Origin of the sequence: Nitrospirillum viridazoti CBAmc (genome assembly GCF_000730165.1) — a bacterium.
GTDB classification, from domain to species: domain Bacteria; phylum Pseudomonadota; class Alphaproteobacteria; order Azospirillales; family Azospirillaceae; genus Nitrospirillum; species Nitrospirillum viridazoti.
Genome location: NZ_CP022110.1, coordinates 391633 through 502516, shown reverse-complemented (window position 1 = coordinate 502516; position 110884 = coordinate 391633). Strand labels below are relative to the sequence as shown.

The window sequence follows — 110884 nt, the reverse complement described above, 5'->3', positions numbered from 1 at the left end:
ACCCGTGCGAGTTCTGCATGTGGCAGCGCTGGGCCTATGTCGCCGCCATCGTGGCGCTGCTGCCCGGCCTGGCGAACCCTCGGTTCCGTACCGCCTCGCTGGTCCTGGGCGGGCTGGCCTTCCTGGCGGGTGCCGCCATCGCCGGCTTCCACGCCGGGGTGGAGCAGCATTGGTGGGAAGGCTTCACCACCTGCAGCAGCAGCATGCCCAAGAACCTGACGCTGGATCAGTTGCGCGAGCGCCTGCTGTCCGCCCCGCTGGTGCGCTGTGACGAGGCACAGTGGACCTTCCACGGCATCTCCATGGCCGCCTTCAACTTCCCGGCCTCGCTGGTCCTGGGCCTGGTGGCCTGGGCCGCCGCCCGGGCCGGCGCCAAGCGCGCCTGAGGGAGGCAGCCATGACCGCCACCTCGACACCAGCCGCCCCGAAGCCGGTTGCCCCGAAACCGGTTGCCCCGAAACCGGTTGAGCGCCTGGCCCGCCGCCCCCTGCCGGGCGACCTGGGCACCGAGGCGCAGATCGCCCGCATCATCCGCGTGGACCAGGCGGGCGAGTACGGCGCCGCCCGCATCTATGCCGGCCAGCTGTCGGTGCTGGGCAAGAGCCCGGTGGGCGCCACCATCCGCCATATGGAGGAGCAGGAGCGCGTCCACCTCGACACCTTCAACCAGATGATGGTGAAACGCCGGGTCCGTCCCACCGCCCTGCAGCCGCTGTGGAAGGTGGCCGGCTACGCCCTGGGTGCGGCCACCGCCCTGATGGGCGAACGCGCGGCCATGGCCTGCACCGTGGCGGTGGAGGAAGCGATCGACGCCCACTATGCCGAGCAGGCGGAGCGCCTGGGTCCGGGTGAATCCGAGCTGAAGGCCACCATCGAGCAATTCCGGGCCGAGGAGCTGGAGCACCGCGACATCGGCCTGGCCCATGACGCCGAGCTGACCACCGGCTACCCCGTGCTGTACACCCTGATCAAGGCAGGCACCCGCGCCGTCATCTGGGTGGCGGAACGGGTCTGATCATTTCCCGGCGGCGCCCGCCTTATTCTCGTCGCCACCCAGCCTGTACGTCAGCCTGAGATAGACGATCTGCCCCGGCACGGCCAATTCCGACCGTTCCCGATACTGCGGCGTGTCGATCCACGTCACGCGCCGCACGCCATTGAACACGTCATTGGCGGTGACGATCAATTTCAGCCGGGACGTCACGTCATGGCCATAGGACAAGGTCATCGACTGATAGCCGGACCGCGTACCGCCTGCCTCCAGTGATCGGCCATGCAGTTGCGCCTGGAGTTGCAGGCGGTCGCCCTCCTCCGGCGTCCAGGTCAGGTTGATCTTGCTGAGGTGCGTGAACAGGGTGCCGGTATAATTCTCCCCACCGATTAGCCCCCCGCCGACCGGCATGGTTTCCCGAAGGAGGGACAGGTCGGAACTGAGGCCGACCGCCCAGTCCGGCCCCAGATGGAAATCCACCGCCAAGTCCAGGCCGGCGGACGTGCCGCTGCCCGCGTTTTCCACCGTCGATACCAGCGTCGTGGCGCCCGGTGCGGCGGCATAGCGGTAGTCCACGATATCGTCGGTCAGATGGCGCGCGTACAGGCTGCCGCTGGCCGTCACCTTCGCCGCCGTGTAGGTGTAGCCGGCCGCCACGGAGTCCGTCCGGCTGGGCCGCAAGCCGGTGTTGCCCAGGATGGTGGTCGCGCCCACGATGGTCTGAAGCGGGTTCAGCTGTTCGGTCGTCGGCCGGTCGATGCGCCGGGTGTAACTGAACGTCAGGCGGCTTTCGGGGCTGAGGTCCCGGCCCAGGGATAGACTGGGCAGCCAGCGCAGGTCGCTCGAGTCCGGCATGCCGCCCGTCCCCGTCAGGAACCGGGTCGCCATCGACTCCACCCGCAGCCCGCCCTTGACCAGCCAGGGGCCCAGCAAGCGCTGGTAGCTGGCATAGCCGGCGCTGAGGGTGCGGTTGAGGCCGAAGCGCGCGGCGGGGGTAGCGCCGAACCCGCCGTCATCCGGACCGCCCACCGCCCCCGCCTGATAGGCCGACTGCACCCGGTCCGACTCGACCTCGAAGCCCAGCTTGAGCTGCCCTTCCCGGGGCAGCGGCAGGACATAATCGCCGCTGACAGTATCGATCAGCTCACGTTCGGTGTGCCGCTGGCGATAGATGTCCTCAACAGACGCGGGAACCTGGAAGAGCTGGTCATCGGTCTGGTCGCGCAGCGTCTCATGATCCTCATGGCTGGCCTTCACGCTCAGCGTGTCGCCGCCGATCACGCCCTTGCGGACGTAATCGCCGGTCAGGGAGGCGTGGTCGAAATGCTGCGGGGCGCAGTCCTGGGTGACGCTGCGGCTGGTCACGCCGCCGTCGGGACCATAGACGCCGAGGTCATCCCGATATTGGCGCGGCCGGTGGCGCAGGGCCCCTTCCCCGCTGAGGCTGACGGTGTCGTGATCCGAAGCGGCATAGGAGACGCTTAGGGTACCGGTGGTGTTGGTGTAGGGCACGAAGGTGGAGCGATGCTCCACCAAGCGGCCGGCGGCCGATCCGTCCGCGCTCTTGGCCGTGCGGTCGATATCCAACAGGTCGTAGCGGATGTCGTCCCGCACGTCGGCCGACCCGCTGAACGCCCAGGCGCCCACCCCGAAGGAGCCGGCGGCGGAGCCACTGCGCCGCCCCTGCGGACCGATACCCGCCCCCAGGTCCGCCTTGGCCGCCGGGCTGCGCGGCTTGCGCGTGACCAGGTTGATGATGATGCCGGCATCCCCCCGGAACTCCGGCCCCGGGTCGGTGATGACCTCGATCTTGGCGATGGTGTTGGCCGGCATGGATTGCAGGGCCGTCGCCAAGGGCATGCCGCGCAAGGCCGCCGACGGCTTGCCATCGACCATGACCGTGACGGCGGCGCCGTGCACGCGGACCTTGCCCGCCGGGTCGACACTGACCGCGGGCAGGGCGGTCAGGACCTCGGCGACGCTACCGCCCCCCTTGGCCTGAAGGTTGCCGGCCAGGTCGTAAACCGTGCGGTCGTCCAGGCGCACGGCTTCCGGCGGGGTGGCCGTGACGGTGACTTCCGTCTGCGCCAGCGCCGATGGCGCGGCGACGGCGAGGCCGGCAATGACCGCGTTTCGAACCCCCCTGCCCTTCACCCTGTTCCCCCTTTCATATGCTCTTGGCACAGGCACATGGGCGCACCTCCCCGCCGGCGTGGGCCGGCAGGTCGCAAACGTGGGCGCATGGCTGGAAACGAGGGAGTGGCACTCGCGAAAAGCGGGACGTACCCCGCGCTTTTCTCAGGACACCCCGCCCCCGTCAGTCGGTAATGCCTTAAAATTCCAGCATTTGATTGTCGGCGCAAACGACGATACCTTGGCGCGATCTTGAGTTTTTCTAAGGACGAGCCCCATGCCGCTCAGCGCCATTTCCTTGAACGCGCTACGGGCCTTCGAGGCCGCGGCCCGGCATCTGAGCCTGACCCGCGCGGCGGCGGAACTGCATGTCACGCAATCGGCGGTCAGCCATCAGGTGCGCGGGCTGGAGGAGCAACTGGGCGTCAGCCTGTTCCGCCGCAGCACCCGGGGCCTGATCCTGACCGATGAGGGGCAGGCCCTGGCGCCTACGATCCTGGAGGCGTTCGCCATGATGGAGCGGGCGCTGGACGCCGTCAGCGCAACGGGCCCGGCGGAGATCGTCAATTTGGGCGTGGTCGGCACCTTCGCTGTGGGCTTCCTGTTCGAACGCCTGGCCGCGTTCCGGGCCCACCATCCGCGCGTCGATCTGCGCATCATGACCAACAACAACAAGGTCGACCTGTGGACCGAGAGCCTGGACCTGGCCATCCGCTTCGGCGACGGCGCCTGGCATGGCGTCGAGGCGCACCGCCTGGTGGACGCGCCCATGACGCCGCTGTGCGCGCCGGCCCTGGCCGCCCTTCTAAAAACGCCGGCCGACCTGGCCGCGCATCCGCTGCTGCGGTCCTATCGGTCGCAGGACTGGCCGGCCTGGCTGAAAGCCGCCGGCGTGCCCGGCATCCCGGCGCGGGGGCCCCTGTTCGACGCCTCCACCCTCATGATCCAATCGGCCATGGTGGGGGAAGGCGTCGCCCTGGCGCCACCCGCCATGTTCCGGCGGGAGTTGGCGGAGGGCAGGCTGGTGCAGCCGTTCGACGTGCTGGTGGATACCGGGTGCTATTGGCTGACGCGGCTGTTCTCCAAACCGCTGACGCCGGGTGTGAGGGCCTTCCAGGACTGGATCCTGGCCTGTACGGCGCCCCATCGCTGAAACCGTCAGAACGGATCCAGCTCGGTGTCCCAATAGAGGAAGTCGCGCCAGCTCTCGTGCAGGAAGTTGGGCGGGAAGGCCCGGCCGTTTTCCTGCAGCTGAAAGACCGTGGGCTGGAAGGGGGGACTCAAGGGGATCATGCCGCACACGTGGGGCAGCCGGTTGCCCTTGGCCAGGTTGCAGGCGGAGCAGGAGGTGACGACGTTGTCCCAGGTGGTGCGTCCGCCGCGGGAGCGTGGGATGACGTGGTCGAAGGTCAGTTCCTGGGTGGGGAAAGGCTCACCGCAATACTGACAACAGAAGTGATCGCGCAGGAAAACGTTGAAGCGGGTGAAGGCCGGCCTTCGCGTCGCCGGTATGTATTCCTTCAAGCTGATGACGCTGGGTATTCGGATTTCCGCCGTGGGCGACCGGACGACGCGGTCGTAGACGGAAATGATATTGACCCTGTCCAGGAAGACCGCCTTGACGGTGTCTTGCCAGGACCAGAGGGACAAGGGGAAATAACTGAGCGGCCGAAAATCGGCGTTCAGCACCAAGGCCGGACAACTGTCTAGTGGTGGAGACAATACCACCCCCGCACCGTTCCCGAGGACGGCCGCGGGCCGAACCCACGGCCAGAAATCACCGTCTTATTAGCCTTTCCCGTCTCTCTCGGCAATCCTCGCCTTCGTGGGGGGCCCGCTATTTCACGATAACGTCATACCGCTACCCACAAGATGTGGGGCCGATAGCCTGGCGTACCCCTTTTTGTAGACCCGATCGGCACGCACCACCCGCGCGACTCGGCCCCACGCTGCTGGGACTGACGGGGGCAGGGATGGGCAACGGCCGCCCGCCGATGGTATCAGGGGACATGGACCAGCCCGTCACCCGCTTCGCCCCCAGCCCCACCGGCCTGCCCCATCTGGGCCACGCCTATTCCGCCCTGTTCGGCTGGCATGCCGCGAAGAAGGCGGGCGGTACCTTCCTGCTGCGCTTCGAGGACATCGACCCCAACCGCTGCCGGCCGGCGTTCGAGAAGGCGTTCACCCGCGACCTCGGCTGGCTGGGCCTGAGTTGGCCGGAGCCGGTGCGCCGCCAGTCGGAGCATATGGCCGACTACCGCGCGGCCCTGGACCGGCTGGCGGGCCTGGACGTGCTGTACCCCTGCTTCTGTTCGCGCAAGGACATCCAGGACGAGATCGCGCGGGCCGGGGCCGCACCCCACGGGCCGGAGGGACCGCTTTATCCCGGCACCTGCCGCCACATGGACCCGGGCCGCCGGGCCGAGCTGCTGGCCGCCGACGCGCCGCACGCCCTGCGGCTGGATGTCGCGGCGGCCGCCCGCCAGACCGGGCCGCTGACCTGGACCGACCGCGAGGCCGGCCCCCAGGCGGCCCAGCCGGGCATCCTGGGCGACGTGGTGCTGGCCCGCCGCGACGTCGCCACCAGCTATCACCTGGCGGTGACGGTGGACGACCACCTGCAGGGCGTCACCCTGGTGACACGGGGGCGGGACCTGATGGAGGCGACGCACGTGCATCGCCTGTTGCAAGCCCTGCTGCACCTGGACGTGCCCACCTGGCACCACCACCGCCTGTTGATGAACGAGCGGGGCGAACGGCTGGCCAAGCGCGACGGGGCCGCCAGCCTGGCGGCCTTGCGTGACAGCGGCGCCACACCGGCCGAGGTCTGTCGTCGCCTGGGCATGGAAACGCCTTGATCGGGAATCGACTTGATCAAGAATGGGTCGCGCTCATCTAGCCATGCGCACACGCTTCGCTTTTTAGCGAATTTTTCGCCACCCAGACGGAAGGCCCCGTGGTAAGAACGCGCCATGCCTGATGCCGATACCCTCGCCCACTACCGCACCCTCGTCAAAGACACGACGATAGACGGCAACACCCTGCTGTCGACGGACTACTTCAATCACTTCAACGAAGTGATCATGCTGTTATCCATGCTGGGCGACATGCCGGAGATGCTGGACGAGATCCGCGCCTGGCACCCCAAGACCTACAAGCAGCATTTTGAGGGCAGCGGCCTGGGTTTCGCGGCACTGGCCATCGACGCCTACGACCATGTGCCGCCGGAATACCGCCAGCCCTTCGACCGCGTGGTGGAAGAGCTGGACGCGACCATCGCCGAGGCGGTGGTGGCGCTGGAGGCGGAACAGGATTCGCCGGAGATGCTGGGCTTCCTGGCGACAGACTATTGGCAGCGCCTGCAGAAGCTGGTGGACCGGGGCAGCGCCATCGTCCACGGCGCCACCGAACAGGCCACGCTGGATCAGGACGCGATCGACGCGCTTTTTTAGGCGCCTCAAGCGCCGGCGGGGCATCCGCCCCTTGGCTGGTCCTCGCTGCGCCCTGCGGTGCTCGCTCCGGCGGACGCGGTCGCGTCCTATTTAGGCGCCTCAAGCGCCGGCGGAGAAGCTGTCGCGCTTCAATCCACCGCCCTCAAACCCGTCACCAAATCCATGTAATCCGGCTCGTGATCTGGGCTGAGTTGGCCGTGGCGGATCAGGAAGTCGATCACCACCAGGTTGACGTTGAACTTCCAGTCGTCGGTGGTGCGCACGCTGTCGGCCACGCGGGCCAAGGGCCAAAGCTCGAAGGCCTCGACCTCGCCGTCCGTGTTGCGCGGGATGACGTCGCGGCTGAGCGCCAGGTCATAGCAGAACAGGGTGTCGCGCCGCAGGCCGGCCACCGTGTCGAAGACATAGGTGATGGCGCCCACCGGCACAGCGGCACGGGCCAGGCCGGGGTCCAGCCCCGCCTCCTCATGCGCCTCCTTCACCAGGTTTTCCGCCAGGCTGAGGCCGGCCGGCTGACCGCCCGCCACCATGTTGTCCAGCTTGCCCGGGGCCACGCCGCGGTCGCGGGCGCGGCGCCCCACCCACATCTCGATGCGCCCGTCCGGGCCGGGCACATAGCCGTTCACATGCAGGCCGAAGCCGCGCACGCCGAAACCGGGAATGGCCGCCCGATCGATTTTCAGCAGTTCCAGCTGGCCCCACTGCGCCAGCACCGGGAAATCCTCCCCCCGCAAAGGGGGCACCATCCCCTCCGCCACCAGCACCGCCACCACCTCGGCCACCGCCTGGCTGCGGCGCGCGGGATCGGGGGGCAGCAGGTCCAGCAGGGGCGCCGCTCCGCCCATCAGGCGGAAGGCGTCGCTGAGGCCGGCCACCCGGTCGGCGAAAGCGTGACGCACATGGCCCACCGGCCGGCCGTTGACCGCGAAGGGCAGGAAGGCCGTCGCGTCGTGGGTGTTGCACGCCCGGATGTGTCGGATGAAGGCCATGCCCTGGTTTAGCCCGGCCACGAGACGGATGCAATGCCGCCCGTCGCGGCAAAAAGGCCCCGGTTGATCTATATCAGTTACTATTGCCAAAAGGTTAGGGTCGGGCCGGGGCCCCAGTTGTCTTTACGGATGATTCATCAACCCCGCACGATTTTAACCTGGCCGCACGCTGTTCCCCAGCGCCGCAGATATGACCAGGAGAAAATCATGACCGCCGGCGACGACTCCATGCAGCGCCAGTTCCAGGAACGCCTGGCCTTCCTGGAAATCGACGCCGCGACCCGGGACGCGCTGCGCGGCCTGCGCCCGCATGTCGAACGCGAGTTGCCCGCGATTCTGGACCGGTTCTACGCCAGGCTGCGGAACCAGCCGGAGATCTTCAAACTCTTCGGCGGCGACAAGCACCTGTCGCACGTGAAGGACATGCAGATGCGCCATTGGGCGGCCATCGTGACCGGCACCTTCGACGCCACCTACCTGGACAGCGTCATCCGCGTCGGCCGCGCCCACAACCGCCTGGGGCTGGAGCCGCGCTGGTACATCGGCGGCTATGCCTTCATCACCGGCGAGCTGCTGGCCATGGTGACGCGCATGGACCGGCGCGGGCCCTTCGCCTGGCTGCGGCCGCGCCTGGACGTGGCCCGCCTGCAACAGGCCCTGCTGCGCGCCGTCATGCTGGACATGGATCTGGCCATCTCCGTCTATATCGAGGAAGGGCGCAAGGACCGGCAGCGGGTGCTGGAAAGCCTGGCCCAGAATTTCACCGACACCATGGCCGGCGTCATTGATGGCATCGGCGGGGCCGTGGGCGGGCTGCGCCAGGACGCCAGCCTGCTGACGCAAGCGGCCGACCAGTCGCTGGCGGAAAGCACGCAGGCCGACACGGCCGCCGGCAGCGCCGCCAGCAATGTCCAGTCGGTGGCCAGCGCCACCGAGGAACTGTCGGCCTCTATCACCGAGATCAGCGCCCGCGTCGTGCAATCCAACAAGATTTCGGCGCAGGCCATGGAAACGACCCGGCGCACCGACGGCGCGGTGCGCGGCCTGGTGGCCGCCGCTGCGCGCATCGGCGACGTGCTGAGCCTGATCAACACCATCGCCAGCCAGACCAACCTGCTGGCCCTGAACGCCACCATCGAGGCGGCGCGGGCCGGCGAGGCGGGCAAGGGCTTCGCCGTCGTGGCGGGCGAAGTCAAAACCCTGGCCACCCAGACCGCCAAGGCGACGGAGGAGATTTCCGCCCAGGTGAGCGCCATCCGCCAGGTGTCGGAAGAAGCGGTGTCAGCGATCAGCCAGATCGGCAGCGTCATCGCCGGCATGGATGAGATCGCGACCTCCATCGCCAGTGCGGTGGAGGAACAAAGCAGCGCCACCCGGGAAATCGCCCGCAGCATCGCCCAGGCGGCCACAGGCACCGCCAGCGTCTCGGCCAACATCAGCCACGTGACCGACGCCGCCCGGCAGACGGGGGCGGCGGCCGGCCGTCTGAGCCAGTCATCCGGCGACCTGGGGCTTCAGGCCCAGCGCCTGCGCGAAGGGGCGCAAACCTTCGCCGCCCGCTTGCGGGAAAGCGCGTGATCCCCGAGGAGGAATGGCCCCCCAAGCCGATGGGCAAGCGCACCAGCGCACGCTATAATCGCGGCCATGGGCACGTTCCTCTTCTTCTGCCTGGGCGCCACCATGTTGGCCGTGCTGGGCGTCCTGATCCTGGGCCTGTTCACCATGGCCCGGGGCGGCGACAAGGCCGGCACCACGGGTAACCGCCTGATGTGGTGGCGCATCCGCCTGCAGATCCTGGCGGTGGTGCTGTTCATCCTGACGGCGCTGGCCTTGAGCCACCACGCATGACGGCGCGCGGGGCGGCATGGTCACACTGACCCGCATTTACACACGGGGTGGCGACACGGGCCAGACCTCGCTGGGGGATGGCCGCCGCGTGGCCAAGCACGACCTGCGGGTTGAGGCCTATGGCACGGTGGACGAGGCCAACGCCGCCATCGGCTTGGCCCGCCTGCACACCGCCGGAACGACGGCGGACACTTATTTGTCCCGCATTCAAAACGACCTGTTCGACCTGGGCGCCGATCTGTGCACGCCGGAGCAGGAAAACCCCAAATACCCCCCCCTGCGCATCGTCGATGCCCAAGTCGACCGGCTGGAGCGGGAGATCGACGCGCTGAACGCCGACCTGACGCCGCTGTCCTCCTTCATCCTGCCGGGCGGCACCCCCGCCGCCGCCTTTTTGCACCAGGCCCGCACCGTCACCCGCCGGGCGGAGCGGCTGGTGGCCAGCCTGGCGGAGCGGGAACCGGTGAACCCGGCGGCCTTCAAGTACCTGAATAGACTTTCAGATTTTCTGTTCGTGCTGTCGCGCCATGTCAATGACAGGGGGGCCGGCGACGTCCTATGGGTGCCCGGCGCCAACCGTGAGGGTCGTTAAACCCTTGGGTTTAGGCCATATTGCAGTGCAACAGGGCAGCGTTGACAGCTTTGTGGGACAATCCTATTTTTGCCGACCACGTCCGTATGGCTCGATCCGCCGGACGGGGAAAATAACCAGAACCCGCCAGATCGAGGGTGGAGCGTCACACCGGGCGGGCGCCCTCCAAGAAGTGCCAAAGGATGGCTTGAGACATGAAGATACTGGTCGCGGTCAAGCGGGTCGTTGACTACAACGTGAAGGTTCGCGTGAAGGCGGACGGCACGGGTGTGGAGACGGCCAACGTCAAGATGTCGATGAACCCGTTCGACGAGATCGCGGTTGAGGAGGCTGTGCGCCTGAAAGAGGCGGGCAAGGCCACCGAGATCGTGGTGGTGAGCGTGGGCCCGACGCAGGCGCAAGAGACGCTGCGCACGGCTTTGGCCATGGGGGCGGATCGCGCCATCCTGGTGCAGAATGACGCGGAGACGCAGTCGCTGGGCGTGGCCAAGGCGCTGAAGGCGCTGGCGGAGAAGGAACAGCCGGGCCTGGTCATCCTGGGCAAGCAGGCCATCGACGACGACGCCAACCAGACCGGCCAGATGCTGGCGGCCCTGCTGGGCTGGGCCCAGGGCACCTTCGCCAGCAAGGTGGTGCCGGCTGAAGGTACCATTGCTGTCACTCGCGAGATCGACGGCGGGCTGGAGACGGTGGAGCTGAAGCTGCCGGCGGTGGTGACCACCGACCTGCGCCTGAACGAGCCGCGCTACGCCTCGCTGCCCAACATCATGAAGGCCAAGAAGAAGCCCTTGGAGACGGTGGACGCCGCCAGCTTGGGCGTAGACCTGACGCCGCGCCTGAAGACGCTGAAGGTGGCGGAGCCGCCGAAGCGGGCCGGGGGTGTGAAGGTGGGCTCCGTCCAGGAGCTGGTGGCCAAGCTGAAGACCGAAGCGCGGGTGATCTGACCATGACGACTCTTGTTATCGCTGAGCCCTCGGTGGAGGGTGTGAAGGTCCCGACGCTGACCACCCTGGGTGCCGCATCCAAACTGGGCGGCGATGTGCATGTGCTGGTGCTTGGATACAGTGACGGGGGGCAGGGCGTGGGTGCCGTGGCCGAGGCAACGGCCAAGGTCGCCGGTGTCGCCAAGGTGCTGACGGCGGACGCCGCCGAGCTGGCGCACGGCCTGGCGGAGAACGTGGCCCCGCTGGTGGTGGGCCTGGTCAAGAGCGGCGGCTACAGCCACGTGCTGGCCCCCAGCACCACCTTCGGCAAGAACGTGGCGCCGCGCGTCGCGGCCCTGCTGGACGTGGCGCAGATCAGCGACATCACCGGCGTGGAAAGCCCCGATACCTTCACCCGGCCCATCTACGCCGGCAACGCCATCGCCACCGTGCAGTCGTCGGACCCGGTGAAGGTGGCGACGGTGCGCGGCACGGCGTTCGAGGCGGTGGCCGCCACGGGCGGCAGCGCAGCCGTCGAGGCCGCCGCTGGCGCTGCTGATGCCGGCCTGTCCAAGTTCGTGAGCCAGGAGGTATCGAAGTCCGAGCGGCCGGAGCTGACGTCGGCCCGGGTGATCGTCTCGGGCGGCCGGGGCATGCAGTCGGGCGACAACTTCCCCCTGCTGGAGGCCCTGGCCGACAAGCTGGGGGCGGCCGTGGGCGCGTCGCGCGCGGCGGTGGACGCCGGCTTCGTGCCCAACGACTACCAGGTCGGGCAGACGGGCAAGATCGTGGCGCCGGAGCTCTATATCGCCGTGGGCATCTCGGGCGCCATCCAGCACCTGGCCGGCATGAAGGACAGCAAGGTCATCGTCGCCATCAACAAGGACGAGGAGGCGCCGATCTTCCAGATCGCCGACTACGGCCTGGTCGCCGACCTGTTCAAGGCCGTGCCTGAGTTGACCTCGGAACTGGGCAAGGCGGGCTGATTCAGCCCGTTCAGCACCCTAATCTACCTCTTGTTAAGGGTCCCCTGGCAGTATCGGGGGACCCCGCCAGGGTGGCCTTGCAAGGACAGACACCATGATACGCACGATCGGCATCATCGGTTCGGGGCAGATGGGCACGGGCATCGCCCACGTGACATCGCTGTCCGGCCATACGGTCCGGCTGATGGACACCAGCCCGGAGTCGCTCTCTCGGGCCATGCAGGCCCTTGAGAAGAACCTCGACCGTCAAGTCTCAAAGGGCAAGATCACCGAGCTGGAAAAGGATGAGGCCCTGGCCCGCATCTCCACCGGCACGGAGATGTCGACGCTGGCCGATTGCGACCTGGTGATCGAGGCCGCTACCGAGAACGAGGACATCAAGCGCGGCATCTTCAAGGATCTGGTGCCGCACCTGAAGGCCGACGCGCTGGTGGCCACCAACACCTCGTCCATCTCCATCACCCGGCTGGCCGCCTGCACCGACCGGCCGCACAAGTTCATCGGCATGCACTTCATGAACCCAGTGCCGGTGATGCAGCTGGTGGAGATCATCCGGGGCATCGCCACGGATGAGGAAACCTATCAGGCCATCCGCGAACTGACGTTCAAGCTGGGCAAGACCCCCGCCGTGTCGGAGGACTTCCCCGCCTTCATCGTCAACCGCGTGCTGCAGCCCATGATCAACGAGGCGGTCTACACCCTGTATGAGGGCGTAGGCTCGGTCGAGGCCATCGACACCGCCATGAAGCTGGGCGCCAACCACCCCATGGGACCGCTGGAACTGGCGGACTTCATCGGCCTGGACACCTGCCTGTCGGTGATGCAGGTGCTGTACGAGGGCCTGGCCGACAGCAAGTACCGGCCCTGCCCGCTGCTGGTGAAGTATGTCGAGGCGGGCTGGCTGGGCCGCAAGGTGGGCCGCGGCTTCTACGACTATTCCGGCGATACGCCCAGGCCCACCCGTTAGGGGGCCCCAGGCGCTAAGCTCACTTCAACAAAAAGCCCGCCCCCCTTCGCAGGGGAGGCGGGTTTTTTTATTTCTTATAAAACTTGATCAGGGCCTGCGCCTCGGGCGAATTCCAGTCGGCGTCGCCTTCCAGGCGGCCGATCTCGCGCCCCTGGGCGTCGATCAGCAGGGTGGTGGGCAGGCCGCGGGGCTTCAGCACCGACATGGCCGTGCTCTTGGGGTCCAGCCAGGTCGACAGGTGGGTGATGCCATGGTTCTGGATGAAGGGCGTCACCACGCGCGCACCGCCCCGGTCCAGCGACAGGGCCACGACCTCAAAGCCCCCCTTGCCTCCGGAGGTGTCACCCATGGTGCCCTGCAGCTTGTCCAGCGACGGCAGTTCCTGGACGCAGGGGGCGCACCAGGTGGCCCACAGGTTCAGCAGCACCAGATGACCCTTGAGGTCCGATAGGTGGATGCCGCTGCCGTCGGGGCGGGTCAGCGCCAGGTCGGGAACCTGCGGATGGTCCGGCGTTTCGGTGAAGGGGGTGATGCCGCCCTTCAGGACAGGGGCCGCATTACCGGCCGCGCATGCCGCACCAGCGCAGAAAACGACCGACGCGACCACGCCAATCCTTGCGAGAAACCGCAAAATCGCCATTCTTGCCATCACCCTCGTTCACCGGGCCCCTACGCCGGCCCCGCTACAATTGGTCCCCGACCCCCGATGACGTCAACTCCCGCGACCCCGGAAAACGCCACGCCCGACCAGAATGCCGCAGCAGGCGGCGCGGTGAACGAGCTGTGGGGCGGCCGCTTCAGCCGTGGCCCGTCGGAGATCATGGAGCGCATCAACGTGTCCATCGGCTTCGACAAGAAGCTGTGGGCGCAGGACATCGCCGGGTCCAAGGCGCACGCCGCCATGCTGGCGGCCCAGGGCATCATCACCCAGGACGACGCCGACGCCATCCTGACGGGCCTGGACCAGGTGGCCGAGGAGATCCGCGACGGCCGCTTCGTCTTCAAGACCGAGCATGAGGACATCCACATGAACGTGGAGTCCCGCCTGAAGGAACTGATCGGCGAACCGGCCGGCCGCCTGCACACCGCACGCTCGCGCAACGACCAGGTGGCGACCGACTTCAAGCTGTGGGTGCGCGGCGCCCTGCAGCGCCTGGACGGCGACATGAAGGCGCTGCAGGCGGCCCTGATCGAACAGGCCGAGCGCCATGTCGACACCATCATGCCGGGCTTCACCCACCTGCAGACGGCCCAGCCGGTGACCTTCGGCCACCATCTGCTGGCCTATGTGGAGATGCTGGGCCGTGACCGCGCCCGGGCACGCGACGCCATCGCCCGCCTGAACGAATGCCCGCTGGGCAGTGCCGCCCTGGCCGGCACCCCCTATCCCATCGACCGGGCCGCCACCGCCGCCGCCCTGGGCTTCGACCGGCCCACGGCCAATTCGCTGGACGCCGTGTCCGATCGCGATTTCGCCCTGGACTATCTGGCCACCGCCAGCATCTGCGCCATGCACCTGTCGCGCCTGGCGGAAGAGATCGTGCTGTGGTGCACGACCCAGTTCCGCTTCATCCGCTTGTCGGACGCCTTCACCAGCGGCAGCTCCATCATGCCGCAGAAGAAGAACCCGGACGCGGCCGAGCTGGTGCGCGCCAAGTGCGGCCGTGTCATCGGCGCCCTGTCGGGCCTGCTGGTGGTCATGAAGGGCCTGCCGCTGGCCTATTCCAAGGACATGCAGGAAGACAAGGAACCGGTGTTCGAGGCAGACGACACGCTGGCGCTGTGCCTGGCGGCCACCACCGGCATGATCCAGGACATGACGCCCGACCCGGCGGCCATGCGCCGCGCGGTGGAGGCGGGCTTCCCCACCGCCACCGACCTGGCCGACTGGCTGGTGCGCCGCCTTGGCCTGCCCTTCCGCGAGGCGCATCATGTCACCGGCCGCATCGTCCGGCTTGCGGAGGAACGGGCCTGCGGCCTGTCGGACGTACCATTGGATGTCATGCGCGGCGTGGACGCCCGCATCACCGAGGAGGTCTATGCCGTGCTGAGCCTGGAAGCCTCCGTCGCCAGCCGCACCAGCTTCGGCGGGACGGCCCCTGAACGCGTGCGCGCGGCCGTGGCCGCCGCCCGGGAACGGTTCCTGTGAGGGTAAGCCATATGAAAAAGGTTCTGCTGATCGCCGGTCTGACCGCCGCCGCCCTGGCGCTGTCGGGCTGCGGCAAGATCGCCCACACCCTGGACACGCCGGATGGCGAGGACCATCCCCTGAACTTCTACCCCAACCCCAAGCTGGACCCGCAGCCCAACGTGAAGGAGGCGCTGCCCAGCTCGGCCGACCAGCCGGCCGGGGCGCCCGCCACCATTCAGCCCGGCAAGCCCTATGGCGTCATGCCGGATAGTCCCGTCATCACCAACAGCGGGCCGATGATGGGCGGCACTACCACCCCTTCCACCTCCGGTTCCTCAACGCCCCAGTAAAGGGCCCCAGCAGACGCGACGGTTTGGATTTCGATGGCCTTCTCCTATGTTTCCGGCGTGCTGACCGCCGACGGCGTTCCCCTGGACCGGTTGGCCGAGGCCGTCGGCACCCCCGTCTATGTCTATGCCGCCAGCCGCCTGCGGGCCAATTACCAGGCTTACACCCGGGCCTTCGCCCGTGATCCGGTGGATGTCTGCTTCGCCCTCAAGGCCAATTCCAACCAATCCATCATCAGCCTGTTCGCCCGCCTCGGCGCTGGCGCCGACGTGGTGTCGGAAGGGGAGATGCGCCGCGCGCTGGCCGCCGGCGTGCCGCCGGAAAAGGTGGTGTTCTCCGGCGTGGGCAAAACGCGGGACGAGCTGGCGGCGGCGTTGGTGGCCGGCATCCACCAGATCAACGTGGAAAGCCTGCCGGAGCTGGAGGTTCTGTCGGCCGTGGCGACGGAGCTGGGCCGCACCGCCCCCGTGGCGCTGCGCATCAATCCGGATGTGGACGCCGGCACCCATGGCAAGATCGCCACGGGCCGCAAGGAGGACAAGTTCGGCATCGACCTGGGCCACGCCGTGGCGGCCTATGCCAAGGCCAGCAGCCTGCCCGGCCTAGCGCCCAAGGGCTATGCCGTCCACATCGGGTCGCAGCTGCTGAACATCAACCCCTATGACGACGCCTACGGCCACCTGTCGGACCTGGTGATCGCCACCCGCGAGGCCGGCCTGAAGATCGAGCGGCTGGACCTGGGCGGCGGCCTGGGCGTGCCCTACAAGGGCGAGGCGGCGCCGGATCATGACGCCTATGCCGGCATCGTGCGCAAGCGCTTAGGCAATCTGGGATGCCGCCTGACGCTGGAGCCGGGCCGGTCGCTGGTGGGCGACGCCGGCGTGCTGCTGGCCCGGGTCATCTACGTCAAGGAAGGGCTGCACCGCCGCTTCCTGATCGTGGACGCGGCCATGAACGACCTGATGCGCCCCACGCTGTACGACGCCTATCATGGCATCCGCCCGGTGTTGGAACCAGCCGCCGGCGCCCCGCTTTCACCCATGGACGTGGTGGGCCCCATCTGCGAGACGGGCGACACCTTCGCCCGCCAGCGGGAGCTGCCGCCGGTGGCCCAGGGCGAACTGGTGGCCTTCATGACCGCCGGGGCCTACGGCGCCGCCATGTCGTCCACCTACAACTCCCGCCCCCTGGTGGCGGAGGTGCTGGTGGATGAGGGGCAGTGGGCGGTCATCCGCCGCCGCCAGACGTTCGAGGAAATGCTGGCCCTGGACGTGACGCCGCAATGGCGCCACGTTTAAGGCGCAGGGCATAGGGCCCACCCAAGGGCACACGGCAGCCGAGAGGGCACCGACGGCATGGCTGAGAGGGCACTCACCTCCCGCAAGGACGGGCGACGGGCATCCGATGCCGCCGCGCCCGCGCCCACGGGCCCCGCGCCCACGGGCATTGTCGTGTCCCTGCCCAACCGCGCGCACCTGCCCCTGGTCCCGCCGCCGCTGAAACCCTGGCGCCGTCCCTTGCGCGCTGCCTGGCTGTCGCTGGCGGCGGAGCGGGTGGGCCTGCGGCTGTGGCCCCTGCCCGGCCTCTTGATGCTGGGCCTGGCGCTGGCCTGGTCCGGTGCCCTGCCCCATCTGCCGCCCTGGGCCCATGGCCTGGCGCTGGCCGCCTTCGCCGCAGCATTCATCGCCCTGCTGGTCCGCCGCCTGCGCGGTTTGCGCCTGCCCGACCGCGACGCCGTGTTCCGCCGGCTGGAGCGGGACAACAACCTGCGCCATCGCCCCTTCGACCTGCTGATCGACACGCCCGTGGACCAGGCCGGCCCCGCCGCCACTCTGTGGGCCGCCGCGCAGGACCGGGCCCGCCGCGCCCTGGCCGGGGTGCGCGTCGGCTGGCCCGCCCTGGATCTGCCCAACCGCGACCCCTGGGCCTTGCGGCATGTCGCCGTGCTGCTGCTGGCCGTCGCCGCCGTCATGGCCTGGGGTGATTGGCGCCCCCGCCTGATCGAGGCGCTGGATCCGGGGTTCGAGGCGCCGCCCGTCGGTGCCGAGGCCGACCTGGATGTCTGGATCACCCCGCCGGAATCGACCGGCCTGCCGCCGCAGTTCCTGACCCGCCGGGGCAAGGCGCCCCAGGGCGACGGCGCCGTTGACATCAAGGGCGCGATTTCCGTGCCGGCGGGCGCCACCGTCACCGCGCGCCTGGGGCCCCACCATCGCGCGCCCACGCTGTCGCTGGATGAGGACGCCGTGGCATTGGATGCGGCCGCGACCGGCGGCTTCCAGACCAGCCGCACCGTGACCAAGGGCCAGCGCATCACCGTCGCCGACCGGGGCCGTACCCTGGGCAGCTGGCCCATCCGCATCGTCGCCGACGACCCGCCCGCCATCGCCTTCCGCGAAAAACCCAGCGCCACCGAGCGCTATGCCCTGCGGCTGGACTATACCGCCGCCGACGACTACGGCATCGCCAGCGTCACCGCCACCGTGACCCCCACCACGCGCGCGGAAGGCACGACGGTGGAACCCCTGGTCCTGACCCTGCCCGTGCCCGCCCGGCCCAGCCGCGAGGCGTCCGCCGCCGGCACGCCGGTGGTGGCCAACGCCAGCGGCTATTTCGACCTGACGGCCAGCCCCTGGGCGGGGCAGCCTGTGACCATCCAGCTGACGGCCACCGACACCGCCGGCCAGACGGCAACCAGCGACACCCAGACCACCACCCTGCCGGAACGGGTGTTCAACAACCCCACGGCCAAGGCCGTGATCGCCCAGCGCCGCGCCCTGCTGGACCAGGGGGAGGAGGCGCGCAAGCCCGCCGCCAGCGCCCTGCTGGGCCTGGCGGGAGAGCTGGATGGCTATGCCGGCGATCCCACTGTGTTCATGGCGCTGTACGCCGCCGCCCGGCACCTGGGCCTGAACGACGACGGACGGTCGCTGACCGACGTGGCCGACCTGTTGTGGGACACGGCGCTGAAGATCGAGGACGGCAGCCTGGCCTCGGCGGAGACGGAACTGCGCGACGCCCGCCAGCGCCTGGCCGACGCTCTGGACCGCAACGCGCCGGAAGCGGAAATCCGCCGTGACCTGGACGCGCTGAAGTCGGCGCTGAACCGCTACATGCAGGCGCTGGCGGAAAAGAGCGACCAGCAGCAGGGCCAGAACGGCGCCCCGCCGCCGGACGACCAGAATGGCCAGACCATCGACATGGGCCAGATGATGGAACAGCTGGAGCAGATGGCCCAGACCGGCGCCCGCGACGCCGCGCGCAAGATGCTGGACCAGATGCAGGATCTGATGGAAAGCGTCCAGACCGGCCCGCAGAAGCCGCCGACGGAGGCCGAGCAGCAGCAGATGCGCCAGAACCTGCAGATGCTGGAAAAGCTGCAGGACCTGACCAAGCGCCAGCGCGAACTGATGGACCAGACCTTCCGCCAGGGTGACCGGGGCGAACCTGAAGACAGCCCACCGCAACCCAACACCCGGGGCGACGGCCCCAACCGCTCCACCCCCAACCGCCAGGGAGCCGCCCCCCGCCAGCCGCCGCGCGACCCCTCGGCCGAGGCGACGGCCCGCGACCTGGCCAAGCAGCAGGACGCTCTGCGCCGCGAGCTGCAGGCCCTGATGCAGCAGCAAGGACAACAGGCTGGCCAGCAGTCGGATGAGGGACAGCCGGATGGCCAAGAGGGCCAGGACCAGCCCGGCGGGCAGGAGAACGGCAACGGTGGCGGCCAGGGCCCCGGCCAGGCGCCATCCCCTCTGGACAAGGCCGACCGCGCCATGGGCCAGGCCGGCCGCGCCCTGTCGGAAGGATCACCCGAGGACGCGGTGGAGGCCCAAGGCCGGGCGCTGGAGGCCCTGCAGGACGGGTTGAAGGGCATGGCGCAGCAGATGGCCCGCCAGATGGGCCGGGGTACCCGCGTCGCCCCCCGCAACGCCACCAACGGCCGGGGCCAGAACACCGACCCCCTGGGCCACCAGATGACGGGCCAGGGCGCCACCAGCACCGACAGCGTCAAGATCCCCGACCACGGCGATCTGCAGCGCGCCCGCGAGATCCTGGAAGAACTGCGCCGCCGTGCCAGCGAGGCCGGCCGCCCCAAGGAAGAATTGGATTACATCGACCGCCTGCTGAAGCGGTTCTGAGGAATCACCTCAGTTCGGCAGCACGAATTCCGGGCGGATCTGTGCGGCCTGGCCGCCCTTTTCCACGATGTTGCCGTGGTAGACCGTCTTCTCGCCCGGGAACAGCCGGCGGGCCTTGGGCTGCATGCGCCAGCGCTGGAAGGGCTTGCCGTCGGCGCCGAGGGCGGAGGCCATGAGATCCGGCACGTCGCGCTGCCGGTCGGACTTGTTCTGCACGGTGATATCGACGAACAGCATGGACGTGCCTTCCACGTCGCGGAATTCCGTCTTGCTGTCCACCATCTCCAGCCCGGTGCCGGGCGGTTCCACGCCGAAGCCGAAGGCGTCGTACAGGCGGGCGGCGGCGGGCCAGGCGTCGACCACGGCGTCGCGCTCGACCGCCAGGCCGGTGATGCCGCCGGCGATGACCACGGCCAGGACGCCCCAGCGCACGGCCGCGAACAGGCGCCGAGGCTTCTCCTCCGGTTCCGGGATCGCCAACGTGGATGAGGGCTGGCGCAGGCGGCCCAGCGACAGGGGAGCTGGGGCTGGGGCCTCGTCCTCCACCATGGTCAGGGCGTCATAGGCCGTCTCCCGCTCCATGGCCGCGGCCAGGTCGGCGAAGGAGGACGACGACGGGGCGGACGACATCCAGTCGTCATCGTCATCCGCCGGCGGCGCGGCCACCGCCGGGCGGCCGGCCGTTTCCGGCACCTGGTGCCAGACGGAACCGCAGGCGCTGCACCGCACGCGGCGACCCCGCCCCAGCAAGGCGTCGTCGACCCGGAAGCGCGTGGCGCAGGACGGGCAGGTTGTTATCATGGGAGGCAGGGCCAGGCCGAAATCCTTAAGAGGCGCCTTAGACTTAAACGAAAAGGTCGGGGATGCGCAAGGTGGGCCCCGGCCTTGGCCCCGACGGCGAAACGGCCTATCCCGTTCTGGCAGGCGGCGCTGATGCCGCAGCCCCGGCGCCACCCGGCCGACGCGCTGGACGCCTGCCACCCCGCCGTGCCATCACTAGGACCGATACCATACCCTGGCCCATTCCCTTGGAGAGGCAGTCCCCATGAGCCGGCGCGGCCCCGCCGTCCTGTCCCTACGCCGCGATGCCACGGGCCGATTTCTGCCCTGGCTGATCGCCCTGATGGTCTTCCTGTCCACCCTGGCGGTGGCGGCGGCGCAACTGCTGTCCGGGTGGGCGCAGCGCTGGGACAGCGGCCTGGACGGCAGCCTGACCATCCAGGTCAGCCCGGTGGGGGATGTGAAGAAGGGCGACGGCACCCCCGCCCCGCTGGATGAGCGGGTGCAGATGGTGCTGCACGCGCTGGGCGGCGTGCCCGGCATCATCAATGCCCGCCCCGTGCCTATGGCCGATGCCGCCCGCCTGGTGGAGCCCTGGCTGGGCGACGGCGCCCTGTTGCAGGACCTGCCCCTGCCCGCGCTGATCGACGTCACCGCCGGCCCGGCCGTGGACGTCACCGCCTTGCGCCAGCGCCTGGCCGCCGCCGTACCCGGCACATCGGTAGAGGAGCCGGGCGTGTGGCTGCGCGATCTGCGCCGCCTGGCCCGCCTGGTGGAGGCCGTGGCCCTGGTCATCGTGGCCCTGATCGGCGGGGCCGCCGTGGCTGTGGTGGTGTTCGCCGCCAAGGCCGGCCTGGCGATGCATCAGGACGAGGTCGACCTGCTGCACGTCATGGGCGCCACCGACAGCCATGTGGCCGGTCAGTTCCAGCGCCACATCCTGCGCCTGTCGCTGACCGGCGGCGTGGGCGGCACGACCGTGGCGCTGGTCACCCTGGCCGTGCTGTCGCTGCTGTCCCGTACGGTGGAGGGCACGCTGTTGCCGCCCCTGACGCTCGCCCCCCTGCAATGGCTGGTGCTGGCGGCCGTGCCGGTGGTGGCCGGCGCCCTGGCCGCCATCAGCGCGCGGCTGACCGTGCTGCGCGCGCTGGAGCGGCTGCCGTGACCTTGCCGGGGGCGCCCCTGCCGCAGGCGGAACCGCCTGCCCTGGCGGGACCTGGCGCCCTGCTGTGGACGCGCCTGCGCCGCCTGACGGGCGTGGGGGCCGCCTTGGGCGCGCTGTGGCTGGGGGGCCTGCTGACCTTCGCCGCCCACATCCCCCGCGCCCCGGAGGAAGAGACCGCGGCCACCGACGCCATCGTCGTGCTGACGGGGGGCAGCGAGCGGCTGGAGGCCGGGTTCGACCTGCTGGCCGCCGGACGGGCACGGAAACTGTTCATCTCCGGCGTCTATCGCGGGGTGGACGTGCGGGCCCTGCTGCGCATGTCGCAGGCGACGCCCTCGGCCCTGGAATGCTGCGTGGTGCTGGGCTACAGCGCCGACGACACGGTGGGCAACGCGGCGGAAACGGCGCGGTGGATGCAGGCGGAAGGCTTCCATTCCCTGCGCCTGGTCACCGCCAACTATCACATGCCGCGCAGCCTGGTGGAGTTTCGCCACGCCCTGCCCGACGCCCGCATCGTGCCCCACGCGGTGCAACCGCCCAACGTGCGCCTGGACGGCTGGTGGCACTGGCGCGGCACCGCCGGCCTGATCGTCAGCGAATACGACAAGTACCTGGTGGCCTTCCTGCGCCACGCCCTGGGCCTCTGACCACCTTTCGAAGCCTGGGCCTTCAAAGCTAGGGGGAGAGTGGACAGGCCGGCCCGCAGGCACTATCCCTGCACCCATCAACCCTGGTCATGACGGTTACGGGCGATGCTGGTTCTGCGATCCCTGGTCTTCAACATCGTCTTCTACATCTGGACGATGCTCTGGTGCTTCGGCCTGCTGTGGACCTTGGTGGTGCCCCATCGCACCATGATCTGGGCCATCCGCGGCTACATGCGCACCCTGAACTTCTGGGAACGCACCATCATCGGCCTGAAGTACGAGGTGCGCGGGCTGGAGCACCTGCCCAAGACCGGCGCCTTCCTGGTGGGGGCCAAGCACCAGTCGATGTGGGAGACGATGAAACTGCACCTGCTGATGGACGATCCCGCCATCGTCCTGAAGAAGGAGCTGACCTACATCCCCATCTGGGGCTGGTATGCCGCCAAGGCGCGCATGATCGCCGTGGACCGGGGCAAGCGCGGCGCCGCCATCCAGTCGCTGCTGCGCGGCGCCCGGGAGCGTGTGGCCGAGGGCCGGCCCATCGTCATCTTCCCCCAGGGCACCCGCACCGCCGTGGGCGCCTGGCGGCCTTACAAGGTCGGCATCGCCCTGCTGTATGAGGCGCTGGACATCCCGCTGGTGCCCATGGCGCTGAATTCCGGTCTGTTCTGGCCGCGCCACAAGTTCCTGCGCCGCCCCGGCACCATCGTCATCGAGTTCCTGCCGCCCATCGCCCCCGGCCTGTCCAAGGACCAGGCGCTGGCCCGCCTGGAAGCGGTGCTGGAGCCGGCGACCGACCGCCTGGTCATGGCCGCCGGCGGTCCGGCGACGGAGCGCCCGCCCAACGCCCCGCCCCTGGTCGAGGTGCCCGCCGCCGCCGGCTGAACGGGCCTTTCAGCATAAGCTTGGGGCGCGATTGACCGCCCCCGGTCCCCGGCCTACCCTTCACCGGAGCAATCATCCGGGACCGGAGGGTGCGCATGGTCGGGCGTGAAGGTCAGGCGACGACAGTCCCCGGGGCGGACGCTCCCTCCGAGACGCTTGGCGACTCCCAGACGTTTTCCGACTGGCCGGCCATCTCGGCCCAGGTCTGGGACATGAAGTACCGGTTCAAGCAACCGGACGGCGCCCCCATCGACCAAACCGTGGATGACAGTTGGCGCCGCGTGGCCAAGGCCCTGGCGGAGGCGGAGCGCGACCCCGCCCTGTGGGAACCCCAGTTTTACGAAGCCCTGAAGGATTTCGCCTTCCTGCCGGCCGGCCGCATCCTGGCGGGGGCCGGCACCGGGCGCAGCGTCACCCTGTTCAACTGCTTCGTCATGGGCACGGTGCCCGACGACATGGGCGGCATCTTCGCCGGTTTGCGCGAAGCGGCGCTGACCCTGCAGCAGGGCGGCGGCATCGGCTATGACTTCTCCACCCTGCGGCCCCGGGGGGCGCCGGTGGCTGGCGTGGGGGCGGATGCCTCCGGCCCTATCTCGTTCATGGATGTATGGGACGCCATGTGCCGCACCATCATGAGCGCCGGCAACCGCCGGGGCGCCATGATGGCCACCCTGCGCTGCGACCACCCGGACATCGAGTCGTTCATCGACGCCAAGCGCGATCCCGGCCGCCTGCGCATGTTCAACCTGTCGGTCCTGGTGACCGACCCCTTCATCACGGCGGTGCGCGAGGACGGCCCCTGGGAGCTGGTGTTCGAGGGCAAGGTCTGGCGCACGGTCCGGGCGCGCGAGCTATGGGACCGCATCATGCGGGCCACCTACGATTATGCCGAGCCCGGCGTCATCTTCATCGACCGCATCAACGCCCAGAACAACCTGGGCGGGGTGGAGGTCATCAGCGCCACCAACCCCTGCGGGGAGCAGCCGCTGCCGCCGTACGGCGCCTGCCTGCTGGGCTCCGTCAACCTGGCGGCCCTGGTGGTGGACGGCTTCACCCCCGACGCGCGCCTTGATCTGGACCGCCTGGCGCGCCTGGTGCCGGTGGCGGTGCGCATGCTGGACAACGCCATCGACGTCTCGCGTTTTCCCCTGCCCGCGCAACATCAGGAGGCGCAGGCCAAACGCCGCGTCGGGCTGGGCGTGACCGGGCTGGCCGACGCCCTCATCCTGTGCGGCGTGCGCTATGGCACGCAGAAGGCGGTGGATCTGACGCGGCAATGGCTGGGCGCCGTGCGCCGCCACGCCTACCGCGCCAGCGCCGGCCTGGCGGCGGAGAAGGGCGCCTTCCCCCTCTATGATCGGGAGCAATACCTGACCCGTCCCATGATCCGGGGCCTGGACGATGTGACCCGCGCGGCCGTGGAGCGCCACGGCGTGCGCAACGCCCTGCTGACCTCCATCGCGCCCACGGGCACCATCTCCCTGCTGGCGGGCAACGTGTCCTCGGGCATCGAGCCCGTGTTCACCTGGGAATACGACCGCGCCGTCCTGCAGCCCGACGGCAGCCGCAAGATCGAGCGGGTGGCGGACTATGCCTACCACCGCTTCCGCCAGACCTTCGGCCGCGACGCGCCCCTGCCCGACAGTTTCGTCGACGCCGGCAGCCTGCCCCCCGCCGCCCACCTGGTGATGCAGGCGGCGGCGCAGGGCGAGGTCGACAGCTCCATCTCCAAGACCATCAACTGCCCGGCGGATTTGGATTTCGAGACGTTCAAGGACGTCTACCTGCAGGCCTACGACCTGGGCTGCAAGGGCTGCACCACCTACCGCCCCAACGCCATCACCGGGTCGGTGCTGTCCGCACCCGCGGCCGACACCTCACCGCCTCCTGCTGCCCCCACGGCGACTCCGGTGCCCGCCGCCAGTGGCGCGGTACCCCTGGACCGGCCGGAGACGCTGGTGGGGGCGACCTACAAGGTGCGCTGGCCGGGCAGCGATCACGCCCTATACATCACCATCAACGACATCGTGATCGAGGAGCGGCGGCGGCCGTTCGAGGTCTTCATCAACTCCAAGAACATGGAGCACTACGCCTGGACGGTGGCACTGACCCGCATGATCTCCGCCGTGTTCCGGCGGGGCGGCGACGTCGCCTTCGTGGTGGAGGAATTGAAGGCCGTGTTCGATCCGCGCGGTGGACAGTGGATGAAGGGCCGCTACGTCCCCTCCCTGCTGGCCGCCATTGGCGAGGTCATCGAGCGGCACATGCTGGAGACCGGATTCCTGATGCGCCCCAGCGGCCTGCCCGCGGTGCACGAGGATGCGGCCGGCACACCCGCCCCGGCGGAAACGGCTGCCGAGAACCGGCAACCGCCGGCCCAATGCCCCCGCTGCGGCCAGGCCAGCCTGGTGCACCAGGAAGGGTGCGACACCTGCCTGTCCTGCGGCTATTCCCGCTGCGGCTGATCCCCCTGTTCCCCGATGCGGGCCGGCCATTGATCGAAAGAGATAGGGGTCCGGTTCTCCCGCGCCGTCGGCGCGTCGCACCCGCGCCCCGCTCTTTGCCGGAAGGCATAGGCCGCACCCGAGGCTGGACGGCACCGCGCCACCACGCCCCGCTGCGGCACTGCGGAGTCCTCAACCACAGGACGTGCGACATATCGCCCGGCCCCAGGGTTTCCGCCAGCCTGGGCAATGCTTTGGGGCGGCCGACCGTCTTCCCGCCGCCTGTTAACATGGCACAGCCAAGACCATTCCAATACCAGGGGTCCAATGTTAACAGAAGCGGAAGCTAGGCCGTGCGCCTACGCCCTCCGCCAGGGTGACGAAGGGCCTATTGGCAGGGCCGGCTATCCCCCGAATAAGCCCGGTCGATGACGCCCGATTATATCAAATTAGAGAAATTAGACCCTTTGGTGGTGGTAATAGACGCCTAGGACCTGGGCCAGCCTAAGGCAAGCTTGGGTTATGCCCTGTGGGTGATCGACTTTTTCCCGCGATATTTCAGTGCTCCGATCGGTCATTACTGTCTCACCGATCCCGCAAATCCACGTGGGGTGTTGACCCGGAGGAATAGGCCACCGGGGCGCCCCATCCGGGACCGACGCTGACGGAAGCCTTGGCGCAATACCAAGGCCGCCGGCAGAGGTCGATGCCGGGACTGCCAAGATGGAGGGGAGCATGGCGCACATCGACGATCCTCACACCCAGAAGGCCAACCTGTCCTTCATCAAGGCGTCCATGAAGGCGCCGCTGCTGAGCCGGGACCATGAGTTCGAGCTGGCCCGCCGCTGGCAGCAGAGCCGGGACGAAAAGGCGCTGCACGCCCTGGTTTCGTCCCATACCCGCCTGGTCGTGGCCGTGGCCAGCCGCTTCCGCAACTACGGCCTGCCCCTGGGCGACCTGGTGCAGGAGGGCAACCTGGGCCTGATGCAGGCCGCCAGCCGCTTCGAGCCGGAGCGGGAGGTGCGCTTCTCCACCTACGCCGCCTGGTGGATCCGCTCCACCATCCAGGAATTCGTGCTGCGCAACTGGTCCATCGTGCGCACCGGCACCACGGCGGGGCAGAAGTCGCTGTTCTTCAACCTGCGCCGCCTGCGCGCCCGCATCGACAACAACCCCTCCGCCACCTCACTGACCGCCGAGGGCCGCCGCAGCGTGGCGGAGGAACTGGACGTGAGCGAGCATGAGGTGGAGACCATGGAAATCCGCCTGACCGCCACCGACCAGTCGCTGAACCACCCGCTGAGCGAGGACGGCGGCGAATGGCAGGACTTCCTGGCCGACGACGGCCCCTCGCCCGAACAGATCGTCATCGGGCTGAAGGACAGCCGCAGCCGCACCGCCTGGCTGAGCGAGGCTATGGATACTCTGTCGCCCCGCGAACGCACCATCATCGCCGCCCGCCGCCTGCGCGAGGACGGGGCGACGCTGGAGGAACTGGGCCACACCCTGGGCGTCAGCAAGGAACGTGTGCGCCAGCTGGAACACCGCGCCATGGGCAAGCTGCGCCAGAGCATCATGCGCCACGTCGGCCGGCCGGAAGAGCTGTTCGTGGAGGCTTAGTTTAAGTTCGCCTCAAACGCCGGCGGGGCATACGCCCCTTGGCTCATCCTCGCCTTTCAGTCCACTCCGTTCCCCGAAAGGCTCCGGCGGCCGCCGTCGCGGCCTAGTCGCTACGCTCCAACCCCGGACCACACGCGGCAGCGGTGGCCCGGGGTTTCCGTTTGAGCCCCTCAGATTTCCTTCAGCGCACTCACCAAAGCCGCCATATCGGCCGGCGTGGTGCTGAAGCCGGGGGTGACGCGCAGGCAGGCGCCGCCGGCCAGGCCGGTACGCACCACGGTGAACAGGCCGTGCTTTTCCAGCAGGTGCGCGGCCAGCGAGGTGTTGGCCGCCGGCGTGGTCTGGCCCTTCACCCGGAAGCTGGTCATACCGGCGCACAGGCGGGGGTCGTCGGGGGTCAGCACCTCGATCTTGGCCAGCTCCCGCGCCGGCAGGGCCCACAGGTCGCGCAGATGGCGCAGGCGGGCGCCGACGATGGGCGTGCCCAGGGCCTGGTGGAAGTCCAGCGCGTCGATGGCCGCCATCTGCGCCGCGAAGTTGGCCATGCCGGTGTGCACGCGGCCCAGGATGGGGTCGCGCTCCGACGGTTCCTCGCCCATGAAGGGCTCGATGTCGGCGATGCGGTCCTTGCGGATGTAGAGGGCACCGACACCCAGGGGGGCGCCGATCCATTTGTGCAGGTTGAAGACGGCAAAGTCGATGCCGTCGCCGTGCACGTCCACGGGACCCTGGCCCCAGGCCTGGGCGCTGTCCACCACCACGTCCACGCCCCGCTGGCGGGCCATGGCCACGATCTCGCGCACCGGCTGGCGCAGGCCGTCGCGGTGGCTGAGATGGGTCAGCAGCATCAGCCGCACGCTGGGATGGGCGGCCAGCGCCTGGTCGTAGGCGTCGATCAGGTTCTGGTGCGTCGCCGGATACGGCAGGTTGATGCTGATGACCGTGACGCCCCGCCGCCGTTCCAGCCAGGACGCCGCCATGCGCGCGCTGTCATAGTCATGATCGCTCATCAAGACGGCGTCGCCGGGCTTGAGCCGGGCATAGCCGCCGATGACCGCCTGCAGCGATTCGGTGGCGTTGCGGGTGATGACGATCTCGCCCGCGTCGGCATGCACCATGGCGGCGATGCGCTGGCGCAGCGTCTGGTAATAGCCGACGAAATCCCGGCGCACGAAGGTGGCGCCTTCCTGGTTCACCTTGACGGTGTAGCGCTCATACGCCGCCTGGATGGCCAGCGGCATCTGGCCGAAGGCGCCGTATTCCAGGTTGATGATGCCGGTCTGCAGCCGGGCGGGGTAGGCGGCCGCTACGGCGGCCCAACCGGCCTCGTCATCCGCCGCCGGCGGGGCGGCGCCGGGAGCCAGCGGGCTGGGCAAGGGGCCCGCCACGGGGCCTGTCTGCTGGGCCGACACCGGCATGGCGGATCCACTGAGCAGGCCACCGGCACCGCCGGCCAGGGCGGCTTGAAGCAGGGTGCGTCGACGCATGAAAACCACTCCCTGGGTGCCGCCCCGGATGGGAGGTCGGGACGGCACCCCGTGCAAAACAAGACTCGCTAATACCAGCGGCACAAGGCTTTGACTCGTGCCGCTGTAGGACGCGACCGCGTCCGCCGGAGCGAGCACCGCAGGGCGGAGCGAGGAAGCCAAGCTGCCGGATGGCAGCGCCCGGCGACTGAGGGGCCTTTGATCGGTCACGATCAAAGGCTACGCGTTTAAGGTTCAGAAGGCGGCGTTGAAGCGGACGTAGTAGCGGCCGCCGTAGGTGTCGTAAGGGGCGTTGCGCGAATATTCGATGCCGCGGCTGGCCTGGTAGACGGCCTTGGCCGGATAGGTGTCGAAGATGTTCTCGCCCGCCACCTTGACCGCCAGATTGTCGGTGATGTGGTAGGTCACCGACAGGTCAACGAAGGTGATGCCGTCGAAGGTCTGGAAGATGTCGCCGGTGGAATTGCCGCTGCTGTCCGTCCAGCCGCCGTAGTAGCGGACGCGCACCTGGTAATCGAAGGGGTTGTCGCTGTAGGTCAGGCTGCCGGTGATGTTGTTCTTGGGCAGGCCCTGTTCATACAGCACCTTCTGCGTGGGGTTGGCGTTCAGGCTGCCGCCCGTCACCATGGTCAGGTTGTGGTTGTAGGCCAGCTTCATGTCGATCCGGGCCGTATCGAACACCGGCTGGGTATAGTCCAGCACCACGTCCAGGCCCTGGGTGCGGGTGTTGAAGTCGTTGGTGAACCAATAGACCGAGGTGAAGTTGTCCGCCCCGGGCACGCCCTGGGCCACCAGTTGCGCCTTCTGCGCCGCCGTCAGGTTGATGGTGGGGGAGCTGGAGAAGCGGTGGTCCACATCCACCTGATAGGCATCGACGGAGCCCGACAGGCCCACATCCGTACGCCACACCGCCCCCAGGCTGTAGTTCCGCGACGTTTCAGGGCTCAGCGGCTTGGCGCCCAGGGCCACGGCCAGCGGGTTGTCCGGCGACAGGCGGCCGCTGGTGAACAGCTGCAGGGTCTTGGTGTCCAGCCCCTGCGAGGTGCTGAGCGAGTTGATCTGGCCCGGCGTGGGCGCCCGGAAGCCGGTGGAGTAGGAGGCGCGCAGGGCCAGGTCCGGCGTGATCTCATACCGGGTGGAGGCCTTGTAGGTCATCTTGTCGCCGAACCCGGAATAGGTCTCGTAGCGGCCGGCCGCGCCCACGGTCCAATCCGGCGTCAGCTTGGCCTCCATGTCCAGATAGCCGGCGTAGCTGGTCTGGTACCAGGACCCGGCCTGCAGATTGCTGAAACCGGGAAAGCCGTTGGCGCCCGAGGCCAGGCCCGCGGCCGCGCCCGGCCCCACCTGGTACGAGGCCGTGTCGCCGGCTTCCACCGTGTAAATCTCCAGCCGGCGCTCGGCGCCGAAGGCGATGTTCAGCGGCTCATCCAGGCCGGCGTCCAGGCGATAGACGCCGTCGGCGTTCAGGTTGAACTCATCCTGCCGCTGGGTACCCAGGTTGAAGTTGTAGGGGCTGGTCGGGCCCAGGGAGGCGTTGATGGAGTTGTTCAGGAAAAACCGGCTCTCATTCTCGCCGTAGGTCCCGCTCAGGTCCCAGTCCAGGTCGCTGCCGATATGGCCCCGGGCGCCCCAGGCGGCCTGGTAGTCAGTGTACTTGATGCCTTCCTTGGGCGTGAAGCCATCGGGATAAACGCTGCGCAGGTCCCAGCCGGGAAAGACCTTGGGCGCCAGGCCGTAGACGCTGGCATTGCTCTTGGGGTCGGGGATGCGCCAGTTGATGTCGTTCATGCCCTCGCCCGTGGCGATGGTCATGAAGCCATAGAGCTCCACGGCGCCCACGGGCAGCAGGCCGTCCACGGCGTAGTGGTAGCTGCTCTCGTCCGGCCGGCCCCAGCGCTGCACCGGGTTGGCGATGGTCAGCTGCGGGTTGGCTGCCTGGAAAGCCTTGGCGTCGTCGCGCTGGTGGGTGCGCGAGGTCAGCGTGCCGTCCGACCATTCGGCCGTGGCCATGAGGTGGCCACCGTCACCGATCTCCGTGGCGCCCCGCAGGCCGCCGTTCCAGGTGGTGCCGTCGCCGGCGTAGTACTGTGAGCCCTGCATGTAGCCGTAGACGCCGGGCCTGTCATCCAGCTGGATGTTGATGACGCCGGCGATGGCGTCGGACCCGTACTGGGCCGAGGCGCCGTCGCGCAGCACCTCGACCCGGCCGATGGCGAAGTCCGGGATCTGCGCCAGATCCGGGCCCTGGGCACCGCGCGTGCCCAGGTAGGCGGTGCGGTGGAAGCGCTTGCCGTTGATCAGCACCAGGGTCTGGTCGGGGGACAGGCCGCGCAGATGGGCCGGGCGGATGAACTGACCGCCGTCGGAGCTGGGCAGCTTCTGCACGTTGAAGCCGGGAATGACCTGGGTCAGGTTCTCCAGCAGCTGGTTGGAGGCGCCGTCCTGCAGGTCCTTGGCCGATAGCACGTCGACCGGGGTCATGGTGGTGAACTGGGTGCGGCCACGATCACGGGTGCCGGTGACCACCACCTCGTCCAGGCTGCCGCCGGCGGCGTCCGCCACCTGCACCTCGGCCGGCGCGGGCGCCGCCTGGGCCTTGCGTGCCGGGGCGCCGGTGGAAACCGGCGTGGGCGCCAGCTTCAGCACCACGGTGTGGCCATCGTCCGACGCCACCACCAGGGGCGTGCCCTTCAACAGGCGCGCCAGGGCCTGCTGTCGGTCCAGGTCGCCCTGAAGCGCCGCCGTGGAGATGCCGTCCAGCTGGTCGGTGGGCGCCAGGATCTGGATGCCCGCCTGCTGGGCGAACAGCGGGATGGAGCGGACGGCCGGCTGGGCCGCCAGGTCGAAGTGCGCGCTCTGCGCCCAGGCCGGAACCGCCCACCCCATCAACGCCGTGCTGCACAGAGCAAAGAAACTGCCATATTTCTTAATCATGACGATCATTCCCCAACAATTGTGGGCGATTCGGCTAGTCGTTGCCGCCTATCGCACTCGTTTCCGCATTCATACTGGGGAGAGATCGGTAGGGTTATATTTCCGCCACTGCGTCATTTAAGTTTAACAGGCAAACTGGAGGCGCCGCGAATTGGCCACGGCTGACTCAATCATAAAGAACTATGGAATCACCCTCTTCCCGATACTTGGCGCTGAAGCCGACGGCCACAGCCCGGGCGAAGCCGTCCAGATCGGTGGCCTGGAACAGGCCGGAGATATGGCGCTGCGCCAGCCGGTCGCTGGCCAGCACGATGCGCCGATGGGAATAGCGGGCGAACTGCGCCGCCGCCTGGGCCAGCGTCTCGCCCTCGAAGGCCAGGCGCCCTTCCCGCCACATCAGGGCACGGTCGAGGGCGCCGGGGGCCACCGCCTCGAAACTGACCAGGCTGCCGCGCCCGGCGCCGCCGGGGCGCACGCTGACCTCCTGCCCGCCGCTCACCAGCACGGCGTCCCGCGATCCCAGGCGCAGGGTCCAGTCGCGGCCGGTGACACGGTCCAGCGTTTCCGCGAGGGGCGAGGGCGCGCCTTCCACCGCCACCTTGCCCGACAGCACGGCCACGGTCATGACGCCGTCGCCGTTCAGGCGGGCGCAGCAGGCGCCGCCGGTGGTGGCCAGCTGGGCCAGCGGGCTGCGGACGACAAAGGGGCAATCGGAAACGGGAGTCACGTCGAAAAACGCCTCGCCCCGGTCCAGGTACAGCAGCCGCCGGCCGGCGGTGTAGGCCAGGGTGACGGACGAGTCGGTGTTCAGCGTGAGGGTGGAGCCGTCATCCAGCGGGATGTGCCGCACCTCGCCCACGGCGGAGCTGTAGGTCTGCCGGGCCGCCGGCTGGCGCATCCCCGCGCCCAGCGCCGCCAGGCCGGCCACGCTGGCCGCCGCCGCCAGCAGGCGACGGCGGCTGTGAAGGGGCGCGCGGTCGCGGGGAGCAGCCTCCTCGACCGGGGCGGGCGCCAGGTCCCGCCGGCTCAGCAGCAGGGCGCGGGCGCGGGCCAGTGCGCCAAGATGGCGGGGATCGGCGGCCAGCCAGGCCTCAAGCTCCCCCCGTTCATCGGCGGTCAGGGCGCGTGCGTCCATCCGGGCCACCCAGGCGGTGGCGGCCAGGTCGATCGCCCCGGCGGTTTGTCTTACGCTCACGCTCATCCTTGCCAACCGATCACCGTTCGCCCCGGCCGAAGCGCTCCGCCAGCAACTTCAGTCCCCGGGTGATGTGCTTTTCCACGGTGTTTTCCGACAGGCGCATACGCCGCGCGATCTCCTGCTGCGGCAGGCCTTCCACCCGGCGCATGACGAAGGCGCGGCGGGTCTGGCGCGGCAGGTCGGCGATGGCGTCCTGGATCAGGCGCAGTTGCTGGCGCGCCGACGTCACCTCTTCCGGCGAGGGGGCGTCCACCACCGCCTCCAGTGTCGACAGGTCGGCCACGGCGGCGATGGGCACCACGCGTGATTGGCGCACCAGGCGCAGCACGACGGAATAGGCGGTCTGGAAGGCGTAGGCGCGCGGGTTCTCGATCCCGGCGACACAGGCCTTGGCCACCAGGATGGCGTAGGTTTCCTGCACCACGTCATCGGCATCGAAGCCCAGGAAGGACTTCGACCGCAGCCAAGCCCTGAGCCCATGCTCATGCGGCAGGATGTGGGTGGCCAGCCACCGCGCCCTCTCGTCGCTGAAGGGGACGTCGCTATGGGGGGCGTCGCTGTAGGGCGCGCGTTGTGGCCCGTCCTGCGGCCGGGTGATCGCGTCGTGTCGATCCTGCACGGGGGCGTCATCCACTGGAGGTGCATCCCTCAACGGCCGCCTCGGGGTGGGGCGGCGCCGGGATACTAGGGGGTGGATGCGCCGGCGGGGGACTTTCCCCCACCCGTCATAAAAATTTAAGACGGGGTGGTGATGGGCAGTTGGGGGCAGGCCGGTTCCAAGCCCGGTTCGCCGATGGTCTGGCCCGTGGGCCCCACGGGCTCCCGGGGACCGTGCAGGCCGTCGGCCAGCTGCCAAACCCGTACCTGGCCGGTGCGGCCGCGCAGGCTGAACTCGCCCACGTCGGTCATGGGCACGCCGCAGTCGGCGGCGGCGTCCACCGTGTCGGCGCTGGCCAGCACGATGCAGGCGGCGGCCGGGTCGGCCAGGTCGGCGCCCAGCGCCTCCAGCCGGGCGGCGGCGTTCACCGTATCGCCCACGATGGTGTAGTTGATGCGGCTGCTGGTGCCGATGTTGCCCACGACCACCGGGCCGGAATGGATGCCGACGCGCAGGCGTATGGCGGGCCGGCCCTGGGCCACCGCCTCATCATAGCTCTGGCGGATGCAGCGGTTGATGGCGGCGGCGGCGCGCAGGGCGCGCGCGGCATGGTCCGCCTGTTCGTCCGGCGCGCCCCAGAAGGCCATGACGGCGTCGCCGATGAACTTGTCCACCGTGCCGCCCTCGGCCTCGATGCAGGCGGACAGCAGCGTGAAATGCTCGTTCAGCAGCGAGGCGGTCTGCGCCGGGGTCATGTTCTGGGCGAGGGTGCTGAAGCCCTTGATGTCGGTGAACATGACGGTGACGTCACGCTCCTCTGACAAGATCGAGCCGGCGTGGTCACCCCGGCGGATAAGGCGCAGCACCAGGGCCTTGGGCACGTAGGACTCGAACCAGCGCAGGCCGGTCAGCATGGTGTTGAAGGCGGCGGCGGCATCCGACAGTTCGCGCAGGCGGCTGTCGGGCAGGTAGGGCACGGCGTGGAAGTCGAGGTCGCGCAGCGACGACGCCGCGTGCGACAGGCCCCGGATCTGTCGGCTGATGGTCTTGCCCAGGATCAGGCTGAGGGCGACCGACACCAGCAGGATGGCGACGCCGCCCAGGCCGAACCAGCGCACGCGGCGGATTTCCTGGTCCACCTCGCGCTGCGGCAGGGCCATGACCAGGGTCCAGTTCTGGGCGCCGTAGCCGCTGAGGTCGCGCAGCAGGTAGACGTAGTCGACGTCGCCGACGCTGGCCTGGCGGAAATCCAGGTCGCGCAGCTTGCCGCCCATGCCGTCGCGGGCCACCACGCGGCCGGGTGGCTGCCGCTGCCAGATGCCGGCGGCTACGGGATCACCCAAGTCGGACAGCGTGGGCAGGGGCGGGTTGCGGCCGGCCAAGTTGAAGGTGCGGCCAATCAGGGCCGGATGGGCCAGCACGTGGTCGGCGTCGAACAGGATGAAGGCGGTGACACCCTGGCTGCTGTCCAGTTCGCCCAGGAAGCCCGACAGGTCGGCGAAGCTGACGCCCACCAGCACGGCGCCCAGGAACTTGCCGCTCTTGGACCGGACCGGCGCGCGCACGGTGAGGAAGCTGGTGCCCTCCTCCTCCGACCATACGGGGTCCACCCAGCGGGCGACGGGCGCCGCCTTCATTTCCTGCATCAGGAAATCGCTGTTGGGCGGCGGCGGCATGGTGATGACTTCAGCGTCGTTGGGGCCCGTGCGGCGCGCCACGGTCCAGTGGCTGTCGGCCGACAGGAAGCTGACCGCGGTGATCTGGGGCGAGGCAGCAAGGGCAGAGCGCAGGTTCTGGCCCAGCCGCGTCTCATCGCTGGTGTCGATCTCCCCCCGCTGGATGGACGCCACCAGGAATTCCGCCTGGTATTGCGCCGGGTCCAGCTGGGCGCGCACCCGCACCGTCATCCCGTCCATGGCCAGGATGACCTTGTCGGTCAGCAGCGCCGCAGTGTTGCGGGTGGAGGTACTGAAGCCCAGGATCAGAACGCTGGCCACCGCCACCAGGACCAACGTGCCGAAACCCAGCAGCAGCGCGGTGGCGATGGAGACTCGCACGGCGGACCGCCGGATGGGACATCCGCCCGCCGGCCTTTCCAGGGCCTGTGTCGTTTCGCTCATGACCGCACGGTAGCCGTCGGGCAGGCCGACGGCAACTGCGGCAAGCGTGCAGGCCCCCCTGCCGCCGGTATGGGCCTAATTCCTACTTAGCATATTGCATAGTGCAAACGGGGCGCTGTGATGCGACGCATATTGCATTAAGCAATACATAATGCATCGATTTGCTAATGCTCTGCGCCGAGGGTAATTCCGCGTCAGAGCGCGACCTGGGCGAAAATGGCCGGAAAAGGCCAATAAACAGTTAACGCGACGACACGCCGCACCCTGGCCCACACCTTGCAGAGGTTGGCATGTCTCGCAGAACAACCCCGGTAAGGGACCGCAGACGGTGGAACCGACGGAATTTGCCTACTCAGCGTTTTCGGCTTCGCGTCCCTGACAGCCCAGGGTCGAGGCGACCCTGGAGAGGCAGGAACACCTGACGCCCCATCACCGGCATACGCGGCCGTGCCATCAATCGGTTCTGGCAGAACGCGTAAACTATGCAACGGCGCGGATCCAGGTGGTCCGCGCCGTCTCTTTTCTTCACATCCCCCGTGCCGTATCGTCATCGCGCCCTGGTTGCCGGAAGCCCATCGCGATGCACGCTTGGCGACTCGCCCTGTTGCCACTGCTGATCCTGACGGCGGCCCTCCAGCCGGCCGAGGCCCGGACGCATAGGGAGCACCATAAGCCGCACAAGGAACGCGCCGCGAAGGGTGCCCACGGCCTTATCCCCGCCGGCAACGGCGTGGTCATTGGCGTGCTCAGCGGCGACACCGTCACCCTGCGCGACGGCCGGGTCGTTCGCCTGGCCGGCATCCTGGCACCCAAAACGGGGGCAACCAAGGCCGCGCGCACCGCCCACGCCGGCAGTTCCCAGGATGAGAATGCCGGCCGCACAGCCTGGCCCCTGGCGGAGGAGTCGCGGCATGCGCTGGAGGCGCTGGTGCTGAACCGCACGGTCAACCTGATGCTGGGCGGGGTGGACCATGACCGCTACGGCCGCGTCCTGGCCCACCTGATGGTGCGCGACGGGCGCCGCCTGGTGTGGGTGCAGGACGCCCTGCTGCGCCAGGGGTGGGCGGAACTGGCGCCCCACCCCGACGCGCCCCGGGGCTTGGCCGCCCTGCGCCGGGCGGAGGATCACGCCCGCGAAGGCCAGCTGGGCCTGTGGGCCGACGGCTTCTACGCCGTGCGCGACCCCGAAACAGCCTTCCGGGCCCAGGGCCGCTACGCCATTGTCACCGGCCGCGTGCTGGACGCGGCCGACGCCCGCGATCGCGTCTACCTCAACTTCGGCGCCGACCGGCGCACCGACTTCACGGTGGAGATCGATCGCCGCGACATGGCCGCCTTCCGCGCCCACCACCTGAGCCCGCTGGATCTGAAGGACCGATTGGTGGAGGTGCGCGGCTGGGTGGAGGAGCACAACGGCCCCATGATCCGCGTCACCAACCCCGACCAGATCATCACCACCGATGGCCGCTGGCCGCGCCGCCGCCCGGTCCGCGGCCGGAAGGAAGACAAGGACGGGGGCGACGCGGCGCCGGCCGCGTCGGATCCGTGAGCGACGGAGGACACCCCCGACGCCTTCGTCACGGCCAACGCCGGCCCCTAGCGCAGGTAGGCGCCCGCGTCCTTGCCCCGGGCCACCGCCAGGCCCATCTGCAGGCTGCGGCCGATGCGGGCGCTGACCTCCGCCAGGCGGTCCGCCGCCTCCGCCGTGAACAGGCCCCGGGCCGTCTCCTGGAACAGGGCCAGCCAGCGGCGGAAGTGATCCGGCCCGATCATGGGCAGGCCGGCGTGCACCACCATGGGCCGGCCCTCGTAACGGCCGGTGGACAGCAGGACGGAGGACCAGAAATCCACAATGCGCGCGCGGTGGCGGTCCCATGCCTCCTCGGTGGTGCCGACGGCACCCTCGAAGACCGGACCCAGCAGCGCATCCTGACGCGCCCGGTCGTAGAAAGTCCGCACCAGGACGGTCAGCGACTCTTCCGTGAAGGCGGCAAATGGTTGTGACATCGCTGTAAAAACTCCCGCAAAACAGGCCGGGCGGAACCGGCCGGGCTTGGTTGGGTTTGCGCTGGGGGCCAGCCTTGGCCTACACTTCGGCCCTAATTCGAGCAATCTGGTGTACCGACCCATGGCGCGCGGCGATCTCTTCCCACCCCTGGAACCCTACCGGACAGGCACGCTGGCCGTCAGCGGCCTGCATACCATCTACTGGGAGGAAGCCGGCAACCCCGACGGCGCGCCTGTGGTCTTCCTGCATGGCGGCCCCGGTGCCGGCGCCTCGCCCACGCACCGCCGCTTCTTCGACCCCCGGCACTACCGCATCGTCATCCTGGACCAGCGCGGCGCCGGCCGGTCCGCCCCCTTGGGTGAAATCCGCGAGAACGGCATTCCGGATCTCATTTCGGATCTGGAACTATTGCGCTCGGTGCTGGAGATCGACCGTTGGCTGGTGTTCGGCGGCTCCTGGGGGTCCACCTTGGCGCTGGCCTACGCCCAGGCTCATCCGGAACGGGTGAAGGGCCTGGTCCTGCGCGGCATCTTCCTGATGCGCCAGCAGGAGATCGACTGGTTCCTTTACGACATGCGCACCTTCTTCCCCGAGGCCTGGTCCACCTTCGTGGCCCACATCCCGGTGAATGAGCGGGGCGACCTGCTGGAGGCGTACTACCGCCGCCTGACCTCCGCCGATCCGCAGACCCGCATGGCCGCCGCCCGGGTGTGGAGCGTGTACGAGGGCGCATGTTCCACCCTGCTGCCCAGCCCGGAGCTGGTGTCGGCGTCGGGCGAGGACAACCACGCCCTGGGCCTGGCGCGCATGGAGGCGCACTACTTCCGCAACAACAAGCTGTCGCCGGAAGCGGCCCTGCTGGAAAACATCGACCGCATCCGGCACATCCCGGCCATCATCGTCCAGGGCCGCTACGACGTGGTCTGCCCCATCCGCACGGCGGACGAGCTACACCGCGCCTGGCCCGAAGCCGACTACATCGTCGTGCCGGACGCGGGCCACAGCGCCATGGAACCGGGCATCCGCTCCGCCTTGGTGCAGGCGACGGAGCGGTTCAAGACCCTCTGAAACCCCGGGGGCACCACCGGTTTAGAAATCGCTACAGCGGCCCTTGCGTTCCCAGTCGCCGTAGCGGGTGGGTTCGGGCCCGGTGGGGCCGCCGATCTCGCGCACGGGTTCGGGTTTCGCGGCCTCGGCCTTGATGGCTTCGGGGGCGGGTTCGGGCACCGATGCCGTGGGGGCCACGTGAGTCCTGAACGTGGGCGCCTTGGGCTCGGGCATAGGGGGCTCTGGCAGGGGGGGCAGCTTGCTCATGGGGGTATAATTGGCTCCGCCGCCCACCGCCGCCAAGGGCTTTTGCCGGGGGCCAGACCTTCTCATCCGAATCCATGCCGGAAACGGGGGGCGGGTGGCCGAAAGGGGCCGGTGACAGCGGGCCCGTTCCGGGGTACACCCCGCCCCCATGAATACCGAAACGCTGGCCGCCCGCCGGGTGGTCCTGGATCTCTTGGAAAGCGTGCTGCGCCGCCGCGTGCCGCTGGATGACGCATTGGACCAGCACCGGGGCCTGCCCGGCCTGGAGCCGCGCGACCGTGCCTTCGTCCGCCTGCTGACCGCCACCGTCATCCGCCGCCTGGGCCAGATCGACGCCGTGGTCCTGTCGCTGCTGGCCCGGCCGGATCTGCCCAAGGCCGGCGTGCTGGATATCCTGCGCGTCTCCGCCGCCCAGCTGCTGTTCCTAGGCACCCCCGCCCACGCCGCCGTGGACACGGGCGTGGAACTGGCCGTGGCCAAGGGCCTGGCCGGCATGAAGGGCCTGATCAACGCCGTGCTGCGCCGCCTGGCGCGCGAGGGCGCCGACCTGCTGGCCGCCCAGGACGCCGGCCGCCTGAACACGCCCGACTGGCTGTGGCTGGCCTGGCGCCAGCACTACGGCACCGGCCATACCCGCGCCATCGTCGACGCCCACCTGGTGGAGGCGCCGCTGGACATCACGGTGAAGGGCGACCCGCACGCCTGGGCGGAAAGGCTGGAAGCGACGGTGCTGCCCACCGGCACCCTACGCCGTGCCGCCGGCGGATCAGTCACCGAGCTGCCGGGCTTCAATGAGGGCGCCTGGTGGGTGCAGGACGCCGCCGCCGCCCTGCCCGCCCGCCTGCTGGGCGATGTTGCCGGCCTGACCGTCATCGACCTATGCGCGGCTCCGGGCGGCAAGACGGCCCAGCTGGCCGCCGCCGGCGCCAAGGTGATGGCGATCGACCGCTCCGCCCCCCGGCTGGACCGGCTGTCGCGCAACATGGAACGCCTGGGCTTGTCGGTCGCCACGGCGGTGGCCGACGCCACCAGGTGGCAGCCGGACGAACCGGTCGACGCCGTGCTGCTGGATGCGCCGTGCAGCGCCACCGGCACCATCCGCCGCCATCCCGACGTGGCGCGGCTGAAGACGCCGGAAGACGTGGGCCGCCTGTCGGGCGTGCAGCGCCGCCTGCTGGACCGCGCCATCGACATGGTGAAGCCCGGCGGCCTGGTGGTCTACTGCACCTGCTCCCTGCAGCCGGAGGAAGGCGAGGAGCAGTTGTCCAAGCTGCTGTCGCGCCGCCTGGACGTGATGGTGGAGCCCGTCATCCCCGTGGACCTCGCTTACAGTGCGGATGCCGACGCGACGTCGCTGGCCCCCCTGGTGACCGACAGCGGCGACGTGCGCACCACGCCCGGCCACTGGGCTGAGCTGGGCGGCCTCGATGGATTCTTCATGACCCGCCTGCGCCGCACCGCCTAGCGGTTGGCAAAGCCTCCCTGAGTTGATAGCCATTGAGTCGATAGGAACGAAAGTCATCATGCAGCAGCCGGTACGCATCGCCCCCTCCATCCTGTCGGCCGACTTCGCCAACCTGGGCGCCGAGGTGCGGGCGGTGGACGCTGCCGGCGCCGACTACATCCATATCGACGTCATGGACGGGCATTTCGTGCCCAACCTGACCATCGGCCCCATGGTGGTGCAGGCCCTGCGCCCGCATTCGGCCAAGGTGTTCGACGTGCACCTGATGATTTCGCCGGTGGACAATTTCGTCACCGCCTTCGCCAAGGCCGGCGCCGACATCATCACCGTGCACCCCGAGGCCGGCGCCCACACCCACCGCACGCTGCAACTGATCCGCAGCCTGGGGAAGAAGGCCGGCGTGGCGCTGAACCCGGCGACGCCCGTCTCGGTCCTGGATTACATCATGGACGACGTCGACATGATCCTGGTCATGTCGGTCAACCCCGGCTTCGGCGGCCAGTCCTTCATCAACAGCCAGAAGGACAAGATCCGGGCCATCCGCCAGCGCATCGACGCCGTGACCGCCGGCACATCCCGTGTCATCGACCTTGAGGTCGACGGCGGCATCAACGCCGAAATGGCGCCTGTGGCGATATCCGCCGGCGCGGACGTGCTGGTGGCCGGCACCGCCACCTTCCAGGGCGGCCCTGAGGCCTATGCCGACAACATCCGCCGCCTGCGCGGCCCGCTGGTCTAAGGGGTCAAACGGCGCATGGCCCGTGTCACTTCCGGCATGAGACGGTTCCGCGCCGGCCCTGGCGCGCTGGTCTACCGGACGCCACTATACGGCGTGCTGCTGAAAAGCCGCGCCCCCCAGGCGCTGGGCGTGGTGCCGGGCGACCCTTGGCCGGGCGACCCCCGCCAGGGAGAGGCGCTACTGGCCGGCCGTTTCGCCTTCGCGGGCGAGGAGCGCCAGGCCGATCTGCCGCCCTGGCTGGACCTTTCCGCCGGTTCCGCCTGGCTGACGGCCCTGCACGGCTTCGACTGGCTGCGCCACCTGAAGGCCGCCGGGGGCGATGCCGCGCGCCGCCAGGCCCGCGTGCTGGTCACCAGCTGGCTGGACGGCTTTTCCTCCTGGCATGCCGTGGCCTGGGCGCCGGAGGTGACGGCCCAGCGCATCGTCGCCTGGATCGCCGCCCACGACTTCTTCCTGGCCAGCGCCGACGACGGCCTGCGCGCCCGCGTGTTCGACAGCCTGTCCCGCCAGATCCGCCACTTGGCCCGGCTGGTGCCCGGCCGTCTGCGGGGCGTGGATCTGATCCTGGGCATCAAGGGTCTGGTCTATGGCGGCTTCTGCCTGCCGGGCCGGGGCCGTACCGCCCAGCGCGCCCTGTGGCTGCTGAACCGCGAGCTGACCCGCCAGGTCATGCCCGACGGTGGCCATGTGCAGCGCAGCCCTTCCCTGCAATTGCAGGTCCTGCGCCACCTGATTGATATCCGGGGCGTGCTGCGCGCCGCGCGGGCCGACATGCCCGACGCCGTGCAGCACTCCATCGACCGCCTGACGCCCACCCTGCGCTTCTTCCGCCATGGCGACGGCGGCCTGGCCCTGTTCAACGGTGGCTGGGCGGAAGACCCTGCCTTCATCGACACGGTGCTCAGCCAGGCCGACGCCCGCGGCCGGCCCCTGCGCTCCGCCCCCCATGTGGGGTTCGAGCGGCTGGCGGCGGGCCGCGCCTGCGTGCTGTTCGACGCCGGCGCGCCACCGCCGTCCGGCCTGGACGCCCGGGCGCACGCCGGCAGCCTGTCGTTCGAGATGAGCGTGGGGCGCGAGCGCCTGATCGTGAACTGCGGCAGCCACCCGTCCGAGACCGGCGCCTGGCGCGGGGCCTTGGCCTCCACCGCCGCCCATTCCACCCTGGTGGTGGCCGACACCAACTCCGCCTCCGTGCGCGAGGATGGCGGCCTGGGCCGCCGCCCGCATCCGGTGGAGGCCAAGCGGCGCGAGACGGGCGGCGCCGTCCTGGTGGAGGCCGCGCATGACGGCTATCGCGACGGCTTCGGCCTGATCCACCACCGGCGCCTGTACCTGGCCGAGAATGGCGAGGATCTGCGCGGCGAGGACAAGCTGGAAGGCGGGTCCGGCGGGCAGTCCTACACCCTGCGCTTCCACCTGCATCCGGGCGTACATGCCAGCCTGTCCCAGGGCGGCGACGGCGTGCTGCTGCGCCTGCCGTCGGGCGCCGGCTGGCGCCTGCGCCTGTCGGGCGGCACGGTGGGGCTGGAGGAAAGCGTCTATCTGGGCGATGGGCCCGAGCCGCGCGGCACCCTGCAGGTGACCGTGCGCGGCACGACCGCCCCCGGCGGCGCCACCGTGAAGTGGGCCCTGCGCCGCGAGAAGAAGGCCGAGGGTGCCGACCCTTGACCGCTCCTGTCTGAATTTCCCCTAAGCCCGGCTTGCTGCCGGGCTTTCTCTTTTCCCCAAGTCCATCCAAGCCGGATTGCCATCATGACCAGCCCCGATCTCGTTCCCCTGCGCCGCGCCCTCATCTCCGTGTCCGACAAGACCGGCCTGATCGAGCTGGGCCAGGCCCTGGCCGCGCGCGGCGTGCACATCCTGTCCACCGGCGGTTCCGCCCAGCGCCTGGCCGAGGCCGGCGTGCCCGTGACCGAGGTGGGCGACCACACCGGCTTCCCCGAGATGATGGACGGCCGGGTGAAGACCCTGCACCCGCGCATCCACGGCGGCATCCTGGCCCGCCGCGATGACGAGGGGCACGTGGCCGCCATGAACACCCACGACATCCCCGGCATCGACCTGGTGGTGGTGAACCTTTATCCCTTCGAGGCCACGGTGGCGAAGGGCGCCGACTTCGAAACCTGCATCGAAAACATCGACATCGGCGGCCCCAGCCTGATCCGGGGTGCGGCCAAGAACCACGATTTCGTGGCGGTGGTGACCGACCCGTCCGACTATGCCCCGCTGCTGGCCGAGCTGGCGGCCCATGACGGCCAAACCACCCTGGACCTGCGCCGGCGCCTGGCGGCCAAGGCCTATGCCCGTACCGGCGCCTACGACGCCGCCATCGGTGCCTGGTTCGCCAACCGCCTGGGCCAGACCTGGCCGGAGAGCGTGACCGTGTCCGGCACCCTGCGCCAGACCCTGCGCTATGGCGAGAACCCGCACCAGACCGCCGCCTTCTACGTGACGGGGGAGCGCCGCCCCGGCATCGCCACCGCCACCCAGTTGCAGGGCAAGGAGCTGTCGTACAACAACCTGAACGACACCGACGCGGCGTTCGAGCTGGTGGCCGAGTTCGACCGCCCGGCCATCGCCATCATCAAGCACGCCAACCCCTGCGGCGTGGCCGAGGGCGATGGCCTGCCCACCGCCTACGCCCGTGCCCTGGCCTGCGACCCCGTGTCCGCCTTCGGCGGCATCATCGCCGCCAACCGCACCCTGGATGCCGTGACCGCCGAGGCCATATCCCGGCTGTTCGCCGAGGTGGTGATCGCCCCCGACGCGGATGAGTCCGCCCGCGCCGTGCTGGCGGGCAAGAAGAACCTGCGCGTGCTGCTGACCGGTGACCTGCCCAACCCGGCCCAGCCCGGCACCCTGATCAAGACCGTGGCCGGCGGCTTCCTGGCGCAGAGCCGCGATGACGGCCGCGTGCTGCCGGCCAACCTGAAGGTGGTGACCAAGCGCGGTCCCACCCCGAAGGAGCTGGCCGACCTGCTGTTCGCCTTCCGCGTGGGCAAGCATGTGAAGTCCAACGCCATCGTCTATGCCAAGGACCTGGCCACGGTGGGTGTCGGCGCCGGCCAGATGAGCCGAGTCGACAGCAGCCGCATCGCGGCCATCAAAAGCCGGGAGGCGGCGGAGGCCGCGGGCCTGGCCGAGCCGGGCACCAAGGGCAGCGTGGTGGCGTCCGACGCCTTCTTCCCCTTCGCCGACGGCCTGATCGCGGCGGCGGAAGCCGGGGTGACGGCCGTCATCCAGCCCGGCGGCTCCATGCGTGACCAGGAAGTGATCGACGCTGCGGACGAGCGCGGCCTGGCCATGGTATTTACCGGCATGCGTCATTTCCGTCACTGACGGCGGCAGGGACAGGGGAGATGGTCCGTATCAGGGAGCATCCCCCCTTCCACCCCGCCCCTATTCTTGAAGGGCGGGTGTTCAGGGATGGCGATGACCGATGGGGTAAGCCCAGGGCCGCGAAGCATGCGGTAACCTGGGCCTAGTAGGACCAGGGCAGCCCGTATGAACGCCTCCGCGCCAGACCATACTGCTTCGGCCGGCGCCTCTCTCCCTGATCTTCTGGCTGGCGGCGTCCCGGCCCCGGATGGCGCCGTCAATTCCGACGCAACCGCCGTTCCCCTGATCCCGTCCGCCGGTCGCCCCGTGGCGGCCCTGCTGGTCATGAGCCTGGTGCTGACCCTGCTGGTCTTCGCCTGGGCCGCCTGGGACCATCACCGCCGCGTCTGGGACGACTCCCGTGAGCAGGTGGTGGACGTGACCCACGTGCTGGAAGAGCATGCGGGCAAGATCTTCAGCATTCACGCCACCAGCTTGCGCTATGTCGAGCGCCTGGTGGACGACGCCGGCTGGAAGGACATCGCCGGCGACAGCCGTTTCTACGACCGCTTGCGGGAAATCTGGCAGGCCTCTCCTGAGCTGGAGAGCGTGTGGGTGGTGGACCCCACCGGCATCATCCGCGTGAACACGGTGCAGTGGCCCACGCCGGCGCTGGATGTCAGCGACCGGGAGTATTTCCGCGCCCAACTGAAGCCGGGCGCCGGCATCTTCATCGGGCAGCAGTTGCGCGGCCGCATCTCCGGCGCAGCCTTCCTGCCCATCAGCCAGCGCATGGAAACGCGGGACGGCCGTTTCAACGGCGTTGCCCAGCTGTCGCTGAAGCCGGACTATTTCATCGCCTTCTACCGGTCGCTGTTCTCGGCCGATCCCAAGACCATGATGCTGGTGCGCGAGGATGGTGCCGTGCTGCTGCGCGAGCCCGCCCCCGCCGACGGCGACCTGCAGCAGGGCTTCTATCCCGAGCTGCTCAAGACGCCGGTAGACGCCACCGGCACCTTCATTCTGTCCTCTCCCATCGATGGGGTGCGGCGGCTGTACGCCCGGCGCAAGGTTCCCAACCTGCCGCTGTATGTCCTTTATGGCATCACCACGGACAGCATCGCCAAGGAATGGGAAGACAGGGCCCTGATCTACGCCGCCGTGGCCGTTCCGGCCTCGCTGGCGCTGATGCTGGTGGCCTGGATCGCCATCCGCCGGTCACGCGACCTGGCGCGCGCCGACCGGATCCTGCGCCATGCCAATACCCTGCTGGAGGCGCGGGTGGCCGACCGCACCCGCCACCTGGACCGCGCGCTGGCGGAACGCGAGATGCTGCTGCGCGACACCCACCACCGGGTGAAGAACAATCTGCAGGTCGTCTCCAGCCTGCTGCAGCTTCAGGCCGGCATGAACCCGGCGCTGCGCCCCGCCCTGAACGACGCCCTGCGCCGCATCCACGCCATGGGCATCCTGCACGAGCAGCTGCACCACGCGTCAGACGTCGACGTGGTGCAGCTGGACCGGGTGATCACCGCCCTGACGTGCGAGGTCGACAACATCCACCAAGGCGAGGGACACGCGGCGGGCGGGCCGCGCCGCGTGTCCGTGGTGCTGGACCTCACGCCGCTGGAGAGCGACCTGACGGCGTCCGTGCCCGTGACCCTGGTGCTGAACGAGGTGCTGTCCAACGCCTTCAAGCACGCCTACCCCGAAGGCCGCGCCGGCACCCTGGCCGTGACCCTGCGGCGGGAGGGGGATGAGGGTGTGCTGACCGTCGCCGACGATGGCGTGGGCATGCCCGACACCGCCACCGGAACCGGCCGCAAGAGCCTGGGCCTGCTGCTGATCGACGCCTTCACCCGCCAGCTGCGCGGCAGTTTCCTTTACGAGGCGACCACGCCGGGCACGCGGTTCACCCTGCGGTTCCCGCTGGGGTGAATCCGAGATTGGCATAGTATGCCAATCGGCGTTAGGCTTTGGATCGTGAATTCTTCGCTGGAGGATGCCGATGCCAACGCGCAACGTGGTGCTGACCGATCACCATGAACAAGTCATCGAGGACTTGGTGCGATCTGGCCGTTACCAGAACGCCAGCGAGGTCCTTCGTGCCGGCCTGAGACTCATCGAACGAGAGGAAGCACAACATGAGGCCAAGCTGAAGGCGTTGCGGGAGGCGGCGGAAGCCGGCCACCGCGAGCTGGATGAAGGGCGGTTCGATGAGGTTATGGACGGTGACTTGGAAGAATACATAGCTGTGCTTGGCAGAGAAGCCGCTGGCGGGCACTGACGGCATGCTGCGCTAACGGATTGCGCCACTGGCCCGTGCGGATATCCGGGCCATCTTGGCACATTCGAATCAGACCTTCGGGAATTTGGCGCGGCTGCGATATGAAGCGCTCATAGTCCAAGCCATTCGCGACATCGCCGCGGCACCGCATCGGTTCGGTAGTGTTGCGCGGCCGGAGCTACGCGGCTGGACCTATCATCTACGGCACAGCCGGGAAAGAGCGCATGTGGCTGGCGAGGCCGTTCACAATCCCCGCCATCTGCTGCTCTACCGTCTGGAACCTGGTGTGGTTGGAATTGTGCGTGTTCTTCACGATGCCATGGACGTGGAACAGCATGTTCCATGGGACGACAGCCCCTGAAATGCAAACCGGCCGCCCCTGAAGGGTCGGCCGGTGTGGTTCCTCAAACCTTGATATCGGCTGGGTCAGCCGTCACCCATCTTGAGGGCGGCGATGAAGGCGCTCTGCGGGATTTCGACCTCGCCGAACTGCCGCATGCGCTTCTTGCCTTCCTTCTGCTTGTCCAGCAGCTTGCGCTTGCGGCTGATGTCGCCGCCGTAGCACTTGGCCAGTACGTCCTTGCGCATGGCGCTGATGGTCTCGCGGGCGATGACACGGCTGCCGATGGCGGCCTGCACGGCGATCTTGAACAGCTGGCGCGGGATCAGCTCCTTTAGGCGCTCGCACAGCAGGCGGCCGCGATGCTCGGCTTGGCTGCGGTGGACAATGGTGGACAGGGCGTCCACCGGCTCCGCGTTCACCAGGATGGACATCTTGACCAGGTCGCCGGTCTCGTACCCGTCCATCTGGTAGTCGAAGCTGGCATAGCCGCGGCTGATGGACTTCAGTCGGTCGTAGAAGTCGAACACCACCTCGTTCAGCGGCAGCTTGTAGACCAGCATGGCGCGACCGCCGACATAGGTCAGGTCGATCTGCTGGCCGCGCCGCTCGGTGCACAGCGCCAGGATGCCGCCCAGGTACTCGTCGGGCAGCATGATGGTGGCGCGGATCCACGGCTCATCGATGTGGTCGATGCGGATGGGGTCCGGCATGTCGGCCGGGTTGTGCATGTCGATGACCGACTTGTCGGTCATGTGAACCTTGTAGATGACGCTGGGCGCCGTCGTGATCAGGTCCAGGTTGAACTCGCGCTCCAGGCGTTCCTGGATGATCTCCAGGTGCAGCAACCCTAAGAAGCCGCAGCGGAAGCCGAAGCCCAAGGCGGCCGACGTCTCCGCCTCGAACTGGAAGCTGGCATCGTTCAGGGCCAGCTTGCCCAGGCTCTCGCGCAAATGCTCGAACTCCGCCGCGTCGGTCGGGAACAGGCCGCAGAACACCACCGGCACGCTGGGCTTGAAGCCTTCCAGCGGCTCGGCGGCCGGGCGGCGCTCCTCGGTGATGGTGTCGCCGACCTTGGTCTCGCGGATGTCCTTGATGCCGGCGGTGATGAAGCCCATCTCGCCCGGGCCCAGGCGGCCGGACTGCACGGCCTTGGGCGTGAAGTGGCCGACGCGGTCGGCTTCCTTCGTGGCCCCGGTGGCCATCATGCGGATCTTCTGGCCGACCTTCAGCTCGCCATCGACCACCCGCACCAGAATGACCACGCCCAGGTAGGGGTCGTACCAGCTGTCGACCACCAGGGCCTTCAGCGGCGCCTCCAGGTCACCCTTGGGCGGCGGCAGGCGGGTGACGATGGCCTCCAGCACGTCCTTGATGTTCAGGCCGGTCTTGGCCGAGATCATGACGGCATTGCTGGCGTCCAGGCCGATCACATCCTCGATCTGCTGCTTGATGCGGTCGGGTTCGGCCGCCGGCAGGTCGATCTTGTTCAGGACCGGGACGATCTCATGGTTGTGGTCGATGGCCTGGTAGACGTTGGCCAGCGTCTGCGCCTCAACCCCCTGCGAGGCGTCGACCACCAACAGCGAGCCCTCGCACGCGGCCAGCGAGCGCGAGACCTCATAGGCGAAGTCCACGTGGCCGGGCGTGTCCATCAGGTTCAGCTGATAGGTCTTCCCGTCATCGGCCTTGTAGGTCAGGCGCACGGTCTGCGCCTTGATGGTGATGCCGCGCTCGCGCTCGATATCCATGCTGTCGAGCACCTGCTCGCGCATTTCGCGGGCGTCCAGGCCGCCGCAATACTGGATCAGGCGATCGGCCAGGGTCGATTTGCCGTGGTCGATATGGGCGATGATGGAGAAATTGCGGATGTGCGAAAGGTCGGTCATGACGGGCCGGTCTGGGAAAATTCCCGCGACCATAGGATGCCCCGCGTTCCGGCGCAACCGCGGGGTTGGCGGGGCGTTCATGTGCGACTGGGCAACTTAAGCCGCGATGGCCGCCGCCAGGTCGCGCAAGTCCGGAACGGTCACCGTCGGCGGGATGCCCCAGGGGTCGAACAGCGCCTCAGGCGACCGCCGCACCCAGGCGGCGCGCCAGCCGGCGGAAAGGGCGCCGATGACATCGAAAGGGTTACTGGAGACCAGCCAGGTCTCGGCATGCGTGGCCCCCGCCGCCCGCAGGAAATGGCTGTAGACGGCGGGGCTGGGTTTGAACGAGCACAGGTCGTCCGTGCTGACCACACCCTGGAACAGGCCGCTGATGCCAGCGGCGTCCAGCAGGGTGCGCACCGCGTCGGCGGCGCCATTGGAAAAGGCGTAGAGGCGGAAGTCGGCCGCACGCAAGCGGGCCAGCCCGTCCGCCACGTCGGCGAAGGCCGGCAAGGTGCGGTAGGCGTCCAGCAGGGCCGTCCGCTGGTCCGGGCTCAGCGGCGTTTTGTACAGGGCGCAGGTGTGGTCGAGGGCCTGGGCGGTACAGGCGCTGAAGGGCACGTAGTTCTGCATCAGGGCGCGGCGGAAGGCGTATTCCAGCTGCCGCTCCCGCCAGGTGCGGGAGAAGTCCGCCGCGCGGTCGCCCACCATGCCCCTCAGCATGGCCACCAGCCCATGGGTGTCGATCAGCGTGCCGTAGACGTCAAAGGCCAGTGTCACCGCCATCGGTCCCTCCCCCATTTACCATTGGTGCCGACTGTGCCCCCACTGGAACGCATGGTCCAGGCCGGAAGCGGCGGCCGTTCGCCGCGCCGCCCTGGCGGGGCCACCAGGCACTTCCCACATTGGGGGATGCCATGCTCGCGGCGTGGACAAGGGAAGGGGCGAAAGAATGCGTCGTACCGGCTTGCTTTTCCTGGCATTCAGCCTGGGCCTCCCGATCTCGACGCCCGCGCTGGCGGCGGGGCCGGTGGTGGTGGAATTGTTCACGTCGCAGGGTTGCTCATCCTGCCCGCCCGCTGATGCCTTCCTCACCGACCTGGCGCAGGACCGCCGGGACGTGCTGCCCCTGGCTTTCCACGTGACCTACTGGAATGGCCTGGGCTGGCGGGATCCCTATTCATTCGAAGCTGCCACGGCGCGGCAGCGGTGGTATGCGCGCAGCCTGGGCGGCGGCCAGGTCTACACGCCGGAGATGGTGGTGAACGGCGAACGCGCCTTCGTCGGTTCCGACCGCGCGCGGGGCCTGGCCGAAATCGCCGACGCCATGCGGCGGCAAGCGGCGCCGGTCGGCCTGCAGGTCGCGCGCGGGGAAGATGGCCTGGTCATTTCCGTAGGCGCGGGCAAGGGACAGCAGGGTGACATCCTGGTGGTGGGGTATGACCCGCAACACCGCACCCCCATCGGGCGGGGCGAGAACAGCGGCCGCACCCTGCTGGAATCCAATATCGTCCGGTCGCTCACCCCGGCCGGGCAATGGCGGGGAGACGCGGTGGAAGTCCGCCAGCCTCTGCCGGCGGGGGAACGTGTCGCGGTTCTGCTGCAGGCACCGGATGGGCGCATCCTGTCCGCCGCCATCCTGAGCCAGGCGCCAGGGGACCAGACGCCGGGGTGAACGGGGCTCAGCCCGCGCGCACCTTGGTCAGGAAGCCCGCCACCTGGTGGCGCAGGTGATCGGACTGGCTGACCAGGTCCTGGGCAGCGTGCAGCACGTCCACGGCCATGGTGCCGGTCTCACTGGCGGCGCGGGTCACCTGGCCAATGGTGCTCGACACGTCGGATGTGCCGGCGGCGGCCTGGGCCACGCTGCTGGCGATCTCGTTGGTGGCGGCACCCTGCTGCTCCACCGCCGCGGCGATGGTGGTGACGATGTCGCTGATGCGGCCGATGGTGCCGCTGACACCGTGGATGGCGCCGGCGGCGCTGCCGGCCACGGCCTGGATCTCGCCGATCTGGGCGCTGATCTCCTCCGTCGCCTTGGCCGTCTGCGTCGCCAGGGTCTTCACTTCGCTGGCCACGACAGCAAAGCCCTTGCCAGCCTCACCCGCCCGCGCCGCCTCGATAGTGGCGTTCAGGGCCAGCAGGTTGGTCTGGCTGGCGATATCGCTGATCAGGCGCACCACGTCGCCGATCTTGCGCGCCGCCTCCACCAGGCCGCTCACAGTGTGGTTGCTGCGCTCCGCCTCCACCACGGCGTTCTGGGCGATCTGCGAGGACTCCTCCACCCGCCGGCCGATCTCCTGGATGCTGGCGGACAGCTGTTCGGCCGCCGCTGCCACGGTGTTGACGTTGCCGGCCGCGGCCTCCGCCGCGCCGGCGACCGCCAGCGTCTGGTGGTTGGTCTGCTCGGCAATGGCCGACAGGCCCTTGGCGTTGCCCTGCATGCGGTCAGCAGCGCCGGCCACCCCTTCCACCACCTGGTTCATGCTGGCCTCGAACTCATCGGCCAGCTGGGCCAAGGCGGCGAGGCGTTCGGCCTGGGCCTGGGCCTTCATCGTCTCCTGCTCATGACGCAGGGTGTCGGCCTCCACCATGGTGCGCTGGAAGATGCGCAGCGCCCGCACGGTGGCGCCGATCTCATCCCGCCGGTCGGTCGCCCGCACCTCCACGTTCTGGTCGCCGTCGGCCAGCGCGGTCATGGTGTCGACGATGCGCTTCAGCGGGCGGGACACACTGGCCCAGGCGATCCACAGCGCCAGCGCCATGATCAGCACGGCGCCCGACAGGCCGCCCGCCAGCGTCACCCAGTAGGTGCGTTCGTTGCGGGCCTTGGCGGCGGCCTCGCCCTTGCTCAAATTCTCGTCCACCGCCTTGGTGATGACGGTCAGCCGGTCCAGCAGCTTGGACAGGCGGATGTCGAACTCATCGGTCAAGGTGGACGCGCCGGCCTTGGTGTTGCCCGCCAGCATCTGTTCGCGCGCCTCTTCCGCGAACTTCATCATGGCCTTGAACTCGTCCCGGGCCATGGCCAGGTCGTCCTTGGAGCCTGGGTTCAGGCGGGCGACACTATCCAGGTATTTGGCAAGGTCGCTGGCCTGCTGCCCGATCTCATCCTTCATGCTGTCGATGATGAACTTGTCGGTCTCCGCCAGCATCATGTAGCTGATGCGGCCGATGTTGGCGGCGGCGCCATTGGCCCGGTCGATGGCCTTCAGGGCCTCCGCCTCGCCGCGCAGCAGGTGCTGGTATTGCACAGCACCCGTGTTCATCTGCGACAGGGTGTAGAGGGAGGTGCCGAGCGTCACCAGACCCATCAGGATCAGGGGCAGCAGCAGCTTCTGGATGATGGGCAGATCCCGGAAAAACTTCATGCCGTCTGTCCTCCCCCAACGGGTGACACCCATAAGCGCAGGCGTCAGTTTCCGCTTTTTATCTTTCGAAAGATAGTAAGGGACGGGGGCACGGGCGGTGCAAGTGGTTAAAGTAGTCTAAAATTCACAATAAGTTGGTTAAAAGGAAAGGCGCCCCTTGAAAGCCAAGGGGCGCCTACTGCAAGCGCGCGGGCTCTGTGTCAGCCGCGCAACACGGCACCCGTCGCTTTGGTGACGGCGGCGACGACTTTGGCGGCCACGGCCTCGATTTCCGCATCCGTCAAGGTTTTGTCCACCGGTTGCAAAGTGACCGACAGCGCGATGGACTTGAAGCCGGTTTCGACTCCGGGCCCCTGATAGACGTCAAACAGCTGCACGCCGGTGATCAGGGCCTTGTCGGCCCCCTTGGCGGCGCGGATCAGGCGATCCGCCTCCACGCCGGCCTCCACCACGAAGGCGAAGTCGCGGCTGATGGGCTGGAAGGCCGACAGCTCCAGCTTCGGCTTCTCCGTCCCGCCCTTCTTCTTCGGTTGCGGGATCAGGTCCAGGAATACCTCGAACGCCACCAGCGGGCCGGTCAGGTCCAGGGCCTCCAGCACCGCCGGGTGCAGTTCACCGAAGCGGGCCAGCACGGTGGGGCCCAGCCGCAGGCAGCCGGAGCGGCCCGGGTGGTACCAGCCGGGCGCGTCGGTGGAGACGACCAGGTTGGCGGTGGGGGCGCCGGCGGCCTCCAGCGCCGCGATGGCGTCGGCCTTGGCGTCATAGGCGTCCACAGGGCGGGTGCCCTTGGCCCAGTGGCGGGCCACGGCCAGGCCGGCGCGCACGCCGGCGGCGATCAGGTCCTGGCCCTTCTCGCTGCCGTCGCGGAAGGCGGGGCCCACCTCGAACAGCGCCAGGTCGGCATAGCCGCGCGCGGCGTTGCGGCCGGCGGCGGCCGCCAGGTTGGCCAGAACCGACGGGCGCATGATGGCCAGGTCGGCGCTGATGGGGTTCAGCAGGGCCAGCTCATCCGGCGCACCGCCGAACAGCTTGGCCGTCTCCGGCGCCAGGAAGGACCAGGTGATGGCCTCCAGCATGCCCCGGCTGGCCAGCAGGCGGCGCACGGTGGCGGTGCGGCGCTGCTTGGGCGTGACGGCGACCTTGGGCAGGCCCTCGTCGCGCGGCAGGCTGGTGGTGGGGATGGCGTCGAAGCCGTGGATGCGCAGCACCTCCTCCACCAGGTCGGCCTCGCCATGCACGTCGGCGCGCCAGGACGGCGGCACGGCGTGGATCAGGCCGTCCTTTTGGCTGGTCTCGAAGCCCAGGGCCGTCAGGATGCGCACCTGGTCGGTCTCCGGAACGTCCACGCCGCCCAGATGAGCCACGCGGGCCGGCCGCAAGGTCAGGGGACGGCGCCAGGCGGGCTCGGCACCGGCCACGAAGACCTCGCCGGCCTCACCGCCGCAGAGTTCCAGCACCAGACGCGTTGCCTGCTCAATGCCGCTGACGACGCTGGCCGGGTCCACGCCGCGCTCGAAGCGATAGCGGGCGTCGCTGTCGATCTGCAGGGCGCGGCCGGCTTCCGCCACCTTGGCGGGCTCGAACAGCGCCGCCTCGATGATGACGTTGGTGGTCGTCTCCGACACGCCGGTGCTCTCCCCCCCCATGATGCCACCCAGGGACAGGACGGCGCCGCTGGCGTCGGCGATGACGGTCAGGCCGGCGGGCAGGACGTATTCCTTGCCGTTGAGGGCCAGCAGGGTTTCACCCGCCGTGCTCTCACGCACGGTCAGGTCGCCCTGGACCTTGGCGGCGTCGAAGACATGCAGGGGCCGCACTTGGTCCAGGGTCATCAGGTTGGTGATGTCCACCAGGGCCGAGATGGGGCGCAGGCCCACGGCGGTCAGCTTGTCCTGCAGCCACTGCGGGCTGGGGCCGTTGCGCACGCCGCGCACCACGCGGGCGGCGAATTGCGGGCAGGCCGCCGTTTCCAGCGCCACCTTCACGGGCGCGGGGAAGACACCGGGCGCAGGCGCGGTGTCCAGGGGCTTCAGCGTGCCGAGGCCGGCGGCGGCGAGATCGCGGGCGATGCCGTAGACACCGGCGCAATCCACGCGGTCGGGCGTCAGCGAGATCTCGATGACGGCATCGTCCAGCTTGCGCCAGGCGGCGAAGCTGGTGCCCACCGGCGCCTCCTCCGGCAGCTCAATGATGCCGTTGTGCTCATCCGACAGGTTCAGCTCGCGCTCGGAGCACAGCATGCCCCGGCTTTCCACACCGCGGATGGCGCCGACCTTCAGCGTGTCGCCCGTGGCCGGGACGACGGCGCCCGGGCTGGCGAACACCACGGTGATGCCGGCGCGGCAGTTAGGGGCGCCACACACCACCTGGACGGGCTCGCCCTTGCCGGTGTCGACCATGGCGACGCGCAGCTTGTCGGCGTTGGGATGCTTTTCCGCCGACAGAACCTTGGCGATGACGAAGGGCGCCAGAGCCTTGCCGGTATCCTCCACACCCTCGACCTCCAGGCCCAGGGCGGTCAGCTTGTCGGTGATGACGTCCAGCGGAGCGTCGGTTTCAAGGTGCTGCTTCAGCCAGGAAAGAGTGAACTTCATCGCTACCTGCCGTTCTTCGGGTGGGGCGCCAGGCCTCAAGGCCGGCTGCCGCTCTTTAAGGGTGGGTTATCGGGTGAGACCTTGGGCCAGGCTGGGCACGTCCAGCGGCACGAAGCCGTAGTGCTTCAGCCAGCGCAGGTCGGCCTCGAAGAAGGTGCGCAGGTCGGGGATGCCGTACTTCAGCATGGCCACGCGCTCGATGCCCATGCCGAAGGCGAAGCCCTGCCAGCGGGTGCTGTCGATACCGCAGTTCTCCAGCACCTTGGGGTGGACCATGCCGCAGCCCAGGATCTCCAGCCAATCGCCGTAGTTGCCCAGCTTCAGCTCGCCGCCCTTGCGTGAGCAGCCGATGTCCACCTCCGCCGACGGTTCGGTGAAGGGGAAGAAGCTGGGGCGGAAGCGCAGGGGCAGGTCGTCCACCTGGAAGAAGGCGCGGCAGAACTCCAGCAGCGTGCCCTTCAGGTGGCCCATGTGGATGTTCTCGCCGATCACCAGGCCTTCGATCTGGTGGAACATGGGGGTGTGGGTCTGGTCGTAGTCGGACCGGTAGGTGCGGCCGGGCGCGATGATGCGGATGGGCGGTTCCCCCGCCAGCATGGTGCGGATCTGCACCGGGCTGGTGTGGGTGCGCAGCACGCGGGTGCCCCCGTCCGGCCCGTTGGGCAGGTAGAAGGTGTCGTGCATCTGGCGGGCCGGATGCTCCGGCGGGATGTTCAAGGCGGTGAAGTTGTTGAAGTCGGTCTCGATGTCCGGCCCCTCCGCCACGCTGAAGCCCATGTCGGCGAAGATGGCGATCATCTCCTCCACCGTCTGGCTGATCGGGTGGACGCGGCCTTCGACCTCGGGGCGGGCCGGCAGGCTGACGTCGATGCGCTCCGCCTCCAGCTTTTGCGCCAGGGCTTCGGCCTTCAGCACCTGGCGGCGGGCGTCCAGCGCCTGGCTGATCTCTTCCTTCACGGCGTTCAGGGCCTGGCCGCGTTCCCGCCGCTCATCCGGCGTCAGCGATCCCATGTCCTTCATCAGGCCGGTGATGCGGCCCTTCTTGCCCAGGGCGTCCACGCGCACCTCTTCCAGGGCGGCCAGGTCGGGGGCGGCGGCAGCGGCGGCCAGCAGGTCGGCCTTGAGGCTGTCGAGGATGTTCATCGCGACGATCCGTCTTCTCGGTGGGCAGTGGGTCGGTGGGCAGTGGGGCAATCTTGGGGGCGGATACTACCAACGGCGCGGGGCTTTGGCCCGTGCCGTTGTGGCCGGCGACCGCCGGCCCCGCAGCGAGTACCGCAGGGCGGAGCGAGGAAGCCAAGCCGGCGGATGCCGGCGCCCGGCGCTTGGGGGGGCACAAAACAAAAAGGGGAGCGGGCCCGCCGGGCCTGCTCCCCTTCTTATCAGTACCGTTGATCCGGGTAGGATCAAGCGGCCTTGAGAGCGGCCTGGGCTTGATCGACCAGGACCTTAAACGCCTCCGGCTCGCGCGCGGCGATGTCGGCGAGGACCTTGCGGTCAACGTCGATGGCGGCGCGCTTCAGGCCGTGCATGAACTGGCTGTAGGTCAGGCCGTGGATGCGGGCACCGGCGTTGATGCGCTGGATCCACAGGGCGCGGAAGTTACGCTTCTTGGCGCGACGGTCGCGATAGGCGTAACGCAGCGCCTTCTCGACCTTCTCGATCGCGATACGGAAGCAGTTGTTGGAACGACCCCGGTAGCCCTTGGCCAGCTTCAGGATCTTCTTGTGACGGGCGTGGGTGGTCACGCCCCGCTTAACGCGAGCCATGGTTCAGCCCTCCTTACGGTACCCGGATGAAATTCTTGGTGATGATGATACCGTCCTGCTTGGACAGGGTCATCATGCCGCGGGCGTTCCGCTTCATCTTCTGCGGACGCTTGCGCATGCCGTGGCGCTTGCCGGCGGCCTGGGCGCGAACGAGACCGGAGGCGGTCAGCTTGAACCGCTTCTTCGTCCCGCTGTGATTCTTCAGCTTGGGCATTTTGGTTCCTCACGAAAGAATAACCGCCCCGAAGGACGGCGGTGGATTCACTTGAGCGGGTGGGCATGCCCTGGACCTTTCGGCCCGGCCTCGCCGCCAAAATGAAGCGCGGTTTGTACACGGAGGTAGGGCATATGGCAAGGGCCGAGCGCGGCATGATGCCCGCATCGGCGCGGGGGGCGTCTCCCAAAAACGCGGGGACTCCTTGAAAGCCAGCCCGAAATAGAGGTCCGTAACTACGTTGCTTCGGATTGAATGCTCTGCAAGTGATCGACTGCTGCATTCACATGATGCTGTGTGAAAACTCTGGCTTTGCGCTGGGCTGCCCCTTCTGGGCCAGGCCAAGAGGCAATAGCTGACATCATAGCGTCACTTTTCAATGCTATGTGCGATTCACGGTTGAGCCAATCAACCGTCGCGAGAAGCTCCAGACCATGGGGTGACTGGAATCCGTCGATGATCTTGCTAGCGGCGTCCAGCGCTGGTCGGTAAAGGTTGGCCTCGGGCGACGTCAGATACACGGTTATTCTGTCTTGCCGATTGTGCTGGAATCGAATTGGGTCGAATGGCCGGGCATCCGCTACCCGGCGCTCGCACGTCAGGTAGCTGCCGTCCAAGCCATCCAACAAGTGTCGGACCTTGTCCGAATAGGGGCCGTAGCGATTGGCTACGAAATCGTCTGCGATTAGGTTGGGCAAGCTCAGACGCTGTATTGCACCGCTTAGAAACCAAGCAAGCTTCTGAGCTTCGAGGATCGAACAATCAAACCCCAGCACTTCGTAGCGCCGGATCATCTCGGCCATTAGCGCCCGCGCTGGAGTCAGCTTCTCGACGCCGTTGCGCTTCACGACATTTTGATAGGTCTGGGTCGGCTCATAGACGACGACCTCACAATCGAGATCAGCCAGTGCCTTCACAATCAATGGCTTCACATTGTTCCATTCGAGCCCGCCGTTGCCAGCACCTAGTGGCGGAATGGCGATGGAACGGATGCCGCGCGCCTTGATCTCCTCCCTAAGTATGGTCAGTCCATGCTCAATCCATTCCAGCTTGGAGGGATGACGCCAATGTTTCTTGGTCGCAAAATTAACAATGAAGCGCGGACCGAGCATGTCTTCCCGCTCGGTGATAAACAGACCGCCAGGGGCGAGTTGACCTGCCTTACTGACTGCTTCATAGGCCCGGAAGTTTTCAGGGTAGCTTTCCTTGAACATCAGTGCGATGCCCTTACCGCTAACGCCCACCGTGTTGACGGTGTTCACCAGCGCTTGCGTGTCGGCTGCGAGCAGATTGCCTTGAGTGTAGCGAATCATCAGAAATACCACCCTGGACGAACGATCACCTGGAGTGCTCGACTTGCCGCTTGAACGCTCGCCTCGATAGCGGGCTTTACCGTCTCCGACACGCAGCCGATGCCCAGCAGCGCATCCGGCGGAACGTGCTTATGGGCAAGAGCTTCTGCTTGATAACGTTCCATCTTATCGGGATAGCTGTCATTGCGAGAAAAGTCATGCCGATTGAGTATATCCCAGTCAATCATGTGTTGCAGATCGGCATGATTATTGCTCCATGTCGCCGTCGCCGTATAGGCGTGACGATCTGTGAACAACATAGATACACCATTGCTATTCATAATCTGGCAGGATGAGACTAGGATTGCAATTTCCTGATTGGAGCGGCAGATAATGCCATTGTATCCCGTCTTGATATTGAAAAGCATCGGCGATTTCGGTGTAAAGTAAAAGGGAACGTAATCGGCCAACGTTCCGCCGGGAGGGATAGGTACCTGGCGATGGGTGCGCTTGCCAATCAAGTCGGGGTTGCCGATAGCAACGAAATTCGGATCGTTGGCAGCGCCATTGGCACAATGCAGCCCGTTTGCCAGCAACCAGGGCAAATTGGAGACATGGGTGATGCGAAACAATAAGCCCCGCTCCGGGGTCAGGTTAAGCGCCACTGCCCGGCCCCCCTTCTAGTGACACGCTGAACACCTCAGCTGAGAGGGCGACGGCCATGGCTTCGGCCTTGGCGGCAGAGGCGCCAAAGACACGGGCAATCAATCACTGGGCCAAAAGCGCTTTTCGCCTCCCACATTGGTATCGTTTCCATGGCCCTATTCCGCTGCATTTCCACTTTGTCATTTACGGTCAAATCTCTCTTTCAGGCAATGGTGGCGCTAACAGGTCACGGCAATCGCTTGAAGCGGGTCTTGACAAGACGGGGCTTTCGGAGCGGTGGCGATCTGTGATTCGTAGGAGGCTCCATTGATCTGGAGTTCTCGATGGCCGGTTCGCTTCTCGACCATTTTGCGGCGCTCAGCGATCCGCGGCAATCCTGGAAGGTCATTTATCCACTGCCGGAGATTCTGCTTGTGGTGCTCTGCGCAACGATCGCGGGGGCTGAGGATTTCGTCGAGATTCGGCGCTGGGGCACGATGAACCGGGATTTCCTGCGGCGGTTTTTGCCCTATGCGGGCGGGATTCCGAGCCACGATACGCTGAACGACATCCTCAACGCGCTCGACGGCGATCTTTTTGCGCGATGCTTCGGCGACTGGGTCGAGGGGCTACGCGAGGCCGAGCCCGACATCGTCGCGATCGACGGTAAGACCTCGCGGCGGACGCATGACCGGGCGAAGGATCGCAATCCGCTGCATCTCGTTTCAGCCTGGGCCAGCCGGCAGCGCTTGGTGCTGGGCCAGCAAGCTTGCGAGGCCAAGTCGAATGAGATTACGGCCATTCCGTTGCTGCTCGACCGCTTGGCGTTGACCGGGGCGCTCGTCACCATCGATGCGATGGGCTGCCAGACCAAGATCGCCCAGAAGATTCTCGATAAAGGCGCCGATTACCTGCTGGCCATCAAAGAGAACTGGCCCAACCTGCACAGCGAGGTCATCCGCCACTTCGACGATCTGCCTGCCGCCGACACGTTCGACACGACCGATGGCGAGCACGGCCGCATCGAGGTGCGCCGCCATGTCGTCAGCCACGAAGTTGACTGGCTTACCACAGACCGCCGCTTCCCCGGCGAGCCCCGCTTCCCCGGCCTCAAGGCCATCGCCATGGTCGAAGCCGAGATCGAGCGTGACGGCAAAACCAGCCGGGAACGCCGATACTACCTGTCATCTCAAAAACTCGACACGCGCCTCTTCGCTCATGCCGTCCGAGCCCACTGGCATATCGAAAACCGGCTCCACTGGGTCCTCGATGTCGTCTTCCATGAAGACTTGAGCCGTCTCAGATCCGGCAACGGCCCCCACAACATGGCAACCATCCGACACATGGCCTTGAACCTCCTGCGCGGCGCAAAGGATAAGCACAGCCTCAAAGTCCGAAGAAAATCCGCCGCATGGGATACCCAATACCTTCACGCCGTCATCACACAGTCCGCATAACCCCCTTCAAGCGATTCCCCTGGCTAACAGGTCAGCCCTCATCAACCCTTGCTCCGGTTGAAGGACGCCCATACTTCTGGAAACCTTTTTCCACTTATTGCAAGGAGCATCGCCCATGCCCGAGCTGTTCACCATAGGGTATGAGAAGGCGGGCCAGCCGGCGCTGGTGGAGCGCCTGGTGCGGGCCGGCGTGCGCACGCTGATCGACGTGCGCGAGCTGCCGTTGTCGCGCCGCGCCGGCTTTTCCAAGGGCCCGCTGTCGGCGGCCCTGCGCCAAGCCGGCATCGAGTACCTGCACCTGAAGGCGCTGGGCACGCCCAAGGAGGGGCGGTTGGCCGGCCGCGCCGGCGACCAGCCGCTGTTCTGGTCCATCGTCGATCAGGCGCTGGCCCGGCCGGAGGCGCAGTATGAACTGGGCGTGGCCGCTGCCACGGCGCTGAACCAGGGCCCCGCCTGTCTGCTGTGCCTGGAGGATGACCCGCACATCTGCCACCGCTCCCGCGTCGCGGCCGACATGGCGGCGGGCTGGGGCTTTGACGTGCACCACCTGGCGGTGGACGCCGCCTTCTAGCCCGCCACGGATCCGCCGCCCCCAAATTTACCAGCCGGCGCCGCATGGCGGACACAATGGGCGGCGAGAAGAACCAGGTGGCCGGCGGATGGGACCCCTGAAGGGGACGCTGGCCCAACGGACAGCTAGTCCAAGGGCTTGGGGCTAGGGTAAGCCTCAGGCGGTTCGGGTCAACAGGGCGCCGTAAGCGGCCGCCCGGGGGGAGCAAGTCGGCCAGTGCATCACGTCGACACCATCATCTTCGCGCTCGGGTCGCTGCTGATGCTGGCCATCCTGGCCGGCCGCGCCTCCTCCCGCATCGGCGCGCCCCTGCTGCTGGTGTTCCTGGCGCTGGGCATCGCCGTCGACAAGCTGGCCAATTTCCAGTTCAACGACTACCGCCTGGCCTCGCTGGTCGGGTCCATCGCCATTGCCGTCATCCTATTCGACGGCGGGCTGCGCACGCCCAAGGCGGTGTTCAAGTTGGCGCGCTGGCCGGCCCTGGTGCTGTCCACCGCCGGCGTGCTGGTCACGGCCGGCGTCACCTGCGTGGTGGCGCGCTGGCTGCTGGGCGTGGGCTGGGCCCAGGGCTTCCTCATCGGCAGCATCGTCGCCTCCACCGACGCGGCCGCCGTGTTCCTGCTGCTGCACCAGCGGGGCCTGCGCCTGCGCCCCCGCGTCTCGGCCCTGCTGGAGGTGGAGTCGGGCCTGAACGACCCCATGGCCGTGTTCCTGACCCTCCTGTCCATTCACGCCGTGCAGGGGGCCGGCTTCGGCTGGGCGCAACTGGGCCAGTTCGCGCTGGAGATGGGCGGCGGCGGCATCATCGGTGTCGCCGGCGGCTTCGCCCTGTCGGCCATCATCAACCGGCTGGAGTTGTCGGCCGGCCTCTACCCCATCCTGGCGCTGGCCGGCACCCTGTTCATCTTCGGCGCCACCCAGACCATCGGCGCCTCCGGCTTCCTGGCCGTCTATCTCGCCGGCTTCATCATGGGCAACCGCCGGGTCAAGGCGCGGCAGATCATTGAGCGTTTCCACGATGGGCTGGCCTGGCTGAGCCAGATCTCCCTGTTCCTCATGCTGGGCGTGCTGGTCTCGCCCGATACGCTGGTGCGCGTGGCGCTGCCGGCCCTGGTGGTGGCGGTGGCGCTGATCCTGGTGGCGCGGCCCCTGGCCGTCACCCTGTGCCTGTCCTTCTTCGGCTTCGCCTGGAACGAGCGGCTGTTCATCTCCTGGGTCGGCCTGCGCGGCGCGGTGCCCATCTTCCTGGGCCTGCTGCCGGTGCTGTCCGGATTGCCGGGGGCCGAAACCTATTTCGGCATCGCCTTCGCCGTGGTCCTGCTGTCCCTGCTGGCCCAGGGCTGGACCATCGGCCCGGCGGCGCGCCTGCTGGACGTGGAGATCCCGGCCGATCCCGAACCGCCCGGCCGCGCCGACATCGACCTGCCGGTGGATGGGCCGCAGCAACTGGCCATGCTGACCGTGGCGCCGGAGAGCGAGGCGGCGGTGCGCGGCCTGGGCCGGCTGGTGGTGCCGGAATCCGTGCGGGTGCTGGCCATGATCCGCGAGGGCCACCCCGTGGCGCCGGAAGAGGTGCGCGTGCTCTACCCCGGCGACGCCGTGCTGGTGCTGGGCGAGCCGGCGGCCCTGACGGCCATGGAACGCCTGTTCGGTCGTCGCGACCACGGCCGCCGCGCCGCCGGGCTGGGCGATTTCCAGGTCAAGGGCGACACGCCCCTGGCCACCGTGGCCGGGCTTTATGGGTTCGAGGCCCCACACGTCGATGGCGACATCGCCATCGGCGAGCATCTGGCCCGCCGCCTGGGACGCCGAGCCTCCGTCGGCGTGCGCCTGAAGGTGGGCGAGGTCGCGCTGATCGTGGCGTCCATGGACGAGACCCGGGTGACCGAAGTCGGCATCGACCTGACGCCCAATGAACGCCCCTGGACGCGCCTGCGCCAGGGCCTGAAAGGGCTCAGGCGCAGCGCCTGAGCCCTTTCAGCCGGGGCCTGTATGCCGCGCGCTCAGGTCCTGGGCGCGTGCTTGTTCAGGATGCGCTGCAGGGTGCGGCGGTGCATCTTCAAGCGGCGCGCGGTTTCCGAGACGTTGCGGTCGCACTGCTCGAACACCCGCTGGATGTGTTCCCAGCGGACGCGGTCGGCCGACATGGGATGTTCCGGCGGCGGCGGCAGGGGGCCGTCGGTCAGCAGGGCGGCCTCGACCGCGTCGGCGTCCGCAGGCTTGGGCAGGTAGTCGACGGCGCCGGCCTTCACGGCCGCCACGGCGGTGGCGATGTTGCCGTAGCCGGTCAGCATGACGATGCGCGCCTCAGGCCGGGCGTCGCGCAGGGCCTTCACCACATCCAGGCCGCTGCCGTCCCCCAGCCGCAAGTCCACCACGGCGTAGCGGGGGGCCGCTTCCTGCGCCACGTCCACGCCCAGGGCCACGCTGTCCACCGCCACCACGTCGAAGCCGCGCTTTTCCAGCGCGCGGGCCAGGCGGATGCGGAAGGGGGCGTCATCGTCCACCACCAGCAGGCTGCGCGACGCGTCCCCGGTGAAGCCGAGGCGCATGGGATCGATCACGTCACCGGTCTCAACGTTCATTCTCGAAAACCCCTTATTTTCCGGCCATGCCGCAGGACGGTTGCAAACTTACCAACGACCTTACTACGCCGTGTTTGAACACTTCCGTGCGATTCCGACACGCGGCAAAAGGACGCCCCGTGATGGCCGGAGAGATGGACATGGGATTATGTCCATCCAAGGGCGGCAATACGCGATTGTCCACCATACGAAGGTTTCCCATTCTTTTGCGCCGTTCCGGCGGCTGGCGGCCTCGTCTTGGCCAGCCCCGTCACTGGGCCGCCGGCAGCGGCCCGCTCCAGTTCACGGTGACATGGGCGCCGGCGCCCACGGGCGTGCTGCCCGGCCGACCGTTGGCGTAGGAGACGACGGCGCCGGTGCGTTCCAGCAGGATCTGGGCGATGAACAGGCCCAGCCCCATGGTGCCACCGCCGCCGGCGCGTACCGGCACCTGCTCCAGCCGCTCATCCCGGTCGGAAACATAGGGTTCGCCCAGGCGCTCCAGCAGGCTGACGGGGAAGCCGGGGCCGTCGTCGGCCACGGTCAGAACCAGGGCGGAGGGATCGCAATGCAGGGTCACGTCCACCCGGGTGGTGGCGAACTGCATGGCGTTCTGAAGGATGTTGCCCAGGCCGTGCTGCAGCTCGGGCGACAGCGGCAGGGGGGAGGGCGCGCCCTCCTCCGCCCCGGTCACGGTGATGTCCAGGGTCACGTCCGCCCGGCGGTGGGGGGCGGCCACCGCCTCGATCACCTGCACGGGGCCCAGGGGGGCGTAGGGCTCCATCTCCCCCTCCGCGTCCGGGCGGCGGGCCAGGTCGGCCAGGATGACGCGGCAGCGGTCCGACTGGCTCTGCAGAAGCTGGATATCCTCCACCCAGGGGCTGTCGGGCGGCATGTCGCGGGCCAGTTCCTTGGCCACCACGGCGATGGTGCCCAGCGGGCTGCCCAGCTCATGCGCCGCCGCCGCCGCCAGCGCGCCCAGGGCGGAGGCCTTCTGCGCCCGGGCCAGCGACACCTGGCTGGCGATCAGGGCCTGCGACAGGTCGCGGCCGGACTGCGCCACCTTGTAGACGTAGGTGGCGATGAAGATGGCGGACAGTGTCAGGGCCGCCCAGATGCCCCCCAGATAGATGGGCGACAGGGTGACGCCGTTGCTGGCCGGCCAGGACAGGGGCATGGCCAGGGCCCAGACCAGGGTGAGGCAGGCCGTGGTCAGCGTGGTCAGCCCCGTGACCAGCCGGCGTCCCAGCATGCTGGCCCCCACCATCAAGGGCGCCAGCACCAGCACGGCGAAGGGATTTTCCAACCCGCCGGTCAGCATCAGCAGCACGGTCAGCTGCACCGTGTCATAGCCCAGGAACAGCACGGCACCCCGTTCGGTCAGGAAGGGGCTGCGCCGGCGCCGGGCGATGGCGTAGAGGTTGATCAGCAGCGACACCGCCGTCACCGCCAGGGCGGGCAGCAGGGGGATGTCGATGCCGACCAGATCCTCCACCGTCAACAGGGTGACGGTCTGGCCGGCAATGGCGATCCAGCGGATGGTGTTGAGCGTGCGCAGGTTGATGCGGGCGGCGGCCCAGCGTCCCCCCTCCGGCCGCGCGTCAGCCGTGCCGTCATCCGTCGTTGCTGTCCACGCCTGCCGCGTCATCGACCTGACCATCCTGGGTGAAGATTGGCCTGGATAGGCCAACGGCAACCATGCCGGGCGTCAAGCTATAGCGCACGGGCCAGGGCGTCGCACCTGTCGCCATCGACGGGCCCCGCGCAGGCCCTTGCCCCCAGGCGCGCGGCATTGATAATGGCTGGGAACGCGGAGCCGGACCATGGCTCGGCCAATGGAGAGCAAGCCTTGGAAAGCCAGCGCAAATTCGCGGTGCAGAAGCCCCAGGGCAAGAAATGGGAAACCCTGGCCCTGGTCGACAATCTGTCGGCCGGCAAGCGGGAATTCAGCGAAGCGGTGCGCAGCCACGGCCGGGGCTATGTCCGGCTGATCCAGGTGGATTTCGAGAGTGAGGAGGCGCTGTCCAACTACGACTGGCGCCTGGTGGAACTGCACGACCCCTACAAGGGCACGGGCCGGCCCAAGCCCACGGTGGTGGCGGGGTCGGAACGCGCGACCAAGCCCAAGAAGGGTAAAGGCCCCAGCGAAAAGGTGGCCATCCCCATCCGCACCTGGATGCTGGCCTGCCTGGTAGCGGTGGCCGTCGGCGTCATGTGGGTGGTGACGTATCACCGGCCGTGAGACGGCCTTATCTCATCGGGGATTGGGGCAGTCAGCTCACAGGCAGATGAACGGCGGCGCCCCACGTCCGGCCAATGGCCCAACTCACTTTCGCCAGGAGCTAATCTCCTTAGAAAGCTGCGGATCGTTCCGGAGCCTTTCGATTGCCTGCTTTGCGATAGGATTTTTAGAATCCCGCAAAGCAGAAAGAAGCAAAATCCGGCTTTCACCCTGGGTGCGATCTTCCGCCAAGGCGATTAGCTCTGGAAGAGTTTGATCTGTCACAGCAACAGCTAATACACAGGCCAACCCATCCTTGGTGCCAAGGTGATATTCCTTCGTCTCACCTCGCGCAATGACACCTTGGCCCATCGCCGCATTACGATACTCCTTAACTAGCATCGGCCAATTTTCTTTTACTTTGGGATCGGGAACCGCAAGAGATCTAGCAATACCCTCCTTGATTCTATCCGAATAAGGCAACGTCAGATGCCTTAACAGCACCGGTATTGCAGCTTGATAAGCAGTCTTTGCGCTCAGGAAGTCCCATACACTTTCAACTTCAAATCCAACATCCTTTAGATCATTGATTATCGGATCTTGTTCAATTCGAAGTCTTTTTGTGCGTTCGGAAATTTCCTCTCTTTTTTTTTGATTTATAGCACGAAGCCTTAACATTTCATCGTCAGTTAATTTCAATCGAAGAAAATCATTCGCCGTAATTCTCTCCAGTTCGCCATCAGTCAATGGTGGACGGTTCTGCCTTGACTTTTCTTTCATCAGAACCCCGGTATTATCAGGTGATTAATAAGACCCGCGTCAATCGCGTTCTGCAAAGAACCCGATATAGCCGTGTCGCTTCTCGTGTACAAATCAAATGTCATTCCATTTTCTTGGGAATAACTCAGATAATCTCGTATCTGCTGCGTAAAGTTCAACTTAGATACGTTCTTCACTTCACTGAGGGCTTCTTGTGTCATTCCGTCAGGAATACGTGCGCGTCCATTCATAAGAATGGAGCGAGGTTTGCTCCCAATATCATACACACTCCGTACCGCCGCCTCACCGTCCCTGCCCAACTGCCCGGCGCTTTTTGTCGCGGTGACAACTATCTCCTCAATGGCGGCTTCGGCAGGCGCCTCAGCCTCGCCGGCCGTTTGAGCCATGGACGCGATTTGGGGGAACCTCGCCGCGCTTCCAACAATGCCCAGCCCCCTCCACGCCATCACGACGCCCCGTATCCCCGCACCGGGTAGCGCCATGGAAAGTGAAGTCTTGTGTATATCCGCGAGGACATTTCCCATCCCATTGGGATCAAGGGTCGGGAAAAATGGGCGAACCGGTCTTTGCGCGGTGACTTCACATTCCATTATACCGAACGCGGCCGATTCACAGTCCAATCCCGTAGGATCAACGTTGTTGATCGGATCACCGCCGACGTAGGCATAAACATTCATGCTGGCGGCATAGCCGGTCGGATCAGCCTCCGCGAACTTGCCAAGGCCAGGAAGATACATGCGGGCCTTGTAGTAGTACACTCCGACTTCCGCCAGGTAGGCCTGGCCGGTGTACTGGAAGCGGCCCATGTTGCCCGCGCCCGAGCGGCCGTATTCATCATAGGTGTTGACGGCCAGCACGGTGCCGCCGCCGTCCGTCACCGCCACCACCGAGCCACGCTCATCCGGGATCAGCCAGCGGCCCACGCCCATGGCCGGCCCTTCGTACCATACGGCGGTCTCGTCCGTGGCGGCGCCCGGGATATAGCGGCGCAGCACGTTGCCCGAGCTGTCGTACTCCGCCACCAGGCGATTGCCGAAGTACAGGAAGCGCGTGGTCGACGATTGGCCGACCTGGGATAGGCGCCCCATGGCGTCGTAGCCCAGGCTGGTGGCTGGCGACACGCTGGCCATCTGGCTATCGGCGTCATGGGCCGTCGTGGTCGCCCCATAAGTGTACAGATTGCCCCGAGGGCCATAAGTCAGCGATGAGGTGCCGGACGGACCCGAAACGGAGGTTGTCTGGTTCAATTCGTTGTTGGCGTAGTTGGTCGTGCCGTTCATCGGCACTGTGCCATCATAGGCCGCGTTGGAATTCGTCCTTTTAAGGATCTGGCCCGCCAGATTGTAACCGAAGCTCAGCGACGTCAGGCGGGGGGAGCTGTCACTGCACTGGCCGGCGGTTCCGCCGAGATCCAGGAACGTCAGCCGCGACGCGCTGTCGAAACAATAGACGCTCGTCACCCCGTTGGCCCGCGTCGTCGATTGCCGCCGGCCCAAGTCATCATAGCTGTAGCTCTGCACCCAGTTGCCGTTGACCGAGATGCCGGTCATCGCCCCCGTCGCGTCATAGCTGTAGTCGGCGTAGGTTCCGTCCGGCCAAATCAACCGCTGGAGGCGGCCGGCGGCATCATATTGCGCGGAGACCTTGCGCCCGTCCGTCGTCTGGCTGGTCAACCGGCCCAGCGCGTCATAGACGGTGGTCACCGACGCCTTGCCGTCCGCCGTCGCCTGCGTCACGTGACCCAGATTGTCATAGCTGTAGTTGAAGTTCCCGACGCTCCGGTTCGTCACCTGTTCCAGGGCGTCGCGCGTGTATCCCATCGTCGTCTGATTGTCCCGCTGCCGCCACGACGTCATCCGGGAATTATTGTCGTAACTGTAGGCATCGGTGAAGGCCGTGCCGTTCACCGCCGGATAGGTCACCAGCGTCAGGTTGTTGAAGCCGTCATAGGTGTAGCTGGTGGTGTGGTTATTGCCGTCCACCATCGTCGCCTTCAGGCCGTTGGCAGTGTAACTGGTGCCGGAGATGATCTGGTTGCTGGTATCCTTCACCTGCGTCAACCGCCCCACGGCGTCATAGCCGTAGTTGATCCACCGGTCGTCGCCGGTGCCCTTCATGGGCCGTGTCGTCCAGATCAGGTTGTTGGCCGCATCATAGCCGTATGCCGTCGTCACCAGCTCATTCCCGCCAGCGTCCTTCAGCACGTCCCACGTCTTGCGACCCTGGCCGTCATAAATGACCGTCGTCTTCTGCAGCGTGACGAAATTGGACCAGTCGCCATCCGACTGGCCGTTGACCGTACCCTGGCTGGTGTCCGTGACCTGACCGTCTGGATTGTAGCTGATGGCGGTCGCCCGGTACTTGCCCGACGCACCAGCCGCCGGCCCCACCACGCCCACCATCTGGCGGACGGCGTCATAGCGATACCGCGTGGTGCCGGTGTTGGCCGGCCCCGTCACCGTCAGCTTGTTGCCCACACTGTCATAGGTCACGCTCGTCGTCGCCGACACCGAATCATCGCCTGAACTCTGCGTCATCGACACTGGCAGCAGGTTGTTCGCCTGGCTGCCCGAGGTGTCGCCGTAACCGATGCTGGTCTTGGACTCGACCCCATTCTGGCCATTGTTGCCGGTGGTGTCGCAGGCGGAGCCCGTCCAGTTGCCGTTGACGCAGGTGGACGTGCCCGTAGGCAGATAGATGGTGCCGCCGCCCGTCAAGCTGCCGCTGCTGTTCTTGTAATACGCCTGGTACGGGCCGTAGCTGTACCGCGCCTGGGGCTGGGCCTTGCCGGCACCGGGAGCATCCCGGGTGATTGTCTTTACACCCCCGTGCGTCGGATCATAGGTGTAGTAGGTCCAATGGCCATTGTCGTCGTGGCTGCCGCTGGGTTTGTTGCAGGTTTTGGGGTTGGAACAGCCACTCTCATACGTGGCCTCAGACCACACCACCAGGCCGCTGCCCGGCTTGCCGTACGTCGTCGTCTTCGTGACGTTGCCGCGACTATCGTAATCATAGGTGACGTAGTCGCCTTCCGGCTGCGTCACCTGCGTTAGCCGGTTATAGCTGTCATAGCTGTACGATGTCTTGTTGAGCAGCGCATCGGTGTCGCTCAGCATCTGGCCAGTGAGGATGTTACTGGTCACCACGCGCTGATGGTTCAGGGGATCCGTCACCGTGGTGGTGCGAACGTTACCGTTATCGGAATAGCTGTAGTTCCAGGTGCCAGCACCATTGCTTACTGAACTAACATACCCCAGGCTGTTATAGCTGATGGTGACATTGTCACTGCCGCTTGAGGGGCGGCGGATGGCGGTTATATAGAGACCGGAATGATAGCTATAACGCGTAGTATGCCCCAGCATATCTGTGACATTAAGAGCATTGTTATCGTCAGATGGGATTGTGTAATTAACAGTGGGCCAGTTTTGGTTTTGGCTGAGTGAGCAAGTCGGCGCAATTGGCGAACAAATATCTATTGTTTGATTAAATCCGACTACACTTGCTATTTTCATAAAATTCTTGGCGTTCGTCGTTCCTGATATGAAACCATTACTTCCACCATTATTTGGATCACCGTCATAGGAATAATTAAAATGAATCTGGTATCCAAAATTATTAGTCACAGACTGAAGGCGCGCCGCAACAACACATGCAGGTGTGCATATTTGTGGAAAAACGTAATTCCATTTAATTATCTCACCAGAGGGCTTTGTTACACTTGAAATTATATAAGTATTAGAAAATATTGCGACGGTTCCATCGCCCATAGTGTAATAATATAACCCACTCGAATCAACCGTTAGCGTTGATCCGCTGCCTACAGTGTTAGTAAAATTGCCGTTTCCTGACAATGAGAATTTCTCGGATGCTGTCCCCGTCGAAACCGTATAATCAGTTCCATTCTTATAAATTTGCCAAGACAAATTGTCGCGCCATCCCGTACCCGTAAAAGTTCTAGCATAAGATAATCCACCCGCTCCTGGCTGACCAATAATCACCTCTGGAACAGTCAATGTAAAATGACCGCTTCCCAGATCAACATTCTGTGGATCCACCGCAGAGTAAATAGGCGCCGGATCCGATAAGGCGCTCTGTGCATATCCATCTCGTGACCCCGCCAGAACTATGATGGAAAAAGCACTAAAAAAGGCTAGGCCAACAGCGACACGGCAACGGGCGAAAATCATGCTTCCTCACAGTACGGCGGGAGACCAATCAACGGCCTGCGGCGGCGAGGTCGCCGCTTTATCGAAAGGCCGAGGTCAAGTGCGATGGCCGGGAGGCGTCGGGACGGAGCCGCCGCCGATGAGGGATCCCGCTTGATGCCAAATATTTTCCCATCGCCGCCGTGCATCCTTTATATAATATGCCAAAAGTAAGATAACCTAACGTCTACGAACCGGCCAATACCTTTCAATGGAATTTTTCCGCCCGCCACGTCCATATCGTGCCGATGGCGGGACATCCACCCGGATACGGCGACGGATGGAGCGTCGAGGCTCATATCAGGCCGTGGTTATTTTTGATAGAAAATGGCTGAATTATATGGCGCCGCTACGGGTGGCGCCCGGTATAAGTACCCGTCGCGCCATAGCATGCTGACCGTCCAGGAGGCCTCATGACGTCCCGTTTCGTCCCCACCGCGCCCAGCCGGACGCGACGCGCCGGTTTCGCCCTTGCCACCGTCATGGCCACCACGCTGCTGACCGGCGTCGCCTGGGCCGGCACGTCGCAGTATGAGTACGACACGCTGGGACGCTTGACCAAGGTGACCGGGCCCGGCGGCGCCATCACCACCTACACCTACGACGCCGCCGGCAACCGCACCGCCGTGACCACCACGGGCGGCTCATCGTCCTCCCCCTACGGCACCAAGGTCATCGTGCTGCCCTTGCTGGGCGGCTTCGTGCTGCCCATTCCCGGCTCACCCTTCTCCAACTAAGCCCTGCACGACGGGGGCCGGGGCCTGGACCGGCATCGTGCCGGCCCAGGGAGGCCAGGCTGTTCAATGGGTGGCCCGGCCCTCGCCGCCGCGCGTGGACACGCCGGCCTCCGCGAAGGTGGCCATGCCGGTGTGGCAGGCGACGGCGGCCTGGAGGATGGGCAGGGCCAGGGCGGCGCCGGAGCCTTCGCCCAGGCGCATGCCCAGGGTCAGCAGCGGTTCCTGGCCGATAGCGTCCAGCAGGCGGCGGTGGGCCGGCTCGGCCGACAGGTGGCCGACGATGCAATGGTCCAGGGCGCGGGGGTCCAGCTTGTACAGCACGGCGGCGGCGGCGGTGCAGGCGTAGCCGTCCAGCACCACGGGCGTGCGGGCCATGCGGGCCGCCATGATGGCGCCGACGATGGCCGCCAGCTCATACCCGCCCAGGGCGCGCAGCACATGCAAGGGATCGCTGAGCAGGTCGGCGTTGGCCGCCACGCCCGCCGCGACCACGGCGGCCTTGCGCGCCATGCCCTGGGCATCCAGGCCGGTGCCGGGGCCCACCCAGTCCTCAGCCGTGCCGCCGAACAGGGCCAGGCACAGGGCGGCCGCCGCGGTGGAATTGCCGATGCCCATCTCCCCCAGGCACAGCACGTCGATGCCGGTTTCCACCGCCATCATGCCGTAGGCCATGGCCCGGGCGCAGGCCTCCTCGCTCATGGCGGGGCCGTGGGTGAAGTCGGCGGTGGGGTTGTCCAGGTCCAGCTCATAGACGCGCAGGTCGGCGTCGGCCTGGCCGCACAGCTGGTTCACCGCGGCACCGCCCTGGGTGAAGTTGTGCACCATCTGCGCCGTCACCGCCGCCGGATAGGCCGACACGCCCAGCGCCGCCACGCCGTGGTTACCGGCGAACACCGCCACGCGCGGATGCTGCACCCGGGGGGGCGTGCGGCCCTGCCAGGTGGCCAGCCATTCCGTCAGGCTTTCCAGCCGGCCCAGGGCGCCGCGCGGCTTGGTCAGCTGCACCTCACGCTGCATGACGGTGGTGGCGGCCTCCAGATCCGGGCCCGGCAGGTCGGCCAGGACGCGGCGGAATTCGTCGAAGGAGGGGATGTCGCTCATGATGCTCCGGCCCGATAATGGGACCCGCGACTGGGCGCCGGAGTGGCGCTGGCGGGCGGACGGGACTTCCCGTATACCGGAACCATGACTGATGCAACGGGGCCGCGCCTGGGCGGTGTCTTCGCCGAATTCATAGCCGCCGTGATCTTTTTGACGCGGCTGCCCATCCGTTGGCGCGGGGCCTGGCCCAAGGACCTGGATTCCCGTGCCCTGACCTGGTTCCCCATCGTCGGCACGCTGATCGGCGCCGTGGGCGGCCTGGTCTATTGGGGGCTCAGCAGCGTCAACGTCCCGCCCCTGCTGGCGGCCCTGCTGACGGTGGGCGCCTTGATGGGCCTGACCGGGGCCCTGCATGAGGACGGCCTGGCCGATGTGGCCGACGGCTTTGGCGGCGGGCGCGACCGCGAGGCCAAGCTGACCATCATGAAGGACAGCCGGGTGGGCACCTATGGCGCCGCCGCCCTGGTGCTGAGCGTCGCCGCCCGCACCCTGGCCCTGGCGGCCATCGCCAGCCCCCACCATGTGGCCGTGGCCCTGATGGGGGCGCACGCCTATGCCCGCGCCTTCCTGCCGGGCATGAAGCTGTTGTTGCCGGAGGCGCGACTGGTGGGCAACAGCGCCAATGTGGGCAAGCCCAACAGCGCCCGCGCCCTGGCGGCGCTGCTGGCCGGCTTCGTCCTGGCGGCCACCACCCTGACCAAGCTGCCGCTGGATGGCGGCATGACCCGCCTGGCCATCCTGGCGGTGGCGGCCGGCGGCGTCCTGGTCGTGGGGCAGCTGGCCCGGCGCCAGGTGGGCGGCATCACCGGCGACGTGCTGGGGGCGACGGAACAGGTGGTGGAGATCCTGTTCCTGGTGGCCGTGACCGGCGCGCTGGGCGGCTCCGTCGCCATGCCATGACCACGTCCTTCCCCCCCTCAGCACCTCCCCCCTTGGCGACGCCCCCGTTGGCGAAGACGGTGCGGTGGTGGTGGGTGCGCCACGCCCCCCTGGCACAGCCGCATCAGATCGCCGGACAGGCCGATGTGGAGTTGGCCCTGTGGCCGGGCTCCAGCGCCCAGCTGACGGCGGCGCGCCTGCCCACCAGCGCCGTGTGGCTGGCCAGCCCCCTGGGCCGCACGCGGGAGACGGCCGCGCGCCTGGCGGCCCTGGTTCCCGCCGCCCCGACTGAGCCGGCGACCGATCCCCGGCTGATGGAACAGCATTTCGGCGCCTGGCAGGGCCACAGCTACGCCGAGCTGGAGGATGCGGGCGACCCACACCTGGCCCCCTTCTGGGCCGACCCAGCCAGCGTCGCCCCGCCCGGCGGCGAGAGCTTCGCCGAGGTGTGCCGCCGCGTCGCCGGGGCGGTGGAGGAGTGGAGCACCCGGCAAACCGGCGACCGCGACATTATCTGCATCAGCCACGCCGGCCCGGTGCGCGCCGCCATCGCCCAAGCCCTGGCCCTGACGCCCGCCACGGCCCTGTCGCTGGACGTGGCGCCCCTGTCGCTGACCCGCCTGGACCGCATCGCCACCGCCAATGGCCCCGTCTGGGCCGTGCGCTGGGTGAACCGCATCCCCTGACCCAACCTTGCCGCACGGCCGCCTTACTTCGCCTTTAGGGTCACCCCCACGGTGTCGGCTGCTTGGGGCCTGATGAGGCGTGCCCGTCTGGGGGCGCCCGACTGGGCCATGGGCGGCGGCATCCAGATATGGTAGGAATTCTGCCAACACCATCAAAAGATGGTTCAGCCACGCTGAACCCCGACTAATGAGGATGAGGAAGATGATCGATCGGCGGCAGGTGTTGGCGGGTGCGGCGGCGGGCGTGGCGCTCGCGCTGGGAACCGCGATGCCGGCGCGAGCGGAGGTGACGGAGGCGCAGCTGATGGTGGAGCGCGCGCGGCTGACCGCCATGACCCTGCTGGGCGATCCGCAATACGCCCCGCTGAAGAACCTGCTGGGCCGGGCCAAGGGCGTGCTGATCCTGCCCAACGTCATCCAGGCCGGCTTCTTCCTGGGTGGGGGCGGCGGCACCGGCGTGCTGGTGGCGCGCGGCACCGACGGGTCGTGGAGCGGCCCCGCCTTCTACACCATGGCCGAGGCCAGCTTCGGCCTGCAGTTCGGCGGCCAGCAGGCGCAGATGATGCTGGTGATCATGACCGACAAGGGCCTGAATGCCGTCATGGACCGCAGCGTGAAGCTGGGCGCCGACGCCAAGGTGGCGGTGGGTGAGCTGGGCACCCAGGTGGGCGCCGGCTATGGCGTGGGCGTGGATGCCGACATGTACGTCTACGCCAAGACCAGCGGCCTGTTCGGCGGCCTGGCCGTCGACGGCTCGGTCATCACCCCGCGCAAGGAATGGAACGACATCTTCTATGGCCAGCAGACCACGCCCGAGCAAATTCTGCTGGACCGCGCGTTCTTCCGCCCGGAAGCCCAGGCTTTGGCGAGTGTGCTGAGCGGTAGTTGAGGGATATCGGGATCGCCTCGGGCGCCCACCGGCGCCTGAGGACCTCTCACGCCCACACCAGCGCCAGCAGCGCGATACACACGGCCAGCAGGCCAGCGGCGGCGGTCAGGGCCACGACGGCGCGCATGTCGCTGGCGTCGACACGGGCGCGGCCGGTGCCCAGCCAGTCCTCGTAGACCACCATCTCGCCCTCCTTGCGCGGCCCGGCCAGGGCAAGGTTCAGGGCGCGGGCCACGGCGGCCAGGGGCAGGGCGGCCGTGCCCTGGATATGCTGGGTGCGCAGAGCGGCCAAGGCCGTGCCCGGGCGGCTGCCGGGCACCATCAGGCAGCCGGCGGCCAGGAACAGCACGGTCAGGCGCGCCGGCACCCAATCCATGACCAGCAGCGCGCGCCGCGCCGGCCGGCCAAAGGCGGCGTAGCGCGGTGAGGTGTGGCCCACCGTTACCGCCACCGTCTCCACCGTCACCCAGATCATCAGGCCGGGGAGGTCGAACAGCGCGAACCAGAACAGCGGCGCCACCAGGCCGCGGCTGACCTGGCCCACCAGCGCCTCCATCCCCGCCCGCAGCACGGCGTGACGGTCCATGGACCAGACGGGTTTGTGGGTCAGCGGCGCCACCGCCTGGCGCAGCGCCTCTTCATCCGCCGCCGTGGCGGCCGCCAGCAGGCCCCGCATGGTGACCAGCAGACGGCCGAAAAGCAGCGCCCGCGTCACCAGCAGCAGCGACAGCAGCCAGGCCACGCGCACATGCGCGGCGGCGATGGTCAGCACCAGGGCCGCCAGGCCCACGCCGCCGCCCAGGATGAGGATCAGCAGGGCGCCCCGCGCCAGGCGCACGCTATCCAGCCGCTCGATCCGGTTCAGCCGCTTGTCGGCCCAGCGCACCGCGCCGGCCAGCTGGCTTTGCGGCGTCGCCAGCCAGCGGTCCACAGCGGGGAAGCCGGCGATGAAGGCGTTCAGCACCAGGGCCAGCGCCAGCAGCAGCAGCGATTCCGCCCGGGGCGGGGCGAACGGCAGGGGAATCATGTCCGTCTACCGGGCCTGAAGCTGGCCAGCGTGAACGACGGCAGCCGGTTCGACAGGCCGCGCAAACCGCCGCCTGCCTCCGCCCCGCCCGTCGGCGGTTCCGGCGGCGGCAGGAAGCCCAGCGTCTCGGCCGCCGCACTGCGCGCGGCGCTGCCAGGCACCCGCCAGACCAGGGTGTCGAAGCCGCCGCAATGGCTGCACAGCGCCCCCCAGGCGGGGTTCACGCCGCCGCAGGCCTGGCATACCCAGGCGGGATCGGGGGCGGCCTTGGCCGCCTGGGCCAGGTGGCCGCGCTCCTCGGCACCCTGGCCATGCTCCGCCGTCGCCAGCGCCGCCAGGCGGCGATAGACGCGCGCGCTGGGCCGCAGGGCCAGGGCGCGGGTCAGGTGGCCCCGCGCCAGGCCCCACAGGCGCGCCTCGGTCGCAGCGTCGGCCAGGGCGACGTGGGCCTCCGGCACGCTGGTATCCAACGCCACCAGTGCCTCCAGCCGCTTCACCCGCGCCAGCGGGTCGGCGGCATCGCCCGCCTTCTCACCCGCCGTGCCCCAGGCGGCGGCCAGCTCGGGATGGGGTGCCAGCCGCCAGGATTGTTCCAGGGCGCGGGTGGCGGCACGGGCGGCCCCGGTGGCCGCCAGCAGGCGCGCCGCCTGCACCGCCGCCGGCACGGAGGCGGGCTCCAGATCGTGGGCCTTGCGCGCCAACGCCAGCGCCTGATCCTGGTTGCCGTCAGCCTCCGCCGCCCGGCTGCGTTCCACCAGCAGGGCGGCGCGGTGGCGGCGCAGGGCTTCCGCCGGCAGGGCCTTGGCCGCCGTCAGGGCGTCCAGCGTGGCCGCCGCGGCGGTCCAGTCGCCGGCGCGCGCCTGCAGGTCGAACTGGGTCAGCAGGGGCCAGCGCGCCTTGGGCTTCAGGGCGACCGCCTCCTGCACCAGGCCCAGCGCCCGCTGGGTCTGGCCGGCGGCCAGCGCCTGCAGGGCCAGGCCGCGCAGGCCGACGAAGGCCATGTCCGGCTGCTTCAGCGCCGCGCCACGCTCGCGCATGGCGGTGAAATGGCCGGCCGCCGCCGCCTCGTCCCCCGCCAGTTGCGCCGCCTGGGCGGACAGCAGCAGGGTCAGCGACGGTTCGTTCAGCAGGCCGTCGGCCTTGGCGGCCAGGCGGCCGGCGCCGGCGCCGTCCCCGCTGGCCACCGCCAGGAAGCCCCGGCCGAGGGCCTGGTATCCCCGCGTGCGCCGGCTGGTGCGGCGCCCCGCGCCGAAGCGCCCGGGGCTGCGCCACACCAGCACGAAAAGGCGCACCAGGATGTAGGCCACGACCGCCAGCAGCAGCAGGGCCACGGCCACCACGCCCACCTGGGTCTGGATGATGTAACCCTGCCAATCCAGCCGCAGGGTGCCCGGCCGCCGCGCCACCCAGACGGCCAGCGCGATGACCAGGCCCAGGCGCAGCAGGAACCACAGCGTCCGCCTCATGGATGGCCCCCATCAGCCGGCTGGGGCTGCGCAGGGGCGCCCCCCTCGGTCGGCACCGGTTCCGCCGGCTTGGCATCCTCAGGCTTGGCCGCCTCGCCCTTGCCGGCGTCGGAGGACGGAGCGGGCGCGCTTTCGGCCGGTCGTTCCTTAGGAGGCGGCAGGCCGGCCTGCACGTCGCTGACGGCGCGGCGCGAGAGCCGGTTCATGGCGTCATCGGCGCTCAGCCGCGCCTGGGCGTCGCGCAGCCAGGCCTGGACCTCGGGTGCGGCCGCCGGCGGGCCGGACAGGGCCGACATTTCCGCCACCGCCGTGCCGATGTCGCCCCGGTCCAGCGCGGCGCCGGCGCGCGACACCACCGCGTCGGGCGCGTTGCCCTCGATACGGCCGTCCTTGCGGCGAATGGTGACCAGGGCCTTGATGTGGCCCCACAGCTGTTGCAGCCAGTCGGCCCCTTCCGGCACCTGGGCCGCCTGCTGGGCGGCGGTGGCGGCGCGGTCGAAGCCCTCGCGCAGCGCCACGGGGCCGGCCAGTCCGGTGGCCTGGCTTTGCGCCAGCCGATCCAGCGCCTGGCGCAGGGCATCGTCCTCCGGCGCCAGGCTGCGCACCGCCGACAGCTCCACCCCATAGGGCCGGCCGGACAATAAGGCCGCCTGCAGCTGGTTGGTCGCCACCAGCAGCGCCTGGCCGCGACCGGCGGCGGCGGTCTGCGCCGCCAGGCGGCCGCTCAATTCCTCCCGCTGCTGCGCCGACTGGGCCAGCGCCTGTTCCAGCGCCCGCTGCCGATCGGTCAGGCGGTTGAACTGGTCCGTCATCTGCTCCAGCCGGGCGGCCAGGGCGGGATCTGGGGTCGCCGGAGCCGCGGTACCGTCGGTGCCCACGACCGGGGCGGCAGCCAGTTTGGCCTTCAGGTCGGCCACCTCCTGCTCCAGCGTCTGCTGGCGCTGGCCGGCAGCGTTCAGGCGGCGGGCCATCTCGGCCAAGGTCGCCTCCGTCCCCGCCTGCTCCGCTGACTGCGCCGGCTGGGCGGACCCCGATTGGCCGATCGGTAGGGCGGCGGGCAGGCCGGCGCGGCTCAGCCACGGGTCCAGGACGCCGGCGCGGTACAGCGACCAGCCGCCGGCCCCCAGCGCCGCCAGGGAGATCAACAGGGCAAGGGCCGACACGGCCCCCCCGCCCCGGCGTGGCGGCGGGGCGGCTGGCCGGGGCGCGTCGCGGCGGATGGCGTCAGGCTTGGGTACCTCCCTGCGCGGGGCGTCCACCTGGGGCGATTCCGCCTTGGGGGCGTCCGTCTTTGGCAATTCCATGCGGGGGCGATCCGCGCGGAAGGTCTCGCCCAGTGGCGGTGGGAGCGGCGGCGGGGAGGGCGGCACGGCGTCGTCTGGCCGGGCGCCCAGGCGATAGCTGCTGGCGGGGGCCGGCGTCTCCCTATCCAGAGAGGGCTGGTCGGCGAGCGGCGCGGGGCCAGGCGGCAGGGGACGATCGTCCGGCCCCGGCAGCGCGATGACTGCAGTGGCGGACAGGCTGGCGGGCGTCTCGGGCGCGCCCATCACGGCATCCAGCTCGGCGGCTTCCAGGACCAGCCCAAGGCGCGATGCCGCCGCCTCCAGGTCGGCGCGGCGGTTGGGTGGGATATGACCGCGCTTTTTCCAGCCTTGAACAGTGGTCACAGGAATGCCCAGCTTGGCCGCCATGGGCCGGATGCCGCCGAACCGTTCGACGATGGCGTCCACCTGCGGATTGACGCCCGCCTGGGCCAAACCGCCTTGTCCTATAGCAGGGGCGGGTCCCGTGCCGGGGGTGGGGGACCGGGCGTCCGAACCTTCACCGCTCATACGGCGATCCTTTCATCCTAAAAAACGCGTCCAGGCCCGTCGGGCGCCAGGGCCAGCAGGTCCAACAGGGCGGCCTGGTTGGGATGGGCGGCCACGGCGACATGGCGGAACAGGGGGGCGTCTCCCAGGGCGCCCGCCACCGCCGGGCTGAGGCACAGGGCTGAAACGGCGCCCAGATCGGCGCCGCCCTGTACCGCAAGGTTAACAAACGTACGCGCCGACCGGGGAGAAAAAAGCAGCACATGGTCAACCGCGCCGGCCACCAACGCGTCGCGGACGCCGGGTAGCAGGGTGTCCGCCGCCACCGCGCGGTAGAGAACCAGGCGCCGGGCGGTGAAACCCTGGGCCGCCAAGGCGCCGGCGGGATCGCCCGCCACGTCGGCTCCCGCAGCGTGCAGCAGCAGACCCGCTTCGGGCCGGGTTTCAGCCGCCACCAGGCGAACCAGGTCGTCCGCGTCACCGGCGGCGGACCGCACGGTGGTGAAACCCAGTTCGCGCGCCGCGGCGGCGGTGCGGTCGCCCACTGCGTACAGGGGCCACGTACGGGGCGCGCCCTGCCGGGCCAGGGCCCGTACGCCGTTGACGCTGGTGATCAGCACGGCCTGCACATGCGGCGGCAGGGCAACGTCCATGTCCTCCACCGTAAGCAGCGGGTCGATCAGGACGTCGTGGCCCAGGGCCGCCACGGCCGCCGCCGTGCGGTCGGCCTCCGGCTGGGGGCGGGTGATGAGGACGGTGGCCATGGGTGCCGCCCCGTCCCGCCGTCAGGACGCGGTGAAGATGCCGGGCGGCAGGCGGCCCTTCAGCTCGGCACCCGCGTCCAGGCCGGCGGCCCGCGCATCACTGGCCAGGAAGCGGCGGCTGGTGGTGACGATGGTGCGGCCGTCGGGGCTGAGCGCCATGGCCTCCATATTCACGCTGCCGTCGGCCAGCACCCGCGCCAGCGCGGCGATGGGGGTGCGGCAGGACCCGTCCAGGGCCGTCAGCACCCCCCGCTCCGCCGTCACGCGCAGGGCGGTGTCGGCGCAGTTCAGCGGAGCGAGCAGGCGGTTGGTCGCGGCGTCGGCGATGCGGGCCTCGATGCCGATGGCGCCTTGGGCCACGGCGGGCAGCATCACGTCCGCCTCCAGCACCGCCGTCACCTTGTCGGCCAAGTCCAGGCGCCGCAGACCGGCCATGGCCAGCAGGGTCGCGTCCACCTCGCCCTCCGCCAGCTTGCGCAGGCGGGTCTGCACATTACCGCGCAGGGGCACCACGGTCAGGTCCGGGCGGCGGGCCAGCACCTGCGCCTGGCGCCGCAGGCTGGCGGTGCCGACGACGGCGCCGGCGGGAAGTTCCATCAGCGTGGCGCCGTCGCGGCTGAACCAGGCATCGCGAGGATCCTCGCGTGGCAGCAGGCAGGTGATATCCAGCCCCTGGGGCAGCACCGTGGGCACGTCCTTCATGGAGTGGACGGCCAGGTCGATCTCCCCCGCCAGCAGGGCGTCCTCGATCTCCTTGGTGAACAGGCCCTTGCCGCCGGCCTCCGCCAGGGTGCGGTCCAGGATGCGGTCGCCCGTCGTCTTGATGACGACGATCTCGATGGCGCCCGGCACAGCAAGGTGGGGATGGGCCGCCCCCAGCCGGTCGCGCGTCTCATGCGCCTGGGCCAGGGCCAGGGGGCTGCCCCTTGTTCCGATACGCAGGGGCGTGCCGATGCGGAGGGGAGCCTGTGGAGTATGGGAGGGCGTCGCGGTCGTCATGCTTGCCTGTCTATCCCCCTTTGCGGTTGCGGGAAAGGGCCCGGTCGGTGACAACGGCGGAAATGATGCCGATTTGATATGGCTTAGGTCCGGCGCATGCCGGATGGCCCAAGGGTTTTGAGTGATGATCGTCCTGGGTATCGAGACCAGTTGTGATGAAACCGCCTGCGCCATCGTCGATGACGCGCGGGGCATCCGCGCCAACGTCGTGCTGTCGCAGCTGGACGAGCATCGCCCCTATGGCGGCGTCGTGCCGGAGGTGGCGGCCCGCGCCCACCTGCATTACCTGGACGGCCTGATCCGGCAGGCGCTGGATGAGGCGCACCTGGATCTGGGCCAAGTGGACGCCATCGCCGCCACCGGCGGGCCCGGCCTGATCGGCGGGGTGATCGTCGGCGTCATGACGGCCAAGGCCATGGCAGCGGCGCGCGGCCTGCCCTTCGTCGCCGTGAACCACCTGGAAGGCCACGCCCTGACGGCGCGCCTGACGGACGACGTGCCCTTTCCCTACCTGCTGCTGCTGGTATCGGGCGGGCACTGCCAGTTGTTGGAGGTGGAAGGCGTGGGCCGGTACCGCCGCCTGGGCACCACCATCGACGACGCGGTGGGCGAGGCCTTCGACAAGACCGCCAAGCTGCTGGGCCTGGGCTATCCGGGCGGCCCGCTGCTGGAGAAGGCCGCACAGAAGGCCACCAACCCCGGCCGCTTCGACCTGCCAGCCCCGATGAAGGGGCGGCCGGACTGCGACTTCTCCTTCTCCGGCCTCAAGACCGCCGTGCGCCGGCATGTGGAACAGCTGGGCACCCCGACGGAGGCCGACGTCGCCGATCTCGCCGCCGCCTTCCATCACGCCGTGGGCCAATCACTGCTGGACCGCTGCGACCGGGCCATCAAGGCCTTCAAGGGCCGCCACCCCACCGGCAAGCACCTGGTCGTGGCCGGCGGCGTGGCCGCCAACAAGTACCTGCGGGAACAGTTGGCCAAGCTGGCCGCCAAGCGCGGCCTGACCTTCACCGCCCCGCCCCTGGCCCTGTGCACCGACAACGCCGCCATGATCGCCTGGGCGGGGCTGGAACGCTTCCGCCTGGGCCAGACCGACGGCCTGGACTTCGCCCCCCGCCCCCGCTGGCCGCTGGACCCGACCGCGAAGCCGATGAAGTTCGCGGGGGTGAAAGCGTAAGCGTCGCGTCAGTTGGCGCTATTGCTTGGACGAATCAGACACTCCGCCGGAATGCCCCATTCGCGATTGAGCTTCCAGGCCATTTCCATGGTCAAGGACCGTTTGCGGGACAGGATTTCCGATGCCCGGGATCGTGACCCCAAAAGGACGGACAGGTCGCGCTGGCTGTAGCCCCGGGCCTGCATCTGGAACTTGATGGCGTCCACCGGGTCGGGGACCTCGATGGGCCAATGCTTCGCCTCATAGTCGGCGATGACCAAGGCTAGCAAATCAAAGTCGTCCGCTTCCACCGTGCCCGGGGCGGGTTCGTTTTCAAAGAAGCGCTCAATGTCGGCCAAGGCCTGTTCGTAATCCGCTTCGGATCGCAGGGGGCGGATGTTCATCACACAGTCTCCGCATCAATCTTGTCGTATTCGGCATGCGTTCCGATGAATTTCACCAGAACGCGCCTGAACGTGTAGGACACATGGACGATCAGGCGGAATTTGTTGCCGCCTAGATCAAAGATCACCCGGTTATCCCCCACGAAATCCACGGTCAAACCGAACTGCGCCTTGATGTCGGCAGGGCCGGCCCACTCAGCCCTGGCGGCCACCGCATACCATCCCCGGACGGAAGCCTCCGCCCTGGGATGCTTTACCCAGAACTGGCGTAGCGTGCGCAGGGCTATGACTTGCATGATCCAACCATAGCCCGTTCCCGGACCGGGAACAAGAGCGTTCCCGGTCCGGGAACATCCTTGCCCCCGTGACCATGTCCTTGATAGGGCGTCGCTAGGCCGATGCCCTCGCCACCATCGGCGAAGGCAGGCTCCCTCAATGCGCGGTGCTGGTGAACACCTGTTCCGCCCCGCCCTTCTTGAAGACGACGCCGCCCTTCATCACGAAGTCGACCTTGCCCATCAGGGTGATGTCCTTGGTCGGGTCGCCGGGAACGGCGACGATGTCGGCGTACTTGCCCGCGGCAACGCTGCCGATATCCTTGTCCTTCTTCAGCAGGGTGGCGGCGTTGATGGTCGCCATCTGCAGGGCGTACATCGCCGGCATGCCCACCTGGACCAGCAGCGGGAAGTCCTTCCAGTTCTCACCGTGCGGGTAGACGCCGGCGTCGGTGCCGTAGGCGAACTTCACCCCCGCCTTATAGGCGTCGCCCACCGTCTTCATCAGCTGCGGCCCCACCAGCAGGGCCTTGGCCTGCACCGCCGGCGGATAGGCATGGGGGTTGCCCTTGGCCTTCTCCGTCACATAGGTGCCGGTATAGATAGTGGGCACGTAGTAGGTGCCGTGCTCCTTCATCAGCTTCATGTCCTGGGCGTCCATGAAGGTGCCGTGCTCGATGCTGTCGGCGCCGGCGACGACGGCGCGGCGGATGCCCTCCGCCCCGTGGGCGTGGACGCCGACGATGTAGCCGTACTCATGCGCCGCGGCGACCAGGGCCTTGGTCTCCTCCTCCGTCAGCTGGCTGTTGTCCACGCTGCCCGACAGGTCCAGCACGCCGCCGGTGGTCATGATCTTGATGGTGTCGACGTTCTGCTTGTAATGCTCGCGCACCGCCTTCCAGGCGTCGGCCGTGCCGTTGATGATGCTGTCGTGCGCGCCCACGTCGGGCTGCAGGTCCATGCGCAGGCCATCGCCGTCGTCGGCATGACCGCCGGTGGAGCCGATGGCGGGGCCGGCGGTCAGGATGCGCGGGCCGGCCACCCAGCCCTTGTTGATCTGATCGCGCAGGGCCACCGTCTCATAATGGCTGTCGCCCAGGTTGCGCACGGTGGTGAAGCCGCCCAGCAGGGTGCGCTTGGCCCACACCGTGCTGCGCACCACCCAGTCGGCCAGGTTGAAGTGCAGCATGTCGCTGTAGACGGTGGGGGTGAATTCGTTGCTGAGATGGACATGGGCGTCGATCAGGCCGGGCAGGCAAGTCTCCCCCGCCAGCTCAACCACCTCGGCCTCCGGCCGGGTGACATAGCCGGAGACCACCTCGGTGACGCGGTCGCCCTGGATAACCACGCTGCTCTGGCCCAGCATCTTGCCGGCCACCGAATCAAGCAACGCTGGGCAATGCAGCACCACCGGCTTGGCAGCCGGGGCCGCGTCCTGCGCCTGAGCACCTAACGGCGCCAGTGCGCAACCGGCCAGCAGGGCAAAGGAATAGGCGGCGCGACGGGCGCGGCCCGCCGTCGTCATCGTACCAACAGCCATTTCGGCATCCCCTTATTCAGAAGCCATGTCCCTGTTTCGTCCGCCGGTTCACCGCCCGGTCGGCTGGGCGCCACGGTATCATCGCCTCGGCACCGCCGCCACCGGCCCATTGCGGAAGCCGGTCCATCCGGGGTAAGCCAAGGCCAGCAATCGCTTATAGCGTCCGGAGGGGATGAAATGCAGCGGATCGGTGTCATCGGGGCGGGCGCCTGGGGCACGGCGCTGGCCATGGCCGCCCGCCGGGCCGGGCGTGACGTGGTGCTGTGGGCGCGCGAGCCCGAGGTGGTGGCCGCCGTCAATGGCGGCCACGAGAACACCCCCTTCCTGGCCGGCGTGGCGTTGGACCCCGCCATCCGCGCCACCGGCGACCTGGCGGAGGCCGTGCGGGCCGATGCCGTGCTGCTGGTGACGCCGGCGCAGCACATCCGCACCACGACGGCCAAGCTGAAGCCCCTGCTGGCCACGGGCACGCCGGTGGTGCTGTGCGCCAAGGGCATCGAGATCGCCACCGGCAGCCTGATGACCGAGGTGACGGCCGGCGAGTTGCCCGACACGCCGCTGGCCGTGCTGTCCGGCCCCACCTTCGCCGCCGAGGTGGCGCGGGGCCTGCCCACCGCCGTGACCCTCGCCTGCCGTGACGCGACCCTGAGCCAGGGCCTGGCCCAGGCCCTGGGCAGCCTGACGTTCCGCCCTTATGCCAGCGACGACCTGGTGGGGGCGGAGATCGGCGGGGCGGTGAAGAACGTGCTGGCCATCGCCTGTGGCATCGTCGCCGGCCGCGCCCTGGGCGACAACGCCCGCGCGGCCCTGATCACCCGCGGACTGGCGGAGATCGCCCGCCTGGGCCAGTCGCTGGGCGCCAGGCCGGAAACCTTCATGGGCCTGTCGGGCCTGGGCGACCTGACGCTGACCTGCGGCAGCCTGCAGTCGCGCAACATGTCGCTGGGCCATGCCCTGGGCCAGGGCCAGCCCCTGGCCACCATCCTGGCCGGCCGCAATTCGGTGGCGGAGGGCGTCTACACGGCGGAAGCCGTGGTGCGCCTCGCGGCCCTCCGGAGCGTGGACATGCCCATCTGCCAGGCGGTGGACGCTATCCTGAACCATGGCGCCGACGTCAACGCCACCATCCAGTCCCTGTTGTCCCGCCCCCTCAAAACTGAGGGCGCATAAGCCCTTATCGGAGAGCCGTTCCCATGCACTTCGCCATCACCTGCACCGACAAGCCCGGCAACCTGGACCTGCGCCTGGCCACCCGCCCGAAGCACCTGGAGTACCTGGACACCCAGGTGGCCCATATCGTCGTGGCCGGCCCCCTGCTGGACGCCGAGGGCAAGAGCCCCGTGGGCAGCCTGTTGGTCGTGGATTTCCCCGACGAAGCCGCCGCCCAGGCCTTCGCCGCCGCCGATCCTTATGCCCAGGCCGGCCTTTTCGAATCCGTAACGATCCAGCCCTTCCGCGTCGTTTATCCGAAGGCCTGATCGGCAGCACCGCCACCGCCGTCCCAGTTTTTCCCTAGGCTGCGCCCCCCTGTTTACATAAAGGAGGGCCGCCGGAGATTTCTGGGGAGCCGGAGGCGGACTGGAAATCGAGGATAAGCCAAGCGGCCGGATGGCCGCGCCCGGCGCTTGAGGCAACAAGGAACCAAACATGCCCTACTGGCTGGTGAAGTCGGAACCCTTCAAGTATGCGTGGGACAAGTTCGTGGCGGACGGCCGCACCCATTGGGACGGCGTGCGCAATTACCAGGCCGCCAACAACCTGAAGGCCATGAAGGTGGGCGACCGTGCCTTCTTCTATCACTCCAACGAGGGGTTGGAGATCGTGGGCATCGCCGAGGTGGTGCGCGAGGCCTACCCCGACCCGTCGGATGAAAGCGGCCGCTTCGTCATGGTGGATCTGAAGCCGGTGATGCAGGTGAAGACGCCCCTGACGCTGAAGGACATCAAGGCCGACCCCGAGCTGTCCAGCATGGCGCTGGTGCGCCAGTCGCGCCTGTCCGTCTGCCCCATCACGGATGCGGAGTGGAAGGGCGCCTGCCAACGCATGGGCGTCGATGCCTGAGGCGGCCACCCCTCTGGCCCCCTCTCCCCTGTGCCGCCTGGCCGATATCGCCGATGGCCAGGCGAAAGGGATCACTTGGGGCAGCGGCAGTGCGCGCGAGGAAATCCTGGTGGCGCGGCGGGATGATCGGGCCTTCGCCTATCACAACCGTTGTCCCCATGTCGGCACCACCCTGGACTGGACGCCCGACCAGTTCATGAGCGCCGACGGCCGCCACCTGCAGTGCGCCACCCACGGCGCCCTGTTCCGGGTGGAGGACGGCCTGTGCATCCACGGCCCCTGCGCCGGCCGCAGCCTGACGCCGGTGCGCGTGCACGTCGAGGACGGCGCCGTCCATCTGGACGGCTGATCAGGCGCCCCCGATATAGGCCGCGAGTTCCTCCGGCGCACCCGAGGGGAAAGCCTCCTTCAAGTAATCCAGGAAGGCGGAGACGCGGGCGCTGAGCAGCCGCCGCGAGGGATAGAGCGCCCACAGGGCGATCTCCGGCCCCTCCACATCCCCCCAATGCACCAGCGTGCCGGCGGCCAAGTCGTGGCTCACCAGGGAAATGGGCAGGCGCGCGGCGCCGACGCCCGCCCGGACGGCGTCGCGGACCATGACCAGCGACGACAGGCGCAGCACCGGGTCCACCGCGAGGCGCGCCCGTCCCGCCGGCCCCACGACATCCCAGGTCCCGCCCCCGCTCGCGGGGCCCCGGACCACGGCCGGGACCGCGTGGTCGTCCGCCGGCCGGTCGAGATGGGGACTGGCGACGACGACCAGTCGGTCGCGCAGGAAGCTGCGCCCGACCAGGCTTTCGTCCGGATCGGGATTCACCCGGATCACCAGGTCGTAGCCTTCCTCCACCATGTCGACAGGCCGGTCCTCCGTCGTGACCTCCAGCCGGACGTCCGGGTATCTCAGCGCGAAGCCGGCGGCGATCCTGCCCATGGCGGTCTGCGAGAACAGCAGGGGCGCGCTGATCCGCAGCCGCCCCCGCGGCCGGTCCCCGCCCGAGGCGATCGCCGCCGCCGTCTCATCCAGTTCGGTCAGCAGCGCGCCCGTCCGCTGAAACAGGGCCCGCCCTTCCTCGGTGAGCTTCAGCACCCGGCCCCCCCGCTCGAACAGGCGCAGGTCGAGGGCCGCCTCCAGCTCGGCCACCCGGCGGGACAGGGTCGCCTTGGGCCGGCCCGAGGCGCGGGCGGCCCGCCCGAACCCGCCATGGCGGGCGACAAGATTGAAATCGGCGAGGGCGAGCAGGTCCATCTGTTCCACCACGGAGACGACATGTCCAAATCTACAGTCTATCGGCCCGAACATGGATCATTAAATTTTGGGGTGTCTCCGGACACCAGGCACGGCCCAGCCGGACGCCCTGGTAAATCCATCCCGAGCGAGGAGCGCCATCATGATCTATTCGAGCGCCACCGATCCCGTGAACCCCCAGGGCGAGGCCCCGCTGACCCGCGCCCAGGTCTGGAAGGGCCTGGTGCTGAAGGCCCGTGACGCCCGCCTGTTCCTGCCGCCCAACCTCTGCACCCGCTGCGACGTGGTGGAGGAAAGCGCCACGCACATCGTGCGGGAGGCCACGATCGGCGGGGCCGACCTGCGCGAGATCATCACCTTCGAGCCCGAGGCCAAGGTCACCTTCTTCCAGGCCACCGGCCCGCGCGAGGGCGCCATCGTCAACGAGCTGTTCGAGGATGCCGACGGCGCGCTTCAGCTCCGCTTCTATTGCTATCTCGGCCTGCGCGGCAAGGAACCGAACGGGGCCGAGGAACAGGCCGAGCAGGCGCAGTTCGACAGCGACCGGGGCTACAAGGCCGCCCTGCTGTCGACGCTGAAGCGAACCCGCGAGCTGCTGGCGGAAGGCCGGCTTTGATCGACACCCCCACCATCCATGATGGGGCGCCGCCCAGCCGGCGCTCCCTTTTTCCGAGGCGGCCATCATGCAAAATTCCGTAATGGACAGCACCCAAACCAAGATCCTGGTCCTGGGTGCCACCGGCCCCACCGGCCGCCTGATCGTCCGCCAGGCGGTCGCGCAGGGGTATGACGTCACCGTGCTGGCGCGCTCCGCCGAAAAGGCACGGGGGCTTGAGGGGGCGACGCTCACCCTCGGGGATGCCCGCGATGAGACTGTCCTGCGGCAGGCCCTCAAGGGACGGGGCGCCGTCATCAGCGCCCTGGGCACGCCGGCCAGCCCCTTCCGTGAGGTGACATCCCTTTCGACCGCGACGCACGCCCTGGTGGATGCGATGAAGGCCGAAGGGGTACGGCGCCTGGTCTGCATCACCGGGATGGGCGCCGGCGACAGCGCCGGGCACGGCGGCTTCCTGTTCGACCACCTGATTTTCCCGCTGCTGCTGCGCAAGGTCTACGCCGACAAGAACCGGCAGGAGGCCATCGTCAGGGAGAGCGGGCTGGACTGGGTTCTCGTCCGCCCGACCATCCTGAACAACAAGCCCGGTCACGGCGGCGTCCGCGCGCTGACGGATCTTTCCGATGTCCACGGTGGAACCATATCGCGGGCGGATGTCGCGGGCTTCGTCCTGGAGCAGGTGCGCGACGATACCTGGCTGGGCCGCGCCCCGCTGATCACCTGGTGACAGCGCGCCGGCGTGGTTAAGCCGAGCGGGTCTTCATGGTGGCGGCGAAGTCCTCGGTCGTGGTGACCATGCGGCGGGCGATCACGCCCACCTCGCGCGCCACGTCGGCGACGGTGGGGGCGGACAGGGCATCTGCGGCGTCATTGGCAACGGCCGCCGAGGACGAGGCCCCCTCCGCCGTGGCCAGGCCCGAGGTGGTACGGGTCACGGCCGGATGGGACAGCGCGCGCAGCACGCTGTCGATGGCCATGAGGCTGGTGCGGCTGCTGATCTGGCTTAGGCGGCCGATCAGGTCCGTCGTGTCATGTCCCGTACCGTTGTCCCCAACACCCGTGGTCATGGGCATTCCTATCCGCGCAAAGTCCGGGCCGGAAGGTGGCCCGCCCCGAATGACAATAGCGCCATTATGAATAACACAAGATGAACACGGGCGGGAGCGGCGCCGAAGGGGAAAGCACGTCGGGAAAACCACCCTTTCGCGTCACCCTGAATGGTTGGCGGGGTGATCCATGTCATGGACCCGCCGCCCCGCCCTGGTTTTTCATGATTCACAGCCCCGGAAAAGTCGGCAAACCCGTGAGTTGCCGTGAATTTACCGGTGGCCGCAGCGGCCCCGTGCTTGTGGAATGCGGGGGCAAGAGGGATACTCGGCCCGGCAAGCGATGGCGATCGCCGTGCCAGGCCCGAGAGACAGGGCCGGCCAGAGCCCCCCGGTGCGGAGGGGCCAGGCCGGACACGGGTGGCGGCCTCAGCAGGCCCCGGCCGGCGACAACACATCAGGGAAGGAAACCAAGGTCCCATGAGCAACAACACCCTGTTCCCCGTTCCCGACGCGGTGGCGGCAGACGCCTGGGTCGACGCGACGAAATACCAGCAGATGTACGACCGTTCGATCAGCGATCCGGACGGGTTCTGGGGCGAGCATGGCCGCCGGCTGGACTGGATCCAGCCCTACACCAAGGTGAAGAACACCAGCTTCACCGGCGACGTCTCCATCCGCTGGTACGAGGACGGCGTGCTGAACGCCTGCGCCAACTGCGTGGATCGCCACCTGCCCGCGCGCGCCGACCAGACCGCCATCCTGTGGGAGGGCGACAGCCCGTCCGAGCACAAGCACATCACCTATTCCGAGCTGTACGACAACGTCACCCGTCTGGCCAACGTGCTGAAGGCGCGCGGCGTGAAGAAGGGTGACCGGGTCACCATCTACCTGCCCATGATCCCGGAGGCGGCCTATGCCATGCTGGCCTGCGCCCGCATCGGCGCCGTCCATTCCGTGGTGTTCGGCGGCTTCTCCCCCGACAGCCTGAAGGACCGGGTGCAGGACTGCGGCAGCACCGTGGTCATCACCGCGGACGAGGGCCTGCGCGGTGGCCGCAAGGTGGGCCTGAAGGTCAACGCCGACCAGGCGCTGAAGGCCTGCCCCGGCGTGGACACCGTCATCGTCGTGCGCCGTACCGGCGGCGCCGTGAACTGGGTCGAGGGCCGGGACATCTGGTACCACGAGGCCGTCGCCGCCGCCTCCCCCGACTGCCCGCCGGAGCCGATGAGCGCGGAAGACCCGCTGTTCATCCTCTACACCTCCGGTTCCACCGGCAAGCCCAAGGGTGTTCTGCACACCACCGGCGGCTACCTCGTCTACGCCAGCATGACGCACCAGTACGTCTTCGATTACCACGAGGGCGACGTCTACTGGTGCACGGCGGACGTGGGCTGGGTCACGGGCCACAGCTACATCCTGTACGGGCCCCTGGCCAACGGCGCCGTCACCCTGATGTTCGAGGGCGTGCCCAATTACCCGGATAGCGGCCGGTTCTGGCAGGTCATCGACAAGCACAAGGTCAACATCTTCTACACCGCCCCCACCGCCATCCGCGCCCTGATGCGCGAGGGCGAAGGGCCGGTGAAGCGCCACAGCCGCAAGAGCCTGCGCCTGCTGGGCTCGGTGGGTGAACCCATCAACCCCGAGGCCTGGCTGTGGTACCACTCCGTGGTGGGTGATGAGCGCTGCCCCATCGTCGACACCTGGTGGCAGACGGAAACCGGCGGCATCCTGATCACCCCGCTGCCCGGCGCCACCGCCACGAAGCCGGGCTCCGCCACCCTGCCCTTCTTCGGGGTGAAGCCGGTCATCGTCGACAACGAGGGCCACGTGCTGGAAGGGGCGACCGAGGGCAACCTCTGCATCGCCGACAGCTGGCCGGGCCAGATGCGCACCGTGTTCGGCGACCACGAGCGCTTCAAGCAGACCTATTTCTCCACCTTCGCCGGCAAGTACTTCACCGGCGACGGCTGCCGCCGGGACGAGGACGGTTATTACTGGATCACCGGCCGCGTGGACGACGTCATCAACGTCTCCGGCCACCGCCTGGGCACGGCCGAGGTGGAAAGCGCCCTGGTCGCCCATCCCAAGGTGGCCGAGGCCGCCGTGGTGGGTTACCCGCACGACATCAAGGGCCAGGGCATCTACGCCTACGTCACCCTGAACGCCGGGGAGAACCCGTCGGAGGAGTTGCGCAAGGAGCTGGTGGCCTGGGTGCGCAAGGAGATCGGGCCCATCGCCACGCCCGACCTGATCCAATGGGCGCCGGGCCTGCCCAAGACCCGCTCCGGCAAGATCATGCGCCGCATCCTGCGCAAGATCGCCGCCAACGAGCATGAGGCGCTGGGCGACACCTCCACCCTGGCCGATCCCACCGTGGTCACCGACCTGGTGGATAGCCGCATGAACCGGGGCTGAGGCGCAGAATCATTAATGAGGAAAGGCCGGCCGGGGCGACCTGGCCGGCCTTTTTTACGCTCTGGAAAGCCACCCCTTGCAGCGGCGTGAGGTCTTGCATCATGCCGCTGTAGGCCGCGACTGCGGCCGCCAGAGAATTTCAGGGAGCGTCAGCGGACTGAAATTCGAGGACAAGCCCAGCCCGCGGATGCGGGCGCCCGGCGTCTGAGGGACGGCATCAAAACGCCGTCGGCCTTGGGTCTTCCACCTGGTGCAGGCGTTGGAAGGCCTGCATGGCGACGCGCAGCAGCAGGGTCTTGCGCCGGGCAGCGTTCAGCTTGACCTCGGGCCCCTGGCGCAGGATTTCGGCACCGTAGCCATCGGCCACGATCAGCCCGCATTCCTCAGGGATCAGCTCCTGGGGGAAGTCCTCACCCACGGCGAAGTAGAACCGGTCGCAGAACTCCAGATAGTCGCCCCATTTGTGGTCGGCGCGGAAATCGGCGACGGAGCTTTTGATCTCGATGATGGTGACGGTACCGTCACCGGCCAAGGCCAGGATGTCGGCGCGGCGGTTGTTGGCCAGCGGCACCTCCAGCATCGAGCGCATGCCGTGGTGGACCAGCATGCGGCGCACGCCCCGCGCCAGCAGCAGGGCGCGTTCCATGCCCGGCCGGCCGAAGAAGGGCGGCACGGTGGCGGGAATGACGAAGTCGCCTTCATCGCCGGGCGACGATGGGTCGGACGGCACGGACATGGGATTCAACCCCGCTTGAAACGCTCCACCTTCTGGACACGATAGCCCAGGCTGGTGGGAAAGCGCTGCTCGGCGCGGAAGCGGGCGTCACGATCGGTGGTGGCGCCGAACAGGTAGACCTGGGCCCCCTCGATCACGCTGGCGGCATCCGCGCCGTCGGTGTTGGCCGCGACGCTGTTCGCGGCCGGGACCACCGTCACCTCCCACAGCCGGCCGTGCACCAGCACCGTCTTGTCCGGCACGATCAAGCGGCGGCGGGGGGCGGACTGCAGTTCCCGCAGCTTGGCATCCGCTTCGGCCCGGGTGGCGCGCAGGGTGGCGACCGCCTCCTCCAAGCCGGCGACCTCGCGGGCGCTGCCCTCGGCCGTGGCCTTGGCGTCGTTGGCGGCGGCGGTGGCGTGCCCCAGTTCCTCCTCCAGCCGGCCCAGGCGGCGTTCCCGCACGCGGCGATCATCCTCGATGGTGTGCGCCGTCAGCGCGAACTGGATCAGCGAATAGAGCAGCAGGATGATGAGACCGATATTGGCGAGAAGAGCCGCCGACATCAGGAGGCCACCGCCTGCTGGGCAGCACCATCCGGCACCGGCAGCATGCTGGACAGGATAAAGCCCGCCAACTCGGGGAAGGCCTGGCGGGCCAGGCGCATGGCCTCCGCCTGGTTCTCGGCCCATACCTCCACCACGTGGGGACACCCGCGCAGATGGCTGTGGGTGGTGGCCGTCTGGTTGATGGTCAACGTCGGGCCCAGGGCCAGGCTGCCGGTGTACAGGCGGCGGCCGGTACCCGGCTCCCCCACAGCATGGATCAATTCGAAATTATCGGCTTGGGCGGCGATCAGCCGGCGCTGCGCCTCCGCCAGCTGGTTCTGGATCATGCGCCGCTCCTCCGCCAGGTCGCGGCCACGAGCCAGGTTCTGGTCATGCGCCTTCACCGCCTCATCCAGGGCGGTGCGGGTCCTGGCCACCTTGCTCTCCAGTTCCGCCACCGCGTTGCGGGTGGCGTAGAGCAGGGTCTGGCGGAACAGCACCATGGCCACCATGCCGACCGCGCCCAGCAGCGCGATCACGAACAGGCTGATGCTGAATTCCTCAAGCACGACCGCGGCGATCCTTTCGGCGTTCCCACAGAGCCTAGCATTGCCAACAATTTTCCACAAATTGCTGATGGCGCCGCCAAGCCAATCCGCCGAGCATGTCAGGCCGGCCGTTCATAAATGGTTATCATGGGTAACGATACCGGTCGACTAAGCCAAAAGCAACCTGAGCGAGAGATTATAGTACTACCTCACGCAGCGCTTTGTGAGAATCCCCGCCCCGCGATTTCCCTCAGGAAAGCACGGTCGACGGCGGGATAGCGCGAGGGCATTTCGCGCTCGATCGTATTAAGCAGCGTGCGCGCCGCGTCGCGGCCGTTGATCTCGGCATACAGCAGGAACCAGGCGGCGTAGGTGCGGCCCAGGCCCACGGCGGCGGGGCCGATAGCAACGTCACTGTCCGTCGGCATGACCCAATAGCCCAGGGCGCCGTCGCGGCGCAGCCCGACGAAGGGCAGCTTGGCCAGTGGCAACCGGGCCGGGGTGCCGGAAGGGGGTGCGGCTTTGGACGGGGGTGGGACGGAGGCCATCGCTTGCCATGACAAGAAATGGTTCAGGCCCCAAACATTGAGGTGCGGAGCCGGCGAACCTACTGGCCCTGGTATAACCCGGCGAGTCGCGGCCCGCTATCGATGCGGAAGAATAGGTCCCCGCGCCGGGGCGCCGGACAGGCCGGACGCCCCTGGCGCGTGATGTCAGGCCCATTGGGCCCGGCGTAAACCAGCGGCAGGACGTCGACAGCCCATGCCGCCACAGCCTCGGACTTCGCCCTCCCCCGTTCGGGGCGGCTTGACGGCCGTGGCCGCTGCTTTAGTGGCCGTGACCGGCATGGGCCTTGCCGGCCTCGGACAGAACGAAATGGCGGCCGCAATAGGGGCAGTCGATCTTGCCTTCCTTTTCCATGGTCAGATAGACCAGCGGATGGCCCAGGGCGCCGCCCCCGCCATCGCACCCGACGGACGGGGTGTCGACATAGATCGTCTCAATCGGCTGCATGGCCTCGGGCGCTCCATAATAAAGGTCCAGGGCGGGACGACTGTCCCGCCGACGCCCGGATCATAGCCAAGCGCGCCGCCGGATCAAGCGTGAGGCGCCCCGCCCGGTTCCGCCTCGGGCGGACCTCCTTGGTGGGGGGTGTGATGCAGGGGAATCGCTTGAAGGGGGTTATGCGGACTGTGTGATGACGGCGTGAAGGTATTGGGTATCCCATGCGGCGGATTTTCTTCGGACTTTGAGGCTGTGCTTATCCTTTGCGCCGCGCAGGAGGTTCAAGGCCATGTGTCGGATGGTTGCCATGTTGTGGGGGCCGTTGCCGGATCTGAGACGGCTCAAGTCTTCATGGAAGACGACATCGAGGACCCAGTGGAGCCGGTTTTCGATATGCCAGTGGGCTCGGACGGCATGAGCGAAGAGGCGCGTGTCGAGTTTTTGAGATGACAGGTAGTATCGGCGTTCCCGGCTGGTTTTGCCGTCACGCTCGATCTCGGCTTCGACCATGGCGATGGCCTTGAGGCCGGGGAAGCGGGGCTCGCCGGGGAAGCGGCGGTCTGTGGTAAGCCAGTCAACTTCGTGGCTGACGACATGGCGGCGCACCTCGATGCGGCCGTGCTCGCCATCGGTCGTGTCGAACGTGTCGGCGGCAGGCAGATCGTCGAAGTGGCGGATGACCTCGCTGTGCAGGTTGGGCCAGTTCTCTTTGATGGCCAGCAGGTAATCGGCGCCTTTATCGAGAATCTTCTGGGCGATCTTGGTCTGGCAGCCCATCGCATCGATGGTGACGAGCGCCCCGGTCAACGCCAAGCGGTCGAGCAGCAACGGAATGGCCGTAATCTCATTCGACTTGGCCTCGCAAGCTTGCTGGCCCAGCACCAAGCGCTGCCGGCTGGCCCAGGCTGAAACGAGATGCAGCGGATTGCGATCCTTCGCCCGGTCATGCGTCCGCCGCGAGGTCTTACCGTCGATCGCGACGATGTCGGGCTCGGCCTCGCGCAGCCCCTCGACCCAGTCGCCGAAGCATCGCGCAAAAAGATCGCCGTCGAGCGCGTTGAGGATGTCGTTCAGCGTATCGTGGCTCGGAATCCCGCCCGCATAGGGCAAAAACCGCCGCAGGAAATCCCGGTTCATCGTGCCCCAGCGCCGAATCTCGACGAAATCCTCAGCCCCCGCGATCGTTGCGCAGAGCACCACAAGCAGAATCTCCGGCAGTGGATAAATGACCTTCCAGGATTGCCGCGGATCGCTGAGCGCCGCAAAATGGTCGAGAAGCGAACCGGCCATCGAGAACTCCAGATCAATGGAGCCTCCTACGAATCACAGATCGCCACCGCTCCGAAAGCCCCGTCTTGTCAAGACCCGCTTCAAGCGATTGCCGTGGGGTGTGATGGCCGTGGTTGACCGTGGTCAAGGCGGGGGTGTACGCCTTTTCGGCCCCGGCTTTCCTGGGTTTTCCCCTTTTTCGGGCCCGCATGTTTCCCGGCCCCGTCATCATGGACCGTCCCGACCCCATGCCCGACACGCGCGCGCCCGACACCCAACCCGCCCCGTCCGCCCCCACCGGCAGCCCGCCCGAGCTGGCGATCGAGCTGCGTGGGCTCACCAAGACCTACAAGGCCTCCGGCAAGGCGCCGGCCAAGCTGGCGCTGAAAGGCATCGATCTGGCGATTCCCCGCGGCTCGGTCTATGGCCTGCTGGGTCCCAACGGCGCCGGCAAGTCCACCATGATCAACATCCTGGCGGGCCTAGTCACCAAGAGCGGCGGCACCGCCAAGATCTGGGGCATCGACATCGACCAGGACCCGCGGGCTGCCCGCGCCGCCATCGGCGTGGTGCCCCAGGAACTGAACATGGATCCGTTCTTCACCCCGCGTGAGCTGCTGGACCTGCAGGCCGGCCTGTACGGCGTGCCCAAGCGCGAGCGGCAGACCGACCGCCTGCTGGAGGCGGTGGGCCTGAAGGACAAGGCCAACGCCTATGCCCGCACCCTGTCGGGCGGCATGCGCCGCCGCCTGATGGTGGCCAAGGCCATGGTGCATACCCCGCCGGTGCTGGTGCTGGACGAACCCACGGCCGGCGTGGACGTGGAACTGCGCCAGTCGCTGTGGGCCCATGTGCGCGAACTGAACCGCGCCGGCACCACCGTGGTGCTGACCACCCACTACCTGGAAGAAGCGCAGGAGCTGTGCGACAGCATCGCCATCATCAACCACGGCCAGGTGGTGGCGTGCGACAGCACCGACCGCCTGCTGCGCACCCTGGACCGCAAAGACCTGGTGGCGGTGGTGGACCAGGATCTGACCGAGGTGCCCGCCACTCTGGCGGGTTTCGAAGTGACGCTGAAGGGCCGCCAGTTGACGGTGCAATACCCGCCCAGCCGCGTGAAGGTGGGGGAGGTGCTGAACGCCATCGCCGCTGCCGGCCTGACCATCGTGGACCTCAGCACCAAGGAGTCGGACCTGGAGGACATCTTCCTGCAGCTGACCCGCGCGCCCGCCGGCAATGGCGCGGGCTGAGGACAACGCCCTTTCCCCCACCGCACCGCGCTGGCGCCCCCGCTGGCTGGCGGCGGTAGCACTTGGCCTGTCTGTCACGGCCTGCGCCCCCACCGCCCGGGTGGCCGGGCCCCCGGTGGTCGTCACCCCTCAGCTGACGACGGCGGGCATCACCGCCCGCGACGGCGCCATCCTGCCCACGCAGTCCTGGCTGCCCGCGGAGGGGCCGCCGCACGCCGTCATCCTGGCGCTGCACGGCTTCAACGACTATGCCAATTCCTATGACGCCCCCGGCCGCTGGTGGGCGCAACACGGCGTGGCGACCTATGCCTATGACCAGCGGGGCTTCGGCCGTAATCCGCACCCCGGCGTCTGGGCCGGCGGCGACGTCATGGTGCGCGACATGTGGGACGCCGCCGCCGCCCTGCACGACCGCTACCCCGACACGCCGCTGTTCCTGACGGGGGAGAGCATGGGCGCCGCCGTGCTGATGACGGCTCTGGCGGGGCATGCCCTGCCGGCAGGCTTCAAAGGCGTCATCCTGACCGCGCCGGCCGTATGGTCGCGCGGCACCATGCCCTTTTACCAGCGCTGGGCCCTGGCCATCGCCAACTGGACCGTCCCCTGGCTGAGCCTGACGCCGCCGCGCGGCTTGATCCATGTGCAGGCGTCGGACAACATCCCGATGCTGATCGCCCTGGGCCGCGACCCCCTGGTGGTGAAGGCCACCCGCGTGGACGCGCTGGAGGGCCTGACCGACCTGATGGATGCCGCCATGGATGCCGCCCCCCGCTTCAAGGTGACGTCCCTGGTGATGTACGGCCAGCATGAGGAGTTGATCCCGCGCGAGCCCATGTGCAAGGCCCTGGCCCACCTGCCGGACGCCAGCCAGGGCGGTCCGCGCATTGCCTTCTATCCCACGGCCTGGCACATGATGCTGCGCGACCTGCACGCCCAGATCGTCTGGCAGGACATCCTGGCCTGGATCACAGACCCGGCCGCCCCCCTGCCCAGCGGCATGGACACCAACCCGGAAATCCCCACGCTGCTGGCCGAGGGGCGCACGCCATGACCGCAACCATTGTCCTGAACGCCGACGACTACGGTTTGTCCCCGGGGGTCTCCCAAGGCATCCTGGCCCTGATCCGCCAGGGGCGCCTGTCGGGCACCAGCTGCATGACCGCCACCCCCTTTTGGCCGCAGCACGCGCCCTGGCTGGCGGAGGTGGCGGACCGGGCCGACATCGGCCTGCACCTGACCCTGACGGACCAGGAACCGGCGGGCCCCTGCCCGGCCCTGGCACCCACCGGCCGCTTCGGCAGCGTAGGCGACCTGATGATCCGGTCCCTGACCGGCCGGCTGATGGACACCGCATCCCAAGCCGACCTGAAGGCGGAGATCGGGCGCCAACTGGACCTGTTCGAGGCCCATGCCGGCCGGCCGCCCTCCCACGTCGACGGGCACCAGCATGTCCACCTGCTGCCCGGCGTGCGCGGCTTGGTGCTGGACGCCGTGGCCCGCCGCTACCCCCGGGGCAGCGTCTATGTCCGCGACTGCGCCGAGCCCATGGCCGCCGTGCTGGCGCGCGGGGTGGACAGCGTGAAGGCCCTGATCATCGCCAGCCTGGCGCGGGGCCTGGCCGCCGCCGCCGCCCGGCGCGGCATCCCCACCAACCGGGGCTTCCGCGGCGTCTATGACTTCGGCCCCGACCGCGACTTCCCGGCGCTGATGGCGAGGTTCCTGGCGCCCGCGCGCGACCGCGCGTTGATCATGGTGCACCCGGCCCTGCCGGATGAGGTGCTGGCCGGGCTGGACCCGGTGGTGGCCAGCCGCCAGGTAGAACAGGCCTATCTGTCGGGCGACGCCTTCGCCCACTTGCTGGAGGAAATGGGAGTAAGACTGGGGCGCTTGCAGGGTTGAGACAAAACGGGTTGACCCCGTAAGGCCCCACGCGCTTCATGCGGCCCCATCACAGCCATTCGCGATCGAGGACCAGGGATGCCGGACCCCCGCAGCGCCAAAGGGCCGTCCAAGGCCGCCCCCAGCAAGCCCGCCGCCACCGAAGGCGCGGTGGGCGAGAGTATCCGGCGCAAGGCCTTCCGCATCCTGGGCCTGCCGGCCGTGGCCGCCCTGTTCGCGCGCGACCCCGACCGGGTGGAGCGGCTGTTCTTCGACGATCGCATGAAGGAAAAGGTTGGCGCCTACTGCGCCGGCCTGGCGCAGGCGCGCAAGGTCTACCGCCTGCTGCCGGCGGAGGAGATGGAGAAGGTGGCAGGCACGCCCCTGCATGGCGGCGTGGTGGCCGTGGCCGCCCCCCGCCCCGTCCTGCCCCTGGACATGGACGAGGCGGCGCGATGGGCGGCGGCGGGCGAGCCGCTGATGATCCTGGACGGCGTGGGCAACCCCCACAACCTGGGCGCCATCGTCCGCACCTGCGCCTTCTTCGGCATCAACCGCCTGGTGCTCTCCGACCATGCCGAACAGGCCCTGCCATCCGAGGCCGCCTACCGCGTGGCCGAGGGCGGGTTCGAGTATGTGACGCTCTACCAGCTGCCGCGCTTCGCCCAAAGCCTGCGCCACCTGCGCGCCCATTACCGCATCGTCGGCACCGCCCTGGGAGATCATCCCGACCCGGCCACCGTGCTGTCGACCGCCGCCGGCGGCAATGCCGGCGCCAAGCCCGCCGCCCTGATCCTGGGCAATGAGGAGGTGGGCCTGCCCGCCACCACGCTGCAGGCCTGCAACCAGCTGGTCACCCTGCGCGGCAGCGGTCAGGTGCAGTCGCTGAACGTCTCCGCCACCGCCGCCATCCTGGTGCACGCCCTGGCGACCCCTGGGGCGGCGACCCCTGGGGCCCGGCGGGCCTGAGATGCCCCGGCTGATCCTGTTCAACAAGCCCTATGACGTGCTGTCGCAATTCAGCGACGAAACCGGCCGGACCACGGTGAAGGATTATGTCGACGTGCCGGATGTCTATCCGGCGGGGCGGCTGGACCGGGACAGCGAGGGCCTGCTGGTCCTGAGCGACGACGGCCCCTTCATCCACCGCATCGCCGACCCCAAGCACAAGCTGGCGAAGACCTATTGGGCGCAGGTCGAGGGCGTGCCGGACGAAGCGGCGCTGGCGGCCCTGCGCCGGGGCGTCACGCTGAAGGACGGCCCCACCCTGCCGGCGGGCGCCCGGCTGATGGAAGAGCCGCCCAATCTATGGCCCCGTGATCCGCCCATCCGCTACCGCGCCGCCATTCCCACCAGTTGGGTCGAGCTGACCTTGAGGGAGGGGCGCAACCGCCAGGTTCGCCGCATGACGGCCGCTGTGGGCTTCCCCACCTTGCGCCTGGTGCGCTGGGCCGTGGGCGACTGGACGTTGGACGACCTGGCGCCCGGGCAGTGGCGCGACGTGCCCTTTCCCCCTCGGTCCGCACCGGCTAAAGCGCCCGCTGCCAAAACGCCCCTTAGGGCGTTTCGACGATCAAGGTGACGCGCCGGTCGGCGGCGCGGTCATGGTCCGGCGCGTTTGGGTCGGTGTTGGCGCCCGGGGGCGACACATGCGGCCGAGTGTCGGCATAGCCCACGGCCCGCAGGCGGTTGGCCGGCACGCCGTCGCTGATCAGCATGCGCACCACGGCGGCGGCGCGGGCGGCCGACAGTTCCCAGTTGCTTGGGAAGCGGGCGGTGCTGATGGCGTTGCTGTCGGTGTGCCCCTCCACCGTCACCATGCCCTTCAGCGACTGCAACACCGGCACCAGGCGCGACAGGATCTGCTGCCCCTCATCGCCCAGGTCGGCGCGGCCGGAGGCGAACAGCACCCGGTCCTTGATCTCGATGGATAGGCCCTTGCCGTGCGGCGTGACCTGCACGTCGGGCGGCAGGTCCTGCGCCTCAAGGTCCTGGGCCAGGCGCTTGGCCTCCTCCGTCGGTTCCTCCGCCGGGCCAGCCTCCGGCAGGGCATCCTGGGGCGGGCGCTGCGGCGGATAGGGGGGCACCGGCGGTAAGGTGGGGCTGGACATGGACGCGGCCGTCGGGTTCTTCGCCATGTCGCGGGCGGGGGCGCCCACCGGGCTGGCCGAGACGGCCACGCGGCCGGCACCCGGCTGGTTGTTGTCGGACTTCAGCTTCAGCCGGCCGTTGATGCCCAGGATGGCCACCATCCCCAGGAACACGATCATCAGCAGCGTGACCATGTCCATGTAGCTGATGACCCACTCCTCCGACTCCTCCGCCGGCTCGCCGGGCATGCGGCCGGGGACGGTGCGGTTCTGCACCGCGCGGCCACCCCGGGCCCGGATGTCGGGCCGGCCGGGGGCCTTGGTCTCCGCCACCGGTTTCGCGGTCCCCGGCTTCACAGCGGCCGCCCCCGGCATCACCGGCGGCGGCACGGGAACGCCGGAGGCATAGACCCGGGCGGTGTGCCGGGGCTTGGGCGGCGGAGGGGGATCGCCGCCGCCGCCGGCCCCGCCGCCGGACTGGTCACTAGGCGCCACCCCAATCCTCCTCCCGCGCGTCGCGCAGGTAATGGTCCAGGCTGTCCTGAATGATGGTGGGGGAACGGCCGAGATGGGTCAGCACCACCCCCTCCAGCAGCACGTTCATCAGCGCGACCCGGCGGCCAGTGCGCTGTTCCAGCTTGATGGCGATGGGCTTGAACACCAGGTTGGCCAGCACCAGGCCGTAGAGGGTGGCCAGCATGGCCACCGCCATGCTGCCGCCGATCAGGCCGATGTCACCCTCGCCCAGGTGCTTCAGCATGCCGACCATGCCGGCCAGCGTGCCCAGCAGGCCGAAGGCGGGGGAGAAGGTGGCGAGGGTGCGGAAGAATCGCGACTGCCCGGCCTCCAGCTCCATCTGCTTCTGGATGCGCCAGTTCATGACCTGCAGCAGGTCTTCCAGCGGCTGGGCGTCCACCACCATCTGCAGGCCCAGCCGCAGGAAGGGGTGGGCCACGCGCTGGGCCCGTTCGTCGGCCGCCTGGATGCGCTTCTCATGCAGGTGGCGGGCAACCTCCATCAGTTCGGCGACATCGGCGCGGATGCTGTCGCGGTCGCGCACAATGCCGACCAGTGCGCCCAGGGCGGCGCGGATCTCATCGCCGCGGAAGGCCAGCAAGGCCACGCAGACGACGCCGCCCAGCACGATCAGCAGGCCCTCGGGATTGTAATAGAAATGCCAGTTGCCGCCGGCGGAAACGACGAACCAGAGCAGGGCGACGGTGGCCAGCACACCCGCCAGCGTCGTGCCAATGAAGCGGGAGGTGACGCCCCCCTTGGCGGGTCCCCGATTGCCGGGCCCGCGATTGCCGGACCCGGGCCTGGCGGCCGGCGCATTGCGCACCGGGCGCGCGCCGCGTTCATTCACAGTCACGCCCTTGCCCCTAATAACAACGGTGTCGATGCCGCCTGCCCCGGCGGCGTGAGCCACAGATTAACCGACCGGCTTCCGTGAATACACCCTGCTTAGAAGATCAAGGATTTAGGCGGCAAAACGGCGACGACCCCGCCCGGGTGATCCAGGCGGGGCCGTCCAGGCGGGGCCGTAATGTCAGCCGAACCGGTGCGGTTGCGGGGCGGGATCAGCGGCCCTGGATGGTGATGGTGAGGGTGTCGGTGTAGCTGCCGGCGATGGCCTGGGCGTTGGCGGGGACGGTGACGGCGACGGTGGCGGTCTTGTTGAACTGGGCGGAAGAGCGGACGACGTTGACGCTGCTGCCGCTGGACTGGCCGTCGTAGATGGGGGTGTAGCTGACGGGCTGGGCGCCGGTGGCGTTGGACTTCAGGGTGCCGCCGTTGGCGGACTGGACGCTGATCTGGTAGCCGGCGCCGTCGTTGCAGGTCTCGACGACGCTGCCGACGGTGACGGCGTTGGAACCGGTCAGGATGTTCAGCTGGGCACCGGCATCGGTGACGCTGACGGTGCAGGTCTGGGCGACGGTGCTGTTCAGCTGGATGGTGCCGGAGGCGGCGGCCGTGGCGGCGAAGGCGGGGGTGGCGGCCAGGGAGACGGCGGCGATCAGGGCGGCGGCGGCGAAGCGGATCATGACAAGGGTTCCTATCGGTTCGGCTGGGCTTGTTGCCCGATTGCTTTGATGTGAGATGTAAAAGCAATCGCGATGCCAGAACCGGGACCAAGTCGGCATTAATCCATTAACACATTGATATCATTAATTTATCTGATTTAACGCCGCGCAGCGTGCCCAGGCATGCCGGCGGCGCTGTTGCGTCGCGCACCATGCGAAAGGTTAGGAATTCAGCTGAATCAATGCATTAGGATTTGCAGTCCGCCAGACGGCGGACACGCGAAAGGGCGCCCCGGCATGGGGCGCCCTCTCCCGAACCTGAGGGTGGCCGTCGCTGGCGGCTTACTTGCCGGCGATGGTGATGGTCAGGGTGTCGGCGTAGCTGCCGGCGATGGCCTGGGCGTTGGCCGGGACGGTCACGGAGACGTTCGAGGTCTTGTTGAACTGGGCGCCGGAGCGGGTGACGGCAAAGCTGCTGCCCGAACCGTTGGTGCCGTCGTAGGTGGTGGTGTAGCTGACGGCCTGGGCGCCGGTGGCGGAGGACTTCAGGGTGCCGTTGTTGGCGGAGGCGACGGTGATGGTGTAGCCGGCGCCGTCGTTGCAGTTCTCGACCACGCTGCCGACGGCGACATTGCTGGAGCCGGACAGGATGTTCAGGGTGGCGCCGGCATCGGTGACGGCCACGGTGCAGGTCTGGGCGACGGAGCTGTTCAGCTGGATGGTGCCCGAGGCGCCGGCGGCGGCGAAGGCGGGGGCGGCGGCGAACAGGGCCCCAGAAAACAGGACAGTGGCGGCGGCGGCGGCAATGCGGATCATGATGAGGTTCCTATCGGTTCGGGTGGGCGGCTTGAGCGGCCCCGGTTGGTTCATGTCTGGTTATTAAGCACCCGCCGTGCCAACGGAACGGGTCCGGCACCGTTCCGTCGCAAAAACTCAACAAAATCAGTGTATTATAGGAAAACGCCGGAGCAGTCATAGTCATAGGCCTTTTTGCATATGCCTCTTTCCGAGATCATCAGTTGCTTACCGCATCGCACCCTTGGGATAGGGTTTTTTATTTGTGCATTGCGTTGTGCAACAAGCCGCATTCCGCTCGCCTCACCCACGTCCGCCGATGGCGGCACTTCTTCTTTCGACGCTCCCCATACGGGTGGGTGATGGGCGAGAACCCAGACTCGTGCTAGGGTCCCGCGGGATATCACGCTCGTAAACACCCCGGTGGGCCCGCCCACCGCATCGCCAAGTACCCTCCGGAGACATGTTCCTATGGCCAAGGCCTCTGCCACCCCCGTCCTCGTTGTTGACGACTACGCCACCATGCGCCGCATCGTGCGCAACCTGCTGACCCAGATCGGCTTCACCCAGATCGAAGAGGCCGCCGATGGCGCGGAGGCCCTGGGCAAGCTGCGCGGCTCCAACGTCGGCCTGGTCATTTCCGACTGGAACATGGAGCCCATGACCGGCCTGCAGCTGCTGAAGGAAGTGCGCGCGGACGTCCGCCTGAAGAGCACACCGTTCATCATGGTCACCGCCGAATCGAAGACCGAGAACGTCGTTGCCGCCAAGGAAGCCGGCGTCAACAACTACATCGTGAAGCCGTTCAACGCCGAAACGCTGAAAAAGAAGATCGAGAGCGTCCTCGGCACGCTGGAGTAACCCGCATGGGCCAGAAGACGGGTGTGGTTGAAACGGCGGCCATCACGGCCGCCGATTACACGGCTATTGAGGCCGAGTTGCTGAACGATCCGCGGACCCGCGCCTTTCTGGAAAAGCGCGACGCCCATATGCGGAACGTAGGCGCGTCCACCGGCGGGGATTTGCTGGGCATGCTGCGGACCGAGGTCGGTAAGCTGCAGTCCATGAGCCATCAGCTGAGCGATGGCAGCATGGCCATCGCCGGCCAGCACCCGCACATGCACATGATGCGGCATGAACTGCGGCAGCTGTCTTCGCATATCGAGCAGACCAAGCAGGAAATCGCCCAGATGGTGCCCAAGGATTCGGCCAACAGCCGCATCCTGGCCGCCACCTCGGAACTGGACGCCATCGTCACCGCGACGGAACGGGCGACCAGCGACATCCTGTCCGCCGCGGAGGCCATCCAGGCCACCACCGAACGTCTGGCCCGCACCGGTCACATCGACGTGATCGAAATCGCCACCGATATCGAAAACCACGTCATGTCCATCCTGATGGCCTGCAGCTTCCAGGACATCACCGGCCAGCGCACCACCAAGGTGGTGAACACGCTGCGCTATATCGAGCATCGCGTGGCGGCGATGATCGGCATCTGGGGGGTGGAAGGCAACGGCGACCCGATGATGTCCACCAAGCCCGGCGACACCCGCCCGGACGCCCACCTGCTGAATGGCCCGTCCCTGACGGACGTCAGCCAGGACAACATCGACGCCCTGTTCAATGCCGCCGGTGGCGAGGCGCCCAAGCCGGCCAAGCCCACCGGTCCCAGCAGCCAGTCTGACATCGACGCCCTGTTTGATTAAGACGGGGTTTGATTAAGATGGCCGCCGCAGGGCGGCACACCAGCGCCTGAAAGTGGTGAAAGCGGTCCCTCAAAGGCCGCTTTCGCATTTTCGGGCCTTGCGATTCCATCGCCTTGGGCACACCCTGCGACTTGACCATTTGGTCAGGTTATGGCGGTGTCCCCATGCCAACCTGCTGGTACCGCCCTATCCCGCCTTCCGCACCCCCCGGATCAGGAGACGCCGACGGCCATGACCGCCACCCCGCCCGCCCCGGCCCCCACACCGGCCCCCACTGCGGCCCCCACTGCGGCCCCCACTGCGGCCGTGCCTGAACTGTTCGCCGCCGCGGCGGCCGCGCGCGGCCATGCCCACGCGCCCTATTCCCGTTTCCTGGTGGGGGCGGCCCTGCGCACGCCGGACGGCGCCGTCTTCGCCGGCGGCAACGTGGAAAACGCGGCCTATCCGCAGGGCCAGTGCGCGGAGGCCAGCGCCATCGGCGCCATGGTGGCGGGCGGAAAGAAGCGCATCGCCGAGATCGTGGTCATCGGCGCGCCGGCTGACCCGTCCGCCGACACATCGGGCCTGTGCACGCCCTGCGGCGGCTGCCGCCAGCGCCTGCGCGAATTCTCCACGCCCGACACCCTGATCCATGTGGCCGGGCCGGAGGGGGTGCGCGCCACCTTCACCATGGACCAGCTGCTGCCCTTCTCCTTTGGGCCGGACAACCTCAGTTTCTAATCTGGTAGCGCCATGACCGATCCCCAGTCGCCAGAAGGAAAGGCCCTGGCCCGCCGCGCCCTGCCGCTGCTGGACCTGACGAGCCTGAACGAGGAAGAGGACGAGGCCACGACCGACGCGCTGTGCGCCCGGGCCGTCAGCCCGGCGGGCCGCGTGGCCGCCGTCTGCCTGTGGCCCAGCTTCGTCCCCCAGGCGCGCGCGCGGCTGGCCGGCACGGGCGTGCGCATCGCCACGGTGGTGAACTTTCCCGGCGGCAGCCTGTCACCGGAAAAGGTGGCGGAGCAGACGCTGGCCGCCCTGGCCGACGGCGCCGACGAGATCGACGTGGTCATCCCCTATCACAGCATCATGCACTACCCCAACAGCACCCAGCCGGATGAGGTGCTGGCCGCCACGCGCGAGGCGGCGGGCGATGCCGTCATGAAAGTCATCCTGGAAACCGGCAGCCTGGCCAAGCCCGTCTTCATCGAAAGGGCGGTGGAGATCGCCGTGCGCAACGGCGCCGATTTCCTGAAGACCTCCACCGGCAAGGTGCAGATCGGCGCCACCCTGGGGGCCGCCCGCATCATGCTGGAGGCCTGCCGCGACAGCCTGAAGCCGGACGACGACGGCAATCCTCGCCGGCCCGTGGGCTTCAAGGCCTCCGGCGGCATCCGCGACCTGGACGGGGCGCGTGACTATCTGGCGCTGGCCGACAAGATCTGCGGCCCCGGCTGGGTCAGCCCAGCCACCTTCCGCTTCGGCGCCTCGGGCCTGCTGGATGCCCTGCTGGCAGCCCTGGGCCAGGGCGACGGCCGGCCGGCGACTACCAGCAGGTATTGAGCCCCCTTTCATCGACCTTCCGCGCCGCCCCTCCGGCGGACGCCCCCATACGCGAACGGACCATTCCATGCTTCCCCAAGAAATCATCCGCCAGAAGCGTGATGGCGGCCGCCTGGCCGCCGCGGACATTACCGACTTCGTGCGCGGCCTGACCGACGGCCGCGTCACCGAGGGCCAGGCCGCCGCCTTCGCCATGGCCGTCTATTTCCAGGGGCTGGAGATGGAGGAGCGCGTGGCCCTGACCCGCGCCATGACCCAGTCCGGCACGGTGATGGAATGGCGGTCGCAGAACCTGCCCGGCCCCATCCTAGACAAGCATTCCACCGGTGGCGTCGGCGACAAGGTCAGCCTGCTGCTGGCGCCCCTGGTGGCGGCCTGCGGCGGCTTCGTGCCCATGCTGTCCGGCCGGGGCCTGGGCCACACCGGCGGCACCTTCGACAAGATGGAAAGCATCCCCGGCTATGTCGTGCAGCCGGACCTGGAGAGGCTGCGCCAGGTAGTGCGCGAGGTGGGCTGTGCCGTCATCGGCGCCACGTCCGACCTGGCGCCGGCCGACCGCCGCCTCTACTCCATCCGCGACGTGACCGCGACGGTGGAAAGCATCGACCTCATCACCGCCAGCATCCTGTCCAAGAAGCTGGCCGCGGGGCTGGACGGCCTGGTCATGGACGTGAAGTTCGGCAGCGGTGCCTTCATGGCCAAGTACGATGACGCCCAGGCCCTGGCCCGCAGCATCGCCAGCGTGGCGCGCGGCGCCGGCCTGCCCACTGTGTCGCTGCTGACCGACATGAACGAGGTGCTGGGCACCACCGCCGGCAACGCGGTGGAGGTGGCGGAGTGCGTGGCCATCCTGAAGGGCGAGGCGCCGGAGGCCCGCCTGTGGGATGTGACGCGGGAGCTGACGGCCGAACTGGTGCTGCTGGGCAAGCTGGCCACGGATCTGGATGAGGCGCGGGCCAAGGTGGACCGGGCCCTGGCCGACGGCAGCGCCGCCGACCGCTTCAGCCGCATGGTGACCGCCCTGGGGGGCCCGGCCGACTTCCTGGAACGGTCGGACACCTACCTGGCCGCGGCACCGGTGGTGCGCGACATCCATGCGGCGGAGGCGGGCACCGTCACCGCCGTGGACACCCGCGCCGTCGGCATCGCCGTGGTGGCCCTGGGCGGCGGCCGCACCCGGCCGCAGGACGGCGTGGACCATCGCGTCGGCTTCACCGGCATCGTGGGATTGGGCGACCAGGTCGATCCCGCCGGCCGGCCGCTGGCCCGCGTGCACGCCGCCACCGAGGCAGACGCCGATGCCGCCGTGGCGGCTTTACGCCAGGCCTTCACCCTGGGCGCCGGCCCGGCCACACGCGGCCCCACGGTGACAGAGCGCATCCTCGGCTGATCGCCTGGCCGATGCCCCGGCCATCATTGGCCAAAGCGGGCGCCGCCCCGTGGCACCCATGTATCAGGGGGCGTGACCGCCCCCTGATTTCAGAACTCGCCGATGGGGAATACCAGCGGGTCTTGGCGGCTTGACCGCCACTATCGGGGGCATCCTTTCGGATCCGGCCACCTGTTCTCGCATTTATTGCATTCTTGACGGTAAACGGCCATGATTCGCCCGCGTCGTTGGGCTGTCGGAATGACCACCCGCGGCTCATCCCCTGGTCCCCTGAGACGCCGGCCCGCCGGCCCTCGCCGCCTTGAAGTCCGCCGCCCCCATGGCCACCGATCTCAGCAAGATCCAGACCCTGCTGGTTGATGCCGACCTGAACACCCGGCGCATCCTGCGCGCCATGCTGGCCCGCATGGGCATGGACAAGGTGACGGACCATGCCAACCTGGCTGAGGCCGCCGGCAGCCCGGCCACCATAGATCTGGTCATCCTGGATGCCGACCAGGCGGAGGGGGCCGCCCTGCGCTGGATCCACGCCATCCGCCACGGCCTGACGACGCTGAACCCCTTCGTGGGCGCCATCGTCATGACCTGGAACCCCACACAGCAGATGATGATCCGCTTCGCCGGTTCCGGCGCGGACGACATCCTGGTGAAGCCCTATTCGCCCAAGCAGGTGCAAGACCGGCTGGTCAACCTGATCGAGAACCGCAAGAAGTTCGTCGTCACCAGCGACTATATCGGGCCGGACCGCCGCCGCAGCCCCCGCGAGGGACAGGTGGTGCAGCTGATCGATGTGCCCAACCCCCTGCGACTGAAGTGCACGGGGGAGTTCGACCGCGTGAACATCCATGAACTGACGGCCCACGCCGCCCAGGTCATCGATTCGGAAAAGGTCATCCGCCACGGCTTCCAGGTCGCGTTCCTGGTGGAATTCGCCCTGCCCGGCCTGTCGGTGCACCCGCCAGAAAAGCGCGCCATGGACCATGCCCTGCGGGCGGCCCATGTGCTGGAAGACCTGGAGCGGCGCCTGCCCCCGGGGGAGCTGCGGCTGGAGGCCACCACCCACATCCGCCGCATGGAAAACCTGCTGGGCATCCTGAAGACCCGTGGCACCCTGCCCGCCGACGAGGTGGAGGCGCTGCGCCGCGAGGCCCACGCCCTGATGGGCCTGACCAGCCGGGTGGACGATCCGGAAAAGCGCATGAACGAGGTGCTGGCCGCCGTCGTCGGTTATCGCACCCGGCTGGATCAGCTGACCCTGGCCAAGACCGCCGAGGCAGCGGCCTCCGCCGGCGGCGCCGGCGCGTAGGCCCCCTGCGGCACCAAGACTGCGGCATAAGCCCGCCGGGATCCAAGCCGGTGGCGCCCCTGGGCCCACCCACGGTATGGTTGCCGCCCGCCCATCCCCGAGCCGTCCCCGAAGCCCATGGCCCCGCACGACCACGACCATCCCAAGTCCGCCCCGGCGCGCGGCCATGACCACGAACATGAACCCGGCCATGACCACGGCTGCGCGGGGCATGACCATGGGCATGACCACCACGACCACGGCCCCAATGGGCATGATCATCACGGGCATGATCATGACGACCACGACGGTCATGATCATGGCCAGGATCACGACCACGATGGCCACGACCACCATGGCCACAGCCATGGGCTGGGCGGCCACCACCACGCCGCCCCGGCCGACGCCGGCACGGCCTTCGCCATCGGCATCGCGCTGAACCTGGCCTATGTGGGGGCGGAGGCGTTCTACGGCTTCGTCAGCAACTCGCTGGCCCTGCTGGCCGACGCCGGTCACAACCTGTCCGACGTGCTGGGCCTGGCCGCCAGTTGGGTGGCGGTGATCCTGGCGCGGCGCCGCCCCTCCAGCCGCTACACCTACGGCCTGGGCGGCAGCTCCATCCTGGCGGCGCTGGCCAACGCGGTGGCGTTGCTGCTGGTCACCGGCGGCATCGCCTGGGAAGCGGTGCGCCGCTTCACCGAACCCGAGCCCTCCGCCCCCACCATCATGATGTGGGTGGCGGCCGGCGGCATCCTGGTCAACGGCGGCACGGCCCTACTGTTCATGCGCGGGTCGGAGCATGACCTGAACCTGCGCGGCGCCTTCCTGCACCTGGCGTCCGACGCCCTGGTCACGCTGGGCGTGGTCATCGCCGGCGCCCTGATCCTGTGGACGGGCTGGAACTGGCTGGACCCGGTCATCAGCCTGGTCATCAGCGTGGTCATCGTGCTGGGCACCTGGTCGCTGCTGCGCGAATCGCTGAACCTGGCGCTGAACGCCGTGCCGGCCGGGGTGGATCTCGCCGCCGTGCGCGCCTATCTGGCGGCCTTGCCCGGCGTGGCGGAGGTGCACGACCTGCACGTCTGGGCGCTCAGCACCACCGACACGGCCCTGACCGCCCACCTGGTGCGCCCCGACAATCGCGACGGCGACCAGCTGCTGGCGCAAGTCTGCCGCGAGTTGAAAACCCGCTTCCGCATCAACCACGCCACCGTCCAGGTGGAAACCGGCCACGGCGAACCCTGCGCCCTGGCCCCGGATAGTGTGGTTTAATCCCCTCTACTCTTCATCCTTATGGCACGACGCCT

105 protein-coding genes (2 of these 105 running past the window's edge) are annotated in these 110884 nt (G+C 68.2%); 58 read left to right on the top strand and 47 right to left on the bottom strand.

The annotated features are described in order from the left end of the window. Together Y958_RS02465 and Y958_RS02460 are read left to right on the top strand one after the other, a co-directional pair. A protein-coding gene (locus Y958_RS02465; RefSeq protein WP_088870773.1) for a disulfide bond formation protein B crosses the window boundary here: on the top strand, nt 1-386 show its 3' portion. 136 nt of this gene lie to the left of the window's left edge; only the last 386 of its 522 coding nucleotides appear in the window; the start codon falls outside the window, past its left edge; the stop codon is at nt 384-386. 11 nt (nt 387-397) lie between these two features. Then, nucleotides 398-1015 carry a demethoxyubiquinone hydroxylase family protein gene (locus Y958_RS02460; RefSeq protein WP_088870772.1) on the top strand — a complete coding sequence of 206 codons (618 nt, stop codon included), beginning with the start codon at nt 398-400 and terminating at the stop codon, nt 1013-1015. On the opposite strand, the gene Y958_RS02455 is transcribed toward Y958_RS02460, so the two are convergent. Beyond that, complete coding sequence (locus tag Y958_RS02455; protein ID WP_088870771.1) at nt 1016-3145, bottom strand: TonB-dependent receptor; 2130 nt, start codon at nt 3143-3145, stop codon at nt 1016-1018. It lies immediately after the preceding gene. A gap of 256 nt (nt 3146-3401) precedes the next feature. Here Y958_RS02455 and gcvA point away from each other — a divergent pair, with 256 nt between their 5' ends. Next, nucleotides 3402-4277 carry a transcriptional regulator GcvA gene (gene gcvA / locus Y958_RS02450; RefSeq protein WP_088870770.1) on the top strand — a complete coding sequence of 292 codons (876 nt, stop codon included), beginning with the start codon at nt 3402-3404 and terminating at the stop codon, nt 4275-4277. A 5-nt stretch (nt 4278-4282) separates the two neighbouring features. On the opposite strand, the gene Y958_RS02445 is transcribed toward gcvA, so the two are convergent. Then, on the bottom strand, nt 4283-4852 hold the full coding sequence (locus tag Y958_RS02445) for an HNH endonuclease (protein ID WP_411861176.1): 570 nt from the start codon (nt 4850-4852) through the stop codon (nt 4283-4285). Between the two features lie 281 nt (nt 4853-5133). Here Y958_RS02445 and gluQRS point away from each other — a divergent pair, with 281 nt between their 5' ends. Further along, nucleotides 5134-5982, top strand: coding sequence for a tRNA glutamyl-Q(34) synthetase GluQRS (gene gluQRS / locus Y958_RS02440; RefSeq protein WP_088870769.1), 849 nt, complete (start codon nt 5134-5136; stop codon nt 5980-5982). Between the two features lie 114 nt (nt 5983-6096). Next, nucleotides 6097-6576, top strand: a complete 480-nt coding sequence (locus tag Y958_RS02435) for a hypothetical protein (protein WP_004274357.1) — start codon at nt 6097-6099, stop codon at nt 6574-6576. A 128-nt stretch (nt 6577-6704) separates the two neighbouring features. Here Y958_RS02435 and Y958_RS02430 read toward each other — a convergent pair whose 3' ends face one another. Then, on the bottom strand, nt 6705-7565 hold the full coding sequence (locus tag Y958_RS02430; RefSeq protein ID WP_088870768.1) for an NUDIX hydrolase: 861 nt from the start codon (nt 7563-7565) through the stop codon (nt 6705-6707). A gap of 207 nt (nt 7566-7772) precedes the next feature. On the opposite strand from Y958_RS02430, the gene Y958_RS31815 reads away from it, so the two are divergent. From Y958_RS31815 to Y958_RS02400, 6 genes are all read left to right on the top strand, one after another. Next, nucleotides 7773-9143 (top strand): globin-coupled sensor protein, encoded by a 1371-nt coding sequence (locus tag Y958_RS31815; protein WP_211098512.1) that lies wholly within the window; start codon nt 7773-7775, stop codon nt 9141-9143. A gap of 66 nt (nt 9144-9209) precedes the next feature. After that, entirely contained in the window at nt 9210-9413 is a 204-nt protein-coding gene (locus Y958_RS02420) for a twin transmembrane helix small protein (RefSeq protein ID WP_050898461.1), read from the top strand. A gap of 16 nt (nt 9414-9429) precedes the next feature. Beyond that, on the top strand, nt 9430-10005 hold the full coding sequence (locus Y958_RS02415) for a cob(I)yrinic acid a,c-diamide adenosyltransferase (RefSeq protein ID WP_088870766.1): 576 nt from the start codon (nt 9430-9432) through the stop codon (nt 10003-10005). 194 nt (nt 10006-10199) lie between these two features. After that, entirely contained in the window at nt 10200-10949 is a 750-nt protein-coding gene (locus Y958_RS02410) for an electron transfer flavoprotein subunit beta/FixA family protein (protein ID WP_088870765.1), read from the top strand. Nucleotides 10950-10951: 2 nt separating this feature from the next. After that, nucleotides 10952-11914: an electron transfer flavoprotein subunit alpha/FixB family protein gene (locus Y958_RS02405; RefSeq protein ID WP_088870764.1), complete on the top strand. Its 963-nt coding sequence runs from the start codon at nt 10952-10954 to the stop codon at nt 11912-11914. Nucleotides 11915-12008: 94 nt separating this feature from the next. Continuing rightward, nucleotides 12009-12881, top strand: a complete 873-nt coding sequence (locus tag Y958_RS02400; protein ID WP_004272959.1) for a 3-hydroxybutyryl-CoA dehydrogenase — start codon at nt 12009-12011, stop codon at nt 12879-12881. A 67-nt stretch (nt 12882-12948) separates the two neighbouring features. On the opposite strand, the gene Y958_RS02395 is transcribed toward Y958_RS02400, so the two are convergent. Next, on the bottom strand, nt 12949-13488 hold the full coding sequence (locus tag Y958_RS02395; RefSeq protein WP_004272958.1) for a TlpA family protein disulfide reductase: 540 nt from the start codon (nt 13486-13488) through the stop codon (nt 12949-12951). Nucleotides 13489-13587: 99 nt separating this feature from the next. Here Y958_RS02395 and argH point away from each other — a divergent pair, with 99 nt between their 5' ends. From argH to Y958_RS02375, 4 genes are read left to right on the top strand one after another with little or no spacing between them, the layout of a single operon-like run. Beyond that, nucleotides 13588-15030 (top strand): argininosuccinate lyase, encoded by a 1443-nt coding sequence (argH, locus tag Y958_RS02390; protein WP_088870763.1) that lies wholly within the window; start codon nt 13588-13590, stop codon nt 15028-15030. An 11-nt stretch (nt 15031-15041) separates the two neighbouring features. Then, nucleotides 15042-15362 carry a hypothetical protein gene (locus Y958_RS02385; protein WP_088870762.1) on the top strand — a complete coding sequence of 107 codons (321 nt, stop codon included), beginning with the start codon at nt 15042-15044 and terminating at the stop codon, nt 15360-15362. Between the two features lie 33 nt (nt 15363-15395). Then, the gene (gene lysA, locus Y958_RS02380) at nt 15396-16658 is read left to right on the top strand and encodes a diaminopimelate decarboxylase (protein ID WP_088870761.1); all 1263 of its coding nucleotides are present in this window, start codon (nt 15396-15398) and stop codon (nt 16656-16658) included. 57 nt (nt 16659-16715) lie between these two features. Next, nucleotides 16716-19499 carry a TIGR02302 family protein gene (locus tag Y958_RS02375; RefSeq protein WP_088870760.1) on the top strand — a complete coding sequence of 928 codons (2784 nt, stop codon included), beginning with the start codon at nt 16716-16718 and terminating at the stop codon, nt 19497-19499. A gap of 9 nt (nt 19500-19508) precedes the next feature. Here Y958_RS02375 and Y958_RS02370 read toward each other — a convergent pair whose 3' ends face one another. Beyond that, nucleotides 19509-20300 carry a zinc-ribbon domain-containing protein gene (locus Y958_RS02370; RefSeq protein WP_088870759.1) on the bottom strand — a complete coding sequence of 264 codons (792 nt, stop codon included), beginning with the start codon at nt 20298-20300 and terminating at the stop codon, nt 19509-19511. 244 nt (nt 20301-20544) lie between these two features. Here Y958_RS02370 and Y958_RS02365 point away from each other — a divergent pair, with 244 nt between their 5' ends. The 5 genes from Y958_RS02365 (at nt 20545) to Y958_RS02345 (ending at nt 27040) form a co-directional block, all read left to right on the top strand. Further along, nucleotides 20545-21444: a cell division protein FtsX gene (locus Y958_RS02365; protein WP_088870758.1), complete on the top strand. Its 900-nt coding sequence runs from the start codon at nt 20545-20547 to the stop codon at nt 21442-21444. Continuing rightward, complete coding sequence (locus Y958_RS02360) at nt 21441-22091, top strand: YdcF family protein (protein ID WP_244909335.1); 651 nt, start codon at nt 21441-21443, stop codon at nt 22089-22091. The genes Y958_RS02365 and Y958_RS02360 overlap by 4 nt, the downstream gene beginning before the upstream one ends. A 105-nt stretch (nt 22092-22196) precedes the next feature. Beyond that, nucleotides 22197-22976 (top strand): lysophospholipid acyltransferase family protein, encoded by a 780-nt coding sequence (locus Y958_RS02355; RefSeq protein ID WP_088870756.1) that lies wholly within the window; start codon nt 22197-22199, stop codon nt 22974-22976. 95 nt (nt 22977-23071) lie between these two features. Beyond that, nucleotides 23072-25441: an adenosylcobalamin-dependent ribonucleoside-diphosphate reductase gene (locus Y958_RS02350; protein ID WP_276328577.1), complete on the top strand. Its 2370-nt coding sequence runs from the start codon at nt 23072-23074 to the stop codon at nt 25439-25441. Nucleotides 25442-26155: 714 nt separating this feature from the next. After that, entirely contained in the window at nt 26156-27040 is an 885-nt protein-coding gene (locus Y958_RS02345; protein ID WP_040848413.1) for an RNA polymerase factor sigma-32, read from the top strand. A 170-nt stretch (nt 27041-27210) separates the two neighbouring features. On the opposite strand, the gene Y958_RS02340 is transcribed toward Y958_RS02345, so the two are convergent. The 5 genes from Y958_RS02340 to Y958_RS02320 all read right to left on the bottom strand — a co-directional run bounded on the left by Y958_RS02340 (nt 27211) and on the right by Y958_RS02320 (nt 35377). Next, nucleotides 27211-28527, bottom strand: coding sequence for an aminotransferase class V-fold PLP-dependent enzyme (locus Y958_RS02340; protein WP_088870754.1), 1317 nt, complete (start codon nt 28525-28527; stop codon nt 27211-27213). Between the two features lie 234 nt (nt 28528-28761). After that, complete coding sequence (locus Y958_RS02335) at nt 28762-31461, bottom strand: TonB-dependent receptor (protein ID WP_244909334.1); 2700 nt, start codon at nt 31459-31461, stop codon at nt 28762-28764. Between the two features lie 166 nt (nt 31462-31627). Then, nucleotides 31628-32656, bottom strand: coding sequence for a FecR family protein (locus tag Y958_RS02330; protein ID WP_186291228.1), 1029 nt, complete (start codon nt 32654-32656; stop codon nt 31628-31630). A gap of 19 nt (nt 32657-32675) precedes the next feature. Then, nucleotides 32676-33278: an RNA polymerase sigma factor gene (locus Y958_RS31810; protein ID WP_186291227.1), complete on the bottom strand. Its 603-nt coding sequence runs from the start codon at nt 33276-33278 to the stop codon at nt 32676-32678. A gap of 116 nt (nt 33279-33394) precedes the next feature. Further along, nucleotides 33395-35377 (bottom strand): adenylate/guanylate cyclase domain-containing protein, encoded by a 1983-nt coding sequence (locus Y958_RS02320; RefSeq protein WP_088870750.1) that lies wholly within the window; start codon nt 35375-35377, stop codon nt 33395-33397. Nucleotides 35378-35957: 580 nt separating this feature from the next. Here Y958_RS02320 and Y958_RS02315 point away from each other — a divergent pair. Continuing rightward, entirely contained in the window at nt 35958-36926 is a 969-nt protein-coding gene (locus tag Y958_RS02315) for a thermonuclease family protein (RefSeq protein ID WP_088870749.1), read from the top strand. A gap of 47 nt (nt 36927-36973) precedes the next feature. Here Y958_RS02315 and Y958_RS02310 read toward each other — a convergent pair whose 3' ends face one another. After that, nucleotides 36974-37384, bottom strand: a complete 411-nt coding sequence (locus tag Y958_RS02310; RefSeq protein WP_088870748.1) for a group III truncated hemoglobin — start codon at nt 37382-37384, stop codon at nt 36974-36976. 121 nt (nt 37385-37505) lie between these two features. On the opposite strand from Y958_RS02310, the gene pip reads away from it, so the two are divergent. Then, on the top strand, nt 37506-38453 hold the full coding sequence (pip, locus tag Y958_RS02305; protein ID WP_040849082.1) for a prolyl aminopeptidase: 948 nt from the start codon (nt 37506-37508) through the stop codon (nt 38451-38453). Between the two features lie 21 nt (nt 38454-38474). Here pip and Y958_RS02300 read toward each other — a convergent pair whose 3' ends face one another. Next, nucleotides 38475-38666, bottom strand: coding sequence for a DUF1674 domain-containing protein (locus Y958_RS02300; protein ID WP_186291226.1), 192 nt, complete (start codon nt 38664-38666; stop codon nt 38475-38477). Between the two features lie 181 nt (nt 38667-38847). On the opposite strand from Y958_RS02300, the gene Y958_RS02295 reads away from it, so the two are divergent. The 7 genes from Y958_RS02295 to Y958_RS32965 all read left to right on the top strand — a co-directional run bounded on the left by Y958_RS02295 (nt 38848) and on the right by Y958_RS32965 (nt 46869). Further along, entirely contained in the window at nt 38848-40164 is a 1317-nt protein-coding gene (locus tag Y958_RS02295; RefSeq protein WP_088870747.1) for an RsmB/NOP family class I SAM-dependent RNA methyltransferase, read from the top strand. 58 nt (nt 40165-40222) lie between these two features. Then, nucleotides 40223-40903, top strand: a complete 681-nt coding sequence (gene rpe, locus Y958_RS02290) for a ribulose-phosphate 3-epimerase (protein WP_004272843.1) — start codon at nt 40223-40225, stop codon at nt 40901-40903. Between the two features lie 15 nt (nt 40904-40918). Continuing rightward, nucleotides 40919-42571 carry a heparinase II/III family protein gene (locus tag Y958_RS02285; protein ID WP_244909333.1) on the top strand — a complete coding sequence of 551 codons (1653 nt, stop codon included), beginning with the start codon at nt 40919-40921 and terminating at the stop codon, nt 42569-42571. An 84-nt stretch (nt 42572-42655) separates the two neighbouring features. Then, on the top strand, nt 42656-44242 hold the full coding sequence (purH, locus tag Y958_RS02280) for a bifunctional phosphoribosylaminoimidazolecarboxamide formyltransferase/IMP cyclohydrolase (protein ID WP_088870746.1): 1587 nt from the start codon (nt 42656-42658) through the stop codon (nt 44240-44242). Nucleotides 44243-44407: 165 nt separating this feature from the next. Further along, the gene (locus Y958_RS02275) at nt 44408-46159 is read left to right on the top strand and encodes a sensor histidine kinase (RefSeq protein ID WP_088870745.1); all 1752 of its coding nucleotides are present in this window, start codon (nt 44408-44410) and stop codon (nt 46157-46159) included. 70 nt (nt 46160-46229) lie between these two features. Continuing rightward, nucleotides 46230-46508 (top strand): type II toxin-antitoxin system ParD family antitoxin, encoded by a 279-nt coding sequence (locus tag Y958_RS02270; protein WP_088870744.1) that lies wholly within the window; start codon nt 46230-46232, stop codon nt 46506-46508. 55 nt (nt 46509-46563) lie between these two features. Continuing rightward, entirely contained in the window at nt 46564-46869 is a 306-nt protein-coding gene (locus tag Y958_RS32965; RefSeq protein WP_211098511.1) for a type II toxin-antitoxin system RelE/ParE family toxin, read from the top strand. Nucleotides 46870-46934: 65 nt separating this feature from the next. Here the strand turns inward: Y958_RS32965 and lepA are convergent, their stop codons facing one another. Next, the gene (gene lepA / locus Y958_RS02260; RefSeq protein WP_088870743.1) at nt 46935-48737 is read right to left on the bottom strand and encodes a translation elongation factor 4; all 1803 of its coding nucleotides are present in this window, start codon (nt 48735-48737) and stop codon (nt 46935-46937) included. 96 nt (nt 48738-48833) lie between these two features. Continuing rightward, entirely contained in the window at nt 48834-49505 is a 672-nt protein-coding gene (locus Y958_RS02255) for a haloacid dehalogenase type II (protein WP_088870742.1), read from the bottom strand. Between the two features lie 166 nt (nt 49506-49671). On the opposite strand from Y958_RS02255, the gene Y958_RS02250 reads away from it, so the two are divergent. Beyond that, nucleotides 49672-50394, top strand: a complete 723-nt coding sequence (locus tag Y958_RS02250; RefSeq protein ID WP_088870741.1) for a DUF1223 domain-containing protein — start codon at nt 49672-49674, stop codon at nt 50392-50394. Between the two features lie 7 nt (nt 50395-50401). Here the strand turns inward: Y958_RS02250 and Y958_RS02245 are convergent, their stop codons facing one another. The 7 genes from Y958_RS02245 to darT all read right to left on the bottom strand — a co-directional run bounded on the left by Y958_RS02245 (nt 50402) and on the right by darT (nt 58624). Further along, the gene (locus Y958_RS02245) at nt 50402-52090 is read right to left on the bottom strand and encodes a methyl-accepting chemotaxis protein (protein ID WP_088870740.1); all 1689 of its coding nucleotides are present in this window, start codon (nt 52088-52090) and stop codon (nt 50402-50404) included. Between the two features lie 200 nt (nt 52091-52290). Then, entirely contained in the window at nt 52291-54684 is a 2394-nt protein-coding gene (gene pheT, locus Y958_RS02240) for a phenylalanine--tRNA ligase subunit beta (RefSeq protein WP_088870739.1), read from the bottom strand. A 66-nt stretch (nt 54685-54750) separates the two neighbouring features. Further along, nucleotides 54751-55827, bottom strand: coding sequence for a phenylalanine--tRNA ligase subunit alpha (gene pheS, locus Y958_RS02235; RefSeq protein WP_040843390.1), 1077 nt, complete (start codon nt 55825-55827; stop codon nt 54751-54753). A gap of 263 nt (nt 55828-56090) precedes the next feature. Then, nucleotides 56091-56453, bottom strand: coding sequence for a 50S ribosomal protein L20 (rplT, locus tag Y958_RS02230; RefSeq protein WP_040843389.1), 363 nt, complete (start codon nt 56451-56453; stop codon nt 56091-56093). 13 nt (nt 56454-56466) lie between these two features. Beyond that, the gene (gene rpmI, locus Y958_RS02225; protein ID WP_004271784.1) at nt 56467-56667 is read right to left on the bottom strand and encodes a 50S ribosomal protein L35; all 201 of its coding nucleotides are present in this window, start codon (nt 56665-56667) and stop codon (nt 56467-56469) included. 236 nt (nt 56668-56903) lie between these two features. Continuing rightward, nucleotides 56904-57980, bottom strand: coding sequence for a type II toxin-antitoxin system antitoxin DNA ADP-ribosyl glycohydrolase DarG (gene darG / locus Y958_RS02220; RefSeq protein WP_088870738.1), 1077 nt, complete (start codon nt 57978-57980; stop codon nt 56904-56906). After that, nucleotides 57980-58624, bottom strand: a complete 645-nt coding sequence (darT, locus tag Y958_RS02215; RefSeq protein ID WP_088870737.1) for a type II toxin-antitoxin system toxin DNA ADP-ribosyl transferase DarT — start codon at nt 58622-58624, stop codon at nt 57980-57982. Before darT ends, darG begins: the two co-directional genes overlap by 1 nt. Nucleotides 58625-58948: 324 nt before the next feature. Between darT and Y958_RS02210 the strand changes: the two genes are divergently transcribed. From Y958_RS02210 to Y958_RS02200, 3 genes are all read left to right on the top strand, one after another. Continuing rightward, a complete protein-coding gene (locus Y958_RS02210) occupies nt 58949-60061 on the top strand; it encodes an ISAs1 family transposase (protein WP_088870575.1) in 1113 nt (370 codons plus the stop codon). Between the two features lie 115 nt (nt 60062-60176). Then, the gene (locus Y958_RS02205) at nt 60177-60632 is read left to right on the top strand and encodes a DUF488 domain-containing protein (RefSeq protein ID WP_088870736.1); all 456 of its coding nucleotides are present in this window, start codon (nt 60177-60179) and stop codon (nt 60630-60632) included. Nucleotides 60633-60848: 216 nt separating this feature from the next. After that, nucleotides 60849-62603: a potassium/proton antiporter gene (locus Y958_RS02200; RefSeq protein WP_088870735.1), complete on the top strand. Its 1755-nt coding sequence runs from the start codon at nt 60849-60851 to the stop codon at nt 62601-62603. A gap of 32 nt (nt 62604-62635) precedes the next feature. Here Y958_RS02200 and Y958_RS02195 read toward each other — a convergent pair whose 3' ends face one another. After that, nucleotides 62636-63217 (bottom strand): ActR/PrrA/RegA family redox response regulator transcription factor, encoded by a 582-nt coding sequence (locus Y958_RS02195; protein ID WP_338039143.1) that lies wholly within the window; start codon nt 63215-63217, stop codon nt 62636-62638. A gap of 250 nt (nt 63218-63467) precedes the next feature. Continuing rightward, the gene (locus Y958_RS02190) at nt 63468-64844 is read right to left on the bottom strand and encodes an ActS/PrrB/RegB family redox-sensitive histidine kinase (protein ID WP_088870734.1); all 1377 of its coding nucleotides are present in this window, start codon (nt 64842-64844) and stop codon (nt 63468-63470) included. A gap of 150 nt (nt 64845-64994) precedes the next feature. Between Y958_RS02190 and Y958_RS02185 the strand changes: the two genes are divergently transcribed. Next, nucleotides 64995-65438: a hypothetical protein gene (locus Y958_RS02185; RefSeq protein WP_145727988.1), complete on the top strand. Its 444-nt coding sequence runs from the start codon at nt 64995-64997 to the stop codon at nt 65436-65438. An 84-nt stretch (nt 65439-65522) separates the two neighbouring features. Here Y958_RS02185 and Y958_RS31190 read toward each other — a convergent pair whose 3' ends face one another. Both Y958_RS31190 and Y958_RS02180 read right to left on the bottom strand, forming a co-directional pair. Beyond that, nucleotides 65523-66197: a hypothetical protein gene (locus Y958_RS31190; protein ID WP_145727989.1), complete on the bottom strand. Its 675-nt coding sequence runs from the start codon at nt 66195-66197 to the stop codon at nt 65523-65525. After that, the gene (locus Y958_RS02180; protein ID WP_186291225.1) at nt 66197-69559 is read right to left on the bottom strand and encodes an RHS repeat-associated core domain-containing protein; all 3363 of its coding nucleotides are present in this window, start codon (nt 69557-69559) and stop codon (nt 66197-66199) included. Before Y958_RS02180 ends, Y958_RS31190 begins: the two co-directional genes overlap by 1 nt. Nucleotides 69560-70815: 1256 nt before the next feature. Here Y958_RS02180 and Y958_RS02175 point away from each other — a divergent pair. Beyond that, nucleotides 70816-71139 (top strand): RHS repeat domain-containing protein, encoded by a 324-nt coding sequence (locus Y958_RS02175; RefSeq protein ID WP_211098510.1) that lies wholly within the window; start codon nt 70816-70818, stop codon nt 71137-71139. Nucleotides 71140-71202: 63 nt separating this feature from the next. On the opposite strand, the gene cobT is transcribed toward Y958_RS02175, so the two are convergent. Beyond that, nucleotides 71203-72240 carry a nicotinate-nucleotide--dimethylbenzimidazole phosphoribosyltransferase gene (gene cobT / locus Y958_RS02170; protein WP_088870731.1) on the bottom strand — a complete coding sequence of 346 codons (1038 nt, stop codon included), beginning with the start codon at nt 72238-72240 and terminating at the stop codon, nt 71203-71205. 84 nt (nt 72241-72324) lie between these two features. Here cobT and cobS point away from each other — a divergent pair, with 84 nt between their 5' ends. The 3 genes from cobS (at nt 72325) to Y958_RS02155 (ending at nt 74694) form a co-directional block, all read left to right on the top strand. Continuing rightward, on the top strand, nt 72325-73140 hold the full coding sequence (gene cobS / locus Y958_RS02165; RefSeq protein WP_145727990.1) for an adenosylcobinamide-GDP ribazoletransferase: 816 nt from the start codon (nt 72325-72327) through the stop codon (nt 73138-73140). Nucleotides 73141-73187: 47 nt separating this feature from the next. Then, a complete protein-coding gene (locus Y958_RS02160; protein WP_244909332.1) occupies nt 73188-73805 on the top strand; it encodes a histidine phosphatase family protein in 618 nt (205 codons plus the stop codon). 202 nt (nt 73806-74007) lie between these two features. Next, nucleotides 74008-74694, top strand: coding sequence for a lipid-binding SYLF domain-containing protein (locus Y958_RS02155; RefSeq protein WP_088870728.1), 687 nt, complete (start codon nt 74008-74010; stop codon nt 74692-74694). Between the two features lie 46 nt (nt 74695-74740). On the opposite strand, the gene Y958_RS02150 is transcribed toward Y958_RS02155, so the two are convergent. Genes Y958_RS02150 through hemC form a run of 5 tightly spaced genes read right to left on the bottom strand, consistent with a single transcriptional unit; the run spans nt 74741 to nt 80761 of the window. Continuing rightward, nucleotides 74741-75721, bottom strand: a complete 981-nt coding sequence (locus Y958_RS02150) for a cobalamin biosynthesis protein CobD/CbiB (protein WP_088870727.1) — start codon at nt 75719-75721, stop codon at nt 74741-74743. Next, nucleotides 75718-77187, bottom strand: a complete 1470-nt coding sequence (locus Y958_RS02145; RefSeq protein WP_088870726.1) for a heme biosynthesis protein HemY — start codon at nt 77185-77187, stop codon at nt 75718-75720. The genes Y958_RS02150 and Y958_RS02145 overlap by 4 nt, the downstream gene beginning before the upstream one ends. After that, complete coding sequence (locus Y958_RS02140) at nt 77184-79019, bottom strand: COG4223 family protein (RefSeq protein WP_145619982.1); 1836 nt, start codon at nt 79017-79019, stop codon at nt 77184-77186. Before Y958_RS02140 ends, Y958_RS02145 begins: the two co-directional genes overlap by 4 nt. A gap of 17 nt (nt 79020-79036) precedes the next feature. Further along, nucleotides 79037-79762, bottom strand: coding sequence for a uroporphyrinogen-III synthase (locus Y958_RS02135; RefSeq protein WP_088870724.1), 726 nt, complete (start codon nt 79760-79762; stop codon nt 79037-79039). Between the two features lie 21 nt (nt 79763-79783). Beyond that, nucleotides 79784-80761, bottom strand: a complete 978-nt coding sequence (hemC, locus tag Y958_RS02130; RefSeq protein WP_088870723.1) for a hydroxymethylbilane synthase — start codon at nt 80759-80761, stop codon at nt 79784-79786. Between the two features lie 124 nt (nt 80762-80885). Between hemC and tsaD the strand changes: the two genes are divergently transcribed. Further along, complete coding sequence (gene tsaD, locus Y958_RS02125; protein ID WP_088870722.1) at nt 80886-81941, top strand: tRNA (adenosine(37)-N6)-threonylcarbamoyltransferase complex transferase subunit TsaD; 1056 nt, start codon at nt 80886-80888, stop codon at nt 81939-81941. A gap of 8 nt (nt 81942-81949) precedes the next feature. On the opposite strand, the gene Y958_RS02120 is transcribed toward tsaD, so the two are convergent. The 3 genes from Y958_RS02120 to Y958_RS02110 form a co-directional block, all read right to left on the bottom strand. Next, on the bottom strand, nt 81950-82324 hold the full coding sequence (locus tag Y958_RS02120; protein ID WP_186291224.1) for a helix-turn-helix domain-containing protein: 375 nt from the start codon (nt 82322-82324) through the stop codon (nt 81950-81952). Beyond that, nucleotides 82324-82620, bottom strand: a complete 297-nt coding sequence (locus tag Y958_RS02115) for a type II toxin-antitoxin system HigB family toxin (protein ID WP_088870720.1) — start codon at nt 82618-82620, stop codon at nt 82324-82326. The genes Y958_RS02120 and Y958_RS02115 overlap by 1 nt, the downstream gene beginning before the upstream one ends. Before the next feature lie 136 nt (nt 82621-82756). Beyond that, a complete protein-coding gene (locus tag Y958_RS02110; protein WP_088870719.1) occupies nt 82757-84139 on the bottom strand; it encodes a metal-dependent hydrolase family protein in 1383 nt (460 codons plus the stop codon). A gap of 177 nt (nt 84140-84316) precedes the next feature. On the opposite strand from Y958_RS02110, the gene Y958_RS02105 reads away from it, so the two are divergent. The 4 genes from Y958_RS02105 to Y958_RS02090 all read left to right on the top strand — a co-directional run bounded on the left by Y958_RS02105 (nt 84317) and on the right by Y958_RS02090 (nt 86549). Beyond that, nucleotides 84317-85309: an NAD(P)H-dependent glycerol-3-phosphate dehydrogenase gene (locus tag Y958_RS02105; RefSeq protein ID WP_088870718.1), complete on the top strand. Its 993-nt coding sequence runs from the start codon at nt 84317-84319 to the stop codon at nt 85307-85309. Nucleotides 85310-85332: 23 nt separating this feature from the next. Continuing rightward, nucleotides 85333-85617, top strand: a complete 285-nt coding sequence (locus Y958_RS02100) for a YciI family protein (protein WP_088870717.1) — start codon at nt 85333-85335, stop codon at nt 85615-85617. Between the two features lie 169 nt (nt 85618-85786). Beyond that, nucleotides 85787-86200 carry an EVE domain-containing protein gene (locus tag Y958_RS02095; RefSeq protein WP_088870716.1) on the top strand — a complete coding sequence of 138 codons (414 nt, stop codon included), beginning with the start codon at nt 85787-85789 and terminating at the stop codon, nt 86198-86200. Further along, nucleotides 86193-86549 carry a Rieske (2Fe-2S) protein gene (locus tag Y958_RS02090; protein ID WP_088870715.1) on the top strand — a complete coding sequence of 119 codons (357 nt, stop codon included), beginning with the start codon at nt 86193-86195 and terminating at the stop codon, nt 86547-86549. Before Y958_RS02095 ends, Y958_RS02090 begins: the two co-directional genes overlap by 8 nt. On the opposite strand, the gene Y958_RS02085 is transcribed toward Y958_RS02090, so the two are convergent. Further along, nucleotides 86550-87446, bottom strand: a complete 897-nt coding sequence (locus Y958_RS02085) for a LysR family transcriptional regulator (RefSeq protein ID WP_088872425.1) — start codon at nt 87444-87446, stop codon at nt 86550-86552. It lies immediately after the preceding gene. 142 nt (nt 87447-87588) lie between these two features. Here Y958_RS02085 and Y958_RS02080 point away from each other — a divergent pair, with 142 nt between their 5' ends. Both Y958_RS02080 and Y958_RS02075 read left to right on the top strand, forming a co-directional pair. Beyond that, nucleotides 87589-88062, top strand: a complete 474-nt coding sequence (locus Y958_RS02080) for an SRPBCC family protein (protein WP_088870714.1) — start codon at nt 87589-87591, stop codon at nt 88060-88062. 67 nt (nt 88063-88129) lie between these two features. Next, complete coding sequence (locus Y958_RS02075; protein WP_088870713.1) at nt 88130-88789, top strand: NAD(P)-dependent oxidoreductase; 660 nt, start codon at nt 88130-88132, stop codon at nt 88787-88789. Nucleotides 88790-88805: 16 nt separating this feature from the next. Here Y958_RS02075 and Y958_RS02070 read toward each other — a convergent pair whose 3' ends face one another. Then, nucleotides 88806-89129: a hypothetical protein gene (locus Y958_RS02070; RefSeq protein ID WP_088870712.1), complete on the bottom strand. Its 324-nt coding sequence runs from the start codon at nt 89127-89129 to the stop codon at nt 88806-88808. A 459-nt stretch (nt 89130-89588) separates the two neighbouring features. Between Y958_RS02070 and acs the strand changes: the two genes are divergently transcribed. Further along, nucleotides 89589-91529 (top strand): acetate--CoA ligase, encoded by a 1941-nt coding sequence (gene acs, locus Y958_RS02065; RefSeq protein WP_004273591.1) that lies wholly within the window; start codon nt 89589-89591, stop codon nt 91527-91529. Between the two features lie 217 nt (nt 91530-91746). Here the strand turns inward: acs and Y958_RS02060 are convergent, their stop codons facing one another. From Y958_RS02060 to Y958_RS02035, 6 genes are all read right to left on the bottom strand, one after another. Next, nucleotides 91747-92265 (bottom strand): MmcB family DNA repair protein, encoded by a 519-nt coding sequence (locus Y958_RS02060; RefSeq protein WP_338039132.1) that lies wholly within the window; start codon nt 92263-92265, stop codon nt 91747-91749. Nucleotides 92266-92270: 5 nt separating this feature from the next. Beyond that, on the bottom strand, nt 92271-92810 hold the full coding sequence (locus Y958_RS02055; protein ID WP_088870711.1) for a hypothetical protein: 540 nt from the start codon (nt 92808-92810) through the stop codon (nt 92271-92273). Beyond that, nucleotides 92810-93361, bottom strand: coding sequence for a hypothetical protein (locus Y958_RS02050; protein WP_088870710.1), 552 nt, complete (start codon nt 93359-93361; stop codon nt 92810-92812). Before Y958_RS02050 ends, Y958_RS02055 begins: the two co-directional genes overlap by 1 nt. Before the next feature lie 188 nt (nt 93362-93549). Next, nucleotides 93550-93903, bottom strand: a complete 354-nt coding sequence (locus tag Y958_RS02045) for a hypothetical protein (RefSeq protein WP_145727991.1) — start codon at nt 93901-93903, stop codon at nt 93550-93552. Nucleotides 93904-94168: 265 nt separating this feature from the next. Further along, complete coding sequence (locus tag Y958_RS02040) at nt 94169-94354, bottom strand: zinc-finger domain-containing protein (RefSeq protein ID WP_040848315.1); 186 nt, start codon at nt 94352-94354, stop codon at nt 94169-94171. A 168-nt stretch (nt 94355-94522) separates the two neighbouring features. Then, nucleotides 94523-95635 carry an ISAs1 family transposase gene (locus Y958_RS02035; RefSeq protein ID WP_088870575.1) on the bottom strand — a complete coding sequence of 371 codons (1113 nt, stop codon included), beginning with the start codon at nt 95633-95635 and terminating at the stop codon, nt 94523-94525. A gap of 227 nt (nt 95636-95862) precedes the next feature. Here Y958_RS02035 and Y958_RS02030 point away from each other — a divergent pair, with 227 nt between their 5' ends. The 5 genes from Y958_RS02030 (at nt 95863) to Y958_RS02010 (ending at nt 100327) form a co-directional block, all read left to right on the top strand. Continuing rightward, nucleotides 95863-96867, top strand: a complete 1005-nt coding sequence (locus Y958_RS02030; RefSeq protein ID WP_186291223.1) for an ABC transporter ATP-binding protein — start codon at nt 95863-95865, stop codon at nt 96865-96867. After that, nucleotides 96854-97918: an alpha/beta hydrolase gene (locus tag Y958_RS02025; RefSeq protein WP_088870708.1), complete on the top strand. Its 1065-nt coding sequence runs from the start codon at nt 96854-96856 to the stop codon at nt 97916-97918. The genes Y958_RS02030 and Y958_RS02025 overlap by 14 nt, the downstream gene beginning before the upstream one ends. Beyond that, complete coding sequence (locus Y958_RS02020) at nt 97915-98766, top strand: ChbG/HpnK family deacetylase (protein WP_088870707.1); 852 nt, start codon at nt 97915-97917, stop codon at nt 98764-98766. The genes Y958_RS02025 and Y958_RS02020 overlap by 4 nt, the downstream gene beginning before the upstream one ends. Before the next feature lie 78 nt (nt 98767-98844). After that, nucleotides 98845-99714, top strand: coding sequence for a TrmH family RNA methyltransferase (locus Y958_RS02015; protein WP_088870706.1), 870 nt, complete (start codon nt 98845-98847; stop codon nt 99712-99714). 1 nt (nt 99715) lies between these two features. Further along, complete coding sequence (locus Y958_RS02010) at nt 99716-100327, top strand: rRNA large subunit pseudouridine synthase E (RefSeq protein WP_088870705.1); 612 nt, start codon at nt 99716-99718, stop codon at nt 100325-100327. On the opposite strand, the gene Y958_RS02005 is transcribed toward Y958_RS02010, so the two are convergent. The 4 genes from Y958_RS02005 to Y958_RS01990 all read right to left on the bottom strand — a co-directional run bounded on the left by Y958_RS02005 (nt 100302) and on the right by Y958_RS01990 (nt 103675). Then, nucleotides 100302-101330, bottom strand: coding sequence for an OmpA/MotB family protein (locus Y958_RS02005; protein WP_088870704.1), 1029 nt, complete (start codon nt 101328-101330; stop codon nt 100302-100304). The genes Y958_RS02010 and Y958_RS02005 overlap by 26 nt on opposite strands. Beyond that, nucleotides 101320-102207, bottom strand: coding sequence for a motility protein A (locus Y958_RS02000; RefSeq protein WP_244909331.1), 888 nt, complete (start codon nt 102205-102207; stop codon nt 101320-101322). The genes Y958_RS02005 and Y958_RS02000 overlap by 11 nt, the downstream gene beginning before the upstream one ends. Nucleotides 102208-102415: 208 nt before the next feature. Further along, nucleotides 102416-102880 (bottom strand): spore coat protein U domain-containing protein, encoded by a 465-nt coding sequence (locus Y958_RS01995; RefSeq protein WP_088870703.1) that lies wholly within the window; start codon nt 102878-102880, stop codon nt 102416-102418. A 321-nt stretch (nt 102881-103201) separates the two neighbouring features. Continuing rightward, the gene (locus Y958_RS01990; RefSeq protein WP_088870702.1) at nt 103202-103675 is read right to left on the bottom strand and encodes a Csu type fimbrial protein; all 474 of its coding nucleotides are present in this window, start codon (nt 103673-103675) and stop codon (nt 103202-103204) included. A gap of 450 nt (nt 103676-104125) precedes the next feature. Here Y958_RS01990 and Y958_RS01985 point away from each other — a divergent pair, with 450 nt between their 5' ends. From Y958_RS01985 to Y958_RS01955, 7 genes are all read left to right on the top strand, one after another. Continuing rightward, nucleotides 104126-104515, top strand: a complete 390-nt coding sequence (locus Y958_RS01985) for a response regulator (protein WP_004272313.1) — start codon at nt 104126-104128, stop codon at nt 104513-104515. 5 nt (nt 104516-104520) lie between these two features. Next, nucleotides 104521-105360, top strand: a complete 840-nt coding sequence (locus tag Y958_RS01980) for a protein phosphatase CheZ (RefSeq protein ID WP_004272314.1) — start codon at nt 104521-104523, stop codon at nt 105358-105360. Between the two features lie 231 nt (nt 105361-105591). Continuing rightward, complete coding sequence (gene cdd / locus Y958_RS01975; RefSeq protein ID WP_088870701.1) at nt 105592-106080, top strand: cytidine deaminase; 489 nt, start codon at nt 105592-105594, stop codon at nt 106078-106080. A gap of 12 nt (nt 106081-106092) precedes the next feature. Beyond that, on the top strand, nt 106093-106902 hold the full coding sequence (deoC, locus tag Y958_RS01970; RefSeq protein WP_088870700.1) for a deoxyribose-phosphate aldolase: 810 nt from the start codon (nt 106093-106095) through the stop codon (nt 106900-106902). Between the two features lie 67 nt (nt 106903-106969). Further along, complete coding sequence (gene deoA / locus Y958_RS01965; protein ID WP_088870699.1) at nt 106970-108292, top strand: thymidine phosphorylase; 1323 nt, start codon at nt 106970-106972, stop codon at nt 108290-108292. Between the two features lie 319 nt (nt 108293-108611). After that, nucleotides 108612-109598, top strand: a complete 987-nt coding sequence (locus tag Y958_RS01960) for a response regulator (protein ID WP_088870698.1) — start codon at nt 108612-108614, stop codon at nt 109596-109598. 117 nt (nt 109599-109715) lie between these two features. Further along, nucleotides 109716-110849, top strand: coding sequence for a cation diffusion facilitator family transporter (locus Y958_RS01955; protein WP_088870697.1), 1134 nt, complete (start codon nt 109716-109718; stop codon nt 110847-110849). A gap of 6 nt (nt 110850-110855) precedes the next feature. On the opposite strand, the gene Y958_RS01950 is transcribed toward Y958_RS01955, so the two are convergent. Then, nucleotides 110856-110884, bottom strand: partial view of a hypothetical protein gene (locus tag Y958_RS01950; RefSeq protein ID WP_088870696.1) — the 3' end only. It continues 334 nt past the right edge of the window; only the last 29 of its 363 coding nucleotides appear in the window; the start codon falls outside the window, past its right edge; the stop codon is at nt 110856-110858.

What these genes read in the sequence shown, in the direction of transcription:
- Y958_RS02460 (WP_088870772.1), top strand. Translation starts at nt 398, where the DNA reads ATGACCGCCACCTCGACACCAGCCGCCCCGAAGCCGGTTGCCCCGAAA.
- gcvA (WP_088870770.1), top strand. Translation starts at nt 3,402, where the DNA reads ATGCCGCTCAGCGCCATTTCCTTGAACGCGCTACGGGCCTTCGAGGCC.
- gluQRS (WP_088870769.1), top strand. Translation starts at nt 5,134, where the DNA reads ATGGACCAGCCCGTCACCCGCTTCGCCCCCAGCCCCACCGGCCTGCCC.
- Y958_RS02435 (WP_004274357.1), top strand. Translation starts at nt 6,097, where the DNA reads ATGCCTGATGCCGATACCCTCGCCCACTACCGCACCCTCGTCAAAGAC.
- Y958_RS02430 (WP_088870768.1), bottom strand. Translation starts at nt 7,565, where the DNA reads ATGGCCTTCATCCGACACATCCGGGCGTGCAACACCCACGACGCGACG.
- Y958_RS31815 (WP_211098512.1), top strand. Translation starts at nt 7,773, where the DNA reads ATGACCGCCGGCGACGACTCCATGCAGCGCCAGTTCCAGGAACGCCTG.
- Y958_RS02420 (WP_050898461.1), top strand. Translation starts at nt 9,210, where the DNA reads ATGGGCACGTTCCTCTTCTTCTGCCTGGGCGCCACCATGTTGGCCGTG.
- Y958_RS02415 (WP_088870766.1), top strand. Translation starts at nt 9,430, where the DNA reads ATGGTCACACTGACCCGCATTTACACACGGGGTGGCGACACGGGCCAG.
- Y958_RS02410 (WP_088870765.1), top strand. Translation starts at nt 10,200, where the DNA reads ATGAAGATACTGGTCGCGGTCAAGCGGGTCGTTGACTACAACGTGAAG.
- Y958_RS02405 (WP_088870764.1), top strand. Translation starts at nt 10,952, where the DNA reads ATGACGACTCTTGTTATCGCTGAGCCCTCGGTGGAGGGTGTGAAGGTC.
- Y958_RS02400 (WP_004272959.1), top strand. Translation starts at nt 12,009, where the DNA reads ATGATACGCACGATCGGCATCATCGGTTCGGGGCAGATGGGCACGGGC.
- argH (WP_088870763.1), top strand. Translation starts at nt 13,588, where the DNA reads ATGACGTCAACTCCCGCGACCCCGGAAAACGCCACGCCCGACCAGAAT.
- Y958_RS02385 (WP_088870762.1), top strand. Translation starts at nt 15,042, where the DNA reads ATGAAAAAGGTTCTGCTGATCGCCGGTCTGACCGCCGCCGCCCTGGCG.
- lysA (WP_088870761.1), top strand. Translation starts at nt 15,396, where the DNA reads ATGGCCTTCTCCTATGTTTCCGGCGTGCTGACCGCCGACGGCGTTCCC.
- Y958_RS02375 (WP_088870760.1), top strand. Translation starts at nt 16,716, where the DNA reads ATGGCTGAGAGGGCACTCACCTCCCGCAAGGACGGGCGACGGGCATCC.
- Y958_RS02370 (WP_088870759.1), bottom strand. Translation starts at nt 20,300, where the DNA reads ATGATAACAACCTGCCCGTCCTGCGCCACGCGCTTCCGGGTCGACGAC.
- Y958_RS02365 (WP_088870758.1), top strand. Translation starts at nt 20,545, where the DNA reads ATGAGCCGGCGCGGCCCCGCCGTCCTGTCCCTACGCCGCGATGCCACG.
- Y958_RS02355 (WP_088870756.1), top strand. Translation starts at nt 22,197, where the DNA reads ATGCTGGTTCTGCGATCCCTGGTCTTCAACATCGTCTTCTACATCTGG.
- Y958_RS02350 (WP_276328577.1), top strand. Translation starts at nt 23,072, where the DNA reads ATGGTCGGGCGTGAAGGTCAGGCGACGACAGTCCCCGGGGCGGACGCT.
- Y958_RS02345 (WP_040848413.1), top strand. Translation starts at nt 26,156, where the DNA reads ATGGCGCACATCGACGATCCTCACACCCAGAAGGCCAACCTGTCCTTC.
- Y958_RS02340 (WP_088870754.1), bottom strand. Translation starts at nt 28,527, where the DNA reads ATGCGTCGACGCACCCTGCTTCAAGCCGCCCTGGCCGGCGGTGCCGGT.
- Y958_RS02335 (WP_244909334.1), bottom strand. Translation starts at nt 31,461, where the DNA reads ATGATTAAGAAATATGGCAGTTTCTTTGCTCTGTGCAGCACGGCGTTG.
- Y958_RS02320 (WP_088870750.1), bottom strand. Translation starts at nt 35,377, where the DNA reads ATGAGCGAAACGACACAGGCCCTGGAAAGGCCGGCGGGCGGATGTCCC.
- Y958_RS02315 (WP_088870749.1), top strand. Translation starts at nt 35,958, where the DNA reads ATGCACGCTTGGCGACTCGCCCTGTTGCCACTGCTGATCCTGACGGCG.
- Y958_RS02310 (WP_088870748.1), bottom strand. Translation starts at nt 37,384, where the DNA reads ATGTCACAACCATTTGCCGCCTTCACGGAAGAGTCGCTGACCGTCCTG.
- pip (WP_040849082.1), top strand. Translation starts at nt 37,506, where the DNA reads ATGGCGCGCGGCGATCTCTTCCCACCCCTGGAACCCTACCGGACAGGC.
- Y958_RS02300 (WP_186291226.1), bottom strand. Translation starts at nt 38,666, where the DNA reads ATGCCCGAGCCCAAGGCGCCCACGTTCAGGACTCACGTGGCCCCCACG.
- Y958_RS02295 (WP_088870747.1), top strand. Translation starts at nt 38,848, where the DNA reads ATGAATACCGAAACGCTGGCCGCCCGCCGGGTGGTCCTGGATCTCTTG.
- rpe (WP_004272843.1), top strand. Translation starts at nt 40,223, where the DNA reads ATGCAGCAGCCGGTACGCATCGCCCCCTCCATCCTGTCGGCCGACTTC.
- Y958_RS02285 (WP_244909333.1), top strand. Translation starts at nt 40,919, where the DNA reads ATGGCCCGTGTCACTTCCGGCATGAGACGGTTCCGCGCCGGCCCTGGC.
- purH (WP_088870746.1), top strand. Translation starts at nt 42,656, where the DNA reads ATGACCAGCCCCGATCTCGTTCCCCTGCGCCGCGCCCTCATCTCCGTG.
- Y958_RS02275 (WP_088870745.1), top strand. Translation starts at nt 44,408, where the DNA reads ATGAACGCCTCCGCGCCAGACCATACTGCTTCGGCCGGCGCCTCTCTC.
- Y958_RS02270 (WP_088870744.1), top strand. Translation starts at nt 46,230, where the DNA reads ATGCCAACGCGCAACGTGGTGCTGACCGATCACCATGAACAAGTCATC.
- lepA (WP_088870743.1), bottom strand. Translation starts at nt 48,737, where the DNA reads ATGACCGACCTTTCGCACATCCGCAATTTCTCCATCATCGCCCATATC.
- Y958_RS02255 (WP_088870742.1), bottom strand. Translation starts at nt 49,505, where the DNA reads ATGGCGGTGACACTGGCCTTTGACGTCTACGGCACGCTGATCGACACC.
- Y958_RS02250 (WP_088870741.1), top strand. Translation starts at nt 49,672, where the DNA reads ATGCGTCGTACCGGCTTGCTTTTCCTGGCATTCAGCCTGGGCCTCCCG.
- Y958_RS02245 (WP_088870740.1), bottom strand. Translation starts at nt 52,090, where the DNA reads ATGAAGTTTTTCCGGGATCTGCCCATCATCCAGAAGCTGCTGCTGCCC.
- pheT (WP_088870739.1), bottom strand. Translation starts at nt 54,684, where the DNA reads ATGAAGTTCACTCTTTCCTGGCTGAAGCAGCACCTTGAAACCGACGCT.
- pheS (WP_040843390.1), bottom strand. Translation starts at nt 55,827, where the DNA reads ATGAACATCCTCGACAGCCTCAAGGCCGACCTGCTGGCCGCCGCTGCC.
- rplT (WP_040843389.1), bottom strand. Translation starts at nt 56,453, where the DNA reads ATGGCTCGCGTTAAGCGGGGCGTGACCACCCACGCCCGTCACAAGAAG.
- rpmI (WP_004271784.1), bottom strand. Translation starts at nt 56,667, where the DNA reads ATGCCCAAGCTGAAGAATCACAGCGGGACGAAGAAGCGGTTCAAGCTG.
- darG (WP_088870738.1), bottom strand. Translation starts at nt 57,980, where the DNA reads ATGATTCGCTACACTCAAGGCAATCTGCTCGCAGCCGACACGCAAGCG.
- Y958_RS02210 (WP_088870575.1), top strand. Translation starts at nt 58,949, where the DNA reads ATGGCCGGTTCGCTTCTCGACCATTTTGCGGCGCTCAGCGATCCGCGG.
- Y958_RS02205 (WP_088870736.1), top strand. Translation starts at nt 60,177, where the DNA reads ATGCCCGAGCTGTTCACCATAGGGTATGAGAAGGCGGGCCAGCCGGCG.
- Y958_RS02195 (WP_338039143.1), bottom strand. Translation starts at nt 63,217, where the DNA reads ATGAACGTTGAGACCGGTGACGTGATCGATCCCATGCGCCTCGGCTTC.
- Y958_RS02190 (WP_088870734.1), bottom strand. Translation starts at nt 64,844, where the DNA reads ATGACGCGGCAGGCGTGGACAGCAACGACGGATGACGGCACGGCTGAC.
- Y958_RS02185 (WP_145727988.1), top strand. Translation starts at nt 64,995, where the DNA reads ATGGCTGGGAACGCGGAGCCGGACCATGGCTCGGCCAATGGAGAGCAA.
- Y958_RS31190 (WP_145727989.1), bottom strand. Translation starts at nt 66,197, where the DNA reads ATGAAAGAAAAGTCAAGGCAGAACCGTCCACCATTGACTGATGGCGAA.
- Y958_RS02180 (WP_186291225.1), bottom strand. Translation starts at nt 69,559, where the DNA reads ATGCTGGGGCATACTACGCGTTATAGCTATCATTCCGGTCTCTATATA.
- Y958_RS02175 (WP_211098510.1), top strand. Translation starts at nt 70,816, where the DNA reads ATGACGTCCCGTTTCGTCCCCACCGCGCCCAGCCGGACGCGACGCGCC.
- cobT (WP_088870731.1), bottom strand. Translation starts at nt 72,240, where the DNA reads ATGAGCGACATCCCCTCCTTCGACGAATTCCGCCGCGTCCTGGCCGAC.
- cobS (WP_145727990.1), top strand. Translation starts at nt 72,325, where the DNA reads ATGACTGATGCAACGGGGCCGCGCCTGGGCGGTGTCTTCGCCGAATTC.
- Y958_RS02155 (WP_088870728.1), top strand. Translation starts at nt 74,008, where the DNA reads ATGATCGATCGGCGGCAGGTGTTGGCGGGTGCGGCGGCGGGCGTGGCG.
- Y958_RS02150 (WP_088870727.1), bottom strand. Translation starts at nt 75,721, where the DNA reads ATGATTCCCCTGCCGTTCGCCCCGCCCCGGGCGGAATCGCTGCTGCTG.
- Y958_RS02145 (WP_088870726.1), bottom strand. Translation starts at nt 77,187, where the DNA reads ATGAGGCGGACGCTGTGGTTCCTGCTGCGCCTGGGCCTGGTCATCGCG.
- Y958_RS02140 (WP_145619982.1), bottom strand. Translation starts at nt 79,019, where the DNA reads ATGAGCGGTGAAGGTTCGGACGCCCGGTCCCCCACCCCCGGCACGGGA.
- Y958_RS02135 (WP_088870724.1), bottom strand. Translation starts at nt 79,762, where the DNA reads ATGGCCACCGTCCTCATCACCCGCCCCCAGCCGGAGGCCGACCGCACG.
- hemC (WP_088870723.1), bottom strand. Translation starts at nt 80,761, where the DNA reads ATGACGACCGCGACGCCCTCCCATACTCCACAGGCTCCCCTCCGCATC.
- tsaD (WP_088870722.1), top strand. Translation starts at nt 80,886, where the DNA reads ATGATCGTCCTGGGTATCGAGACCAGTTGTGATGAAACCGCCTGCGCC.
- Y958_RS02120 (WP_186291224.1), bottom strand. Translation starts at nt 82,324, where the DNA reads ATGAACATCCGCCCCCTGCGATCCGAAGCGGATTACGAACAGGCCTTG.
- Y958_RS02115 (WP_088870720.1), bottom strand. Translation starts at nt 82,620, where the DNA reads ATGCAAGTCATAGCCCTGCGCACGCTACGCCAGTTCTGGGTAAAGCAT.
- Y958_RS02110 (WP_088870719.1), bottom strand. Translation starts at nt 84,139, where the DNA reads ATGGCTGTTGGTACGATGACGACGGCGGGCCGCGCCCGTCGCGCCGCC.
- Y958_RS02105 (WP_088870718.1), top strand. Translation starts at nt 84,317, where the DNA reads ATGCAGCGGATCGGTGTCATCGGGGCGGGCGCCTGGGGCACGGCGCTG.
- Y958_RS02100 (WP_088870717.1), top strand. Translation starts at nt 85,333, where the DNA reads ATGCACTTCGCCATCACCTGCACCGACAAGCCCGGCAACCTGGACCTG.
- Y958_RS02095 (WP_088870716.1), top strand. Translation starts at nt 85,787, where the DNA reads ATGCCCTACTGGCTGGTGAAGTCGGAACCCTTCAAGTATGCGTGGGAC.
- Y958_RS02090 (WP_088870715.1), top strand. Translation starts at nt 86,193, where the DNA reads ATGCCTGAGGCGGCCACCCCTCTGGCCCCCTCTCCCCTGTGCCGCCTG.
- Y958_RS02085 (WP_088872425.1), bottom strand. Translation starts at nt 87,446, where the DNA reads ATGGACCTGCTCGCCCTCGCCGATTTCAATCTTGTCGCCCGCCATGGC.
- Y958_RS02080 (WP_088870714.1), top strand. Translation starts at nt 87,589, where the DNA reads ATGATCTATTCGAGCGCCACCGATCCCGTGAACCCCCAGGGCGAGGCC.
- Y958_RS02075 (WP_088870713.1), top strand. Translation starts at nt 88,130, where the DNA reads ATGCAAAATTCCGTAATGGACAGCACCCAAACCAAGATCCTGGTCCTG.
- Y958_RS02070 (WP_088870712.1), bottom strand. Translation starts at nt 89,129, where the DNA reads ATGACCACGGGTGTTGGGGACAACGGTACGGGACATGACACGACGGAC.
- acs (WP_004273591.1), top strand. Translation starts at nt 89,589, where the DNA reads ATGAGCAACAACACCCTGTTCCCCGTTCCCGACGCGGTGGCGGCAGAC.
- Y958_RS02060 (WP_338039132.1), bottom strand. Translation starts at nt 92,265, where the DNA reads ATGTCCGTGCCGTCCGACCCATCGTCGCCCGGCGATGAAGGCGACTTC.
- Y958_RS02055 (WP_088870711.1), bottom strand. Translation starts at nt 92,810, where the DNA reads ATGTCGGCGGCTCTTCTCGCCAATATCGGTCTCATCATCCTGCTGCTC.
- Y958_RS02040 (WP_040848315.1), bottom strand. Translation starts at nt 94,354, where the DNA reads ATGCAGCCGATTGAGACGATCTATGTCGACACCCCGTCCGTCGGGTGC.
- Y958_RS02035 (WP_088870575.1), bottom strand. Translation starts at nt 95,635, where the DNA reads ATGGCCGGTTCGCTTCTCGACCATTTTGCGGCGCTCAGCGATCCGCGG.
- Y958_RS02030 (WP_186291223.1), top strand. Translation starts at nt 95,863, where the DNA reads ATGCCCGACACGCGCGCGCCCGACACCCAACCCGCCCCGTCCGCCCCC.
- Y958_RS02025 (WP_088870708.1), top strand. Translation starts at nt 96,854, where the DNA reads ATGGCGCGGGCTGAGGACAACGCCCTTTCCCCCACCGCACCGCGCTGG.
- Y958_RS02020 (WP_088870707.1), top strand. Translation starts at nt 97,915, where the DNA reads ATGACCGCAACCATTGTCCTGAACGCCGACGACTACGGTTTGTCCCCG.
- Y958_RS02015 (WP_088870706.1), top strand. Translation starts at nt 98,845, where the DNA reads ATGCCGGACCCCCGCAGCGCCAAAGGGCCGTCCAAGGCCGCCCCCAGC.
- Y958_RS02010 (WP_088870705.1), top strand. Translation starts at nt 99,716, where the DNA reads ATGCCCCGGCTGATCCTGTTCAACAAGCCCTATGACGTGCTGTCGCAA.
- Y958_RS01995 (WP_088870703.1), bottom strand. Translation starts at nt 102,880, where the DNA reads ATGATCCGCTTCGCCGCCGCCGCCCTGATCGCCGCCGTCTCCCTGGCC.
- Y958_RS01990 (WP_088870702.1), bottom strand. Translation starts at nt 103,675, where the DNA reads ATGATCCGCATTGCCGCCGCCGCCGCCACTGTCCTGTTTTCTGGGGCC.
- Y958_RS01985 (WP_004272313.1), top strand. Translation starts at nt 104,126, where the DNA reads ATGGCCAAGGCCTCTGCCACCCCCGTCCTCGTTGTTGACGACTACGCC.
- Y958_RS01980 (WP_004272314.1), top strand. Translation starts at nt 104,521, where the DNA reads ATGGGCCAGAAGACGGGTGTGGTTGAAACGGCGGCCATCACGGCCGCC.
- cdd (WP_088870701.1), top strand. Translation starts at nt 105,592, where the DNA reads ATGACCGCCACCCCGCCCGCCCCGGCCCCCACACCGGCCCCCACTGCG.
- deoC (WP_088870700.1), top strand. Translation starts at nt 106,093, where the DNA reads ATGACCGATCCCCAGTCGCCAGAAGGAAAGGCCCTGGCCCGCCGCGCC.
- deoA (WP_088870699.1), top strand. Translation starts at nt 106,970, where the DNA reads ATGCTTCCCCAAGAAATCATCCGCCAGAAGCGTGATGGCGGCCGCCTG.
- Y958_RS01960 (WP_088870698.1), top strand. Translation starts at nt 108,612, where the DNA reads ATGGCCACCGATCTCAGCAAGATCCAGACCCTGCTGGTTGATGCCGAC.
- Y958_RS01955 (WP_088870697.1), top strand. Translation starts at nt 109,716, where the DNA reads ATGGCCCCGCACGACCACGACCATCCCAAGTCCGCCCCGGCGCGCGGC.